Raw genomic sequence first — 85,499 nt, 5'->3', positions numbered from 1 at the left:
CCCCAAAACCCGCAGCGGCAAAATCATGCGCCGACTCCTGCGCGACGTCGCCGAAGGACGCGAACTCGGCGACACCTCCACCCTCGTCGACCCGAGCGTCTTCGAGGCGATCCGGGCGGGCAAGGGCTGATCACACAGCGCTGAGCGCGGCCGGTGCCGGGACCCGGTACCGGCCGCACCCGTTAAGATTGCGTCAGGTGTGCCGGGAAGTCTGGTCGGCGAGTGGTCGCGCACCCGTTCAGCCGACGCCGGTGGGTGCCGCGTCCGCGCCGCCCGACCACCGGCCGAAAGGTTTCCCGTGATCACGCGAGTGCGCTCGGAACTGTCCCGCTACCTCCGCACGGAAACCTTCGGCGGCGCACTCCTCCTGATCGCGGCGGCCGGAGCGTTGCTGTGGGTGAACTCGCCGTGGGGAGCCAGTTATCTGACGATCACCGAGACGGTCGTCGCGATACCGCCGCTGCATCTGGAACTGACCCTGGCCGAGTGGACCGAGGACGGTCTGCTCGCGGTGTTCTTCTTCGTCGCAGGCCTGGAGCTCAAACGCGAACTGGTCGTCGGCGAACTCGCCGACCGCAGACGCGCCACTCTGCCGGTCATCGCGGCGATCGGCGGTGTGGTGACGCCCGCGCTGATCGCGGCGGTGGTCGGGTTCGGGATCCCCGGCATGGACCGTGGCTGGGCCATCCCCGTCGCCACCGACATCGCGTTCGCGCTCGCCGTCCTGGCGCTGACCGGTTCACGCATCCCTACGGGCGCGCGGGTCTTCCTCCTCAGCCTGGCCGTGGTCGACGACCTGATGGCCATCGTCCTGATCGCGGTGCTGTTCACCACGACGGTGTCGCTGCTGTGGCTGCTCGTCGCCGCCGGATGCTTCGCCGGGTGGGCATCGGGGCAACGCGCGCGAATCCGCACTCCGTTGCTCTACGTGCCGCTGGCGTTGGTGTCCTGGTACGCGCTGCACGAGGCGGGCATCCATCCCACCCTGGCGGGCGTCACCCTCGGCCTGCTCACCCGGGTGCGTGCGGATCCCGGTGAATCCGAAGCGCCTGCCACCCGGCTCGAGCACATCTTCCAGCCGGTCTCCGCCGGGTTGTGCGTTCCGCTGTTCGCCCTGTTCGCCTCCGGAGTCCCGTTGAATCCCACGGTCTTCGGTGAGTTGTTCACCGACCGGCTCGCGCTGGCCGTGATTCTCGGCCTGCTGGTGGGCAAACCGCTCGGGATTTTCGGGATGAGCTGGGTGGCAATCCGGTTGGGCGTCGCGACGCGGCCCAGCGGACTCGGCTGGCGGGACATGTTCGCCCTCTCGGTGCTCGGCGCGATCGGCTTCACGGTTAGCCTTCTCGTGGCGGAACTCGCGCTCGCCGATGTCGCGGACGGGTCGGCCGTCGAGTTGGCGAAGGCCGCTGTGTTGGTGACATCAATGGCGGCGTCGCTCGCCGGTTCGGCGCTACTGTTGCGGCGTGGGCGTGTCCACCAGGCTCGGCGGGACGCCCGTGCGCTACAACGTGAACAATACGGCGGCGCGAGCGATCCGCCCGGAGGCGGTAGCCTGCGTGACCACGGAGGGCACCGGGAGCACCGCCGATCGAACGGGAGTTGAAGCAGTGCCGGGACAGGGAGAAGGGTCGACCAAGTGAGTTTCAACCACGGCGGTAACGGGAGCGACGCGGAGCGCGGTCGTACGGTCACCTCCATTCCCCTCACGGATGCCGATCCGCTCGGCAACGCCAGTTTCGGGACGCTGGTGCGCGACGCCGCCGAGCAGATGTCGACCCTGGTCCGCGCCGAGGTCGAACTGGCCAAGGCCGAGGTCACCGGCGAGATCAAGAAGGGCCTGCAGGGCAGCGTCTACTTCATCCTCGCGCTCACCGTGCTGCTGTTCAGCACGTTCTTCTTTTTCTTCTTCCTCGGCGAACTGCTCGACGTGTGGCTGGCGCGCTGGGCGGCCTTCCTGATCGTCTTCCTGCTCATGGTCGTCGCCACCGCGGTACTGGCGTTCCTCGGCTACCGGCGGGTGAAGAAACTGCGCGCGCCGGAGAAGACGATCGATTCGCTCAAGCAGGCGCGCACGGTGCTGCCGCACGGCTTGGGCGCGTCTGCGCACGAGGACCGGCTCGCCCTGGAGAAGCAGACTTCCTAGGCGCGCGCGCGAGCCGGTACGGCGGCTACTAGGCTCGATCGGCGTGTCGGCGAACTTGCTCCCGGATCCGTCCAGCGTCCGTTACGACGGACCGTGGACGCATAGGGACGTGCACGCCAACGGCATCCGCTTCCACGTCGTGGACGCGGCGCCCGAACGGTCCGACGCACCGCTGGTCGTGTTGCTGCACGGCTTCGGCGACTTCTGGTGGTCCTGGCGGCACCAACTGACCGGCCTGGCCGAGCTCGGCTACCGCACCGTGGCCGTCGACCTGCGCGGCTACGGCGACAGCGACAAGCCGCCGCGCGGTTACGACGGCTGGACGCTCGCCGGTGACGTCGCCGGGCTGATCCGGGCACTGGGCTACACCGAGGCGACGCTCGCCGGGCACGCCGAGGGTGGTCTGGTCTGCTGGACCACGGCGGTGCTGCATCCGCGCTTGGTTCGCTCGATCGCGCTGGTGGGCTCGCCGCATCCGTCGGCGTTGAAAAGCTCCGTGCTGCGCAACCGCCGCCAGCGCGCGGCCTGGCTGCCGAACTTCCTTCGCTACCAGCTCCCCCGGTACGGCGAGCACTTGTTGACCACCGCCGACGGCTTCGAAGTGGAACGGCTGCTGCGCCAACGGGTCAGCGCGGGTTGGGCGAACACCGCCGAATTCGTCGACACCGCACAGCGGATGCGGTCGGCGATCCGGATCCCCGGCGCCGCGCATTGCGCACTGGAGTACCAGCGCTGGGCCTTCCGCAGCCAGTGGCGGCCGGACGGCCGCCGGTTCATGGCGACCATGCGCCAACCCATCCGCATCCCCGTCCTGGCCATGCGCGGCGAGCTGGACCCGTACGTACTGCCGGGAACCTTCCGCCGCGACCTCCATCTCTCGCCGGAACGGCGGCTGGCCGGTATCCCGGCGGCCGGGCACTTCGCCCACCAGGAGAACCCGGACGCCGTGACGAAGGAACTGGTCAAACTCCTCGGCTGAACGCTTCGCGTTCCGGCCCGGCCACGGGTTCGCGGCCGGGTCTCGGTTCGATGAAAGCGCGTACCCACACCGATCCCGCGCTTCCGCCTTCCCAAGTCGCGACCAAGCCCTGCAGCGGAACGAGTTCCGCGACATCGGAATACCACGGCTCCGTTCCGGTGGTACGGCCGACCCGCGTCGCGGATCAGCTCAGCACACAGGCCCCCGTGGCCACCGGCCCATCGGAACGCTGCGAAGCTTCGAGTTCGGAGCGGACTTCGTTGAGCGTCAGCACATAACCGGTGTCGTTGTCGGTCACCGCGGCGCCGAAGACGACCCCGAGCACCTGCCCTTCGGTATCCACCAGCGGCCCACCGGAATTGCCCGCCTGGACGAGCCCGCGGACGGTGTACACCTCACGCTTCACCGTTCCGTCGCGGTAGATGTTCGGGCCGGTCAGATCCAGAGTCTCGCGGATCCGGGCCGCGCTCGCGGTGTACCGGCCACCGCCCGGGTAGCCGAGCACGATGGCGCTGTCGCCGGTACGCGCGGGCGACGGCGCCTGCGGCACGACCGGAGCGGTGAGTCCGGGTACCGAGAGCACCGCGACGTCGGTGAACGGGTCGAACAGCACCACCGAAGCGGGCAGCGAGCCGTAGGCGGTGTCCACGTCGACGCTCGTCGTGCCCGCGACGACGTGAGCGTTGGTCATCACGCGCTCCGGGGCGATCACGAAGCCCGAGCCCTCCAGCGCCCGCTGGCAACTCGGCGCGACACCGCGGATCCGCAGCACGCTCTGCTGCAGCGAGGCGGCGACCGGGCTGGCCAGCACGCTCGGATCCGGTGGTTCCACCGCGGCGATCGGCGCCCGCCCGAACGGCCCGATCACGTCCGGCAGACCGGAGGTGTTGAGCAGCTTGGAGAATTCGTTGGGCAGCTTGCGCAGCCAGTTCGGCGCGACGTCGTTGACGTCGGCCAGCACCCGCGAGCCGTTGATCGCGGTCGCGATGGCCGGCTGTGACGAGGTGGCCAGCGGCAGTGCCAGCAACCACGCGGTGACCAGCACGGCGACCGCCTGCAGCCCCGCGCCGACCACGCTGTCCACGCTGCGCGTGAAGGGATGACGCATGCCGCTGCGCGCCGCGCGTCCGAGCACCATGCCCGCGACTTCACCGACGATCACCAGCACCACGATGAGCAGCACGCCGGTGAGCACCCTGGTGCGGCCCTCGTCGACGTGCACCAGGATGTGCGGCGCGATCAGGATGCCCGCGACCGCGCCGAGCACCACGCCGAGGAAGGCGAGCGCGGAGGCCACCGCGCCCTGCCGCCAGCCCGAAGAAGCGGCGAGCAGGGCCAGTAGCACGACGGCGATGTCGAGCCAGGCCGACGAACTCATAACGTCATCCCCACGGCGGCGAGTGCGGTCTGCAGATCACGGACGTCCGCGTGGTCCCACTCGCGATCCCAGCCCGCGGCCTTGCTGATCCCGGCGAGGATGCCGCCGGTGAGGCCCCAGACCAGCATCCCGTCCACCTGGAACGCCGGGCTCTGATAACCGAGGGGGCTGCGAACCAGGAAGCGGTTGGCCGGATCCAGCAGCTGCGCGAGCGGCACGCGCACGACCCGCTCGGTCTCGCTCCGGTCGACCACCTGCACCGCACCCGGCGTACGCCAGTACGCGAGCACCGGCGTCACGTCGAAACGAGAGACCGGCACGAACAGCTTGGGTTGTACCGCGAACGGTTCCACGCCGGAACGGTCGAGGCCGGTTTCCTCGCACGCCTCCCGCAGCGCGGTATCGATCGGCCCGGCATCGCCCGGGTCCGCGGCGCCACCAGGGAAGGCCACCTGGCCGCGATGCTGACGCAGGGTGGAGGCGCGCTGGGTGAGCAGCACCTCCGCGTCGGCGGGCAGTCCGCCGGGGGCATCCGGGTCGGGCTCCGGCGAGCCGCCGAACAGCACGAGCACCGCCGCTTGACGCGGCTTCGAGGTCACGGTCATGGCGCGGCGCAGCGCACGCGCCCTGGTCGCGGTGTCGGCGCTGTCGAGGGCCGGTTCGGCCGAGCGGGTCAGCCAGTTCGGGATGCCGGGGGGCATTTCGATGGTCATCGCGCACCTCCCCCGCGCATTCGCCCACCGACCCGCGTGCACGCCCGCACCGTCACCTCCACCATTGATTCGTTCACCCGCATCGTCATGCGGCCACTCCGAGCTTGCCCGCGACGGTATCCGCGATGTCATCCACCCCGTCGAAAGCGCGCACCTCGACGTCGGCTATCGAGCCATCGGCACGCACAAGCACCGAGATCGGCAGCACAGAGGGGGCGCCGACGACCGTGCGCACTCGCGCGTCGGCGTCGAGCACGCCGGGCAATCTCACGTCCAGTCCGCGCAAACGGGACAGTGCCTTGGCCTCATCAGGGTCGCTGTGCACGGTCAGCACCGTAATCGCGTTTCCGGCGCGTTGGGCGTATTGCTGCAAATACGGCAACTCTCTGGCGCACGGTGCGCACCAGTAGGCCCAGAGATTCAGCAGGGCGGGCTTGCCCGCCAGCGCGGCGGCCAGGTCGACCGGTTCGCCGTCCGCCAGACATCCCAGCGTTATCCCGGCCAGCGGACCGTTGCCGGGGGCCGCGCCGCTCGGGCAATCGGGCAGATGGGCGGCGGCGCGCAGGTCATCGGAGACGCCGGAGGCAACGGGAGCCTGGTGTTGCTCCTCGCTCCGGTCGTCGCCGCGCGGCCACACCGCGACCGCCAGCGCGACCACGACGATCAGACCGGCAAGTGCCCAGCGCCACGCATGTCCCGCACTCCTTCGGCCCGAGGGCTCAGAACTCACCGGCCCACCAGCTCGAGCAGATGCTCCCGCTCCGGCCCCTTCACCAACTTGGCCGCGGCCTCCGGATCGGTCGGCCCGATCCCGAACGACGGACAGTCTTTGACCAGGACGCACGCACCGCACGCCGGCTTGCGGGAATGGCAGACGCGCCGTCCGTGGAAGATCACCCGGTGCGACAGCATCGTCCATTCCTTGCGCTCGATCAGCGCGCCGACGATGTGCTCGACTTTGACCGGGTCCTCCTCGTCGGTCCATCCCCACCGGCGCACCAGGCGACCGAAATGGGTGTCGACCGTGATGCCGGGGACCCCGAACGCGTTACCGAGGATGACGTTGGCGGTCTTGCGCCCGATGCCGGGGAGCTGGACCAGTTCGGTCAGGGTGTGAGGCAATTCACCGTCGTGACGTTCCAGCAGCGCTTGGCCGAGTCCGATCAGGGAGGAGGTCTTGTTCCGGTAGAACCCGGTCGGCCGGATGTATTCCTCCAGCTCCGCGCGATTTGCCTCGGCGTAGGCCCGCGCGTCCGGGTAACGGGCGAACACCGCGGGCGTGGTGAGATTCACGCGCTCGTCGGTGCATTGTGCCGAAAGTATTGTCGCCACCGCCAATTCCAGCGGTGTGGTGAAATCCAGCTCGCAGTGCGCGTCGGGGAAGGCAGTCGCCAGTTCACGGTTCATCCGGCGCGCGCGGCGGACCAGCCCGAGCCGGGTTTCCGCCTGTCGTGCCCTGGTTTTCCGATTCGGAGCCGCGGCGGCGACCGGCGGCGTTCCGGAGGGCTCGGAGCCGGGCGGAAGCCCGTTCCCGGAGGCGGTGGAGGGGGAGACGCGCACGCGTCCACCATACGGAATCGGCAGACAACGTTGTCCTTCCAGTTCAGTTGCCGTGTTCCATCTGAGACCTCGACCGTGTTTACTGCTCGTCATGCAAGGACTCGCTGTGGTGCTCTTCCCAGTGGTGCTGATGCTGTTCGCACTGGGTATGGAGCGGGTCGAGAACCGGCTCCGCAAGCTTCTCGAACCCGACGAAGAGGTTCAGCAGTACCTGGACAAGGCAAGCAACGCCGAGGTGAAGGAGCTGACCAAACTCGGTCTGCCCGCCGCCGTCGCCCGGATGCGCAAGCGCCGCTCCCGCGGCGATGAGATGGACGTGGCCCGCGCCAGCTGACGCGGCGCAAGTGTCGCGCAATCCACTCGTTACGTGGTGTCCGTCACTACGCTGTAGTGAGGCCGCGTAGACTGCGCTGTTGGCCGAGTCGCTTCGGTCCGGTACAGAGCCATTTCCCTAAGGAGCACATTCGTGGACGAGGCCCTCGCCAGAGCAGGCATCTTCCAGGGCGTCGAGCCCACTGCGGTGGCCGCCCTCGCCAAGCAACTTCAGCCGGTTGATTTCCCGCGCGGTCATGTCATCTTCAACGAGGGTGAGCCGGGTGACCGGCTGTACATCATCACGTCCGGCAAGGTGAAGATCGGACGCCGTTCGCCCGATGGGCGCGAGAATCTGCTGACCATCATGGGCCCGTCCGACATGTTCGGCGAGCTGTCCATCTTCGACCCAGGTCCGCGCACTTCCACCGCCACCACGGTGACCGAGGTGCGCGCGGTGACGATGGACCGCGACGCCCTCAAGACCTGGATCGACCAGCGGCCCGAGATCGCCGAGCAACTGCTCCGCGTCCTCGCCCGCCGCCTGCGCCGGACCAACAACAACCTGGCCGACCTGATCTTCACCGACGTGCCCGGCCGCGTCGCCAAGGCGCTGTTGCAGCTCGCACAGCGCTTCGGCACGCAGGAAGCCGGCGCGCTGCGGGTCACCCACGACCTGACCCAGGAGGAGATCGCCCAGCTGGTCGGCGCCTCCCGCGAGACCGTGAACAAGGCGCTCGCCGACTTCGCGCATCGCGGCTGGCTGCGGCTGGAGGGCAAGAGCGTGCTCATCTCCGACTCCGAGCGCCTGGCCCGCCGCGCTCGGTAACACGCCCCGAACGACGAACGCCGGGTTCAGCGCTCCACTGAACCCGGCGTTCCGTTGTTCCTGTCAGCCGTGCACGCGCAGGTAGTCCAGCTGCGCCTGCACCGAACTGCGCGCCGCGGGCCACAGCCGCTCGTCCACATCGGCGTACACGCGCCGTACGACCGCCATCGCGTCCGCATCCGAACCGAGCACCCGCAACGCTTCCCGCACCTGGCCGAGGCGCTCGTGCCGATGGGCGATGTAGTAGCGGGCAACCGGTTCGAGATCAGGATGATCCGGGCCGTGCGCGGGCAGCAACGCCTTGCCCTTGCCCGCTTCCAGCAGCCGGTCCAGCGAGGACAGATAGTCGGCCAGCGCACCACTGCCTGACCCGAGCACGGTGGTGCCAGCGCCGAGGATGGTGTCGCCCGTCAGCACCGCGTCATCGAGGACGAAACTGACCGAGTCGTCGGTGTGGCCCGGCGTTTCCAGCACGGTGATCCGCAGGCCCGCGGCCTCGATCACCTCGCCGTCGGCGAAGGCGGCAGCCGAGCCGCGCAGAAAGCCGGAATCCTTGGCGCGCACGGATGTCCCGGTCAGTTCGACCAGATGATCGATCCCGCCGGTGTGGTCGTGGTGGTGGTGGGTGATCAAGGTGAGAGCGACCCGGCCACCGGTGGCCTCGGCGATCGCGGCGCTGTGCGACTCGTCCTTCGGACCCGGGTCCACCACCACACAGTCCGACCGGCCCGCCGCCCGCAGGATCCAGGTGTTGGTTCCCTCCAGGGTCATCTGTCCCGGATTGTCGGCGAGCAGCACCGCCGCCGTCTCGGTGACCTGTCGGAGCTGCCCGTAGGCGGGGTGTGTCAACGTCATCGCAAAACCTCGGATAGAAACGGAGCCGACAGTTCCGGTCTAGCGCACCTCGGCGATCAGTTCGACTTCGACCGGAGTATTCCGGGGAAGTTCGGAGACGCCGACGGCCGAGCGCGCGTGCTTGCCCGCGTCACCGAAGACCTGACCGAGGAACTCCGACGCACCGTTGATCACCACCGGCTGATCGCCGAATCCGGGTGCCGAAGCCACGAATCCGACCACCTTGACGATCCGCACCACCGCGTCCAGCCCGACCAGGTCGTGCACCGCGGCCAGCGCGTTGAGCGCGCACAGCCGAGCCGCTTCCTTGGCCGCCTCCACCGAAACCTCCGCGCCGACCTTGCCGACCGCCGACAGCTCGCCGTTCACGAACGGCAGCTGACCGGAGGTATAGACGAGCGACCCGGTGCGGATCGCGGGAATATAGGCCGCGACCGGTGCCACGACCGGGGGCAGGGTGATTCCGAGCTCGGCGAGGTTCTTCTCCCACTGGGTCACTGCGTCACCCTCCTTCGCTACTTGGGCCGCTTGAGATAGGCGACGTGCTGCTCACCGGTAGGGCCGGGCAGCACGGTGACCAGCTCCCAGCCGTCGGCGCCCCACTGATCGAGAATCTGCTTCGTCGCATGCGTCAGCAGCGGCACGGTCGCGTACTCCCACAAGGTCGTATCACTCATGTGCGAGAGCGTAGCTCTGTCTGGTTGCCGCGACTTCGTCGCGGCGTGTTCGCGGCCCCCTTGTGGCTCGCGTTTGCGCGACCGCCGCTGGCGACTTCGTCGCGGACGCGGCGGCCGCGCAAACGCGAGCCGGGCCGCGAACGGAACAGGCTCGGTCTCGCTTCGCTCGAAAGACGTGGTTGCGGTGCGCTGGGCGCGTGGGGAGTGGAGCCGCACTACCTCGGTTCGCGGTTGCGATCACCCCGGATTCGGGGTTGCGGTCTCCCGGGGTTTCGCAGTGGTTTTATGGACTGGCGGGGGCATTACTCGACCTCGCCATGGGCGCGGCGGCCGGGCGGTCCGAGGCGCACGCGAATGAGTGGTCTGTCTCACCCGGCTCGGATGGGGTCGGCACGGTCGCCCGCAACCGGCGCCTGTGTCGGTTACGGGAGATCTGCCGGTTCGGCTACTGATTTCGTGTGGTTATCGGCGGCTCGCGGAGTGAGCCCGCAACTGGTTGCGGTGGCGGGGGCAGGGCTGGGAACCGCTTTTGGGTCAGCCCGTCTGGTACGGCCCGTGCCCCGCGGCGGCGAACCAGTTATAGGCTCGCGATCGTGGGAGTACCAACAGCAGTGCCGCTTTCGCAGGAGCCGGAAGTGGGCGCAAGGTGGCCGAAGCGCGCTGAACAGGCCCGCTTGCACTACGTCTCCGGCAAGGGAGGCACGGGCAAGTCGACGGTTGCCGGGGCGCTGGCCTTGGCGCTCGCCGCGGGCGGGCGCCGGGTGCTGTTGGTGGAGGTGGAGAGCAGACAATCGATCGCGCAGCTGTTCGATCTGCCGCCGCTGCCGCCGACCGAGACACGCATCGCCACCGCGGACGGCGGCGGCGAGGTGGTCGCGCTGGCGCTGGACATCGAGCACGCCTTCCTCGAATACCTGGACATGTTCTACAACCTCGGCTTCGCGGGCCGCGCGATGCGCAGGATGGGCGCCATCGAGTTCGTCACCACGATCGCGCCCGGTCTGCGGGACGTCATCCTGACCGGCAAGATCAAGGAGTGCGCGGTTCGCGTGGACAAGTCCGGCAAGCGGGTCTACGACGAGATCGTGGTCGACGCACCGCCCACCGGCCGGATCGCAGGCTTCCTCGACGTCACCAAGGCGATGGCCGAGGTGGCCAAGGGCGGGCCGATCGCCTCGCAGGCCGAGGGCGTCTCGCAGTTGCTGCATTCCGACCAGACCATGATCCATCTGGTCACGCTGCTGGAGGCGCTGCCGGTACAGGAAACCGCCGACGCCGTCGCCGAGCTCACCGCCGCGGACCTGCGCATCGGCACCGTCATCGTGAACCGGGCGACCGAGGGCCAGCTCCCGCCCGAGCTGCGCGCCCGCGCCGCGCAGGGCCACCTGGACGCCGACGCCGTCCGCGCGGGCCTCGACTCCGCGGGGATAAACCTCCCCGACAGCGACTTCCAGGGGCTGCTCACCGAAACGATCGAGCACTCCGCGACTCTGCAAGCACAGGACGACAGCGCCGAAGAACTGGCGAAGGTCGACATCTCCCGGCTCTACCTGCCCGCCCTGCCCGACGGAATGGACCTGGGCGGCCTGTACGAACTAGCCGAACACCTCACCGCACAGGGAGTCCGATGAGCATGCCGACCCATCCCCCGGCTGCCCCGCTGAATATTTCGCGGATCATCGCCGACCCGTCCGCGCGCGTGGTGGTCTGCTGCGGTTCCGGCGGCGTCGGCAAGACGACCACCGCCGCCGCTATCGCCCTGCGCGCCGCCGAAGAGGGGCGCAAGGTCGTGGTGCTCACCATCGACCCCGCGCGCAGGCTTGCGCAGTCACTGGGCGTCGCCGACCTCGGCAACAACCCGCAGCGGGTGGCCCTGGGGCCGGAGGCCAAGGGCGAGCTGCACGCGATGATGCTCAACATGCGTCGCACGTTCGACGACATGGTGCTCGAGCACACCAGCGGAGAGAAAGCGGAGCAGATCTTCGCCAACCCCTTCTATCAGACGGTCGCCTCCTCCTTCGGCGGCACACAGGAATACATGGCGATGGAGAAGCTGGGTCAACTGGCCCATCGCGGCGAGTGGGACCTGATCGTGGTCGACACCCCACCGTCGCGCAACGCCCTCGACTTCCTGGACGCCCCCAAGCGACTGGGCAACTTCCTCAACGGCCGGATGATCCGGGTGATCATGGCTCCCGGCCGTGGCGTGACCCGGCTCGTGACCGGCGCGATGAGCCTGGCGGTGCGCGGCGTGTCGACCGTCGTCGGAGGACAGATGCTCAAGGACGCGTCGAACTTCCTGCAATCCTTGGAGTCGTTGTTCGGCGGCTTCCAGGAGCGGGCCGAGCGCACCTTCGCGATGCTGTCGAAGCCGGGCACGCATTTCCTCGTGGTGGCGGCGCCGGAACCGGACGCGCTGCGAGAGGCCTCGTTCTTCGTCGACCGCCTCTCCACCGAGCGCATGCCGCTGGCGGGTCTGGTGCTCAACCGCACCCATCCCGTGCTGAGCTCGCTGTCGGCCGATCACGCGCTCACCGCCGCCGACCAGGTGGCGGACTCCGATCCGCTCACCGCGGCGGTGTTGCGGGTGCACGCCCGCCGGGTCGCCACCGACAAACGGGAACAGCATTTGCTGCACCGCTTCACCGGCGCGCATCCGCGGGTGCCGATCGTGTCGGTCACCGCGCTTCCGTTCGAGGTGTCCGATCTCGACGCGCTGCGCGTCGTCGGCGATCAGCTCACCGGCACGGCCCGCGCGACCGCCTGATACTTAGGCGTATCCGCTATTGCTCCGAACGGAAATAACAGTCCTGAAACGAAACTGAGCCCGCTTCCGCGGGCTCTGTTTCGATTTCGCCGGGGCTACATCGCCACTTGATGCTGGCGCTGGGCCTGGAAGAAATCGGCCCACGAGGTCACTTCCGGATGCTGCTTCAACAGGGCGCGACGCTGCCGTTCCGTCATGCCGCCCCACACACCGAACTCGACGCGATTGTCCAGCGCGTCGGCACCACACTGCATGAGCACTGGACAGTGCCTGCAGATCGTCGCCGCTTTGCGCTGCGCCGCGCCGCGGACGAACAACTGATCGGGGTCCACTTCCTTGCATCGGGCCTGGGCTACCCAGGCGATCCTTGCTTCGGCCTGCTCCACGTCCAATCGAGCGATGGGGGTTGTCATGTGCATTTGGTGTGCCCCTTTGCAGTCCGAACACCGGGTCAACGGCGCTCCAGAATCGCGTTGTCACCGCGCAGCACCCAAACCCCGCTGCGAAGTGCACCACATTCCACTTTGAGTGTTAGCTCTATCACACTGGGTTCTCAATCTAGGTAAAGGTATGGCGCTTGCGCAAGACCACCTCGAGATTTTTTGGTACGTCCGTCCCTGCAAAGCCCTGCGCGCACTGGACGGGCAGGCAGATTGCGTTCGCGCCCTCCCGCGACACGCCGCGCACGATCACGCGACACGCCCATTCCGGTTCGTGAACAACCAGTTCCGCGCTCCGGACAAATGCCGCCAAGAACGCCGGAATGGCAACCCGTAGTCTTGATTCGTGCCGATCACACATACGCTCGCGCGGCTGGCCGGTAGCTGCGTGCTGGCCTCCGTGCTCGTCGCCGGGTTGTTGTTCCCGCTCGCCGGCGGCTTCGGGTTCGTCTCCAACCGTGCCGCCGACGCTGTCGACAACGTCTCCTCGGAGCTGGTCGAGGGAACGGTGCCCGCGGTCTCGACCATGGTCGACGCGGCGGGCAATCCGATCGCCTGGCTGTATGAGCAGCGCCGCTTCGAGGTGCCCAGCGACCGGATCTCCAACGACATGAAACTGGCGATCGTGTCCATCGAGGACCGCCGCTTCGCCGAGCACGAGGGCGTCGACTGGCAGGGCACGCTACGCGCGTTCCTCACCAACTCCGCCAGTGGCGAGGTCCAGCAGGGCGCCTCGACGCTGGACCAGCAGTATGTGAAGAACTTCCAGCTGCTGGTGGTCGCCAAGACCGACGCCGAGCGCCGCGCCGCCATCGAGACCACTCCGGCCCGCAAGATCCGGGAGATCCGGATGGCGCTGACGCTGGACCGTCAGCTGACCAAGGACGAGATCCTCACCAGGTACCTCAACCTCGTCCCGTTCGGGAACTCGTCCTACGGCATCCAGGACGCGGCGAAGACCTACTTCGGCGTGGACGCGGCCGAACTGAACGTCTCCCAGGCCGCGATGCTCGCCGGCATGGTGCAGAGTTCGTCCAAACTGAACCCCTACACCAACCCGGACGGCGTGCTGGCCAGGCGCAACACGGTGCTGGACACCATGATCCAGAACATTCCCAGCCGCGCCGAGGAGTTCCGCGAGGCGAAGACCAAGCCGCTGGGCGTGCTGCCCGAACCCAAGGGCCTGCCGCGCGGCTGCATCGCGGCCAACGACCGCGGCTTCTTCTGCGACTACGCGCTGGAGTACCTGGCCAACGCCGGGATCAGCCGCGAACAGATCGAGAAGGGCGGCTACCTGATCAAGACCACCCTCGATCCGGCCGTGCAGGACTCGGTGAAACGAGCGGTGACCGACGCGGCGAACCCGAACCTGGACAACATCGCGGAAGTCATGTCGGTGGTCGGCCCCGGGCACGACACGCACCCCGTGATCGCGATGGCCAGCAGCCGCACCTACGGCCTGAACCGGGACGCGAACGAGACCGTGCAGCCGCAGCCGTACTCGATGGTCGGCGACGGCGCGGGCTCGATCTTCAAGATCTTCACCACCGCCGCGGCCATGGAGAAGGGTCTCGGCATCGACGCCCAGCTCGACGTGCCAGGGCGGTTCGAGGCCAAGGGGATGGGTAACGGCGGCGCGCGCGGGTGCCCGGCCGCCACCTACTGCGTCGAGAACGCGGGCAAGTACAAGTCGCCCATGTCGGTGACCGAAGCGCTGGCGACGTCGCCGAACACCGCGTTCGTCAAGCTGATCCAGGCCGTGGGCGTCACCCCGACCGTCGACATGGCGGTCCGGCTCGGCATGCGCTCGTTCACCGAAGCGGGCACCTCCGGCCACGGCAACCAGAGCCTGGCCGACATGATCAAGGAACAGAACCTCGGCTCGTTCACCCTGGGACCGGTCGCGATCAATCCGCTGGAGCTGTCCAACGTCGCCGCGACGCTGGGGTCCGGCGGCCGCTGGTGCCCGCCGAACCCGATCAAGGAGGTCGTCGACCGTCAGGGCAAGCAGGTACCGCTGACCCAGCAGGCCTGTGAGCAGGTCGTCGAGCCGGGCCTGGCCAACACCTTGGCCAACGCCATGAGCAAGGACGACATCTCCGGCACGGCGGCGGGCGCGGCCCAGTCGGTGGGCTGGAACTTCCCGATGTCGGGCAAGACCGGTACCACCGAAAGCCACCGTTCCTCGGCCTTCCTCGGCTTCACGAACGCTCTGGCCGCCGCGGTCTACGCCTACGGTGACAGCCCGACCCCGGGTGAGATCTGCTCGTTCCCGCTGCGCAACTGCGGCGACGGCAACCTGTTCGGCGGTAACGAACCCGCGCGCACCTGGTTCAACGCCATCAAGCCGGTGATACCGCTGTTCCCGCCGCCCGGGTTGCCCCCGTTGGACAACAAGTACGTGCGTGGCGCGAACAACGCGCAGGTACCCGATGTCGTCGGCATGACCCAGGGCGAGGCCACCTCGGCGCTGGTCGCCGCGGGCTTCCAGGTGTCGCCGGTGACCGGGGCGGGCGATCGGCCCAAGGGCACCGTCATGGGCACCGCGCCCAACGGGTCGGCGATCCCCGGCTCGGTGATCACGCTGTACATCAGCGACGGCACCGTCCGGGCGGCGCCGCCGCCGGGGCCGCCCGCACCGCCGCCGGGCATCCCCGGGCTGCCCGTGCCGCGGCTGCCACCGATCCCCATCCCGATCCCGATCCCGCGCTGAGCAAGCGAAAGGGGCCGCGAACCTCACGGTTCGCGGCCCCTTTCGCGTCGCCGTCCTACAGCCGCGCTTTCACCGCGGCCGAGATGCGCGAGCCGTCGGCCTTGCCCGCGGCGAGCCCGGTGGCGATCTTCATGACCTGCCCCATCTGCCGCATGCCGGGACGCTCCCCGATCTCCTCGGCGACCTGCGCGATCGCGGTGTCGGCGAGATCGGCGACCTCGGCCTCGGTCAACTGGGTCGGCAGGTACTCCTCGATGATCTGCGCCTCGGCGCGCTCGTTCGCCGCCAGTTCGCCGCGCCCGGCCTGCGTGTAGACCTCGGCGGATTCGTTGCGCTTCTTCGACTCCTTCTGCAGCACGGAGACGACCTCGGCGTCGGTGAGTTCACGGGCCGCCGAGCCGGCGACCTCGGCGTTCTGAATCGCCGACAGCAGCATCCGCAACGTGGAAAGGCGCAGCGTGTCCTTGGCTTTCATCGCGGCGGTGAGATCCGTCCGCAGCTGCGATTTGAGTTCCGACATGCCGCTCACGGTAGCCGCTGGGACGCGGCGGTCCCACTACATTTGCCGCGCGGCCCGATTTCCCGCCGGAAAAACGGGCGCCTGTGCGGAAACACACTCGGCGCTCCTGAGCGAGGTCACCTATGCTGGGCAAATGCCCGTGATCTCGACCTCTGCTGTACGCACGACCGCGCTGGGAGCCGCCGGGGCCGCGGTGGCCGGAATCGGCTACGCCTCGCTGGTCGAACGCAACGCCTTCGTCCTACGGGAGGCGACCATGCCCGTGCTGGCGCCGGGGTCGTCGTCGCTGCGGGTGCTCCACCTCAGTGACCTGCACATGATGCCGGGACAGAAGCTCAAGCAGCAGTGGCTACGGGAGCTGGATCGGCTGGAGCCCGACCTGGTGATCAACACCGGCGACAACCTCTCGCATCAGAAGTCGGTGCCCGCGGTAGTTCAGGCCCTCGGCGGATTGCTTTCCCGCCCGGGCCTTTTCGTTTTCGGCAGCAACGACTACTTCGCGCCGGTGGCGAAGAACCCGCTGAAGTACTTCAAGAAGGACCACCGCCGCACCTACGGCGCTCCGTTGCCGTGGAAAGACCTGCGTGCGGCTTTCACCGAGCGCGGTTGGCTCGATCTGACGCACGTGCGCCGCGATCTCGAAGTGGCAGGCATCCGCATCGCCACCGCCGGTGTGGACGACCCGCACTTGCAGCGCGACCGGTACGACACTGTCGCGGGGGCCCCGAATCCCTTGGCCGACCTGCGGCTCGGCCTCACCCACTCCCCTGAGCCCCGAGTGCTGGACCGTTTCGCCGAGGACGGGTACGACCTGGTGCTCGCCGGGCACACCCATGGCGGCCAGTTGTGCCTGCCCGGCTACGGCGCCCTGGTCACCAACTGCGGGATCGACCGGTCCCGGGTGAAGGGTCCGTCGAAGTGGGGGGAGCACACCCAGTTGCACGTCTCCGCGGGTGTCGGCACCTCACCGTGGGCGCCGTACCGGTTCTGCTGCCGCCCGGAGGCGACCCTGTTGACGCTGGTGGCCGCGCCGCCGAAGCGGCCGGGCGCCGACACGGGCCAGGGAGTGTCGGCATCGGAGGCCGTCGCCCGCTAATGTCCCCTGCCGAGACGTGTGGCAGGTAGGGGACAACTGTGAGTGGATTCGACGACCGGCGCGACCCGACGACTCCGGGACGGCCCGCCGGGCCGCCGACTCCTCGGCAACAGCCCTACCCCCCATTACGTTCCGTTCCCGCCTCGGCGGACGGTAGCGACGCTCGACCGCCGCACAGCGGAGCACATCCCGGCGGAACCGACGACTCTGGACGCCCCGCCGGCACGCCTTGGCAGCGCGGCGCTCGGTCGTCCGGCCTGATCCCGGGGCAGCCGCATTCGGGCCCAGCCGAGAACGGCGCGACGCCTCAGTGGTGGCAGCCCGACCCGGCCGCGCAGTGGCAGCCGTACCAAGAGCCCGCACCCACACTCCAGTGGCAGCCGGGCGGGCAGAGCGATCCCGCACCGGCTCGGCCGCAGGGCACGCAGGACGACCCGACCTTGCTCGCTCCGTCGTCGGGTGGTCCCGCGCAACCCGGACCGTCGGGCCACAACGATCCCACCATGCAGGCCCCGTCCCTCGGGCAGACGCCCTCCGGGCAGTGGCCGCCACAGGGCGGTCCCGGCCCCGGTACAGGCGGGCGCAACGATCCGACCATGCTCGGCCAACCGCTCGGCGCGCTCGACCCCTTCGGCCGCGGGGGGCCGGGTCCCGCGCCGGGCTCCGGCGATTCGGCACCGACCTTGCTCGGCTATCCGAGCGCCGATCGATTCGGCCAACCGGCACCGGCCCCACAGTGGCAACCGGGCGGCGGGCCCGGGCAATACGGCACGGCACCGGATGGCCGATATCACCCGGGCTATGGTCCACAGGCCGGAGGGCCGCCACCGAACCGTCCGAGCGGGAGCGGCCGAGGGAAGGTCCTTCTGTCGGTTGGCCTGGCGGTGCTGCTGGTAGCCGGTCTCGTTGCCGGGGCAGTGGCCCTCACCCGCATGAAGACGAACGATCCCGCCGAGGGCACCGCGCCATCGATGGTGAACGCGCTCAACACCACCACAGCGAGCGCGCCCGCCAGGACCACGACCAGATCGGCCCCGACGACGACCGCGCGAGGTTCCGGCGACAAGACTCCGCTCGTCCCCGGCTATCAGGTGGTCCGAGCACCCGACAGCGGCGCCGCCTACGACGTGCCCGCCGACTGGACGGTGGCGCCGCAGGGCACCATCGGCGGCTTCGGCGAGCCACCGAACGCCGTCGCGGGGAAGGGCTTGGCCAGCGAGGGCAAGGGCTACTGCCCGGGCTCGACCCGGACCGTAGCTTTCCTGACCGGCTCGAACACCTCAGACCCCGGGAAGGCGGCCACCGAACTCGGCACCAGGACCGCCACGCTCGCCTACACCGGGACCCAGGGCGGCACACCCGGCCTGCCCATGCCGCTGGCGTCGCTGGACGGATCACAGCACGGCATGTTCGTGGAGACCAAGGGCACCGTCTCCGACGCCAAGCCCGGCTGCGCGAAGGCGTACTCCGTCTACACCGCCGCGTTCCCCAACGATCAGGGCAACTTCGTCATGGTGATCGCCGCCGACACGGGCGTCCCGCACGCGCTCGACGCCGAGACCGCCAAGAAGATCTTCACCAGCATCCGCCCCCTCGCAGGGTGACTGACCTGCCGGTTTAACGTCTCGGGCACCCCTGTTGTAAGCTACTCCAGGTTCGCTTCACGGGGTGTGGCGCAGCTTGGTAGCGCGCTTCGTTCGGGACGAAGAGGTCGCAGGTTCAAATCCTGTCACCCCGACTCGTGGTTGAGACGACGGGAAGGCCCCTGACCGGTTCACGGTCGGGGGCCTTCTCCGTTGTGCGGCCCTTTGTAGGTTGGTCCGCTCGCATGCGGGAATATCATCGCTGAAACCGAATTCCCGCAATCGACGAAAGGTCGGCAGATGAGCAAGCCCGTCGACAGCGTGCCCGCGGACAGACCGCTGTCCGGGAAGACCGCCCTGGTCACGGCGGCCTACACCGGAATCGGCAGGTCGATCGCGAAAACTCTTGCCGCGCAAGGCGCTCAGGTCGTGGTGCAGCATCCGCACTTCCCCGAGCCCGCCGCGGACGTCGTCAAGGAGATCACCGAGGCGGGCGGCGCGGCGCTGGCACTCGCGGCGGATATCGCCGATCGCGACGAATACGAGGAACTGGTGCAGGCGCTGCTCGAGGATTGCGGCGGGTGGCACGTGCTGGTCAACACCGCGGCGGTGCCGGAGTCCGAGCCGTTCCCGAAGCTCAGCTCGGAGGTGTTCGACAGCAATTTCGCGGCCACGGTGAAGGGCGTCTTCCACGGCCTGCAACTGGCGTTGCAGCACTTGGCCGACGAAGGCCGGGTCATCACCGTCTGCGATCCCGCCGACCCGGGCGGCGCGGTGCACGAAGCGGTGCGCGGCGCGGTCGAGCAGCTCGGCCAGGCGGTGGCCCCGGACTTCGGGTCCCGGCGGATCACCGTCAATACGGTCAGCTACGGCGCCGGGACGACCGACAACGCGGAACTCGAGACCGCCCTCGCCGCGATGCGGCCGACCGAGCCGGGCGCGGTGGTCGCCTATCTGGCCGGTAACGCGGCGAGCACGGTGAACGCACAGATCATCCGGCTCGACGGCACGGGCGGCCGGTAGCAGGCGCGGTTGCGGCCGACGCGCCTGCGGTCAGCGAGCGCGCCGGCCGGACGCTCAGGCGGTGACCGTACCGCCGTAGGAACTGAATCCCCGGCCCAGTGCCTGGCAGGTGAAGCTGCCGTGGAAGCCGACCTGGCACGACGCTCCGGCGTGCTCGATGATCGGACCCCACTGGCCCGAGCCGGTTTTCACGTCGTTGATGCTGGGGTTGCCACCCGGCAGCGTGTACGGCGTGGCCGGGTCGAAGGTGGGATGCGCGGGCAGCCAGGCCTGGTCGATCACGATCTCGTTCACCGTCACCGGTACCGGGATGTAGGTGCCGCCGACGTAGTAGCTCATGTGCTGGGGATAGCCGAAATCACATCCGACGGAGCCGTCCGCGAAGATCGCGCAGTTCGTGCTGCCCGCCGAGAAGTAGACCGTGCCCGGATCGGCTTGGGCGTTGCCGGCCGCCACAAGGGTCGCCATCGCCGCGGCGGCGAGGGCTCCGGCGATCCTCGTGCTGCGCTTCATACCTTCTCCTTGATGCTTCGCTGTTGGACAACCGACTCGATGAGACTGTCGGGGCTGCCCGGGATTTCGTTTCGCTCCGAGTACCCTGGACGGCGGCCGAACATTGCTCCGACCGGCGCGGTGAGCAGACGCTAACGCGGCGATAACTTACGGTCACTCCATCGAAACGCGAGGTCAATAGCGTATACAGCCATGTCGACACGGATAGCGACACTGGCCGACGCGGCGGGCAAACCCCTGCGCGACGTGGTGTACGAGAAGCTACGCAGCGAACTCATGAACGGGGACATCAAGTTCGGCGAACGTCTCACCGAGCCGAAACTCTCCACCCGCTTCGGCATCTCGCGCACGCCGATCCGCGAAGCGCTGACCGTCCTGTGCTCGGACGGACTACTCCAACGCGAAGAATACGGATTCAGTCCGGTCCGGCCGAGCATCCCGCTGATCCGCGACCTGTACGAGCTGCGAATCACGCTGGAGCTGGGCGGTCTCCAGCGCGCGATGACCAATCCCGCGGTCACGCACGATCGGGCGCTGCTGGAGGCCGAGCGCGCCGCCTGGCTGGAACTGCGCGCCGACCCTCCGGCCCAGGAGCCCGGCTTCGTGGTGCGTGACGAGGAATTCCACGTCACGCTGCTGACCGCCGCGGGCAACACCGAGATGGTGCGCGCGCTCAAAGCGGTGAATTCCCGCATCCGGCACGTACGCATGTACGACTTCATGGTCAACAACCGGATCGAGACCACCATCGCCGAGCACCTCGGAATCCTGGCCGCCGTTCTGGCGGAGGACCTTTCGCTCGCGTATCGGCTGCTGCACACGCACATCGGTGAATCGCTGGACGTCGTGCTCGAGCGGGTCACCCGCGCGATCGCGGCGATGTCGCTGGCTACGGAATAGCAGGGAGCGGTAGTGAGTCTGGAATTCGATACGGTACTCGTCGCCAATCGCGGCGAGATCGCATGCCGCATCATGCGCACAGCCCGGGAACTCGGGCTGAAGACGGTGGCCGTGTACTCCGATGCCGATGTCGGCGCCGCGCACGTCGAAATGGCCGATGTCGCCGTGCACCTGGGTCCGGGACCGGCCGCGCAGTCCTACCTGCGTGCCGATTCGGTGGTCGAGGCGGCACTGGCGACCGGAGCGGGGGCCATTCATCCCGGCTACGGATTTCTCTCGGAAAATGCCGATTTCGCCGCCGAGGTGGAGAAAGCGGGCATCGCGTTCGTCGGACCGACCCCACAGCAACTGCGCGTCTTCGGTGACAAGCACACCGCACGCACCGCCGCACGCGCGGTGGGCGTGCCGCTCATCCCGGGCAGCGACCTGCTCGAATCGGCCGAACACGCGGTGGCGGAAGCGGAGCGGATCGGTTTCCCCGTGATGCTGAAGGCGGTCGGCGGCGGTGGCGGCATCGGTATGCAGGCTTGCTTCGGCCCGGACAAGGTGCGCGCGGCCTACGAGCGGGTGCAGCGCATCGCCGCGGCGAACTTCGGTTCGGCGGGCGTCTTCCTGGAGCGTTTCGTCGCGCGCGCCAGGCACGTCGAGGTGCAGCTGTTCGGCGACGGCAGCGGCCGCGTTGTCAGCCTCGGCACCAGGGACTGCTCGCTACAACGCCGCAACCAGAAGGTGATCGAGGAGGCGCCCGCGCCGGGACTCACCGCGGAATTGTCCGAGCACCTGCTCGCCGCGTCGCGGGAACTGGCCCGCTCGGTCGGGTACCGCTCGGCCGGGACGGTGGAGTTCGTCTACGACACCGACAGCGGCGCCGCGTCGTTCCTGGAGATGAACACTCGCCTTCAGGTCGAACACCCGGTCACCGAGGCGGTCACCGGCGTCGACTTGGTCGAGTGGATGCTGCGCCTGGCCGGCGGCGACACCGCGATGGTGGACGAGCAGCCCGAGAGCGGACCGGCGATCACCGGCCATGCGGTGGAGGCGCGGGTCTACGCGGAAGATCCCGGCCACGATTACCGTCCGAGCGCGGGCCTGGTCACGGCCGCGCACTTCCCGGACGACGTCCGGGTCGACACGTGGGTCGGCACCGGTTCGGAGGTCAGTTCGTATTACGACCCGCTGCTGGCCAAGGTGATCAGCGCGGGCGAGAGCCGAGCCGACGCCTTCGCCGCGCTGCGCACCGCGCTCGGCGCGACCCGCGTCTACGGTGTGCAGACGAATCTGCCGCAACTGCGCCAGGCCGCGGCCGACGGCCGGGTCCTGCGCACCGAGCACACCACGACCACGCTGGCCGAGATCCGCCCGGTCGGCCGCCGCATCGACGTGCTGCGCGGCGGAACGATGACCACGGTGCAGGACCATCCGGGCCGGATCGGCTTGTGGGAGGTCGGCATTCCGCCGTCCGGTCCGATGGACGACCTCTCCTTCACCCTCGCCAACACAGCGGTCGGCAACCCGGTCGGCGTCCCCGCGCTCGAATGCACCTTGCAGGGACCGCAATTGCGCTTCTCCGACACCACGGTCGTGTGCGTGACCGGTGCGCAGGCTCCGGTGACGGTGGACGGCCGCCCGGTGGCCATGTGGGAGCCGGTCACCGTGGCCGCGGGCGCGGTGCTGGACATCGGCGCACCGGCCGACACCGGCCTGCGCACCTATCTGGCGGTACGCGGCGGCATCGACGCGCCGCTCTATCACGGCAGCGCGTCCACCTTCACCCTCGGCGGATTCGGAGGTGTGACCGGTAAGGCGGTGGCCACCGGCGACGTGCTCGGAATCGCCCCGGCGCCCGCCGACACGCTCGGCGCGCCGGCCGCGGTACCGCCGGGTGACCGGCCCGAGTTCACCCACGAGTGGCAACTCGCGGTCGGTGTCGGTCCGCAGACATCGCCCGCGTACTTCACCGACGCCGACATGACCCAGTTCTGCACGCACCCATGGCGGGTCGGCAGCCACGCCAACCGCACCGGCATCCGGCTGGAGGGCCCGAAACCGGCCTGGTCGCGCACCGACGGCGGTGAGGCCGGGCTGCACCCGTCCAATCTGCACGACAACCCCTACAGCGTGGGCGCGTTGAACGTCTCCGGCGACACGCCCATCCTGCTCGGTCCCGACGGCCCGAGCCTCGGCGGCTTCGCCTGTCCGCTCACCGTGGTGTCCGCGCATCGCTGGCGGATGGGCCAGTTGCGTCCCGGCGACTCGGTGCGGTTCGTGCCGGTCGACGACGACAAGGCGGCCGCGTTGCGCGCGTCCAACGGCAGCCGCGTGCCGGATCTGGTCACCGATACCCGCGCCGCCCTGCGTGATCGCGGCGTACTCGGCAGTGTCGAGGCGTCGCAGGACCGCCCGCGCGTGCGCTATCTGCGCGGCGGGGACGACAACGTGTTGGTCGAATACGGGGAGATGGTCCTCGATCTGGGGCTGCGCATGCGGGTGCACGCACTGGCCGAAGCTCTCGCGGCCGTGCGGCTGCCCGGCATTCTCGACGTGACTCCGGGCGTCCGGTCGCTGCACGTCCACTTCGACCCGGAGGTGCTGCCGCAGCATCGGTTGCTCGGGACGTTGGCCGAACTCGAACTCGACCTGCCCGCCACGACCGACCTGGTGGTGCCGAGCCGCACCATCCGGCTGCCGCTGTCGTTCGACGATCCCTCCATCGCCGAAGCGATCGACCGCTACCGCAGCGGCGTGCGCGACGCCGCGCCCTGGCTGCCGTCGAACATCGAGTTCATCCGCCGCATCAACGGGCTCGACAGCGTGGACGATGTGCGCGCCACCGTCTTCGACGCCGAGTATCTGGTGCTCGGCCTCGGAGACGTGTATCTCGGTGCGCCGCTGGCGGTTCCGCTCGATCCGCGGCACCGCCTGGTCACCACCAAGTACAACCCGGCGCGCACCTGGACTCCCTCCGACGCGGTCGGCATCGGCGGCAAGTACCTGTGCGTCTACGGCATGGCATCACCGGGCGGTTACCAGCTGATCGGCCGCACCGTGCCGATCTGGTCCAGCTACCGGCAGTCCGCGCCGTTCGAACCGGGCACGCCCTGGCTGTTCCGGTTCTTCGATCGCATCGTCTGGGAACCCGTCGGCGCGGAGCAGTTGCTCGAACACCGTGCCGCGGCCGAGGGGGGCAGATTCGACGCCGAGGTCAGTGAGGGCAGTTTCGCGCTCGCCGACCATCTGCGGCTGCTGCGCACGGAGGCCGATTCGATCGCCGAGTTCGAGACCAGGCAGGCCGCCGCGTTCGAGGCGGAGAAGGAAGCCTGGCGGGCGGCGGGTGAGTTCGAACGCGGCACCGTCGCGCCCGTCGCCGCGCCGATCGAAGACCCGTTGGCCGGGCTGCCCGCCGACGCGACGGTGGTGTCCGCGCCGATGATCGGCAATGTGTGGCGCGTGGAAGTCCAGCCGGGGCAGCGCGTCACGGCCGATGCGCCGGTTGCCGTCCTGGAGGCGATGAAGCTCGAACTACCTGTGCACAGCCCGAGCGCGGGCACCGTGCTGAAGGTATTGACCGCGCCCGGCGCCAAGGTGGAGCCGGGCACGCCCCTAGTAGTGATCGGAGTCGACTGAATGCCCGTTCCAGGCAACACGGCAGCCGACCCCGTCGAACGCGTCGCGGCCGCCTATCGGCGGATCGTCGAGGTCGATCGGCCGGAGGTGTGGATCACCCTGCGACCGGAGCGCGAGGTCGCCGCCGAAGCGGCCGCCCTCGCGCGACGGCTCGCCGCCGGAGAGATCTTGCCGCTGGCGGGAGTCCTGGTGGCGGTGAAGGACAACATCGATGTGGCGGGGCTGCCGACCACCGCGGCCTGCCCCGAGTTCGCCTACCAGCCGGAGGTGACCGCGGCGGCGATCGAGCGGTTGCTCGCGGCCGGGGCGCTGGTGCTGGGCAAGACGAATCTGGACCAGTTCGCCACCGGGCTGGTCGGGACGCGCAGCCCGTACGGCGCGGTGCGCAACGCTTTCGATCCGGAGTTGGTGTCGGGCGGGTCGAGTTCCGGTTCCGCGGTGGCGGTCGCGCTCGGCATCGCGGATATCGGAATCGGCACCGACACCGCCGGATCCGGCCGCGTGCCCGCCGCACTGCACGGGATCGTCGGCATCAAAGCCACGCTGGGCGTGATCCCGGCGCACGGGACCGTGCCTGCCTGCGCGGACTACGACGCCGTGACGGTCTTCGCCGCCGATCTCGCCTCGGCGGTGGCCGCGGCGGCGGTGATGGCGGGCCCGGAGCCGCGTGACTCGCGCAGCCGAAGCTGGCCCGCCGACGTCCGGTTGGCCGCCCCGCTCGCGCCGCGCATCGCCGTGCCGCGCCCCGAGGACCTGGCCGCGCTCAGCGAGCCATATCGGGAAGCGTTCGCGCGCACCGTCGCCGCTGTCGGCGAAACCGGTGCGAAGACCGAGGAGATCGACATCTCCGCCCTGCTCGACGCCGCGCTGTTGCTCTACGACGGCGCGCTCGTCGCCGAACGCTATGCCGCGGTGGGCGCGTTCCTGGACACCGCCCCCGCGGGCGCCGATCCCACGGTCGCCGCCATCATCGGCGCGGCGCGGCACAAGACCGGTTCCGCGTTCGCCGCCGACCTCGACACCCTCGCCCGCGCCAAGGCGGCGGCCGCCGAACTCCTGCACGGCTTCGACGCACTGCTGTTGCCGACGACCACCGAGCACCCGAGCATCGCGGCGGTGCGGGCCGATCCGATCGGCATCAATCGGCGAATGGGCACGTACACCAACTTCTGCAACCTGCTGGACATGGCCGCCGTCGCCGTCCCCGGCGCCCCTACCGCCGAGGGCGCGCCGTTCGGCGTCATGCTGGTCACTCCCGCCTTCGCCGATCAGGTGGCCGTCGATCTCGCCGCCCGTCTGGTCGGTCTCGACAGCGCGCCACTGTTCGTCGATCGCGGTGTCGACCTGGCCGTCTTCGGCGCGCACCTGCGCGGGCAGCCGCTGCACTGGCAGCTCGAGCAACTGGGCGCCCGCTTCCTCGGCGACATCCGGACCACCGACGCCTACCGCCTGACCGCACTGGACACCACGCCGCCCAAGCCGGGCTTGGTGCGACACGGAACGGGCCGCGGCGCTCCGATCGAAGGGGAATTGTTCCGCGTCTCCCCGGCGGGGCTGGGTGGCTTCCTCGCCGATTTGCCGGCTCCCATGGCGCTGACCAGCATCGAACTCGCCGATGGCCGCGACGTCGTCGGGTTCGCCTGTACCTACGACGCCGCGAGCGCCGCAACCGACATCACCCACCACGCGAGCTGGCGCGAATACCTCCGACACCGCGCCTAGCTCCTGCGATCCACCAGTGGCCCATGGCCGCGAGAACTCCTCGCCGCCATGGGCCTTTCTCATTCGGGGCCGTTTAGACATTTGTACTAGACATTCGTGCAAGTGCTGTGTTAGACATATGTCTAAGACATTTGGACAAACCCCATGGGAGTCGAGGAAAGTCATGAGCGCCAAGTCCGTAAGCAGCCAGCTCCGCGTGCTCGTCGCCGGCGGCGGCATCGGCGGCAATGCCGTCGCGCTGCAACTGCTCCGGTCCGGCATCCGGGCCACCGTGGTGGAGCGCGCCGCGGCGCCGCGACCGGGCGGGCAGGCCGTCGACCTGCGCGGACCCAGCCGCGAGGTGGCCGAGCGGATGGGCATGATGCCCGGCATCCGCGATTATCAGCTCGACGAGCGCGGCATGAAGTACGTCGACGACGCGGGCCGCGAAATCCTCCGCATGCCCGCCGAACTCTTCGACGGCAAGGGCGCCGTCGCCGAAATCGAGATCACCCGCGGGGACCTCAACCAGGTGCTGCTCGACCTGCTCGACGCCGAAGGCGGCGTCGACTACCGCTACGGCGAGTGGATCACCGACATCCGGCAGGACGACGCGGGCGTCGACGTGACCTTCGCTTCCGGCGCGGCCGGGCGATTCGACATCGTGATCGGCGCGGATGGGCTGCACTCCGCTACCCGCGGAATGGTGTTCGGCCCCGAGGAGCAGTTCGCGACGTACCTGGGCGGATACATGTCGTTCTTCACGCTGCCGCGACCGGAAGACCTGGAACCGCACTGGTTCACGATGCATTCGATGGTCGGAGCCACCGGCTTGGGCATGCGCCCCGACGCCGACCCGGCCACCTGCAAAGCGCTCGTCGTGATCCGCGCGGCGGCGGATCCCGCGCTGCGCCGGGACGTCCCGGCACAGCAGCAGTTCATCCGCGAGCGCCTGGCCGGCGGCGGCTGGGAGTCCGCTCGCATCGCGGCGGCGATGACCGATGCGCCGGACTTCTACTTCGACGAGCTGGCCCGCATCGACATGCCGAGCTGGGTTCAGGGCCGGGTGGTCCTGCTCGGCGACGCCGGGTACTGCGGTTCCCCGCTCACCGGGCAGGGCACCGCGATGGCACTGGTGGGCGCGTACGTGCTCGCCGGTGAACTCGCCGCGCACGCCGACAACCCCGGACAGGGCCTGGCCCGCTACGAGGAGGTCCTGCGCCCCTTCGTGAAGACGGCCCAGCAGTTGCAGCCGGGCGGCTTGAACGCGATGACGCCCAAGTCGCGCTTCGGTATCCGCGCGGGCCACACCCTCAGCAAACTGATGCTGTCGAAGGCGATGCGACCGGTCATGATGCGGATGCTGAGCAAGACCGAGACCTACGACCTGCCCGACTACTCGGCAGCGACCGTCTGAACCCGTGTCCCGCGCTTCGACCGGAGTCCCGTAGGGCTCCGGTCGACGACCGGCGTCAGTCGATCACGGTCCGGTCGTCGAGCAGGAACGGCAGCACGAAGGTGCGCAACATCGCCCGTTCCTCGTCTTCTCCCGCGCCGGGCAGCGTCAGCAACGACACCATCGCGCGCACCACCCACCGGCCGACGCGCTCGGCCGCGAGCGGGGGCAACCCAGGACGGAATCCGGCGACGAAATCCGTGGCGAGCGCGTCGACCACACCCGGCGAATTGGCCAGCTGGGCCACGATTCCCGCGTTGGACGGTTCGAACCAGACCGCCAGATGCGGCGTCTTGCGCACCTCGGCCAACAGTGCGGTCAACGTGTCGAGCAGTTGCTCCCCCGGCTCCGCGCTCGCCGACTCCGCCCGGTCCCGCCAGACCCGCTCGACCAGCTGCCGCGCCTCCCGGCCCGCGAACGCCACGTAGAGCGCCTGCCGATTCTCGAAATAGCGATACAGCGTCGCCCGGGAACAGCCCGCGGCGTCGGCGACTTCGGCCATGCCGACCCCGCTGACGCCCTTGTCGATGAACAGCGCGCGCACCGCGTCGAGAATGCGCTCACCGGCCAGTTCGGCGCGACCGTCGGCCAGCCAATCGCCACTCATGCCGTGTCCCTTCCGGCGCGAACGAGGTCTTCCGTGGTCACCCCCCGCACCGGAACGGCACAGTAGTCGGCCTGCGGACGTACGGACCGCTCGCGTACTCGACCGCGTCGACGTCGACGGCGTACTCCGGGAAGCGATCGAGCAACTCTTCGAGCGCGACACGGGCTTGCATCCGCGCGGCCGCCGCGCCGAGACAGTGATGCGGCCCGTGCCCGAAGGTGAGGATGCGCTGCGGATTCCGGTCGATATCCAGCTCGGCGGCGTCGGCGCCGAACGCCCGCTCGTCCCGGTTGGCCGACCCGAACACCAGTAACACCTTCCGCCCCGCGGGCACCGTCTTCCCGGCCAGTTCCACATCGCGCGTCGCGGTCCGCGCCAACCCTTGCACCGGTGCGGTGAGCCGGGCGAACTCCTCCACCGCGACGCGAATGCGATCGGGTTCCGCGGCGAGCGCCGCGCGCTGGTTCGGGTGCTGTTGCAGTAGTTGCACGGCGCCGCCGAGCAGGCCCGTGGTGGTGTCGTTGCCGCCCGCGACCATGGTCCAGGTGTAGGCGAGGATCTGGATCAACCCGCGCACGTCCGTGTCGTCGGCCGCCATTCCCGCCTGGACCAGCAGGGACACGGTGTCGTCGCCGGGGTCGGTGCGCCTGCGTTCGATCAGCTCGGCGAAGTAGCCCATCATCTCCGCCGACGCCGCCTGCGCCTTGGTGTTCGTCCGGTCGATGCTGCCCGCGACGACGGCATCGGTCCAGCCGTCGAACCTCGCCCGGTCCTGTTCCGGCACCCCGAGGTAATACGCCACCACCATGCTCGGCAGCGGCTTGAACAATTGCTCGACGATGTCCCCGCCGCCCTGGGCCGCGATGGCGTCGAGCCGGTCGCGCACGAAGCGGCGGACCACCGGCTCCACCTCCTCGACCTGGCGTGGGGTGAATCCGCGAGCGACCAGTTTGCGGAAGTCGGTGTGCTGCGGCGGGTCCTGCATCACCAGCGGAGGGTTGTCGGTCAGGCCGAGTTCGTCGAGTTCGCCGTATTCCACCGTCAGCCCGTCGCGGGAGGAGAACGTGTCGCTGTCCCGCGCCGCCGCGTAGACGTGCTCGTGCCGGGTGAGCACCCAGTAGTCGTTCTCCGGTCGCGCGGCCGGTACGACGTGCTGCACCGGATCGTGCTCACGCAGTGCCGCGTACATCTCCCACGGCGAGGCCCAAGTAGGACCGGAACGAAGTTCGAAAACCGGAGCCGTCCGATACGCAACATCCGCCATGTATCGACCGTAAGACAAATTAGGCAACCTGTCTAGAACTGGTTTCAAGTCGACCGGCCGGTCACCATTCACTACCAGCCCAGCCGCGCCTGCCTCGCGTCGGGCCCGGCGCCGCACACTCGTGGGTTACCTTCGGCAGCGGCAACACCGTCTCGTTGCCGGTCAGCTCCAGGAAGAGCCAGCGCGAGCGACCGCTCCGCGTCCCGCGTCCGCCGGGCCGGCCACCCCTCGTAGACCGGCCCGGCGGACACCACCCCCGAGTCCCGACCTGTCACCCCTCGAGACAGGTCGTTCCTCGGTTCGCACCTGCGGTGCTGGGTATGTCCCTCCCGCGAGACAAAGAATGCAGGGGCGGGCTTGGCGCGCACTTAAGAACACCTTGCAAGATCGAAATCGCAGATGAGCGGGTTGACCGAGCGGTGACCCCGCTAGCGCCTATCGCCCGGCCCCGGATCGCGGGATGATGGTCATAAGTGCGCCAAGAAGATTGGGAGCGACGATGGAAACCGTGGTGGTCTGGATTCTGGCGACCCTGCTCTACTGGTGGGGCCTGCTGTAGCTGACCGGAGCCTGGCCGCCCGATCCGGCCAGGTCTACTACAAGTCGTCGTAATCTTCGTCCTCCGGACGCCACCGAGTTCGTCCTCGACGAGCCGAGGTGCCGCCACGGTCCCCGTCCCCGGCCTTGCTATCGGCGTCCGCTTCGGCCGACACACCCGGCGAGTGTCACCGGAGCCGGTCTACGGCCACCTTCGTCACTTCCGCCAGCAGGTCGTTGTTCACCTCGGCGTCCTCGGCCGGTTTGCGGCTCATGATCGCGATCACGATCGGCGCCCGCCCGCCTTCGGGCCAGACGATCGCGACGTCGTTGGCGGAACCGTAGGAGCCGGTGCCCGTCTTGTCGCCGGTGACCCACTCGGCGGGCAACCCCGCCCGGATGCGCTTGCCACCCGTCGTGTTCGCCTTCAGCCGGACGGCCAACTGGTCGCGTTCCCGGGCGCCGAGCGCGTCGCCCAACGCCAAGACGCGGTAGTCCGCGGCCAGTGCGGCCGGAGTGGTGGTGTCGCGCTCGTCACCGGGGATCGCGGTGTTGAGTTCGGTCTCCCAGCGGTCGAGCCTGCTGGTCGGATCACCGAGCGTGCGAAGAAACGCCGTGAGCCCCGCCGGGCCGCCGATCTCACGCAGCAACAGGTTGCCCGCGGTGTTGTCGCTGCGGGTGATCGCGGCCTCGGCCACGCGCGCCAGCGTCATCCCGTCGGCCAGTTCGGCGCTGGTCACCGGCGAGTTGTCGACCAGATCAGCCTCGTGGAAGCGGATCACTTGATCGAAGTATCCCGTGTCGAGCGGATGCGCTCGCAGCACCGCGGCCGCCGCGAGCGTCTTGAAGGTGGACAGGAACGGGAAACGCTCGTCGGCGCGGTGGGTCACCGTCCTGCCGGTGCCGGTGTCTACCGCGAACAGCCCGATCTGCGCCCCGTACCGAGCCTCCAGATCCGCCACGCGCGCGTTCGCGGCGGGACCGGCCTCGACGCTCGTCGTGATCGGCTGCGTCGCATCGGTTTCGGCACCGCAACCGGCCAGCAGCGCCAATGCGGCGGCCAGCGCCACCCGGTAGTCGCGTGTCAGCCGAGACATGTCTTCACTCTGACATCCGAGCACCCACCGGGCAAACAGGATCGGCCGGACACGCCGAAGGCAGGTGCGCGACGCCACACACCTGCCTTCGATGCGGATTTCTCAGCTCTGCGAGCCGTCGAGCCCCGCGCGCACGCCCTCTTCGACACGCTTGCCGAGATCGGCGTCCACGTTCTTCCAGTACTGGAAGACCCGGCTCAGCACCGGCTCCCGGACACCGCCGAGTACGTGGCCGACGATGTTGTCCACCAACCGCTTCCGCTGCGCGTCATCGAGTACCTCGCGCACGAGAATGCCCGCCTGGGTGAAATCGCCGTCCTCGGCATGCTGGAGGTAACCGGCTCGCACGATGGCCGGATCGAAGTCCCAGATGCCGTCGTCCTGAGGCCTTTCCGGGTCGGCGTGCGGTCCACCGAACGAATTCGGTGCGTACACCGGCACATTCGGTTCGTTGTAGTAGTACCGCATGGCGCCCTCCTTGGAATAGGAGTTCACCTCCGCCGCCCTTGCCTGGTTCGGCGGCAGCTGCGCGTAGTTCGTGCCGATGCGGTAGCGGTGCGCGTCCGCGTAGGCGAAGACGCGGCCGAGCAGCATCTTGTCCGGCGAGAAGCCGATGCCGGGAACGACATTCGAGGGCTCGAACGCGGCCTGCTCGATGTCGACGAAGTAGTTGCGCGGGTTGCGGTTCAGCGTCCACTTGCCGACCTCGATCAGGGGGTAGTCCTTGTGCGACCACACCTTGGTCAGGTCGAACGGGTTGAACCGGTAGCCCGCGGCCTCCGCGACCGGCATGACCTGCACGTAGACCGTCCAGCTCGGGTAGTCGCCGCGCTCGATCGCCTCCCACAGGTCCTTGCGGTGGTAATCGGCGTCCTCCCCCGCGATCCGGTCGGCGTCGGCCTGGGTCAGGAACTCGATGCCTTGGTCGGTCTTGAAGTGGTATTTGACCCAGAAACGCTCGCCCGCGGCGTTGATCCACTGGTAGGTGTGCGAACCGTAGCCGTTCATGTGCCGATAGCTCTTCGGGATGCCGCGATCGCCCATCAACCAGGTCACCTGGTGCGCGGTCTCCGGACGCAGGGTCCAGAAATCCCACTGCATATTGTGGTCGCGAAGCCCGTTACCGGGCAGGCGCTTCTGCGAGCGGATGAAGTCGGGGAACTTGATCGGGTCCTTGATGAAGAAGATCGGCGTGTTATTGCCGACGAGGTCGTAGTTGCCGTCCTCGGTGTAGAACTTCACCGCGAATCCGCGCGGATCACGCCAGGTGTCCGGGCTGCCCTGCTCACCGGCCACAGTGGAGAACCGCGCGAGCGACTCGGTGCGCGCACCGGGCTGGAACAGCTTCGCCTTGGTGTATCGGCTGACGTCGTTGGTCACGACCAGCTCACCGTATGCGCCCGAGCCCTTCGCGTGCACGATGCGTTCCGGCACCCGTTCGCGGTTGAACTGGGCCAGCTTCTCGATGAGGTAGTGGTCGTGCAGCAGGATCGGGCCCTGCGCGCCCGCGGTGAGCGATTCGTCGTCGCTTTGGACCGGGATGCCGGTGTTCGTGGTTGTCGGTTCGGTCACAGGAGACTCCTCGGCTGGTGAACATCGTTTCCCGGGATGGGACCGACCCGGGTGTATGGACCGCTACTCGGAACGGCAGGACGGGCACCGTCCCCAGAAGACGACCTCGGCTTCATCGACCACGAATCCGTGCGCGTCCGAAGGGGCCAGGCATGGGGCTCGGCCCACGGCGCAGTCGACATCCACGACCGCACCGCAGCTGCGGCACACCAGATGGTGGTGGTTGTCGCCGATGCGGGTCTCGTACAGCGCGGACGAACCCGCGGGCTCGATCCGCCGCAGGATTCCGGCGCGCACGCAAGCGTGCAACACGTCGTAGACAGCCTGAGTGGATACCGAGCCGAGCTTTTGCCGGACGGTGGCGGCTACCGCCTCGGCATCCGAATGCGGGCGTGCCGCGACCGCGTCCAGTACCGCGAGCCGCGGGGCGGTGACCCGCAAACCCGCTGCTCGCAACCACTCGCGGGGAGCAGTGCCGTCGGTGTGCATACTTCGATTCTGGCCGCTTTCTGGAATCAGTCAAGAAAAGCGATTGGAATCACTCCAGGAAATTCCTCCACAACGGGTCGCACCGCGCGGCACACCACATCGACGCATCGAGTGGCGAGCGTCACAAAATTCTCCCGGAATAGCTTCCGCGAGTGCGTGGTTGAACCCCCTGTCGGCGTCCGGACAGCCCCGGGCCGCACCCTTTGTCGCTTCGAGCGACCACCCGCCGAGAGGCGCTTGTGGGGCGTCGACACCCACCGTCGGCGTCCGGACAGCCCCGGGCCGCACCCTTTGTCGCTACGAGCGACCACCCGCCGAGAGGCGCTTGTGGGGCGTCGACGGTTACAGACACCAGCACGGTGTCCCAGCCCACAGCGCCGCCAGGTCATTCCGACCTGGCGGCGCCGTCGCTTCCAGCGGTCTCCACCCCACGAGTGGGACCTGGTTGTGCGGGCTTCTCGCGTTCTGCCGCGACCATGTGCCACTCGCGGAGTCGCGCTGCGAGGGCGGGGGTGGTGAGGGAGGATGCGGTGATGGCGTCGCGAGATGGGGTTTTGCGTCGACGGCTCGGGCTCGCCGATTCGGTGGTCATCGGGTTGGGGGCGATGGTGGGTGCGGGGATATTCGCGGCGCTCGCGCCTGCGGCCGCGTCGGCTGGGAGTTGGTTGCTGGTGGCGCTCGCGGTGGCGGCGGTGCTGGCGTATTGCAACGCGACGTCGTCCGCGCGGCTGGCGGCGCGATACCCCGTTTCCGGCGGCACCTATGTGTATGGGCGGGAGCGGCTCGGACCGTTCTGGGGATATCTCGCGGGGTGGGGGTTCGTCGTAGGGAAGACGGCCTCTTGTGCGGCGATGGCGCTGACGGTCGGTAGCTATGCCTGGCCCGAGCGGGCGCACGCCGTGGCGGTGGGCGCGGTGGTGGCGATCACCGCGATCAATTACACGGGCGTGCAGAAGTCGGCGTTCGCGACTCGGGTGCTCGTCGCGGTAGTGCTCGCAGTGCTCGCCGTGGTGGTCGTGATCGGGCTGTTCGGAACGCATTCGGCGGCAACTGCCTTGCCCGGCCGGGTCGGTCCGCGCGACGTGCTCACGGCGGCGGGACTGCTGTTCTTCGCGTTCGCTGGGTACGCACGCATCGCCACGCTCGGTGAGGAGGTGCGCGAACCGCAACGCACCATCCCCCGCGCCATCATGATCGCGCTCGCACTCGCGCTCGCGGTCTACACGCTGGTCGCGGTCGCGACGCTGAGCGTGCTCGGCTCCGCCGGACTAGCCGAGGCGGCCGACCCGCTGGCGCGAATGGTCAGCGCGGCGGGCGTTCCCGCTGCCGCGCCGGTGGTGCGAATCGGCGCGGTGCTCGCGGCGGCCGGATCGCTGCTCGCCCTGATCCTCGGCGTATCCCGCACGATGCTGGCCATGGCGCGGGACCGCTATCTGCCGGGGGCGCTCGCCGCCGTGCATCCGCGGTTCGGGGTGCCGCACCGCGCCGAACTGGTGGTCGGCGCGATCGTCGCCGTGGTCGCCGCGCTCTTCGATGTACGCGCGGCCATCGGGTTCTCCTCGTTCACGGTGCTCTTCTACTACTTGATCGCCAACCTCTCCGCCGCCACACTGACCGTCGAGGAGAATCGGCCGCCCCGGTGGATTCCCGTGGTCGGCGCGGTGGGGTGCGTCGTCGTCGGATTCGCGCTGCCCCTCGGCTCCGTTCTCTCCGGGCTCGGCGCGCTCCTCGTCGGCGCGGCGCTGTATGTGTCGGGCAAGCGCTACCGCTGAAGATCGGGCCGTCCACCGAGCCGCTCGACTGGCCCACCGACCTCCCTGGCCTTGCGCTGTAGACATCGGGTGAGCACCACCGCCGAAACGGCCGCACAGCGGGCCGTCGTCGCCCAACCATGGCGAATGGCGCGATATGCCAGTCCCCTACCGATAGCTTGCCGACCGGAGAGACGCGACGCAGTCGACCGAGCCATCCGACCGACAACGGCTCCTCGCGCCCGGCTCGGCAGGCTCCGCTTGTGCCGCGCCCCATCTGTCCGGCACCGACCCGGCAGACGCCCCTGTCCCGTCAGCGTCTCGTTGCGAAGATCAGATGTCCAGTTCCCCGCCTGTTTACCGCGTGAACAGGCCAAAGGGCGCTAGCCTTTTGCACATGGGGCGTTTCGGTGGATTCCTGGCGGGAATCGCGGCGGTTTCGCTGGTGGCGGGCAACGTCTTCGCCGGAGGCGCGGCCGCCGCGACCGGCGACGAGGTGCGGTGCGCGGTCACCTCGGGGCGCGATCTGGAGCGGGCGGCACCCGAACAAGTCGGTTTGGATTCCGCGAAACTGCGGGATGCGCTGACCTTCGCGAACGGCCGAAACCGCTTCAATGTGCAGGTGTTCCGGCACAACTGCCTCATCGGCGAGGGACCGACGAACGACCAGACCGGCAACGTGGCGTGGAATATCTGGAGTGCGACGAAGAGCGTCGTCTCGCTGCTCGCCGGAATCGGGTGGGACCAAGGAAAACTCGATCTCCACGCGCCCATCGACCGCTATCTGCCCGCCGGGCTCGGTGATGCGGAGCACCGGTCGATCACCGTCGAGAATCTGCTCACCGAGACCTCGGGCATGCGGGTCGGCGTGCTGACCGAGGGCGTCACCGGCGTGATCCCGGTCGACCCGGACAGCGCGGTGCAGGCGCTGGGCGTGCCGCTGGACAACCCGCCGGGCACCGTCTTCACCTACAGCCAGCGCAATGTCGATCTCTTGGCCTACGTGCTGGAGCTGGCCGTCGGCGAACCCCTGCAAGATTTCGCGCAGCGCGAACTGTTCGATCCGCTCGGAATTCCTCGCGGGGACTATTACTGGGCTCAGGACCGATCCGGGCACACCTACGGCTACGCGCACTTGATGATCCCGCCGAACGATTTCGCGAAGCTCGGACTCCTGGTGAGCAACGACGGGCACTGGGGAGCGCAGCAGATCGTCTCCCGCGACTACCTGCGCAAGGCGCGCACGCCCTCACCCACGAACGCGTGCTACGGCTACCTGTTCTGGCTCGGTGGCGGTTGCGCCGAAATCGCCGACTTCCTGCCCCACGACGTGTACGCGATGGCCGGCCTCGGCATGCAGAACGTCTTCGTCATACCCAGCCTCGACCTCACCGTGGTGTGGACCGGCGTCTTCGGGAACGTCAGCAGCCAGGGCGTGTCCGGAGTCGTGCAGAACACCCAGGAATTGCCCTACGAGTTCTTCCGCAAAGTGTTCGACGCGTTCTACGACCGGCCGGTACCCGACCCGGGACCGTACGTCGAGCCGCCGCTGCGGCTGGACCCACGCCGTTTCGTCGACACGGACATCCTGATCGCGGTATTCGGCCTCGGTCCCGCCGCCTATCCGGGCTGCAACGTCTTCGCTTGCCTGAGCCACCCGCTGGATCCGCCGTTCGCGGACGTCCCGCCGGGCTGCGCCATCCTGGTCTGCCTGGGACCCGACCCGCGCACCCCGGCCATCCGCTGAACGAGCCGCTACCTGGTCGCGGACAGATCCGTGACCCAGCCGTGCACGTCGTCGGTGCGCAATGCCGCATGGTGGCGTTTGCGCAGCGCCTGGGAGATCGGGCCGGGGACGCCCTCGGCGACCAGGCGGCCGTCCACCTCGACGACCGGCGCGGCACCGGATGATGTGCCGGTGACGAACACTTCGTCGGCGATGTACAACTCGGTGAGATCCACGGTGCGTTCCACCACCGGGATGCCGTCCTCCGCCGCCAAGGTGAGAACGGTCCTGCGGTTGATGCCGTCGAGGATGTCGCAGGAGACGTCGGGCGTGATCAACGTGCCGTTGCGGACCAGGAAGATGTTCGCCGCGCTGAGTTCGCAGACGTGCCCGTTGCCGTCGAGGAAGACACAGTCGTCGTAGCCGCTGTCGATCGCGTCCTGCTTGGCCAGCACCGAGTTCACGTACGCGCCGTTGACTTTCGCGCGGGAGGGAATCGCGTTGTCCGGAATGCGCCGCCACGGACTGGATTTCAGGCGCATACCGTCCTGCGGCACGATGGGCACCGCGTCGTAGACGAAGATGCTGACCCGAATGGCGCAGCCCCGCACCCGCGTGCCCGGAATGGACTCGACCACGTGCACCGTCGCACGCACGAAAACGTCCTCACGCGGAGCATTCGCGGCGATCAACTCCACGACGGCCGCACGGAAACGCGCGTAATCCCACTCCTGCGCGAATCGATCGATCCCGATGATCTTGCAGGACTCCTCGAGCCGACGGAAATGGTCGTCCAAACGAAACGCCGTACGCGCTGCCCCATCGACGTGCACCGGGAACACGGTGTAGACGCTGAGTCCGTACAACACCGCCGACGATGCGACGCCCACCGTGGCCGCTTCGGCCGCGACGATCCGGTCGCCGAGATACACGTGAGGATGTGGATTCGCCATCGGCGCAGGCTAACAGCCCCGCCCCGCGCCGGGCGAGGCCATTTTCAGTCCGCGGCCAGGCGGGCGAAGCGGGCGGTGTCCATGTAGTCGCGGAAGAGCACCACTTGGCCGTCGCGGACCCGGACGACGTTGACGGAGGTGCGCCTTCGGGCGCGGCCGGATCCAGGGATGGTCATGTCGACCTCGTTCTCCACGAGCAGCACTTCGGGATCGGTGGTCTCGTAGACCTGCGGGTGGATCGCGTGCACTTCGATTCCGGACAGGCCCGACCATCGTTGCGCCAGGTGCTCGCGGATCGCTTCGCGGCCCTCCAAGTGGGTCGGGTGGCCGGGGATCGCGAACGGGATTTCGAACACCGCGTCGGGCGCGAGCAGCGCGACGAACGCATCGGGGTCACGGGCCGGTAGCTCACCGAACAACCGCTCGACCAATTCGCGCGGGCTTCGCACGGGCGAATCAGCAGCCATCACAAACCTCCAGATAAGCGGAACGCAGGACCCGCTTATTTTTCGGAACGAGCGCCCCGTTTGTCAACAGTAGACTCGGTCCTCGTGACCGAACCCGAGCGCCGACCGCTGCGCGCCGACGCTCGCCGTAACCGCGAGCGGGTCCTGGCAGCCGCGCAGGAAGCGTTCGCGGCGGAAGGACTCTCGGTGCCGCTGGACGAGATCGCGCGGCGGGCCGGCGTAGGCGCGGGCACCGTCTACCGACACTTCCCCACCAAGGAAGCGCTGTTCGAGGCGGCGATCGTGGATCGGGTCGACCGGATCATCGCGCTGGCAAGGGAATCGGCCGACGCCGCGGAACCGGTGACCGCGTTCTTCGACTTCTTGGCCCAGCTCGTGGCGGAGGGCAGCGTCAAGCGTGATCTCGCCGATGCCGTAGGCGGGCAGGACGCCCCGGAATATCTCCGGCCGGTGCACGAACTGAATTCGGCCATCGGCACGCTGCTCACCCGCGCGCAGGAGGCGGGCGGCGTGCGCACCGACATCGAGGTCGAGGACCTGATGCGCCTCATCAAGGGCGCCTTCCTCGCCACCCACGGCACCGCCGCTACTCCAGCGCAGCGCGAACGCACCTTCGCCGTCGTCTTCGACGGACTGCGGGCCCGCTGATCCATCGCCGAAGCGCCTCCCGGCGGCAGGTCGCCCGATCGGCGACCAGGACAGCGCGGATACCAGCGACATGAAGCCGCCAACAGCACCGGCGGCATCATCCACGCTGGGCGCGCTCGCGCGAATGCGGGAAACGACGAACGGGCCGCGGAAAGTCCACGGCCCGTTCGATCGAGAAACGTCTCAGCGGTCGCTGAGGAGTACCTCGGCAATCTGAATGGTGTTGAGCGCAGCGCCCTTTCGCAGGTTGTCGCCGGAGATGAACAGCGCGAGCCCGCGACCGTCCGGCACGCCCGGGTCCTGGCGGATGCGGCCGACGAGCGAATCGTCGACGCCCGCCGCGGCGAGCGGGGTAGGCACGTCGACCAGCTTCACGCCGGGAGCCTTGGCAAGGATCTCCTTGGCGTGCTCGACCGAGAGCGGCTCGGCGAATTCGGCGTTCACCGAGAGCGAGTGGCCGGTGAAGACCGGCACGCGCACGCAGGTGCCGCTCACCGCGAGATCCGGGATGCCGAGGATCTTGCGGCTCTCGTTGCGCAGCTTCTGGTCCTCGTCGGTCTCGCCAGAGCCGTCGTCGACCAGCGAACCGGCCAGCGGAAGCACGTTGAACGCGATCGGCGCGACGTACTTGTTCGGCGCGGGAAAGTCGACGGCGCGGCCGTCGTGGGTCAGCTTCTCGGCGTCATCGATCACCGCGCGGGCCTGGCTCGCCAACTCTTCGACACCGGCCAGCCCGCTGCCGGAGACCGCCTGGTAGCTGGAGACGATCAAGCGGCGCAGACCGGCGATGTCGTGCAGCGGCTTGAGCACCGGCATGGCGGCCATCGTGGTGCAGTTCGGGTTGGCGATGATGCCCTTGACCAGGTTGCGCGCCTGCTCCGGGTTGACCTCGCTGACCACCAGCGGGACCTCGGGATCCTTGCGCCACGCCGAGGAGTTGTCGATCACCGTGACTCCCGCGGCGGCGAAGCGCGGCGCCTGCACGCGGGACATGGTGGCGCCCGCGGAGAACAAGGCGATGTCCAAGCCGGACGGATCGGCGGTCTCGGTGTCCTCGACGACGATCTCGCGGCCGCGCCAGGGCAGCGTCTTGCCCGCCGAACGAGCCGAGGCGAAGAACCGCACCTCGTCGGCCGGGAAGTTGCGCTCCTCCAGCAGTTTCCGCATCACGGCGCCGACCTGCCCGGTCGCGCCGACGACTCCTACGCGAATACCCATGACCTATCGCCCCGTTCCCGCGTGGACCACCGCGACCTCGTCGCCGCCCAGGTCGAACGCCCTGTGCAGCACCTTGACCGCCTCGTCCAGCTCGGTGTCCTTGACCAGCACGGAGATCCGGATCTCGGAGGTGGAGATGAGATCGATGTTGACGCCCGCCTTGGCCAGCGCCTCACAGAACGTGGCGGTGACGCCGGGATGGCTCTTCATGCCCGCGCCGACCAGCGAGACCTTGCCGATGTGGTCGTCGTAGAGCACCTGGGAGAAACCGATCTCGGACTGGCGCTTGGTCAGCATCTCGACCGCGCGGGCGCCCTCGGTCTTCGGCAGCGTGAAAGTGATGTCGGTCTTGCCCGTCTCGACCTTCGAGATGTTCTGCAGGACCATGTCGATGTTGATCTCCGCGTCGGCCACGGCGCGGAACACCTTGGCGGCGTAGCCCGGTTCGTCCGGCAGGCCGACCACGGTCACCTTGGCCTCGCTGCGGTCGTGCGCGACGCCAGTGAGGATTGCTTGCTCCAAGGGGATGTCCTCCATCGATCCGTAAACGTAGGTGCCCTGCTTGTCGGTGTAGGACGAGCGCACATGCACGGGCACGTTGTAGCGGCGGGCGTATTCGACGCAGCGCAGCATCAGCACCTTGGCCCCGCAGGCCGCCAGTTCCAGCATCTCCTCGTAGGAGACCTGCTCGAGCCGCTGCGCGTCGGGCACGATCCGCGGGTCGGCGGTGAAGACGCCGTCCACGTCGGTGTAGATCTCGCAGACGTCCGCGTCCAGCGCGGCGGCCAGCGCGACCGCTGTGGTGTCGGAGCCACCGCGGCCCAGCGTGGTGACGTCCCTGCTGTCCTGGCTCACGCCCTGGAAGCCTGCGACCAGCACCACGAGGCCCTCGTCCAGTGCGTCGCGGACGCGGCCGGGGGTCACGTCGATGATCTTCGCGTTGCCGTGCGCGCCCGTTGTGATCACGCCCGCCTGCGAGCCGGTGAACGAGCGGGCCTCCGCGCCGAGGGAGTGGATGGCCATGGCCACCAGCGCGTTGGAGATGCGCTCACCCGAGGTGAGCAGCATGTCCATCTCGCGGGCAGGCGGCGACGGCGCCACCTGCTGAGCGAGATCGAGCAGCTCGTCGGTGGTGTCACCCATGGCGGAGCAGACCACCACCACGTCGTGGCCTTGCTTCTTGGTCTCCACGATCCGTTCAGCGACGCGCCGGATCCGCTCGGCGGTCGCTACCGAGGATCCTCCGTACTTCTGAACCACGAGAGCCACGACAGGGTCCTCCAAGATCGACAACAAACTGGTAACAGTCATCCAGGGTACCGGCCGGGGCCAGCGGTTTTGCCGCTACCTACCCGGCTTGTGGAAAAGCACACAGCCGCATCCGATCCCGATCGCGCCGCGCGGGCCGCCGCGGATGGGGGACGATGGGCGCATGAAGAGCACGCTGCTCGAGGTGAGAACGGGCCACAGTGAAGTGGTACAGGACATCACGCCGCAGTGCGCGACATTCGCGCGAGAAGCGGGCGGTGACGGGCTGCTGCACGTCTTCGTGCCGCATGCCACGGCCGGAATCGCGATCATGGAACTCGGCGCGCGCAGCGACGACGATCTGCTGGCCGCGCTGCGTGATCTCCTGCCCGCCGACGACCGGTGGCGGCACGCGCACGGCTCGCGCGGACACGGGCGTTCGCACGTGATGCCCGCCCTCATCCCGCCCTACGCGACCGTTCCGGTACTCGGCGGAAAGCTCGCCCTGGGTACTTGGCAGTCGATCGCGCTGGTCGATCTCAATGTCGACAACCCGGACCGGCAGGTGCGGCTGTCGTTCCTCACCGACGCGAGCTGACCGGGCCCCTCCGGCCGAGGCGACGAATGTCCGGGGCAGACCGCGGCCCGGACAAGCCCAACACCGGCGTGATGACCCGGCCCGACTCCGCCGGGCCGACGTGTGGCCGCGCGGGCGTGGGCAGCGTCCCGGGGGACTCGGATGGAAATTCGGGCCCGCGTGAGCCGGGCGACCTGCGCGCCGTTGCCGAACTCTTCGCGCCGCACCGGGAAAAAAACAAGCGCGGTGCTCCCGCCGCAGCGCTTGACACGTAGTACTACAAGCGGAGTTCTTTCAACTGCCGAGCGGTCCGCCGTGGTCACCACGGAGCGGAGCCGGGCACTGATCGAAGCCGCGGTCGACCGTGTGATGAGCGCGGATGACCGTGATCGGATCCCGTGCGCCTTCGCTGAGTGGTTGTGACGCGCAGCACTCCGTTCGATAATGGGGCGATGATCGCACATGTAGGAGATCGACTCTGCGTGCACGGACACGTGGTGGGAGAAGTGGATCACCTGGCCGAGATCATCGAGGTCCGCGGGCCGGACGGGACGCCGCCCTACGTGGTGCGCTTCTCCGACGGTCACGAGTCACTGGTGTATCCAGGGCCCGACGCGATCGTCGAGCCCGCCACGTCGGAATGACCGCCGCGCCGGACCGAGCGCTGGGCGGCCTCGCCCGCGCCCGGCCCGGCGCTCACCGACGGGGAACTGCGCCCGTCTCGCTCAGGCGCTTCGTTTGGCGCGCCGGGCCAGCGCGAAAGCCAGGATGGCCGCGATCAGCACCTTGCCCGCCGTCTCGATGATCGCGTTGACGTCGACGGCCGGATGCCAGGTCAGCCGTCCATCGCGCAGCACGTAAGCGCCGACCGGCTTGGCGCCTACACCGAACGCCACGCCTTCGCCGGAGCCGTCCCCGTCGGCGCTGTTCCCGGTACCGCCGCCGCCACCACCGCCACCCCCGACCGAGGCGGCGGGAATGACTATCGCGCCGCCGGATTCGTAGGGGTCGCCGTAAACCCGGCGCACCGTGATCGCGTCGCGCGCCTGCGCCAGCAGTTCGGCGTATTTCATGACATCCTCCCGCCCGTACCGAAGGCGCCGGATACCGGCGCCCATTCGGATCCGATCGTAGGCGCGCGAACCTCGGCCGAGCCCGTCCTTCCGGACGGAAGTTGTTCCGGCGGTTGCCCGATCGCCGATCTCGAGCAGATAACGGCACGTTATCCCGGTAACCGAGATGTGGTCTGGCACAGTCAGGTTGACGAACCGGACAAATCACGGAGACAATCGGCCGGACTTGTCCATCCGGGTGTCGGAGGTATGCCATGCGCACCAAAACGGATATCCGATTCTTCGTCGACACCGATCCCGGACAGGTCATGGACGCCCTGACCGACGTCGAAGCGCTTCCGGAATGGTCGTCGTCCTACAGCGACGTCCGGGTCGCGACCCGCGACGCCCGACGCAGACCCCGGCGGGTCTTCCTCAAGGCGGAGCTGCTCGGCAGCTCGGATTTGCAAGTGCTGGAATATGATTGGACCGACGACCGGTCCTCCTGGATCGTCGCCGACAGCACCAGGGGCGTGCGGGGCGGCGGTTTTTTCGAGGTGACCGACAGCGTCGACGGCACGCACGTCTGGTACCACGTCGAGCTCTATCTGCCCCTCCCGGTTCCCGGATTTCTGCTCAAACGCACTTTCCGCAAGGCCAACGAGGTGGTCGTGGAGTGCTTCATAGATTTCGCCGAGCGGTTCCCCGAAACGGAGACCTATCAACCCGTATAGCGCGGACGGCTGCGCTCTGCGCGAAATCGGCCGCCGGGCGAAGCAGCGGACCGGCGCGGAATCGGCCGGGGTGCGACGATGAGCGCATGATCGGTTCCAAACGGGTGCGGTTCCAGCCGATGGCCGAAGGCGCGTCGGTGACCCAGCTCGAGTTGTTCTTCGACCTGGTGCTCGTCTTCGCGTTCACCATGGTCACCGGCTTGGTCGCGGAGGAGACCAGCGCGAAGAACATGCTGCGCGGGCTGCTGGTGCTCGCGGTGATGTGGTGGCTGTGGATCGCCTATTCCTGGCTCGGCAACGTCGTCCGCGCCGACGAGGGCATCGCGCGGGTCGCGATGTTCGCCGCGATGGGCGGCGCCTTCCTCGCCGCGCTCACCATCCCGGAGGCGTTCCGAGATCTGGCCGGAGGATGGTTCGGTCCGCTGGTCTTCGCCGTCGCGTACCTGATCGTGCGGTTGGTGCATTTCGGGATGTTCTGGCTGGCCAGTTCCGAGGATGCGCAATTGCGCGGCCAGCTGCTGCGCTGGGCGCTCGGGTCGATCACCCTCGGCACCACATTGCTCGTCGTCGCCGCCATGACCACCGGTCGCGTGCAGATCGCGCTGTGGATAGCCGCGATCGCGGGCGACTACCTCTGGACACTGTTCGCGGGCACCGATTGGCGGTTGAATTCGGCCACCCATTTCGTCGAGCGATACGGGCTGATCATCATCGTCGCGCTCGGTGAATCGATCGTCTCGATCGGTATCGGGGTGGCCGGCCTGCCGATCTCCTGGCCGATCGCGCTCGGCTCGCTGCTCGGCCTCGCCATTTCCGGTCTGCTGTGGTGGGCGTATTTCGACGTCGCGGCCCTGGCGGTGGAGCACGAACTGGTCCACGCCGAGGGCAAGCGGCAGATCAAGATCGCGCAGGCGTCCTACACCTTCTGGCATTTCCCGATGATCGTCGGGATCATCGCGCTGTCGCTGGGGCTGAAGAAGGTCCTGTACTACGTCGGGGATTCCGCACACCACACTTTGAAGGACGCGCTGTACGGAATTCCGCTCTACGCCCTCTACGGCGGCGTCGTGCTGTATCTGATCGCGCTGGTGGGTTTCAAGCACTACGCCACGCGCACCGTCACGGCGCCGCGCGTGGTCGCCATCGTGGTGCTGCTGGCGCTCATCCCGTTGGCCTGCGCCTTGCCCGCGCTGGCTTCGCTGGCCCTGCTGTGCGGCGTCATGGTCGCGCTGATCGCTTGGGAGACTGTGCGTTTGGCACAGCCGCGGGACGCGATCAGGCACGCGGTACCTGATTGAGCCGATGCCGCACGCAGTCCTCGTCGGGCGTGGGCCCGTACGCGGACGGCGGCACCCGCACACCGTCGCGAACCGCGTCGCGGATCTGATCGATGTTCTCCCGCAGCACGTCCGCGACGAGTTCGTCGGTGCGCGGATCCTCCAGCACCTGGAACACGATGCGGAACGTGGTGTCGGCGATCAGCCGGATGATCTCGTCGTGGAACGGGATGTAGCGCACCCGTCCCGCCTGCGGGTCCTTCTTGATCAACTCCACGATCATCTCGTCCAGCTCGGCGCGGTTCTCCTCCAGGGCGGCCGCGATGTTGCGGGTGTAGTGGCCGGTGCGCAGCACCTCGGCCACCTCGTCCATCACCGCGATCGTCATCGGACGGCGGATGGTGTCGACGATGGTCGCCACGAACCGGTTCACCACCGCGGCGGTCACTCGGTCGCCGAACACCCGGTCGGCCACCCGGGCCAGCCGGACGCCGATCACCACGACCCGCAACAATCGGAAGCCGCGGAAGAACGGGCTGGTCACCGGGATCATGCCGACGACCTCGTACCAATAGATGAACGGGAAGGTCCACGGCCAGCCCGCGCGGCGCCAGCGCCACAGGAACTCGATCGCGAACACCCCGCACAACGTCCAGTCGACGACCACGACCACGTGGTAGGTGTGCCCGGAGACCGGGAAGAAGGTGATCCAGGCGACCAGCGCCACGGACACGATGGCCAGCGCCAGCATCAGGAAATCGGTCCAGAGCATGGGCGGCTTGCGCGGATAGTCCTGCGGCTCCGGCGCGTCCCGCAGACCGTATCGCTCGACGGAGGAGCTCTCGATACCCGAGCTGGGAGCGGACACTGCGGTTCCCTTCGACGCCGAACGGTGCCGCCGACATTAGTACGCGGAAAGCACGCTCGGCACGGTTGGCGATACCCCCGGGAAAGACGCCGGGCGAACGCTTCGCCCGGCGCAGGCGGATTTCAGCGACCGGTGCGAACGATCGCCTCGATATTGCGTTCGGCCAGCGCGGCGATGGTCAGCGACGGGTTGACCGTTCCGGTGCTGCCGGGTATCGCGGCGCCGTCCATCACGTAGAGGCCGGGGTGACCGTGCACCCGGCCGTAGCCGTCGGTGGCGCGCCCGAGCACCGCCCCACCGAGTGGATGCGCGGTGAACAGCGCGTTCGCGTCGTAGCCGAGGGCGCTGTACTCGACGAGGGCGTCCGCGCGTTCGGCGATCCGGTGGTCGACCGCGCGGGCCAGCGCGACCGTCTCGTCCCGGTTCTTGACCGACCAGCTCAGCCCGACTCGGTTCGTGGCCCGGTCGTAGCCGAACCGGGTGCGGGTCGAGTCGAGCACCATGCCGAGCGAGGCGAGCGCGCCGGTCTCGAACGGGATGCCGGGGATGTACCAGCTCTCCAGGGTCAGCGGCACGGCGGACTCGTCGAAGATCCGGCTCGCGCTCGGCACGCCTTGACCCTGACCGGCCAGCGCGCTGGCCCCGCGAGCCAGGACCACGTCACCGTTGGTGCCCCACCCGTCGCCGACGTGTTCGTTCAGGTTCGGTAGCGCGCCGGTGGCCTGCGCACGGACCAGCAGTTCGGAGGTACCGATCGACCCGGCGCCGAGGAAGAGCCGATCACAGGTGAGGGTGCGGGTGGACAACACGTCACCGGTCGGCGACAGCTTCGCCACGGTGACCGCGTAGCGGCCGCCGGATTCCTGCGCGATGGCGTCGACTCGGTGGCCGGGGAAGACTCCGCACCGGCCGGTGCCCTGTGCGTATGCCAGGTAGTTCTGATTCAGGTCGAACTTGGCGCCGTTGGAGTTGCCCAGATTGCTCCTGGCCGCCGTCGCGGAAGCCCTTGACGCTCCGGCCAATTCGGCGCGCAGGATGTCCCAGTTGAAAATCGAGTCGTTGGCCTGGGGTTGATAGCCTGCCTTGCGCACCTGGTCGTCCCAGGCGCGGGAGTGCGCGAACGGCGAGGAGTTGTAGATGTCCGCGGGCATCGGGCTCAGCCGCAACATCTGGCGCACGCGCGGGTAGTAGACGCGCTCCATCTCGCCGTAGTCGACGCCGCCACCGAAGACGTGGTCGAAGAAGCGGCGCTCCGGGGCGATCATGGCGCCGCTGAAGATCACCGAACCGCCGCCGACGGCAGCCGCGCGCCAGACGTCGATGCCCGGATACTCGGTGCAGTCCAGCACGCCGCCGAAACTGGCGAAATGCATCGGCACCTTGGTGACGCCGGTGAAGTTGGTGCGGTGCCAGAAGCCGCGACCGTCGGGGAGGTCGTCGCCGGTGAAGATCTCCCGCCACGGGTCGTTCGGCCAGCGCGAACCGCGCTCCAGCACGGTGGTGGCCACCCCGGCCTCGGCCAGGCGCAACGCGGACACCGCGGCGCCGAAGCCCGAGCCGACGACGATCGCGGGCGAGTGCTCCGGCGGGTCGGGAATCGGGGCGAAGATCTCCGGAACCCAAGCGTGGAACAGGGCCTCCCACATCGGATCCGCGGACGCCGCACCGGTCCCCGTCATCGATCCCACAGCACCGAGCAGGGCGGCCGTGCCAGCCGCCTTGAACAAGGCACGTCTACGCACCGGTCACCTTCCATCATCAGGCTTAGCGTGCGCAGATTACCGGTATTCCCGATTTGTGAACAGATATCCGTTTTCGCTATCGCTCGAACGGCAGCTCGTCCGCGCGACAGGTCGCTCCCGGGGCGGGCAGTTGCAAGTCGACGAGATAGCGCTCGCGCAGTTTGCGTGTGCATTCGCCGAGCACAGCGTGCCCGTAGCCGCCTTCGACGACGACCAACCGTGCGTTCACCAGTTCCCGCTGCGCGCGCCGCGCGGCGCTGAGCGGGGTGACCGGGTCGAATCGGTTGTTCACCAGCACGGCTGGGGTGTCCGATCGCAGGATCCACGGCCCGGCGTATCGCTGGGCATACCCCTCGGGCGGCGACGGCCAAGAGGCGCAGGCCTGGTGCAGCCACAGCCAGAGCGGGCCGTAAGTAGAGCTGACACGCGCCAGATCCTTTGCAAGCGAAGGCCATTGGGCCGAGTCACGGGGAAAGTTGTTGTCCGCACAGGAGATCGCCGTAAACGAGTCGAGGAAGTCATACGGTTGCGTTGTGGCCGAGAGGATCCGGCCGACCGTGTCGGGATCGCCCGAGGGGCCGCGCTCCAGTTCGGCGAGCAGTTGAGCCAGGGCGGGCCAACCGTCGTCCGGGTCGTACAGCAACAGCGCATGCGACGACAGGGCCTCGGCGTAGGTGACCGTGCGCGCTCGCTCCCCGGCCCCCACCACCAGCGGCGCGTCGCGAAGACGTTGCAGCACAGCGTCATTGCGAGCGCGAAGGTCAGTGGAGCGGCCGGAATCACCCGCGCCGCCGTCCGGCGCCGCGAAGGCACAGCGCTCCCGGCCCGCGTCCGCGCACAACCGCAGGAATTCATCGAGCACTTCCTCGGTCCCGGCCGCGGTGGTCTCGATGGCGCTGCGCGTGTCGTTGGTGTAGGCGTCCGGGTCGATCATCGACGCCAGGTGCAGGGCGCGCACCCGATCGCCGAACAGCGCGCCGTACATCTGGCCCAGGTAGCTCGCGTAGGAACCGCCTTCATAGGTCAGCTGGGGGTCGCCGACGGCCCGGCGCAGCAGGTCCAGGTCGCGCGCCGCGTCGACGGTGGTCAGGTGCCCGAGCAACGCGCCGCCGTGCGCCGCGCAACCGGCGGCCAGTTCGCGGCTCGCCGCGTCGGCCGCGCGCTCCTGCTCCGGACGCACGGGCGGCAGCGGGGCGCCGGACCAGAACCGCCGCTGCTGCTCGGCGTCCGCGAAACACCGCACCTGCCCGCTGCGGCCGACGCCGCGCTGGTCGAAGGTGACCACGTCGAAGCGGCGCGCGAGTTCGCCGCCTAACAGTTCTCCCTTCGCCGCCCAGCGCAGCCCCGAGCCTCCGGGACCGCCGACGGCGGAGAACAGCGTGCCGATCCGCCGCTGCGGGTCGGCGGCCTGCTGACGCACCACCGCCAGCCCGAGGGTCGGGCCGTCGGGGTGCGCGTAGTCCACCGGAACTTGCGCGGTCGCGCACTGCAATCGGCTCAGCTCCGGCTCCGCGCACCCCGCCCACTCCAGCCGGGGCGTCGGCGCGGCGTCGGCCTGGGCGACCAGGTCCGCGACCGCCGACTCGTGTCGGCTCGGCGGGCCGCCGCAGCCGCTCACCACGGGCAGCAGCGCGGCGAGCGCGGCGACGATGACGATTCTCCAGCTAGGCACGGCATTCATCCTGGGCTCCGTGCCCGGCGGCCGTCGTCACCCTGAGGATTGACATCCGGCTCTAGGACGTCACCAAACGGATCACCGCGATCAGTCCGACCACGACGATGACCGCCCGCAGCAAGGTCGGCGGCATCCGCCTGCCCAACCGCGCGCCGAGTTGCCCGCCGATGATCGAGCCGAGCGCGATCAGCACCACCGCGCGCCAGTCCACGTCCGCAACGACGATGAAGATCAGCGCGGAGACCGCGTTGACGATCAGGGCGAGCACGTTCTTCGCCCCGTTGAGGCGCTGGATGTCGTCGTGCACGAAAACGCCGAGCAACCCGATCAGCAGCACGCCTTGCGCGGCCCCGAAGTACCCGCCGTAGACACCGGCGGCGTAAACCGCGGCGAGCAGGATGGGCCCCCCGTGCTCCGGCACCGGGGCGCCGTCGTTCTCCCGGCGGCGCTTGACCCAGCTCGCCAGCCGTGGCTGCACGACGACCAGCACCAATGCCACCATGATGAGAATGGGCACGATCGCCTTGAACGCTTGGGCGGGCAGCACCAGCAGCAGCACCGCACCGGTGATGCCGCCGAGCAGCGAGGCGGTGCCCAAGCGCAGCAGCCGCTCGCGCTGCCCCGCCAGTTCGCGGCGGTATCCGTGCACGCCACTGATCGAGCCGGGGACCAGACCGATGGTGTTGGACACATTCGCGGTCACCGGCGGCAGGCCGAACGCGAGCAGAACGGGAAAGGTGATCAGCGTGCCGGAGCCGACGATCGTATTGATGCCGCCCGCCGCGATGCCCGCACCGAAGACGGCCAGTTGCTCCAGCCAGGTCATTGCCAATCCTTCGACGTCCCGTCGGACCCTGGGCCCGTACAAGCGTGGTTCACTGCCGGACCGAACGGTAGCGGGGTCGTCGGATCACCCGACGACGGGACCACCCTTCCCGGCAGTATCTCCGCACGGTAAACTCGCGGACATCATGCAGCGGGCACTTCTTCTCGACCGCCGCGACGGGGTCTGATCGGACCGGCTCCCGTCGCGGGGTTTTGCCGCGCCGGTCGACCAGCCCCATTGGGAAAAACGACATCCTCGGGAGAACCGCCCATGTCCCCTGCTGACGCATTTGTGTCCGGCGCGCGCACCATCACCGCGCCTAGCAGACCAGCCCCCGCCGACCAGCCCGGCTGGAACAAACAGAAGAACTCCTCGATGCCGACGTTCCGTTACCGGCCCTTCGCCGAGGAGGTCGAGCCGATCACGCTGCCCGACCGCACCTGGCCGGACAAGGTCATCGACCGGGCGCCCGGCTGGTGCGCGGTCGACCTGCGCGACGGCAACCAAGCGTTGATCGACCCGATGAGCCCGGCCCGCAAGCGCCGCATGTTCGACCTGCTGGTGCGGATGGGTTACAAGGAGATCGAGGTCGGCTTCCCCTCGGCCAGTCAGACCGATTTCGACTTCGTCCGCGAGATCATCGAGGACGGCGCGATCCCCGACGACGTCACCATTCAGGTGCTCACCCAGTGCCGCCCGGAGCTGATCGAGCGCACGTTCGAAGCCTGCGCGGGCGCGCAGAACGTCATCGTGCACTTCTACAACTCCACCTCGATCCTGCAGCGCAAGGTGGTCTTCCGCGCCGACCGCGACGCGGTCAAGAAGATCGCCACCGACGCCGCCGCGTTGTGCCTGGAGATCGAGCAGCGCTACCCGGACACCAATTGGCGTTACGAGTACAGCCCGGAGTCCTACACCGGCACGGAGCTGGAGTACGCCAAGGACGTCTGCGACGCGGTCTCGGCGATCATCGCCCCGACGCCGGAGAAGCCGCTGATCATCAACCTGCCCGCCACCGTGGAGATGGCGACTCCGAACGTCTACGCCGACTCGATCGAGTGGATGAGCCGCAACTTGGCCCGCCGCGAGGCGATCGTGCTGTCGCTGCACCCGCACAACGACCGCGGCACCGCCGTGGCCGCCGCCGAGCTGGGCTACCAGGCCGGCGCCGACCGGATCGAGGGCTGCCTGTTCGGCAACGGCGAGCGCACCGGCAACGTGTGCCTGGTCACGCTGGGGATGAACCTGTTCTCCCGCGGCGTCGATCCGCAGATCAACTTCTCCGACATCGATGAGGTCCGCCGCACCGTCGAGTACTGCAACCAGTTGCCGGTGCACGAGCGGCACCCGTACGGCGGCGACCTGGTCTACACCGCGTTCTCCGGCAGCCACCAGGACGCCATCAACAAGGGTCTGGACGCGATGAAGACCGCGGCCGACGCCGCCGAGGCGGACGTCGACGACATCGTCTGGGAGGTGCCCTACCTGCCGATCGACCCGAAGGACGTGGGTCGCACCTACGAGGCGGTCATCCGGGTCAACTCGCAGTCCGGCAAGGGCGGCGTCGCCTACATCATGAAGACCGACCACGGGCTGGCGTTGCCGAGGCGGCTGCAGATCGAGTTCTCCCAGGCGATCCAGAAGATCACCGACGGCGAGGGCGGCGAGGTGACGCCCAAGGAGATGTGGGACGTCTTCCACGAGGAGTACCTGAGCCCGATCCGGCCGCTGGAGCGGATACGCCAGAAGGTCACCGCGTCGGAGACCGACGGCGGGGTCGACTCGATCGTGGCCGTGGTGAAGGTCGACGGCGTCGAGCAGGAGATCACCGGCAAGGGCAACGGACCGCTCGCGGCGTTCGTCGACGCGATCGCCGCCGTCGGTTTCGACGTCGAGGTGCTGGACTACTCCGAGCACGCCATGTCCGCGGGTGACGACGCGCAGGCCGCCGCCTACGTGGAGTGCGCGATCGGCGACAAGGTGGTGTGGGGCGTCGGCATCGCCACCTCGATCACGACCGCGTCGCTGCGCGCGGTGGTGTCGGCGGTGAACCGGGCGCACTGACAGCGCATCTCGGCAAGTACGCGGACGGGCGCCGCGCGGGTTCCACCGCGCGGCGCCCGATCTCGCTGGGACAGACCATTTGTCGCGGGCATTCGGCTCCCCAAGCCCGGCATGCCTACCGCGACACGGGGTAGCGAACCCCGTGCTAGCGTTGGATTCGCACTCCAAGCGCCGAGCTCTCTGCTCGAACTCCCGAGCAGATGGGGGAACCGTGACAGCAAACGACCACAATCCGACCTCTCCACCCTGGCTGCAGAGTCATTCCGTGGATACGGCCGAAGTCAGCGACGTGGAGTCATCGGCCAAGGACCCGTCGGCCGAGCCGGCCGGCGGCACGGAAGCGAAGGAAACCGACGTGTCGGCCGGGTCGGCCCAGCCGGACGCCCAACCCGAACAGCCCGAGCCGCACGGCTCGACGGAGCAGACCACGGCCTACCCGCAAGCCGCCCCGGTGGCGCAGGCATGGGCTCCCCCGCAGGCCGGACCGGCCGAGCCCTACGGCTCGTACGCCCCGCCGAACGCGGGCGCGTATCCCCCTCCGTCGCCCTTTCCAGGAGAGCCGTTCACTACCGGCGCCTTTCAGCCACCGTCGGGCCATAGCGGTAGCCACCCGATAGCCCCGCCTCCGGACGGACCTCATCCCGGTTACGGGGAGTACCGCCAGGAGATCGGCGGCGACGGCCTGACCCGGCATGTGCCCATGGATTCCGCGCAGCCCGAATCTCCTGCGCCGCAACTCGATCAGCCCAGCGGCCCGATCTACAGCTGGGCGCCGCCGCCTCCGCCGGTGACGCACCAGCCTCCGCCGCCCGCCTATCAACCGCCGCCTCCGCCGCCGCTCGGGCAACCGCAGGGGCCGGGCTGGCAAGGCGGGCCGGGTCCGCACCAGTCGGTACCGCCGTTCCAACCGCAGCATGTGCCGCAGCCCGGCCAGCCGGGACATTCGGTGAACGACCTGAATCTGCTCCGGCGCGCCCGCAGGGCGCCGCGCAGCGGCTGGCGTCGTGCGGTGCACAAGGTGTCCGGCGGCATGATCAATCCGGGCGAGTCGGCGGCCGACATCGTCTACCAGGACCTCGCCGACCGGGTGAACCAGCCGGTGCGCGGTGACTACCGGATCGCGATCCTTTCGCTCAAGGGCGGTGTCGGGAAGACCACCACCACGGTCGGTCTCGGCTCCACCTTCGCTTCGCAGCGTGGCGACCGGGTCATCGCGATCGACGCCAACCCCGACCTGGGCACGCTCGCGCACCGGGTGCCGCGCCAGACCCGCTCCACCGTGCGCAACCTGCTCGAGGATCAGCACATCACCAGGTACTCCGACGTGCGGGCGCACACCTCGCAGGCGCCGAGCCGCTTGGAAGTGCTCGCCAGTGAACAAGATCCGGCGGTCTCCGAGGCGTTCAGCGAAGCGGACTACCGCAAGGCGATCAGCATTCTGCAGTCGTTCTACAACATCATCCTGACCGACTGCGGCACCGGCTTGATGCACTCGGCGATGGCGGGCGTGCTGGACATGGCGAGCTCGCTGGTGCTGGTCACCTCGCCCGCCATCGACGGCGCGCGCAGCGCGTCGGCCACGCTGGACTGGCTCGACCACCACGGCTACGGCAAGCTGGTGGAACGAACCGTCGTGGTGGTGAACGCTTCCCGGCGCGGCGCGTCCACCGTCGACCTCGACCAGCTGCGCAAGCTGTTCCTCGATCGCACCCGCGCGGTGCAGGTCGTGCCGTTCGACGATCACCTCGCCGAGGGCGCGGAAATCGATCTGGAACTGGTGAGCAAGCCGACCCGGCGGGCGCTGCTGGAGCTGGCGGCGATGGTCGCCGACGACTTCGGCTACGTCAGCTCGCAGGCCCAGCATCCCTACCGGCACCAGCCACCGCACGGATTCTGATCGTCGCGCGGAATCATGCTCCTGCGGCGGAACCCTTTCCGTGCGCGGAGTCGGCCGTCGCGAGTGCGGCGGCCGACTCGAACGCCGCGAGCACGGCCGCGATCGCCGGACGGGCCTCGGCCCGGGGCCGGGTGGCCAGTTCGTATATCCGAGCGGCGCGCACGCCGGACAGCCGTAGCACCGCCAGATCAGGGTGGCCGACCGCGTAGCGAGGCATGAGCGCGACACCGTAGCCGGTGGCGACCAGCGTCTCGATGACGCGGAAATCGTTGAGGCGCTGCGCTATACGCGGCTGTACGCCGGTCACGGTGGCGATCGAGCGCAGTACGTCGTCGACGGGAAAACCGCCCCGCACGCTGAGCCAGGTCTCGTCGGCCAGTTCCTCCGGCGCGACGGCTGAACGGCCAGCGAGCCGATGCGTCGGCGCCGCGACCACATCGATCGGCTCGCGCATGAGCACCCGGGTCGCGACGCGCGGGTCGGCGATAGGTGCGGCGCGCTCGTCGCGATGGGTCAGCACCACGTCGTAATCGGCGAGCAGTCGCGCCACTTCCGAGGGCGGCACGTCTTCGTCGCGCGCGATCACCTCGACTCCGCTGTCCACCATGCCGGGCAGCACATGCGGCAGCAGCAACGCACCGCCCGAGGGAAACACCGCGACGCGGACCCGTCCGCGCGGCGAGCCGCGATAGTGCGCCATCTCGGCGACCGCGCGATCCATTGCGGCGAGCACTTCGTCGGCGCGCACCACCAGTGCACGACCCGCGTCGGTGAGCCGCACGCGTCTGCCGTCCGGTTCGAGCAGGGCCACGCCCGCCTCCCGCGCGAGCACCTTGAGCTGCTGGGAAACGGCGGAGGGCGTCATGGACAGTGCTGCCGCCACGGCGGCCACCGTGCCGCGATCGGCCAGCTCACGCAGCACACGCAACCTCTCCAGCGCCATGGGCGGGCCGGCCACGACCGGTGCGGAACCGAAATTCATTAAGTGAAGCTACATCATTGATCCATAATTATTCGATTGTTCTGATCTTTAGCAGACCGCACGATGAAGGCGTGACCAACCGCGACCGCCTGCTCGGCCTGACCGTCGTCCTGCTCTGGGGATTGAATTTCCTCGCCATCCGGGTCGGGCTCGACCACTTCCCCCCGTTCTTCTTCGCGGCGCTGCGCTTCGCCGTGCTCGCGGTGCCCGCGCTGCTTTTCATCCCGCGCCCTCCGGTGCGGATGCGGTGGATCCTTCTGTACGGCACCGGTTTCGGCATCCTGCAGTTCGCGTTCCTGTTCACCGCGATGCGGGTGGGCATGCCGACCGGCCTGGCCTCGCTGGTACTGCAATCCTCGGCGCCGTTCACCGTGCTGCTCGGCACGCTGCTGCTGGGCGAGCGGATCCGCCCGGTGCAGATCGCGGGCATCGCCGTCGCGGTGGCGGGCATGGCGGTGATCGGCTGGGACCGGCTCGCCCACGCCACCCTGCTTCCGGTTCTGCTGACCTTGGCGGGTGGGTTGGGCTGGGCGTTCGGCAATATCGGCGCACGACTGGCCGGTACCGAGACCCCCGGCGTCAACCCGCTGCACCTGATGCTGTGGACCACCGCCATCCCGCCGGTGCCGCTGTTCGCGCTGTCGGCGTTCGCCGAGGGGCCGACCACGGGAGCGCGGGCTTTGGCCGAAGCGTTCACACCGGCGGGCCTGCCCGCTCTGCTGGCGCTCGCCTATATCGCCGTCCTCGCCACTGTGGTCGGCACGGGGTTGTGGACCTATCTGCTCGGTCGCTATCCGGCCGGCCTGGTCGCGCCGTTCTCCCTGCTCGTTCCCATCGTCGGCATCGCCGCGGCGTGGACTTTCCTGGGCGAGACTCCGACCACGTTGTCGCTGATCGGCGGGGTGGTGGTGCTGGCGGGAGCGTTCGCCGCCACGTCGAGCAGGCCACGCGCGACTACGGTGAACGCCCGCATCGAGCCATCGGGAACACCCGCGATGGCAGGTACCGGTCGCCCGGCCTAGCGGGCCGTACCCACGTTCGGTGTGCATTCCGTCACGAAATTCGCATTCCGCACCGGCCGCTGTACGGGGTCGGTGCGAATCGATCGGCTTGCCGCTTTACAGTAGTGCCCGGCGTGGAAGTTGGTCCCTAGGCTAGGCAGCAGAGCGGCGCATGGCAGACAATCAGTGGACCGTATCGCGAAGAGCACTGCTTCGTAACACGGTCGCGGCGGGGGTGGCTACGGCGGGGGCACTGACGGCGGGTGCGCTGAAACCCACGCCTGCCGCAGCGAATCCCGGCGGCAAAAGGGTCGCGGTACTCGGCGGCGGTGTCGCGGGCCTGACCGCGGCACACGAGCTGGCGGAACGCGGTTTCCAGGTCACCATCTACGAGAAACGGGCGTGGGGCGGCAAAGCCCGCAGCGTCGGCGTGCCCGGCACCGGAACGGGTGGACGGCCGGATCTGCCCGGCGAACACGGCTTCCGTTTCTTCCCCGGCTTCTATCAGCACGTGCCGGACACGATGCGCCGAATCCCGTTCCCTGGCAACGCGAACGGCGTGTGGGACAACCTGGTCGCGGTGCCGGAAGCACGATTCGCCCGGCACGGCGGCGACGACTTCCGCGTCCCGCTCGGTCCGCGCGCCCGTGCCGAGTTCTCCCCGGACAGTTTCCGCGAAACGCTCGGCGCGGCGCTGTCGACCGCACTCAAGATGCCTTCCAACGAGGGCGTCTACTTCGCCGAACGCCTGCTGGTCTTCAACACCAGCTGCGACGCCCGCCGCCTCGGCCAATGGGAGCGCACCTCCTGGCACGATTTCGTCGGCGGCCACGCGCGCTCGCACGAGTTCCGCGCGCTGCTGTCGCGCACGCTGACCAGCATCATGGTCGCCGCGAAAGAGAACATCGCGAGCGTGCGCACCATCGGCACGATGGGCGAGCAGTTCCTCGGCAATCCCTTGGGGATCGGCAACGACGGCAGCCTGGACCGGGTACTGAACGGTCCGACCAACGCGGTCTGGATCGAGCCGTGGACGCGGCGGATCCGCGAACTCGGAGCGGATTTCGTGCTCGGCGCCGAGGTGCGCGAGCTGGAGGTGCGCGACCGCAGGATCGTCGCGGCCCGGGTCGTGGACGAGACCGGCGCGCAACGCACGGTCGAGGCCGACTACTTCGTCGTGGCGTTGCCCGCCGAACGCGCGCGCACGCTGTGGTCGCCGCAAGTACTCGAGGTCAGGCCCGATTTGGCCGGGATGGACAACCTGTTCACCGACTGGATGAACGGCATCCAGTTCTATCTGCGCCGACCGGCCGACATCTCGCGCGGTCACACCGCCTACATCGACGCGCCGTGGTCGCTCACCTCGATCAGCCAGAACCAGCTGTGGCGCCGCAAGCTGACCGAGTTCGGCGACGGCGGCGCGCAGGACTGCCTTTCGGTGGACATCTCCGACTGGAACACCCCAGGCATCGTGTTCGGCAAACCCGCCAAGGAGTGCACCCACGAGGAGATCGCTCGGGAGGCGTGGGCCCAGATCAAGGCCCATTTGGACGATCGCGGCGAGGTGCTGCGCGACGCCGACCTGCACTCCTGGTTCCTCGATCCCGGCATCACCTGGCAGGAGGGCGAGCGGCGCAACGCCAACGCCGACCCGCTGCTCATCAACACCGCCGGGTCGTGGGAGTACCGTCCGCAACCGCACGGCGCACTGGAAAACCTCTTCCTGGCAGGCGATTACGTGCGCACCAACGTCGACCTGGCCACCATGGAGGGCGCCAACGAGTCCGCGCGCGCCGCGGTGAACGCCCTGCTGGACGTGGCCGGTTCGAACGCGGAGCGCTGCCGGATGTACACCCTCTACCGCGCCACCGAACTGGAACCGCTGCGCCGCATCGACGCCGACCGCTACGCGGCCGGCCAGCCGAACATGTTCGACGTCCCCGCGTGAATCGCGATCGATCCGCGCGGCAGGGTGATAGGTCTGGCGTCAGGGGCGAATTCTGTTCTCCGAGTCATTGTGCTGACCGAATCGAAAGGATAGTCTCTGACCATGCATGGGGAAGAGGGAGAACTCAAAACGCGGGGAAAATTTGGCGCTGGAACAGCAAGCGCGCGACTGGGATCGTTGAGTCGCTCACCGGAGATCACATCTGGTTCGGATTGGACTCGTTACGTGGGAGGAATTTCGATGACATCTCGATAGGAGACGTTGTCGAGGTCGAGTACGAATTCGCCCAACAAGACTCCCACACCCTGCGCGCAGTAAGAATTGACTGGTTGTAGATCACGCTTTCAACTGGGGGGATAATGAAGTTTTCTTTTGCGGCGGCCCTCGCCACTGCCACGGTTCTATGCATGCCGTGCTTCGCTGCCGCTGAACCCGATCCGGCAGACCTCGAATTCACGGCGAATTCCGCATATCGAGAGTTTCAGAACAATATCGCAAAGTTCACCGGACAGGTGAACTACAGTTCGAACAATTTGCATGGTCGCTGAAGCTACTGCCCGCGACTCAAAGCGTCGTGTACGGCAGCATGAGTTGCCATACAACTATAGGTGGGATTTCCGGGTACTCCGACGATCATCAAGACATTCCGCGCGACTACCTCCTCCATTCGAGCGTGAAAATTGATCGAGGAAGATGGTACAAGCTGCGTAGTCGATGCGATTTCAAGGTGCTGACCGACACTGGAATGCAGCCGGGAAATGTGGAAACGGCTGTCGACTTCATCGCCAGGTGATCGACTCCTGACCTCGTGAGGAATCTCCGAGCCGGACCGGCGCAAGAGTGCGTGCATACGAACGCACCCACAGCTGAAGGCCACGCTGTGGAATCCGCGCGCCGGATTCGACGCCGACCGCTACGCGGCCGGCCACCGAACATGTTCGACGTCCCCGTCTGAGCGGATGTGAGCGATCTCCCTTCGCCGGAGCCGAATTCGATCGCCATCCCCCAGGCCGCGGTGCTTGAATCGAACTATGCGTGAGAGCACCGCCTCCGACGAGATCACCGACCCGGCAGACCTGCGGGCATTGCTCGGCGAGGTGGCGCCGCGCGCGGCCACCAAGGAGCGCCCTGTCCTGCACGCCAGGGACCGGGAGTGGATCGCGCTCTCCCCGTTCCTGGTGATGAGTACGAGCGACGCGGACGGCAACTGCGACGCCTCGCCGAAAGGCGATCCGGCGGGGTTCGTGCGGGTGCTCGACGACACCACCCTCGCCATCCCGGAGCGCCCCGGTAACCGCCGCGCCGACGGCTACCTCAACATCCTGGCCAACCCGCACGTCGGCCTACTGTTCGTGATCCCGGGACGCCGCGAGACGCTGCGGATCAACGGCCGCGCCCGGCTGGTGCGCGACGCGCCGTATTTCGACGACATGGTGGTGCGCGGGCACCGCCCGATCCTCGCTGTCGAGGTGGAGATCGACCAGATCTTCTTCCACTGCGCCAAGGCGTTCATGCGCAGCCATCTCTGGGAGCCGGAGCAGTGGCCGGAGGACACCCTGCCGAGTCCCGCCTGCCTGGTCAAAGAGGTGCAGACGAACGTCGCGGAGACGGTGGAGGAGCTGGAGCGCTACTACTCACCGGAGAACTACGCGGCCAAGCTCTACCGCGACTGACCCGCGTGGCCCACGCCACCCGACCGCGGCGCGCCCGGATCGCGCGTCGAACATAGACTCGCGACGTGGCAGAACTATCGGTGCGCGGACGGCTCGCGCTGGCGGCGGCGGCCGCGGCGTCCTGGGCCTCGCAGAAGGCGGGTCGTGGCAAAGGGTCGATGATCGGCGGACTGATCGCGTTGAAGATCGATCCGACCGTCATGGACCAGCTCGGGCAGCGGCGGCGCACCGTGCTGGTGACCGGCACGAACGGCAAGTCGACCACCACGCGGATGACCACCGCCGCGCTCAGCACCCTCGGCGCGGTCGCGACCCAGGCCGACGGCGCGAACATGGACGCGGGCATCGTCGCCGCGCTGAACGCGCACCGGCGCGCGCCGCTGGCCGCCATCGAGGTCGACGAACTGCACCTGCCGCACGTCACCGATTCGCTGAACCCCTCGGCGGTGGTGCTGCTGAACCTCAGCCGCGACCAGCTCGACCGGGTCGGCGAGATCAACATGATCGAGCGCAAGCTGCGCGCGGGCCTGGCGAAGCACCCGGCCACCGTGGTGGTCGCCAACTGCGACGACGTGCTGGTCACCTCCATCGCCTACGACCATCCCAACGTGGTGTGGGTCGCTGCGGGCAGCGGCTGGGCGATGGACGCGACCAGCTGCCCGCGCAGCGGCGAGCCGATCGTCTGGGAGGGCGCGCACTGGCGCAGTACCGGAGCGGATTTCCAGCGTCCCGAACCGGACTGGTGGCTCGACGGGGACGATCTGGTCGGGCGGGAGGGCAAGCGTTTCCCGCTGCGGCTCGCACTGCCGGGCCGGGCCAACCGCGGCAACGCCGCACAGGCGGTGGCCGCCGCGGTCGCGCTGGGCGCCGACCCGGAGCAGGCCGTCGCGGCCGCGGGCACGGTCCGCGAGATCGCGGGCCGCTACCGCACCGTGCAGGTCGGCGAGCACGACGCGCGTCTGCTGCTGGCCAAGAACCCGGCCGGCTGGCAGGAGGCGCTGTCGATGATCGAGCCGACCTCGGCGGGCCTGGTGATCGCGGTGAACGGCCAGGTACCCGACGGCGAGGACCTGTCCTGGCTGTGGGACGTGCGCTTCGAGCACTTCGAAGGCGTGCAGGTGGTGGCGGCGGGCGAACGCGCCACCGACCTGGCGGTGCGACTGACCTACGCGGGCGTGGAGCACACCCTGGTGCCCGATCCGGTCCGCGCCATCGCGTCGTGCCCCGCGGGCCATGTGGAAGTGCTGGCCAACTACACCGCCTTCCGTGATCTCAACCGTGACCTCGAGGAGCGGGCTTCATGACCGAGTCGACCTTCCGCATCGGCCTGGTGCTGCCGGACGTGATGGGCACCTACGGCGACGGCGGCAACGCGCTCGTGCTGCGGCAACGACTGCGCATGCGCGGCTACGACGCCGAGATCGTCGAGATCACGCTGTCGGAGCCGGTGCCCGATTCCCTGGACGTCTACACCCTGGGCGGCGCGGAGGATTCCGCCCAGCGTCTGGCCACCCGGCACCTGCAGCGCTACCCCGGCTTGCAGCGCGCCGCCGGGCGAGGCGCTCCGGTGCTGTCGATCTGCGCGGCCATCCAAGTCCTCGGCCAGTGGTACGAGACCTCGGCGGGCGAGCGAGTCGACGGCGTCGGCCTGCTCGACGTCACCACCTCGCCGCAGCACAAACGCGCCATCGGCGAGGTGACCACCACTCCACTGCTCGACGGGCTCACCGCACCACTCACCGGCTTCGAGAATCACCGGGGCGGAACGAAACTCGGCGGCGACGCGCAGGGTCTGGCCCGTGTCACCCGCGGCGTCGGCAACGGCGTCGGCGACGGGCTGGAGGGCGTCGTCCAGGGTTCGGTGATCGGCACCTACATGCACGGCCCGGCGCTGGCCCGTAACCCCGAACTCGCCGACCTGCTGCTGATGCGCGCCCTCGGCGTCACCGAACTGGCGCCCCTCGACCTGCCCGAGGTCGACCAGCTCCGCCGGGAGCGCCTGCGCGCCTGAGCCTGTTCCCGCCGGTCAGGTCGCCGGAGTAGCTGAATTCGCGGCAATCCGGATCGAAGCGATGAGTTCGGGCGTGTTCGCCGGTACATACCGGTGCACAGCCACACCATCGAAAGGAATCCGGTCATGAGCGTCATCGTCTGCGAGTTCGTCACCCTCGACGGCAGGGTGTCCGACCCCGACGGCCGCGGCGGCACCGCGACCGGCGGGTGGGCCTTCCGCTACGGTTCCGAGACCGTCGGCGGTGACAAGTTCCGCCTGGCGCATGCCCTCGATGAGGGCGTGCTGCTGCTGGGCCGACGCACCTGGGAGTTGTTCGCCACCATCTGGCCCGGACGCGACGATCCCTTCGCCACGCGCATGAACAAGGCCGCGAAACTGGTTGTCTCGCACACGCTGGCGGACACGTCGAGCTGGACGAATTCCACGCTTGTCGAAGGCGACCTCCATACGGCGGTGGAGAACGCACCCGGCGACGTCATCGTCACCGGCAGCCTGACCATCGTTCGCGCATTGCGGGAAAAGGATCTTGTCGACGAGTACCGACTGCTGATCTTCCCCACGGTCCTCGGTAGCGGTGACCGTTTGTTCGCCGATGGCGAGCCGCCCGCGGACCTCGAGTTGCTGTCGGTCGACACGGTCGGCGCAGCCGTGCTGACCCGCTACGTCCGAGCCGGGCGCTGACGACCGACGTCCGGCCGGATCGCGGACGGCGTCAACCGGACGGTCCGACCATCCGTCACCCCGCGCCACGGGCCCGAGCCGATTTGCCTGGGTTGTTCGCCTCGCCGCCGTTCCAGTCGGCGCGGTGGGCGCTCGACCTCGTCGGCGATCCGGGACCATGCCTTCACCGGCCGTATTCGCGAGCCGCGGGTAGATGGCCTGGTACACCCACCTCGGTGACGTCGACGGAGACGGTGATCGTGCTGTCCTTCGCGTCGGTGTAGATGATGCCGCGCAGCGGAGGGACGTCGGCGTAGTCGCGGCCCCAGGCGGCGGTGATGTAGCGCTCGTCGCCGAGTTGGTCGTTGGTGGGGTCGAGGTCGATCCACCGGCCCGAGCGGTCGGGTCCGTCGGCGCCGGGCACCCATACCGCCGCCCAGGCGTGCGTGGCGTCGGCGCCGACCATGCGCTCCTTCCCTGGTGGTGGATCGGTGGCCAGGTAGCCGGACACGTACCGGGCGGCGAGGCCGTGCGACCGCAAGCAGGCGACCGCGAGGCGCGCGAAGTCCTGGCAGACGCCTGCGCGGGCCGCGAACACGTCGGCCACCCGGGTGGACACCGTCGTGGCGCCGGACCGGTAGGCGAAGTCGGTGTAGATCCTGGTGTTCAACTCGGCCACCGCGTCGAGCAGCGGCCTGCCCGGCCGGAGGGATTCAGCCGCGTACGCGACGATCTCCGACGTGATCTCCTGCGGGTGCAGGTCGAGAGCGAACTCCACGGCGAACGGCCCGTTGGCCCCCGTCGGGCGCGCGCGTTCCCACGGCTCGGCGGCCGAGCCCGCGTCGTCGCGGGCGGGCGCGTCGACTTCGACCAGCGATTCGCCGACGACCGTCAGAGCACGATGCTCGGTGGTGACGTGGAAGTAGGACGTGATGTTGCCCCACACATCCGCGCCGACCGACCGGTCCGAGGGGGCGGGGTCGATCCTGATCTCGTGCGCGAGCAGACGCTGACCGGGGAGATCGCGCGGCGTCAAGTACGCGCGCCCATAGGAGTTGATGACTTCGCCGGAGTACGAGTACTTGGTGCGATGCTCGATCCGGTAGCGCCGGACCGCACGGCCGGTCATCCGACGACCTGCGCGCTGCCCCACAGCGGCTGGATGTCGACCGGGAGCGACAGCGTCGTGGTCTCGAAGGACTCGGATACCTTGCGCAGGCGCACGTGCACTCCCTCCAGCAACTCCGCCAGTTCGGTGCGCCGTTCGTTCGCGTCGGTGACCTCGAGATCGTCGGGATCGAGGCGGCGCAGCATGCGCCGCGCGTCCGCGAGCAGCCGCTGCGGACGCGACGAGCCGGACGCACCGGGCAGCGCCTGGAAATCAGCGTGCAGGCGGCCCAGCTGATAGGCCAGCGATCGCGGATTGGCGGTGTCGAACAGCAGGAGCTCGGCGACGTTCGCGATCCGCACCGAATCCTGGTGGCGCCGACGGTAACTCACCGAGGACTCGGTGGCGCGCAGCACCCATTCGGTGACCTCGCGTTCGATCTCCTCCGGATACCGTTGGGTCAGCGCGGCCGACAGCAACGCGGTCAGGGCGAGACCGCGCTCGATCCGCTTACCGATGTCCCTGACGTGCCACCCGGTGTCGCGGATCAGCGACTCGCCGTCGATCCCGGACAGCGCGAGCAGCCCGGCCAGGGTTCGCGAATGCACATCCGACAACTCCGCCTCTTGGTCGTCCACCGCGGCGGGGTAGCACGCCAGCGCGCGCTCGACCGAGCCGAGGATCATCCACGTGTCCACCGACAACTGGTCGCGCACGGCGCGCGCGGCGCTGCCGTACCGGTCGATCGCGAAGGCCAGCGACCCGGGCAGCTCGCGGTCTATCGTCAGTGCGACGAGGTAGTCGTGGCCCGCGCGGGACGCGCCCGGCACCCGGTGTACCGCCGGAGCGCTGTCCTGCGCCGCACCGGTGGCCACGCCGTCCTCCGCCCCTTCGGCGACGGCCTCCACACCATCCTTAACCTGTTGTCGCGCTCCGGCTCCGGCCATCGCTTCGTTCCGGGCCACGGCATCGTGGTGCTCAATGTGCTTCGAACCAGTTTCTCCCCCAGCGTCTTCCGGCATTCCCGATCCGGATGGCGCGGCAGCCGAGGATTTTTCGTCTGTCTCGTGGCCGGAAGATCGTGACCGGACCGGCACCGAAGTCCCCTGCGCGCACTCGCCCGCACCGGGCGATGCCGGAGCATCACCAGAATCCGGAAACGATCCGGCCGCAGCGTGCGACCGCTCGTCGCCGTACTGCGCCACACCTTCGTCGACGCCGGCACCCGACGGAGCGAGCAGGCCGCGATCGACCGAACTCTGCTGCGGCGCAAAGGCTCGCACCTCGGGACCGAACAGCCCGTCGGTCGGAGCCGCGGTGGCGGTGGTCCGTCCGAGGGCGGCCAAGAGGATCGGTAACGCGCCCGCGCCTTCCAGCCAGGGGCGATACCGGAACTCTTGGTAACGCTCGTGTGTGGCGATCAAGAGACGGGCGGTGTCCTCCGCGCGCTCGCCGTAGCGGCCGATCCAGAACAGGTCGTTGAGCACGCGGGGGGAGCTGATCCCCGCCACGACCGGAGCGGTGCGCCGCGGCTCGCGCGACGGCTCGGTGCTGATCGCGGCGGCGGCCGTCGGCGCGGCCCGCACCCAGATGTCCTTGGCGGCGACTTTCCGCGCGGCGCGATCGGTCGTGCGCTGACGTAGCTGGCCGAGACCGCCGGACATCACGGTGTAGCCGCGCCGATGGGCGAGCGAGAACAATCGCATGCCGACCGGAGCCGCGGCGAGTCCGTCGTGCTCGCGGATGGCGGGCGCGACGGAGAACTGCGCCGGTTCCTGGCCAACCCATTGCCATCCGTGCGCATCGATCCGCGCCTTCATCTCGTCGCGCTGCCGCCGACTCAGTTCAGGGCCGAACAGCGTGGCGCCGTCGACCGCCGAGCGAACGATCAGCTTGTCCAGATTCGCGATCAGATGTCCGCGCTCCCGTTCATGACCACCCCAGTACGACGGCGCGTTCTCCAGCAACAGGTCCGCACCGAGCAGTGCGCGCGACAGGGCGGGCAGGAATCCGGCCAGCGCGGGATTCTCCAGCAGCCCGCTGCCGAGCGTGTTCACCACCGTCACCGCGCCGCGGCGCAGCACCTCGACCAGTCCCACCACGCCCAGCCGCGAATCCGGCCGCAGGTCCAGCGGATCGGAGAATTCGGCGCCCACCCGGCGCAGCACCACGTCCACCCGCTTCAGCGTGCCGAGCGACCGCATCCACAGCGCGCCGTCGCGCACCACCAGATCGGCGCTCTCAACCAGCGGAAAGCCGAGTGTGGAGGCGAGATAGGCCTGATCGAACGCGGTCTCGGAATGCACGCCTGGACTGAGCACGACGACCACCGGTTCGTCGTCGTCGGTCTGCGCGGATTCGATCAGCATCAATCGCATAGCCCTGGCGAAGGGTGTCAGCGGACGCGGATTCGCGTGCTCGAATGCCTCCGGGATCGCGGTCGACACGACCCTGCGGTCGGCCAGCGCGTATCCGGCGCCGGACGGCGCCTGCGCCCAGTCGGCGAGCACCCGGAACCGGCCGTCGCCCCAGCGACTGAGATCGCAGGCGTGCAGGAAGAGTTGGTGCCGCCCCGGCACGGTGATGCCGTGCGCGGCTCGTACGTAGCCGCGATTACCGAACACGACTTCCGGTGGGAGCAGTCCCGAGGCGAGCGTCCTGCGTGGACCGTAGATGTCGGTGAGCACCTCGTCGAACACGCGGGAGCGCTGTTCCAGCCCGGCCTCCAGCCGGGTCCAATCGTCCGCGGCGACCGGCAAGGGAATCGGATCGAGGCGCCACGGCGCAGGCGTGTTCTCGGCCGACGCGCCGGCCTCGAGGTAGGTGATGCCGTCGTCGTCGATCAGCCTGCGCACCCGGCTGTCCAGCTTGCCCAAACCGTCCCCGCCGAGTTCGGCGAAGTCGGCGGACAGTTGCGACCACACCCGGCGCACCTTGCCGTCGGCGTCGACCAATTCGTCGTAGTAGCCCGCGACCGGCGCGCCGCACTCGTCGTAGGCGGCGGTGGCAGAAGCATCTTCGCGGTAGCGCGCGACCTGTTCCCGCACGGTGGTCGCGGTATCTCGCCGCTCATCGCGCAACGTCACCGCCGACCTCACTTCCGCCATCCATGCCCAACGGTCACCGAATGCTTCCGGTGCGGTCCGGAAACCTTGTGCCGGACACCCGCATTAGTGGTCTTTGCGGCCATTTTCGCATGTAGCAGGGGTCATAACGGGTAAAACGCTGTGCGGCGACAACTGTTTGCTAAATATTTGCTCAACATCGGGCGCGGCGACACACGGTCCCGGGTCCCACCGTGGCGCCCGCACCGGTGGTATCACCGAACGACGACAACGATCTCGTCAGGAGGTCATTATGCGTAGATCAGACTGTTCGTCTTGCGAATCCGCGTTCGACCACTGCCACGGAACCCTGATCGTGCACGTGAGCCGGATCGCCGAATGCACCGACGAACACTGCCTGGAGCTCAGCCACGCCAGGCACGCCTTCGTCCTCGATTGCCGAAACCTCGCGGGCGGCTGCCGGTGTGGCGACGGCGAGACGGCCCGGCGCCGCGCCTGAGCGGTTCCGTACCCTGGCCCGGTGAGCTATGACCACGTGTTGCTGCCGTCCGGTGTCGCATCGTCGATCGCGGAGGTCGACGCCTACCTGAGCACCCAGCAGGGCGTCCCCGAGTCGGGGGCGGTCGCGCAGATCGCGGCCGAACTGAACAGACGCAACGCGGAACTGCCCGAGGAGGACAACTTCCTCAGCACCGTGCCGGTCGGCGGCGCGGCCACCGGTGCGGCACTGCATGTGCCGTGCCCCTACGACGCGGTCGGCTTCGTCCGCCACTTGCTGTTCGAACTCGCCACACCGCTGAACTATGCCGTCTACGACCCGCAACTGGCCTGGCTGATCGATCCCGCCGAGCACGTCGAGGCCATCGTCACGCACGGCGGCGCGGGCGAGTTCCCGTACCTGACCGAAGCGCTGGTCCAGCAGTGGATTCCGGAGCTGGCCCCGCCCAACCCGTACCTCGTCGTCGAACGCGGCGAGCAGTTCTACATCCAGACCTACCGGGAGAACTCCGGCGCCTACACCGTGGAATACCGGGACGGCTCCCCCGACAAGCATTTCGGCACAACCATCTCCGATCCCGCCACCGTAGCCGCCCTCATCTGGGGCTGGGCCAACGACGACCGCAGCCGGTTCCCCGGCCTGCCCTGGTCGCGCGTCGACCTCTGAACCCGGTCACTGGTTCTGGGTGGCCAACCGGCCCGCCAGCGCGAGGAACGACGCGCCGAAGACCCGGCGCATCCAGGTGACCACGACGGGACGGGAAATGACCTGGTCGCGGACGGCGGCGGCACACGCGCCGTACACCGCGAACACCACCAGGGTGGCGAGCATGAAGATGCCGCTCAGTTCGAGCATGCGCGCCAGTGCGTTCGGCGCGCCGCCGGGCACGAACTGCGGCAGGAACGCGAAGAAGAAGATGGTCAGCTTGGGGTTGAGAAGGTTCAGCAGCACCGCCGAGGTGATCACCTTCCGCGCCGAGGGTGCGGTGCGCCCGGTCTGTTCCGGCACGGCGAGCGCGCCCTTGTCCCGGAACGTGGTCCAGGCCATGTACACCAGATAGCCGACGCCGAGGTACTTCAGCGTCTGGAACGCGACCGCGCTGGCGTTGAGCAGCGCGGCCAGACCCGTGATCGCCGCGATCATGTGCGGAACGATGCCGAGCGTGCAGCCGAAGGCCGCGATCACCGCGGCTCGCACACCGCGAGACAGCCCCGCCGCCAACGTGAACAGCACACCGGTGCCGGGGGTGGCGACGATGACGAGCGTCGTCAGCACGAATTCGATGCTCATCCCCGACACGGTAACGCACGCCCGGCGCGGCGCAATCCCCGTCGCGGGAGGCGTTTTCGCGAGCTATAGCGCGCGGCGGCCGGACAGCGCGCGCCCGAGGGTGAGCTCGTCGGCGAATTCGAGGTCGCCGCCCATCGGCAGGCCCGAGGCCAGCCTGGTCACGCTCAGACCCGGGAAGTCGCGCAGCATCCGGACCAGGTAGGTGGCGGTGGCCTCGCCCTCGGTGTTCGGGTCCGTCGCGATGATCACCTCGCTGACGTCGACGCCGTCCTCCTGGTTTCCGATACGCGCCAGGAGTTCCCGGATCCGCAGCTGGTCGGGGCCGACACCGCTGAGCGGATCGAGCGCGCCGCCGAGCACGTGGTAGCGACCGCGGAACTCCCTGGTGCGCTCGATCGCCTGCACGTCCTTGGGTTCCTCGACCACGCAGATCATGGTCCGGTCCCGGCGCGGGTCGGCGCAGATGCGGCACAGCTCGCCGTCGGACACCGTTCCGCATGTCACGCAGAACTGCACCCCGTCACGCACCTTCTGCAGCGCGGCCTGCAGCCGATCGATCTCCGGCGGCTCCACCTGGAGCAGATGAAAGGCGATGCGCTGCGCGCTCTTCGGACCGACGCCGGGCAGCTTGCCCAATTCGTCGATCAGATCCTGGACCGGACCCTCGTACAACTGCTGCCTCGGCTCAGAAACCGGGCAGCGAACCGCCGCCGCCGAAGCCACCGGACAGGGGTCCGAGCCGTTCGGCGGCGATGCGCTGCGCGTTGGCCATCGCGTCGTTGACCGCACCGATAACCAAATCCTGCAATGTCTCGACATCGTCGGGATCCACGGCCTTCGGGTCGATGGTCAGCGACACCACCTCACCGCTCGCCTTCAGCCTGACCTGCACCAAGCCACCGCCGGCAGCGCCGTCCACCTCGGTCGCCGCGATCTCGGCCTGGGCTTCCATCACCGCCTGCTGCATCTGCTGCGCCTGGGCGAGCAACTGTTGCATATCGAACTGGCCACCTGGCTGCACGGGAGCGTCCTCTCTGAAGAAGGTGTCACGGGCCAGCCTAGTCCTGCCGCGGCCGGTCCCCGGCGCGGCCCGACGGTCCCAGGTCCGCGGCGCAGGACGGATAACAGCGCGCATGGCGGATAACAGGTTGGGTAGTTCCGATCGGAACCGACCATGCGCGCCTTACCATCGACACCGAGTCGGAAAGCGGTGTGCAAATCTGGAGCCAATGATGATCGCAGTTCGTGCACGTTTCCTGAGCACCCTGGTGCTCACGCTCGGTGTTCCCAGCATCTTTCTCGGCGCAGCGGCGTCCGCGGATACGGAGATCACCGACACGCCCGGAGTGATCGACGCGCAAGGGGCAGACGAGCCCCAGACGACCCCGGCGGCCGCCGACTACGGGGGCGGCTGCGTCCTCTACCCGGACGACAAGGCCGCGACGCTCGATTCGCTGCGTTCCCGGTGCTCGCCGGAGCAGCAGGACGCGATCTTCCGCGCCGCACCGCTCGGCGCCGTTCCGGTCGGCGTGAAATCGGGCTGGGTCACTCGCCCGCCGGTCATGCAGGCCATCGCGCCCCCGCTGTGGATCGGCAAGACCTTCTACACCGGCCCGGACGGCGGCTTCCTGATGAACCGCCTCACCGGTGCGGGCTTCGAGGCCTGGGGCGCCGACGTCTACGTCGCGCCCGCCCTGACCGATGGGCAGCCGACCTGGGCACTGAACTACGCGCCCTCGCCGACGCCGCAGGTCTACGACGAGATCCGGGAAGTCACTCCCGGTGTGTGGTTCGGCTACTCGTGGTGGCGCGGCATGTTCCAGACCACCCTGCTGCTGACCTTCGCGCTCGCCTGAACAGCGGGTGTCGTTTGACCCTCCCGTCACTGGAGGGTGTTGGCTGGTGCCATGACGGCCACCGTCCCCATCGGGGAATTCTCCAGGCTGAGCAATCTCAGCGTGAAGACGTTGCGCTACTACCACGAGATCGGTCTGCTCGCTCCGGCCGGCATAGACGCGAGTTCGGGCTATCGGCGGTACGCGACGGCGCAGGTGACGCAGGCACAGTTGATCCGGCGGCTGCGCGAGCTGGACATGCCGGTTCCGGAGATCCGCGCCGTGCTGGCCGCGCCGGACGAGAACACCCGTGACGCCACGCTGCGGGCGCATCTGGAGCGCATGGAAGCCGAGCTGACCCGCACCCGCGCGGTCGTGGCCTCGTTGCGCGCGCTGCTGACGCCATCGGCTCCGATCGCCGTGGAGTATCGCGTGGTCGGGGCGTTCCCGGCGGCGGCGATCGGCGCGACGGTGGCGCGCGAACACATCGGCGAGTGGTGCGCTTCGACGTTCCAGGCGTTGTACGAGTCACTGGCCGCCGCGAGCATCGCGCCTGCGGGCGTCGCCGGCGCCACCTACAGCACCGACTTCTTCGAGCAGGACGAAGGCGAAGTAGTCGCGTTCGTCCCAGTCGCCGACACGGATGTGGTGCTGCCGGCAATGCTTTCACTCATCGAGCTACCCGCGCGCCGTTTCGCCGTCGCCGTGCACGAGGGCCCGTTCGACGATTTCGACCGGACCTACGGCGCACTGGGCAGTCACGTCGCCGAACACGCTGTCGCGCTGCCCGAGCCGATCCGCGAGATGTACCTGCTCGGACCGGACACGTCCGATGAACCGGCCGGCTACCGGACCGAAGTGTGCTGGCCCGTCGCCCAACCATAAAAGGAGATATCCATGACGATCTCGATCGCCCACGTCACCATCGATTGTGCGAACGCGGGCGCGCTCGCCGAATTCTGGTCACAGTTGCTGGAGACGCCCGTCGATCCCGACCCCACCCCGGAGTTCGCCACCGTCGGCCGGACCGCGGACGCCGCGACCCCGCTGATGTTCATCCGCGTGCCCGACAAGAACCCCGGCAAGAACGTCATCCACCTCGACCTGCTCGCTTCCGGCCGGGACGAGGTCGCGCGCGCGATCGAGCTCGGCGCGAAGCACGTCGCCGACTTCGACGAGTGGGGCATGAAGTGGACGACGCTGGCCGATCCCGAGGGGAACCTCTTCGACATCGCGGCCGAATAGACCGAGCAGACCGCGACGACGGCCATGGCCGTCGTCGCGGCCGTACGATCAGGCCAGTTCGCGCTGGAGGTTGCCGAGCACCTCGGCCTGGATCTTCTTCAGGCCGAGCGGCGCGAAGATGCCCTCGAAGATGCCCGCGACGCCGCCCGCGCCCTTCCACGTGGTGCGCAGCGTGACTCGCGCGCCCGCGCCCTCCGGGGTGACGGTCCAGGTGTTCACCAAGGTCGAATTCGAGTCGCGCTCGGTGACAATGGAATCGGACACCGAGACGACCGCGTGCACGTTGCGCGAGCGCTTCTCGGTGGCCTGCAACGTCCATTCCGCGACGGTGCCCGCGCCCTTGCCCCCTTCGACCACCTTGTAGTCGCGGTAGTGCGACGAGAGGATGCGCGGACGCACCGTGTCGTAGTCGGCGATGGCCTCCAGCGCGCGCTGCGGATCCGCCGCCACGTCGATCGAACTACTGGCGCTGACCTGTCCCACAATGAGCTCCTTGTCCGGATGCGGTGTCTCGACGGATCTCCATCCTGCCCTGTCGGCCCCGGATGATAACGGCGAGGGCGGAGCGTGTGGCGAACTTCTCCGGACGATTCGGTATTCCATTTCGCAACATATGCGTGACATTTCTCCACGACCGAGACCTCGCGGTGGCCCCGCCGTATGGTCCGTACTAGCGTCGAGGGGTGGCAGTGAGTCTGTTGGGGAAGGCCGGACACGCACCGGCCGCACGCGAATCAGGATTTGCCGCGCATCGAGCCGGCGTGGATCGCCTTCTGGCGAGTTACCGCGCCATACCCGAGCACGCCAACGTCCGTTTGGCCAAGAAGACCTCGAACCTTTTCCGCGCCAGGGCCAAGAACACCGCGCCCGGCCTCGATGTCTCGGGGCTGACCAGGGTGATCGCGGTCGACCCCGTGGCGAGGACCGCCGACGTCGCTGGCATGACCACCTACGAGGAGCTGGTCGCCGCCACCCTCCCGTACGGGCTCGCGCCGCTGGTCGTTCCCCAGCTCAAGACCATCACGCTGGGCGGAGCGGTCACCGGCCTCGGCATCGAGTCCACCTCCTTCCGCAGCGGTTTGCCGCACGAGTCGGTGCTGGAGATGGACGTGCTGACCGGCGCGGGCGAGATCCTCACCGCCACGCCGGACAACGAGCACGCCGATCTGTTCCGCGGCTTCCCGAATTCCTACGGGACGCTGGGTTACACGGTCCGGCTGAAGATCGAGCTGGAAGAAGTACAACCGTACGTCGCACTGCGGCACGTTCGCTTCCGGGACCTGCGCGAACTGGAGGCCACCCTCGCGACGATCGTCACGGATCGGGTCTATGCGGACGAGCCCGTGGACTACCTCGACGGCGTCGTCTTCTCCGCCGAGGAGAGCTATCTGACGCTGGGCCGCCGCACCGACGAGCCGGGCCCGGTCAGCGACTACACCGGGATGGACATCTACTACCGGTCCATCCAGCACGAGGACGAAACGCCCAAACGCGACCGCCTGACCATCCACGACTACCTGTGGCGCTGGGACACCGACTGGTTCTGGTGCTCCCGCGCCTTCGGCACGCAGAATCCGAGGATCCGCCGGTTCTGGCCGAAGCGCTATCGGCGCAGCAGCTTCTATTGGAAGCTGGTTGCGCTCGATCACAAGTACGACATCGGCGACAAGCTGGAGGCTCGCAAGGGCAACCCCCCGCGTGAGCGGGTCGTGCAGGACATCGAGGTGCCGGTGGACCGCACCGCCGACTTCGTGGAGTGGTTCCTGCGCGAGATTCCGATCGAGCCGATCTGGCTGTGCCCGCTGCGTTTGCGCGAGACCGGCCGCACGCAGCGGCCCGGCGAACGCGCTTGGCCGCTGTATCCCCTGGAGCCGGACCGGACCTACGTGAACGTCGGATTCTGGTCGGCCGTGCCCACCGCTCCCGGGCAGCAGGAGGGCGCGGCCAACCGCGCGATCGAGCACAAAGTGACCGAATTCGACGGTCATAAGTCGCTGTACTCGGATTCCTTCTACGACAAGGATGAGTTCGCGGCGCTCTACGGCGGAACCACCTACACCGAACTGAAAAAACGCTACGACCCGAACCAGCGCCTGCTGGATTTGTATTCGAAGGCGGTGCAACGCAAATGACGACATTCAAGGACCGTTCCGATGTCTTCGCCGATCTCGGAACCAAACTCAGCATTGCCGAGATCTTCGAGACCCTCGTCGAGGGCGAAGTCCCGATCCGGTTGACGGCCTACGACGGCAGCGCCACCGGACCGGAGGACTCGGAGTTCGCGCTGGACATCCGGACTCCGCGTGGCATCAACTACCTGGCCACGGCCCCCGGCGACCTGGGCATGGCGCGCGCCTACATCGCAGGCGACATGACCGCCAGCGGGGTGCACCCGGGTGATCCGTACGCGATCCTGAAGGCGATGGACAGCTTGAAGTTCCGTCGTCCGTCCGCGCTGGCCCTGGTGACCATCGCGCGCTCGCTGGGCTGGGAGCGGCTCAAGCCGGTCGCCCCGCCGCCGCAGGAGACGCTGCCGCGCTGGCGGCGGATCGCCTTCGAGGGACTGCGCCACTCCAAGACGCGCGATGCCGAAGCCATCCACCACCACTACGACGTCTCGAACGCCTTCTACGAGCATGTGCTCGGCCCGTCGATGACCTACACCTGTGCGACCTACGGCGACGAGAGCTGGACGCTCGAGCAAGCGCAGGAGAACAAGTACCGCCTGGTGTTCGAGAAGCTGCGCTTGAAGGAGGGTGACCGGCTGCTCGACATCGGCTGCGGCTGGGGCGGCATGGTGCGCTACGCCGCCAAGCGCGGCGTCAAGGTCATCGGCGCGACGCTCTCGGCCGAGCAGGCGGATTGGGCGCAGAAGAAGATCGCCGAGGAGGGCCTGGCCGAGCTGGCCGAAGTGCGGCACTCCGACTATCGCGACGTGCCGGAGGGCGAGTTCGACGCGGTGTCCTCGATCGGGCTCACCGAGCACATCGGGGTGCACAACTACCCGTACTACTTCGACTACATCAAGAACAAGCTGCGCGACGGCGGCCTGTTCCTGAACCACTGCATCACCCGCCCGGACAACACCCGCACCACAAAGGCGGGCGATTTCATCGACCGCTACGTGTTCCCGGACGGCGAGCTGATCGGCTCCGGCCGGATCATCTCCGAGATCCAGAACATCGGGCTCGAGGTGCTGCACGAGGAGAACCTGCGCGAGCACTACGCCCTGACGCTGCACGAATGGTGCAAGAACCTGGTCGCCAACTGGGACGCCTGCGTCGCGGAGGTCGGCGAGGGCACCGCGAAGGTGTGGGGCTTGTATATGGCGGGCTGCCGACTGGGCTTCCAGCGCAACGTGGTGCAGCTGCACCAGGTGCTCGGCGTCAAGTTGCCCGCCGACGGCGACTGGACCGTACCGCTGCGCCCGTGGTGGCAGCCGTAGACCGGGACGTTCAGAAGGCGTTGCTGCCCGCCTCGTTCAGGAGTTCATCCAGGAACGGGGCGGGCAGTTCGACGTCGCCGACCTGCGCGGAGGCGGGCAGGTCGGCGCGCAGCACGCGCAGGATGCCGACCACGCCGGGGCCCGCGTCCAGCAGCGGCCTGGTCCAGCCGAGGTCGGCGCAGGTCGCGACGGCGGGCAGCAGCAGGTTGGTGGCCTCACCGACCCAGCCCGCGGTGGCCAGACATTCCGCGAGGAGCAGCGCGGCGTCCAATTGAGCGCGCGGGCGGTGCTTCTGGCGGGTGTGGTCGGACAGCGCGCGGGCGCGGCGCACCGCCCGGTCGTCAGAGCCGAGCCGGCGTTCGGCGAGCAGTGCGCGGATGGCGGCGAGTTCCTCGGCTTCGGCGGTGAGCAGGGCGGCGCCGGTCAGCCGATGCGCCGCCTGGAGCGGCGTGGATTCACTGAGGTCGGTGTAGCGGCGATCCGCGGACTCCAGCGCCATGCCCAGACGCAGCCGTTCGGCCCGGATATGGGCGGCCAGCCGGGGCAGTCGGTTGTCGGCGGCGATGCGCGCGCCCTCGTCCAACCGCGTTGCCGCGGTGAACAGATCTCCCCCGACCGCCTTGACCCGGGCGCCGACGACGAAGGTGGAGATCAGGAAGTCCACCGGACCGACCCGGGTGACCAGCTCGTGACTTTCGTCGAGCAGCCGGTCGGCGGTCGCCAGATCGCCCCTGCGGTAGCTCATCTCGCCCAGCAGCGCCGCGGCGACCCGCACCGCGTGCGAGCGCGGTCCCGAGCGTTCCCGCGCGAAGTCCCAGGCCTGCTGGAAACAGCGCGTGGCGGTGTCCACGTCGAGTTGCTCGTAGGCGGCGGCGCCCTGGCCGCAGCGACCGAACACCAGGCCGAGCGAATCCTTCGAGCGTTCGTGGTACTCCTCGGCCCACTCCTGGATGTTCCTCGCGCCCTCGAAGTCGAACTCGCACAGGCGCACGAAGGATGTCAGGTTGGCCGCCGTCGAGACCGTCCACACGGGTAGATCGTCCGGCTCCCGCAGACAGTCGGCGACTCGATCCAGCACGCCATCGGTGTGGTCGCGCGCGATCTGGTCGGAGGCCGCGAGCACGGCCGCCTGGCAGCGCTGCACCCGCACATCAGCGTCGCCGGTGGACCCGCGGGCCAAGATGTTGGACAGCCTGCCCAGGGCGTTGCGCGCCGCGCCGGACTGCTGCAGGTTGACGTTCGCCCTGGCCACCGCCATCAGCAACTTCGAGCGCGACGCCACCTGCTGCATCGGCAGCTTCGACACGCTGCCCAGCAGCGTGGCGAGCCGGGAACCGTCGATCAGGTCCATCCCGCCACCCTCGAGCAGGTCCAGCGCCATCTTCAGATCGGTCGCGGCCAGCGCGTGGTCGACCGACTTGCGCAGCAGCTGGTGTTCGGCGTACCAGCGCGAAGCCTTGCGGTGCAGCGACTTCAGCTTCCCCGGGTGGACGCGGTCGAGCCGGGTCCGCAGGTGCTCTGCGAACAGCGGCTGCATCCGGAACCACTCGGGGTCGTGCTCGATGCGCCGCAGGAACAGCTCACGCTGCTCGGCCTGCTCGAGCAGCTGCTCGGCATCCGGCTCCCCGGACAACGCCGCGGCGAGCGAACCGCACACCCGCTCGGTCACCGCGATCGACATCAGGAACTCGAGCATCTTCGGTTCCAAAGTGTCCAAGACGTTTTCGGCGAGGTATTCGCGAATGCCGTGGTTGCCTTCGGAGAGGGTGGCGATCAGCTGAGCTGGGTCGGCGTTGCCGCGCAAGGACAGGCCCACCAATTGGATGGCCGCGGGCCAGCCGTCGGTGGCGGTGTGGATTTCGGTGACCTGTTCCGGCGTCAGGTCGAAGCCGTTGCGCTCCACCAGGATCTGCCTGGTCTCCGCCTCGTTGAGGCGCAGCGCGGCCGAACCGATCTCGACCAGTTCGTCGTGCACTCGCATGCGGCTGGTCGGCAGGCCGGACTGTTCCCGGCTGGTCACGACGAAACGCAGGTGGTGGCAGCAGTTGTCCAGCAGAGCTTCCATCGCGCGATGCGCGCCCGCGTCGGTGATCCGCTGCCAGTCCTCGACGATCACCACGACCGTCCTGCCCGCCGCGTGGATCTCGTCGATGAGCGTGGGAATCACGAAAGCGGCCGCGTCGGCGGGCCGTTCCTCCAGTACCTGGTCCAGACCGGCGCCGACGTCCGGATGCACCCGGCGGATGGCCTGGATCAGATGGGCGAGCAGCCAGATCTCGTTGTCGTCGTCCCGGTCGATGCCGATCCAGGCGACCGCGGTGTCGCCTTCGCTGAGCTCGGCGCGCCACTGCGCGGCCAGCGTGCTCTTGCCGAAGCCCGCGGGCGCGTGGATCACTGCCAACCTGCGCCGCCCGCCCGCGCGCAGGATGTCCAGCAGACGCGGCCGTGGAATCGGCTCGCGCGTGGGCGTGGGCGGCCAGAACTTGGTCACGGCCGTCGGCGGCGTCGCCGGCACGACCGCCGGATGCTGGGAGACGGCGGGCCGTAGCGTCAACGGCCAGCTGCGCCGCGCGGTGACCGCGGGACGGGAGGCGGTCCACACCGCGGTCGGTTCGCCCACGGCTGCCGGGGTGGTCGTTTCGGGCTCCGGCGTGGTCTCCAGCAGCGCCATCTCGTCCGGCAACTGATCGTGGCCGCGCTGCACCGCGCGCAGCATTTCGCCGAACTCGTAGGCGCTGGCCGGGCGATCCCGCGGATTCGGGGACATGGCCTGTTCGATGACGCCGGCGACATCCGGCGGAATGTCCTGTTCACGCAGATCGGGCACCGGCTGGGTGGTGATCCGCAGGAACTGCGCGACCACCCGCTCGCCCGCCTGCCGCTCGAAGGCCGCGTGCCCGGTGAGCAAGGCGAACAATGTCGAGCCGAGGCCGTAGACGTCGGAGCGGATGGTCGGCTCGTCACCTTTGAGGACCTCCGGCGCGGTGAACGCGGGCGAGCCGGTGATCATGCTGCTGGACGTGCGGAACCCGCCCGGGATGCGGGCGATGCCGAAATCCGTCAGCTGCGGCTCGCCGTAACCACTGAGCAGCACATTCGCCGGTTTCACGTCGCGGTGCAGGATTCGGGCGCGGTGCGCGCTCTCGATGGCTCCTGCCAGCTTGACGCCTGCTCGTAGCGAGTCCGCCCAGGTCAATGGGCCTTGATCGCGAATCAGCTTTTCCAGTGACCCGTGGGTGCAGTAGGGCATGACGATGAGCGGCATTCCGGTTGCCGTCACGTCCACCTGGAGTATGTCGACGATGTTCGGGTGGCCGGAGAGCCTGCCCATGGCCTGTTCCTCGCGCAGGAACCGCTCTCTGCTCTCCTGGTCGATCTCCGAGGGGAGCACCTTCACCGCGACCACCCGGTCCAGCGCGGTCTGGATGCAGCGATACACCACCCCGAATCCGCCGCGGCCGATCTCCACCGCACCGGACAGGCCCATCGCCTCCAGTTCGTCGGCGATGTCGACGGGCGGCTGCCGCTGCGTCTTCGCCTCGGCCGCAGGGGATTCGGGGCGCACCCGGCCCGAACGCGTCTGTGGATTCATGTGATCACCTCGAACACTCACATCGAATCGGCGACATCGGCGACCAACTCCGCGCCGACCGCCGGACGCCGTGTCCGATATGCCTGCGCATACTCCAACGTAGCGCGGTGCGGTATCACGCGGGTGACGTTTCCGAACAGGTCGGGTGTGTTCCGAATCCGCGTGTTTCGCGCCGCTGAGCGGTTTCGGCGCCGATGCCGCCTCGGTTGTGACCACCGCCACTTCAGGTCCACATGAGCGGATACCCCGAGGCGATTCGACCAACCACCTCGGCTACGGGAACCCGGTCGGCGCGGTGGTGACCTGCCGTGATATTTTACTTCTTCAGAGATCTTTCTTCTTTGTAGAACTATCTTTATACGAGCAGACATTAGGTGCGGAGGAATACCCGTGTCGACACCTGAACCCGACCGCGAGGCCACGGCGCCCGGACTCCGCGCCGACGCCCGCGAAATCTACCGGCGCTACCTGAGCGCGGTCATGCTGCACGGACAAGCGGGGGCGCGGGCGGTCGATCTGGGCGCCACCGATCTGTACGCGCTCAACATCCTCGAACTGGCCGGGCCGATGACGCCGGGCGAACTCGGCGCGCGCAGCGGTCTGACCACCGGCCCGACCACCCGGCTGATCGACCGCCTGGAGGACGCGGGCTACGTGCGCCGCGCGCCGGTCCCCGGCGACCGCCGGAAGGTGATCGTCGAATTGATCGGCAAGCCAGCCGATCTCGACGAGGTGCTCGCTCCCGCACGGCAGCGCATCGGCGAGATCATCGGCGGCTACGCACCCGAACAGCGCGAGGTGCTGTTCGACTACTTCACCAGGGCGGCTGCCGCGTACCAGGCCGCCGCCGAGGAGCTGCGTGGCACGGACTAGGCCACGGCGAGGGCGATGATCTGGGTGATCTGGCGGCTGTCGAAATTGTCGTCGCTGACCAGAACCAAGGTGCGCTCACCGGAGGGCAGACGCGGCCCCCAGGTCATGCCCTCCACGTTGTCGACGGCGGCGAGCCCGACGTCGTCGAGATCCACCAGCAGCCGCTTGGCCACCGGGCGGGCAGCGCCGATCGAGGCGTCGAGTATGTTGGTCGCGGCGCTCAGATCGGCCTCGTAGACGCGGATCTTGTTGGGCGTGCCCGGCGAGAAGGACCGTTCCAGCACAAGAAGTTTCGTGGGGTCCAGCGGATCGGCGGCGAGGATCGAAGCGATCCCGTTCGCGCCGCGGCCGGGCTGCGGCCGCGACTCGGCGAAGACAGGATCCAGCGGATACGCGTACTGGGCGAGCAATGGCCCGGATCGCGCCTGGACGGTGATCCGCGTAAGTGCCCCGCTCGTCGTGGTCGCCGCCGGCCCGTCCTGCAGCAGCGGCCCTTCCGTGGCGGTGGCGAACAACGTGCCGCCCGCGAGGAAGGTCGCGGCCTCCAGTGCCTGGTTCTGTTGCGGCCCGGAGTCGGGGCGCATCCGCTCGTTCTCCGGGATCGGCAGGTCACCGACATAGGAGCCGTCCGGGTGCGCGATCCGCACCGACGGATCTTGCAGCAGGGCGCCGTCCCGCTCGCCTTCTTGCGTCCAGAAGTAATCGCCGGTCCACGGGTCCACCCGGATCTCCTCCGGGTCGACCGACATCGGCGCGTAGGGCGCGCCCGCCGCGGTCAGCAGGGGGTGCGTGCCGGTGAAGGTCACCGGTCCGACTCCGCGCTCGCCGACCTCGAAGCGCGCGGTGTAGTACCGCGCGGGGTTCTTGTTCGAACGATCGTCGCTGATCAGCACGAATTCACCGGTGCGCGCGGAGTAGTCGATCCCGGACAGGCCACCCACGGTGGTGCCCGCGAAGTCCAGGCTCGACGCGACGACTTGCTCGCCCAGCAAACGCACCGATGGCGTCGTCACCGGATCGGCGGCCGCCACCGGGGCCGATGCGAGCGCGAGGGCGCAACTGGCGATCAGAACATGGCGACTACGTCTCGGCACGGCTGCCAACCTATCGCGCCGAACGGACGCGCAGGCGAACGGGCCGGAAAACGGCCGAAGCCCGCCACCGCGAAAAGCGATGGCGGGCTTCGGCGTTGCGTCGCGGCGCGCGATTACTTACGCAGCGAGGCCGGAACCTCGAAGCGCTCGCCGTAGGTCTTGGCGAGGTAGTCGGCACGCTCCACGAAGGCCTCCTGGCCACCCGGGTAACCGACGATGAACTGGTGCACACCACCGGTCCAGGCCGGGAAGCCGATGCCGAAGATCGAACCGATGTTCGCGTCGGCGGTGGAGGTGAGCACGCCCTCGTCGAAGCACTTCTGGGTCTCGATCGCCTCCGCGAACAGCATGCGGTCGATCAGATCCTGCAGCGGGACGCCGAAGCCCGCAGTGGTCTTGAAGTGCTCACGCAGGCCCGGCCACAGACCGGTGCGCTTGCCGTTCTCGTCGTACTCGTAGAAGCCCGCCTTCTCCAGGCGGCCCGGACGACCCTCGGACACCATGTAGTCGATGACGTCCTGCGCCGGGTGCCGCTTGACGCCCAGGGTGGTGTCGCCCGACTGCGCGGCTTCCAAGGTCTCCTTGGCGATCTTCTGCATGAGCTTCATGTTCAGCTCGTCCGACAGCTGCAGCGGCGCGGCCGGGTAGCCCGCCTGCAGACCGGCCTGCTCGATGGTGGCGGGCTCGATGCCTTCCTCGAGCATGGCGATCGCCTCGTTGACGAAGGTGCCGATCACGCGGGAGGTGAAGAAGCCGCGGCTGTCGTTGACGACGATCGGAGTCTTCTTGATCGCGAGGGTGTAGTCGAACACCCGGGCCAGCGCCTCGTCCGAGGTCTTCTCACCCCGGATGATCTCCACCAGCGGCATCTTGTCGACCGGCGAGAAGAAGTGGATGCCGATGAAGTCCTCCTGGCGCTTCACGCCGGTCGCCAGACCGGTGATCGGCAGGGTGGAGGTGTTCGAGCCGAGCAGCGCGTCGGGGGTGACGACGTCCTCGATCTCCTGGAACACCTTGTGCTTCAGCTCGGTGTTCTCGAAGACGGCCTCGATGACGAAGTCGACGCCGGCGAAGTCGGCCGCGTCCGCGGTCGGCTTGATCCGGTCCAGCAGCGCCTTGGACTTCTCCTCGGTGGTCTTGCCCCGGGAGAGCGCCTTGGCCTCGATCTTCTCGGAGTAGTTCTTGCCGCGCTCGGCCGCCTCGATGGAGACGTCCTTCAGCACGACCTCGTAGCCCGCCTTCGCGGAGACGTACGCGATGCCCGCGCCCATCATGCCCGCGCCGAGCACGCCGACCTTCTTGATCTCCTTCTTCGGCACGTCCTTCGGACGCGAACCGCCGTTGTTGATCGTCTGCAGGTCGAAGAAGAACGCCTGGATCATGTTCTTCGCGACCGGGCCGGTGAGCAGGTGCACGAAGTAGCGGGACTCGATCAGCGACGCGTTGTCGATGTCGACCTGCGAGCCCTCGACCGCGGCGGACATGATCGCGCGCGGCGCGGGCATGTTCGCACCCTTGATCTGCTTGCGCAGGTTCGCCGGGAACGCGGGCAGGTTGGCCGCGAAGGCCGGGGACGACGGGGTGCCGCCGGGGATCTTGAAGCCCTTCTTGTCCCAAGGCTGCACGCCGGCCTCGGGGTTGGCCTTGATCCACGCCTTGGCGGCGGGGACCAGCTCCTCGACCGAACCGACCAGCTCATCGATCAGGCCGATCTCCTTGGCCTTGGCCGGCTTGTTGCGCTGACCCTGCAGCAGCACCTGCATCAGGGCGTTCTGCAGGCCGAGCATGCGCACGGTGCGGATGACGCCGCCGCCCGCGGGCAGCAGGCCGAGGGTGGCCTCGGGCAGACCGATCTGCGAACCCGGCACGTCCGCCGCGATGCGGTGATGGGTGGCCAGCGCGATCTCCAGGCCGCCGCCGAGCGCCGCGCCGTTGATGGCGGCCACGACCGGCTTGCCCAGCTGCTCCAGGCGACGCAGGGCGCTCTTGATCTCGGTGAGCTCCTCCATCAGCGTCTGGGCGTCGTCCGGGCCGACCTTCATCATGTTCTTCAGGTCGCCGCCGGCGAAGAAGGTCTTCTTCGCGGAGGTCAGGACGACACCGGTGATGTTGTCCTTCTCCGCCTCGAGCCGGTCGACGGTGGCCGTCATCGATTTCTTGTACAGCTCGTTCATCGTGTTGGCGCCCTGGTTCGGGTCGTCCATCGTCAGTACGACGATGCCGTCCGAATCCTGCTCCCAACCGATCATGTTGGTTTCGCTCACAGCTCTGTGTCTCCTTGGTGAATTAGCAGCGTTCGCGGCCCTACGTGGATACGCAGGCTGCCGCCTCCGGGCCTGACGCTCACGCCGCCGTGAATTCTCAGCTGTCGGTTGGGGTTCAGACCCGCTCGATGATGGTGGCCACGCCCATGCCGCCGCCGATGCACAGGGTGATCAGGGCGTAGCGGCCGTTGCGGCGCTCCAGCTCGTCGACCATGGTGCCGGTGATCATCGCGCCGGTGGCGCCCAGCGGGTGGCCCATCGCGATCGCGCCGCCGTTGACGTTCAGCTTCTCGTCCGGGATGTTCAGGTCCTTCTGGAACTTCAGCACCACGGAGGCGAACGCCTCGTTGATCTCGACCAGATCGATGTCATCGAGGGTAAGACCCGCCTTGGCCAGCACCTTCTTGGCGGCCGGAGTAGGACCGGTGAGCATGATGGTGGAGTCGGCGCCACTGGTGGCGGTCGCGACGACGCGCGCGCGGGGTGTCAGGCCGGAGGCCTTGCCCGCCTCTTCCGTACCGACGAGCACGAGCGCGGCGCCGTCGACGATGCCGGAGCTGTTGCCGCCGTGGTGCACGTGGTTGATCTTCTCGACGAAGTGGAACTTCTGCAGCGCCACCGCGTCGAAGCCGCCCATCTCACCGATCACGGCGAAGGACGGCTGCAGCTTGGCCAGGTCCTCGGCGGTGGTGCCGGGACGCATGTGCTCGTCCTTGTCCAGGACGACGATGCCGTTCTGGTCCTTGACCGGCACGATCGACTTGGCGAAGTAGCCGCCGGTGGTGGCCTTGGCGGCCAGCTCCTGCGAGCGCACCGCGTAGGCGTCGACATCGTCGCGGCTGAAGCCCTCGATGGTGGCGATCAGGTCGGCGGAGACGCCCTGCGGAACGAAGTAGGTGTCGTAGTTGGTGGCCGGGTCCAGGGCCCAGGCGCCGCCGTCGGAGCCCATCGGCACGCGCGACATGGACTCGACGCCACCGGCGAGAACCAGGTCGTCGAAGCCGGAGCGAACCTTCTGGGCGGCGAGGTTGACCGCCTCGAGGCCGGAGGCGCAGAAGCGGTTGAGCTGGAAGCCGCCGACGGTGTCGGGCAGGCCTGCCACGGTGACCGCGGTACGGGCGATGTCCGCGCCCTGATCGCCGACCGGCGCGACCACGCCGAGGATCAGGTCGGAGATCCGGTCCTCGTCGAGGTTCGGGAAGCGCCCGCGCAGCTCCTGGATCAGACCGACAGTCAGGTCGATCGGCTTGACCGAGTGCAGCGAGCCGTTCTTCTTGCCACGGCCGCGCGGAGTGCGGATGGCCTCGTAAATGTAGGCCTCTGTGGTCATGGAGTGTTCCTTCCTCAATGTGCGGCGGCCGGACGTTCGTCCGTCCGAGCGCTCCTTGCGGTCGGCCGGTACGTTCGTCCGTCCGAGCGCTCCTGGGCGGTCGGCCGGACTTTCGTCCGTCCGAGCGCTGGGGTGCGGCGACACCGCGGGTGCGGCATGGCTGCGGCTGACCTCGCCGACCGGCCTTGCGACCGACCGTTCCTAACGCTGTACAAAACCAGGCAAGACAGGACGAACGTACGGCCAGGTCGCCCGTACGCCTGGGCATACCATAGAACGTCGGCGTACCGAAGCTCCCGGCTACCCGTCCATACTACCGTGGAGTGCGAACTCCGGTTAACTTAACGTTGCGAGAACGGTGGTTGTCAACCATCCAATCGTGTGGCACCCAGCTCACTCTTCAGCAATTCGAGGGCGACCTCGTCCGGGTCGCGACGGTCGCCGGGAGCCACCGGATCGGCCGCGGCTGCCATCATCTCCTGCTCCTCTTCCGGGGTCGAGGCGGGAATGACCCGGGCCCCGTCCCAGTCCAGGTCGGTCGACGCGTCGCCCGCGCTCGGCCCGGCGTCGTACCGCGGATAGTCCGCGGGGCCGGGGTCGTCGGGTAGGTCGGGGTAGTCGGGCGGCGGGATATCGTCGTCCGCGGGATACGGGCGCTTGTCGGCGCCGCCTGCGCCGGAACGCCCCGCGCCGCCGGCCTTGTCGGCGTTCGCGTTCTTCGCCTGACTCGGGCGGGAGAAGCGCGGCGCGGGCGCGGCCGAACCACGGGTCGCCGCGTTGCCGGATTCACGTCCAGGCTGGTTGCCCGCCTGCCCGCGGGGTCGGTTCGCGGCACCGCCCGATCGCGGCGCGGCGGCGGGCCGTGGCGCGGCGCCGCCCGCTTCCCAGCGGACCTCGTGGTCGCGGCCGAGCACCGCCCGTACTGCCGACCGGACCGCCTCCAGGTTGCGCGGATCGGACAGGCGCTTGGCCAGCGGCGCGTGCTGGTGCGCGAAGACGATGACCTCGCCCTCCACCCGGGCGACCGACGCACCGGCGAGCATCGCCTGCACGGCCGCACCGAACTCACGCACTTTGGCGCGAATGTCCGCCCAGGCGGCTTCCACTTCCCGCAACAGATCAGCGCTCGGTGTGGCAACAGGACCGGCGGCGAACTCCTGCGCGGACGAACCGGTCGCATGAGACGCCGGCGCGGCGGACCGAGCCTGATCGCCGTGCCCGACGGTCCGCTCGGCAGCCGAATCAGCCCCGCGCTCGCCCCCGGCAGCAGAACCCCGCCCGGCAGCCTGGCCGGCCGCTTGCTCCCGCCCGGCAGCAGATCCCTGCTCGGCAGCCGCATCAGCCCCGCGCCCCCGCCCGGCGGTAGAACCCCGTCCGGCAGCCGCATCAGCCCCTTGCTCCCGCCCCACAGCAGAACCCCGTCCGGCAGCCGCATCAGCCCCTTGCTCCCGCCCCACAGCAGAACCCCGTCCGGCAGCCGCATCAGCCCCTTGCTCCCGCCCCACAGCCG

Annotated in this window: 74 protein-coding genes, 1 tRNA gene and 1 pseudogene; 40 read left to right on the top strand and 36 right to left on the bottom strand. The window is 68.6% G+C overall.

What is annotated here, in order from left to right:
• Positions 1-298: 298 nt before the first annotated feature.
• From nhaA to ACIHAX_RS29810, 3 genes are read left to right on the top strand one after another with little or no spacing between them, the layout of a single operon-like run.
• Positions 299-1,603, top strand: a complete 1,305-nt coding sequence (gene nhaA / locus ACIHAX_RS29820; protein ID WP_364439773.1) for a Na+/H+ antiporter NhaA — start codon at positions 299-301, stop codon at positions 1,601-1,603.
• Between the two features lie 33 nt (positions 1,604-1,636).
• On the top strand, positions 1,637-2,143 hold the full coding sequence (locus tag ACIHAX_RS29815; protein ID WP_355078672.1) for a phage holin family protein: 507 nt from the start codon (positions 1,637-1,639) through the stop codon (positions 2,141-2,143).
• A 43-nt stretch (positions 2,144-2,186) separates the two neighbouring features.
• Positions 2,187-3,122, top strand: coding sequence for an alpha/beta hydrolase (locus ACIHAX_RS29810; RefSeq protein ID WP_355078673.1), 936 nt, complete (start codon positions 2,187-2,189; stop codon positions 3,120-3,122).
• A 184-nt stretch (positions 3,123-3,306) separates the two neighbouring features.
• On the opposite strand, the gene ACIHAX_RS29805 is transcribed toward ACIHAX_RS29810, so the two are convergent.
• The 4 genes from ACIHAX_RS29805 to nth form a co-directional block, all read right to left on the bottom strand.
• Positions 3,307-4,500 carry a MarP family serine protease gene (locus ACIHAX_RS29805; protein ID WP_355078674.1) on the bottom strand — a complete coding sequence of 398 codons (1,194 nt, stop codon included), beginning with the start codon at positions 4,498-4,500 and terminating at the stop codon, positions 3,307-3,309.
• The gene (locus ACIHAX_RS29800; protein ID WP_355078675.1) at positions 4,497-5,213 is read right to left on the bottom strand and encodes a CoA pyrophosphatase; all 717 of its coding nucleotides are present in this window, start codon (positions 5,211-5,213) and stop codon (positions 4,497-4,499) included. Before ACIHAX_RS29800 ends, ACIHAX_RS29805 begins: the two co-directional genes overlap by 4 nt.
• Before the next feature lie 85 nt (positions 5,214-5,298).
• A complete protein-coding gene (locus ACIHAX_RS29795; RefSeq protein ID WP_364439766.1) occupies positions 5,299-5,943 on the bottom strand; it encodes a TlpA disulfide reductase family protein in 645 nt (214 codons plus the stop codon).
• A complete protein-coding gene (gene nth, locus ACIHAX_RS29790) occupies positions 5,940-6,641 on the bottom strand; it encodes an endonuclease III (protein ID WP_355078736.1) in 702 nt (233 codons plus the stop codon). Before nth ends, ACIHAX_RS29795 begins: the two co-directional genes overlap by 4 nt.
• A gap of 223 nt (positions 6,642-6,864) precedes the next feature.
• Between nth and ACIHAX_RS29785 the strand changes: the two genes are divergently transcribed.
• On the top strand, positions 6,865-7,107 hold the full coding sequence (locus ACIHAX_RS29785) for a hypothetical protein (RefSeq protein ID WP_067799616.1): 243 nt from the start codon (positions 6,865-6,867) through the stop codon (positions 7,105-7,107).
• Between the two features lie 132 nt (positions 7,108-7,239).
• Positions 7,240-7,914, top strand: a complete 675-nt coding sequence (locus ACIHAX_RS29780; RefSeq protein WP_039794544.1) for a Crp/Fnr family transcriptional regulator — start codon at positions 7,240-7,242, stop codon at positions 7,912-7,914.
• A gap of 63 nt (positions 7,915-7,977) precedes the next feature.
• Here the strand turns inward: ACIHAX_RS29780 and ACIHAX_RS29775 are convergent, their stop codons facing one another.
• The 3 genes from ACIHAX_RS29775 to ACIHAX_RS29765 are packed head-to-tail and all read right to left on the bottom strand — an operon-like array spanning position 7,978 to position 9,446.
• Positions 7,978-8,769, bottom strand: a complete 792-nt coding sequence (locus tag ACIHAX_RS29775; protein ID WP_356963457.1) for an MBL fold metallo-hydrolase — start codon at positions 8,767-8,769, stop codon at positions 7,978-7,980.
• Between the two features lie 39 nt (positions 8,770-8,808).
• The gene (locus ACIHAX_RS29770; RefSeq protein WP_355078678.1) at positions 8,809-9,267 is read right to left on the bottom strand and encodes a RidA family protein; all 459 of its coding nucleotides are present in this window, start codon (positions 9,265-9,267) and stop codon (positions 8,809-8,811) included.
• A gap of 17 nt (positions 9,268-9,284) precedes the next feature.
• The gene (locus ACIHAX_RS29765; RefSeq protein WP_085994820.1) at positions 9,285-9,446 is read right to left on the bottom strand and encodes a DUF4177 domain-containing protein; all 162 of its coding nucleotides are present in this window, start codon (positions 9,444-9,446) and stop codon (positions 9,285-9,287) included.
• A gap of 635 nt (positions 9,447-10,081) precedes the next feature.
• Here ACIHAX_RS29765 and ACIHAX_RS29760 point away from each other — a divergent pair.
• Together ACIHAX_RS29760 and ACIHAX_RS29755 are read left to right on the top strand one after the other, a co-directional pair.
• On the top strand, positions 10,082-11,077 hold the full coding sequence (locus ACIHAX_RS29760) for an ArsA-related P-loop ATPase (protein ID WP_397280859.1): 996 nt from the start codon (positions 10,082-10,084) through the stop codon (positions 11,075-11,077).
• A complete protein-coding gene (locus ACIHAX_RS29755; protein WP_355078679.1) occupies positions 11,074-12,213 on the top strand; it encodes an ArsA family ATPase in 1,140 nt (379 codons plus the stop codon). The genes ACIHAX_RS29760 and ACIHAX_RS29755 overlap by 4 nt, the downstream gene beginning before the upstream one ends.
• 95 nt (positions 12,214-12,308) lie before the next feature.
• Here the strand turns inward: ACIHAX_RS29755 and ACIHAX_RS29750 are convergent, their stop codons facing one another.
• Positions 12,309-12,632 carry a WhiB family transcriptional regulator gene (locus ACIHAX_RS29750; protein WP_014981178.1) on the bottom strand — a complete coding sequence of 108 codons (324 nt, stop codon included), beginning with the start codon at positions 12,630-12,632 and terminating at the stop codon, positions 12,309-12,311.
• 367 nt (positions 12,633-12,999) lie between these two features.
• On the opposite strand from ACIHAX_RS29750, the gene ACIHAX_RS29745 reads away from it, so the two are divergent.
• Positions 13,000-15,366 (top strand): transglycosylase domain-containing protein, encoded by a 2,367-nt coding sequence (locus ACIHAX_RS29745; protein ID WP_355078680.1) that lies wholly within the window; start codon positions 13,000-13,002, stop codon positions 15,364-15,366.
• A 55-nt stretch (positions 15,367-15,421) separates the two neighbouring features.
• Here the strand turns inward: ACIHAX_RS29745 and ACIHAX_RS29740 are convergent, their stop codons facing one another.
• Positions 15,422-15,886, bottom strand: coding sequence for a GatB/YqeY domain-containing protein (locus ACIHAX_RS29740; protein ID WP_355078681.1), 465 nt, complete (start codon positions 15,884-15,886; stop codon positions 15,422-15,424).
• Positions 15,887-16,019: 133 nt separating this feature from the next.
• Between ACIHAX_RS29740 and ACIHAX_RS29735 the strand changes: the two genes are divergently transcribed.
• The 4 genes from ACIHAX_RS29735 to ACIHAX_RS29720 all read left to right on the top strand — a co-directional run bounded on the left by ACIHAX_RS29735 (position 16,020) and on the right by ACIHAX_RS29720 (position 19,588).
• A complete protein-coding gene (locus ACIHAX_RS29735; protein WP_355078682.1) occupies positions 16,020-16,982 on the top strand; it encodes a metallophosphoesterase in 963 nt (320 codons plus the stop codon).
• Positions 16,983-17,914: 932 nt separating this feature from the next.
• A complete protein-coding gene (locus tag ACIHAX_RS29730) occupies positions 17,915-18,586 on the top strand; it encodes a hypothetical protein (RefSeq protein WP_397280856.1) in 672 nt (223 codons plus the stop codon).
• A 60-nt stretch (positions 18,587-18,646) separates the two neighbouring features.
• Positions 18,647-18,720 (top strand) — tRNA-Pro (locus tag ACIHAX_RS29725).
• A 145-nt stretch (positions 18,721-18,865) separates the two neighbouring features.
• Positions 18,866-19,588, top strand: a complete 723-nt coding sequence (locus ACIHAX_RS29720; protein ID WP_397280854.1) for an SDR family NAD(P)-dependent oxidoreductase — start codon at positions 18,866-18,868, stop codon at positions 19,586-19,588.
• A gap of 54 nt (positions 19,589-19,642) precedes the next feature.
• Here the strand turns inward: ACIHAX_RS29720 and ACIHAX_RS29715 are convergent, their stop codons facing one another.
• Complete coding sequence (locus ACIHAX_RS29715; RefSeq protein ID WP_397280852.1) at positions 19,643-20,101, bottom strand: hypothetical protein; 459 nt, start codon at positions 20,099-20,101, stop codon at positions 19,643-19,645.
• Positions 20,102-20,293: 192 nt separating this feature from the next.
• On the opposite strand from ACIHAX_RS29715, the gene ACIHAX_RS29710 reads away from it, so the two are divergent.
• The 4 genes from ACIHAX_RS29710 to ACIHAX_RS29695 all read left to right on the top strand — a co-directional run bounded on the left by ACIHAX_RS29710 (position 20,294) and on the right by ACIHAX_RS29695 (position 27,743).
• On the top strand, positions 20,294-21,001 hold the full coding sequence (locus ACIHAX_RS29710; protein ID WP_397280850.1) for a GntR family transcriptional regulator: 708 nt from the start codon (positions 20,294-20,296) through the stop codon (positions 20,999-21,001).
• 72 nt (positions 21,002-21,073) lie between these two features.
• The gene (gene uca / locus ACIHAX_RS29705) at positions 21,074-24,625 is read left to right on the top strand and encodes an urea carboxylase (protein ID WP_397280869.1); all 3,552 of its coding nucleotides are present in this window, start codon (positions 21,074-21,076) and stop codon (positions 24,623-24,625) included.
• Positions 24,626-26,347, top strand: coding sequence for an allophanate hydrolase (atzF, locus tag ACIHAX_RS29700; RefSeq protein WP_397280848.1), 1,722 nt, complete (start codon positions 24,626-24,628; stop codon positions 26,345-26,347).
• Between the two features lie 163 nt (positions 26,348-26,510).
• Positions 26,511-27,743: an FAD-dependent monooxygenase gene (locus ACIHAX_RS29695; RefSeq protein ID WP_397280846.1), complete on the top strand. Its 1,233-nt coding sequence runs from the start codon at positions 26,511-26,513 to the stop codon at positions 27,741-27,743.
• A 55-nt stretch (positions 27,744-27,798) separates the two neighbouring features.
• Here the strand turns inward: ACIHAX_RS29695 and ACIHAX_RS29690 are convergent, their stop codons facing one another.
• From ACIHAX_RS29690 to ACIHAX_RS29670, 5 genes are all read right to left on the bottom strand, one after another.
• A complete protein-coding gene (locus tag ACIHAX_RS29690) occupies positions 27,799-28,389 on the bottom strand; it encodes a helix-turn-helix domain-containing protein (RefSeq protein ID WP_356963451.1) in 591 nt (196 codons plus the stop codon).
• Positions 28,390-28,426: 37 nt separating this feature from the next.
• Entirely contained in the window at positions 28,427-29,653 is a 1,227-nt protein-coding gene (locus ACIHAX_RS29685) for a cytochrome P450 (RefSeq protein WP_397280844.1), read from the bottom strand.
• Between the two features lie 725 nt (positions 29,654-30,378).
• Complete coding sequence (gene bla, locus ACIHAX_RS29680; protein WP_397280842.1) at positions 30,379-31,287, bottom strand: class A beta-lactamase; 909 nt, start codon at positions 31,285-31,287, stop codon at positions 30,379-30,381.
• 102 nt (positions 31,288-31,389) lie between these two features.
• Positions 31,390-32,859 carry a catalase gene (locus ACIHAX_RS29675; protein WP_397280840.1) on the bottom strand — a complete coding sequence of 490 codons (1,470 nt, stop codon included), beginning with the start codon at positions 32,857-32,859 and terminating at the stop codon, positions 31,390-31,392.
• A 63-nt stretch (positions 32,860-32,922) separates the two neighbouring features.
• Positions 32,923-33,348, bottom strand: coding sequence for a Fur family transcriptional regulator (locus ACIHAX_RS29670; protein ID WP_397280838.1), 426 nt, complete (start codon positions 33,346-33,348; stop codon positions 32,923-32,925).
• Positions 33,349-33,881: 533 nt separating this feature from the next.
• On the opposite strand from ACIHAX_RS29670, the gene ACIHAX_RS29665 reads away from it, so the two are divergent.
• Both ACIHAX_RS29665 and ACIHAX_RS29660 read left to right on the top strand, forming a co-directional pair.
• Positions 33,882-35,120 (top strand): APC family permease, encoded by a 1,239-nt coding sequence (locus ACIHAX_RS29665; RefSeq protein ID WP_364435867.1) that lies wholly within the window; start codon positions 33,882-33,884, stop codon positions 35,118-35,120.
• A 376-nt stretch (positions 35,121-35,496) separates the two neighbouring features.
• Entirely contained in the window at positions 35,497-36,846 is a 1,350-nt protein-coding gene (locus ACIHAX_RS29660) for a serine hydrolase (RefSeq protein ID WP_355078696.1), read from the top strand.
• A gap of 8 nt (positions 36,847-36,854) precedes the next feature.
• Here the strand turns inward: ACIHAX_RS29660 and ACIHAX_RS29655 are convergent, their stop codons facing one another.
• Together ACIHAX_RS29655 and ACIHAX_RS29650 are read right to left on the bottom strand one after the other, a co-directional pair.
• Entirely contained in the window at positions 36,855-37,778 is a 924-nt protein-coding gene (locus ACIHAX_RS29655; RefSeq protein ID WP_355078697.1) for an aminotransferase class IV, read from the bottom strand.
• 44 nt (positions 37,779-37,822) lie between these two features.
• The gene (locus ACIHAX_RS29650) at positions 37,823-38,245 is read right to left on the bottom strand and encodes a nuclear transport factor 2 family protein (protein WP_397280834.1); all 423 of its coding nucleotides are present in this window, start codon (positions 38,243-38,245) and stop codon (positions 37,823-37,825) included.
• Between the two features lie 84 nt (positions 38,246-38,329).
• Here ACIHAX_RS29650 and ACIHAX_RS29645 point away from each other — a divergent pair, with 84 nt between their 5' ends.
• Positions 38,330-38,893, top strand: coding sequence for a helix-turn-helix domain-containing protein (locus ACIHAX_RS29645; protein WP_364435876.1), 564 nt, complete (start codon positions 38,330-38,332; stop codon positions 38,891-38,893).
• 183 nt (positions 38,894-39,076) lie between these two features.
• On the opposite strand, the gene ACIHAX_RS29640 is transcribed toward ACIHAX_RS29645, so the two are convergent.
• Positions 39,077-40,111, bottom strand: coding sequence for an aspartate-semialdehyde dehydrogenase (locus ACIHAX_RS29640; protein ID WP_355078701.1), 1,035 nt, complete (start codon positions 40,109-40,111; stop codon positions 39,077-39,079).
• A gap of 3 nt (positions 40,112-40,114) precedes the next feature.
• Positions 40,115-41,380: an aspartate kinase gene (locus tag ACIHAX_RS29635; protein ID WP_356963440.1), complete on the bottom strand. Its 1,266-nt coding sequence runs from the start codon at positions 41,378-41,380 to the stop codon at positions 40,115-40,117.
• A gap of 163 nt (positions 41,381-41,543) precedes the next feature.
• Here ACIHAX_RS29635 and ACIHAX_RS29630 point away from each other — a divergent pair, with 163 nt between their 5' ends.
• Entirely contained in the window at positions 41,544-41,957 is a 414-nt protein-coding gene (locus ACIHAX_RS29630; protein ID WP_355078703.1) for a secondary thiamine-phosphate synthase enzyme YjbQ, read from the top strand.
• A gap of 431 nt (positions 41,958-42,388) precedes the next feature.
• A complete protein-coding gene (locus ACIHAX_RS29625) occupies positions 42,389-42,580 on the top strand; it encodes a DUF1918 domain-containing protein (RefSeq protein ID WP_039794508.1) in 192 nt (63 codons plus the stop codon).
• Positions 42,581-42,661: 81 nt separating this feature from the next.
• On the opposite strand, the gene ACIHAX_RS29620 is transcribed toward ACIHAX_RS29625, so the two are convergent.
• Positions 42,662-43,009 (bottom strand): sporulation protein, encoded by a 348-nt coding sequence (locus ACIHAX_RS29620; protein WP_355078704.1) that lies wholly within the window; start codon positions 43,007-43,009, stop codon positions 42,662-42,664.
• Positions 43,010-43,263: 254 nt separating this feature from the next.
• Here ACIHAX_RS29620 and ACIHAX_RS29615 point away from each other — a divergent pair, with 254 nt between their 5' ends.
• Both ACIHAX_RS29615 and ACIHAX_RS29610 read left to right on the top strand, forming a co-directional pair.
• A complete protein-coding gene (locus tag ACIHAX_RS29615; RefSeq protein WP_355078705.1) occupies positions 43,264-43,722 on the top strand; it encodes an SRPBCC family protein in 459 nt (152 codons plus the stop codon).
• Between the two features lie 86 nt (positions 43,723-43,808).
• Positions 43,809-45,020 carry a low temperature requirement protein A gene (locus tag ACIHAX_RS29610; protein ID WP_356963438.1) on the top strand — a complete coding sequence of 404 codons (1,212 nt, stop codon included), beginning with the start codon at positions 43,809-43,811 and terminating at the stop codon, positions 45,018-45,020.
• Here the strand turns inward: ACIHAX_RS29610 and ACIHAX_RS29605 are convergent.
• From ACIHAX_RS29605 to ACIHAX_RS29590, 4 genes are all read right to left on the bottom strand, one after another.
• Positions 44,998-45,867, bottom strand: coding sequence for an ion transporter (locus ACIHAX_RS29605; RefSeq protein WP_355078707.1), 870 nt, complete (start codon positions 45,865-45,867; stop codon positions 44,998-45,000). The genes ACIHAX_RS29610 and ACIHAX_RS29605 overlap by 23 nt on opposite strands.
• Positions 45,868-45,989: 122 nt before the next feature.
• Positions 45,990-47,609 (bottom strand): GMC oxidoreductase, encoded by a 1,620-nt coding sequence (locus ACIHAX_RS29600; protein WP_355078708.1) that lies wholly within the window; start codon positions 47,607-47,609, stop codon positions 45,990-45,992.
• A 76-nt stretch (positions 47,610-47,685) separates the two neighbouring features.
• Positions 47,686-49,290 carry an alpha/beta hydrolase gene (locus tag ACIHAX_RS29595; RefSeq protein ID WP_397280829.1) on the bottom strand — a complete coding sequence of 535 codons (1,605 nt, stop codon included), beginning with the start codon at positions 49,288-49,290 and terminating at the stop codon, positions 47,686-47,688.
• Between the two features lie 52 nt (positions 49,291-49,342).
• Positions 49,343-50,110 carry a sulfite exporter TauE/SafE family protein gene (locus ACIHAX_RS29590; RefSeq protein WP_364435893.1) on the bottom strand — a complete coding sequence of 256 codons (768 nt, stop codon included), beginning with the start codon at positions 50,108-50,110 and terminating at the stop codon, positions 49,343-49,345.
• A 270-nt stretch (positions 50,111-50,380) separates the two neighbouring features.
• On the opposite strand from ACIHAX_RS29590, the gene leuA reads away from it, so the two are divergent.
• On the top strand, positions 50,381-52,174 hold the full coding sequence (leuA, locus tag ACIHAX_RS29585) for a 2-isopropylmalate synthase (RefSeq protein WP_397280827.1): 1,794 nt from the start codon (positions 50,381-50,383) through the stop codon (positions 52,172-52,174).
• A gap of 265 nt (positions 52,175-52,439) precedes the next feature.
• Positions 52,440-54,071 (top strand): AAA family ATPase, encoded by a 1,632-nt coding sequence (locus ACIHAX_RS29580; protein ID WP_397280825.1) that lies wholly within the window; start codon positions 52,440-52,442, stop codon positions 54,069-54,071.
• Between the two features lie 13 nt (positions 54,072-54,084).
• Here ACIHAX_RS29580 and ACIHAX_RS29575 read toward each other — a convergent pair whose 3' ends face one another.
• Positions 54,085-55,014: a LysR family transcriptional regulator gene (locus ACIHAX_RS29575; RefSeq protein ID WP_355078738.1), complete on the bottom strand. Its 930-nt coding sequence runs from the start codon at positions 55,012-55,014 to the stop codon at positions 54,085-54,087.
• Positions 55,015-55,124: 110 nt separating this feature from the next.
• On the opposite strand from ACIHAX_RS29575, the gene ACIHAX_RS29570 reads away from it, so the two are divergent.
• The 6 genes from ACIHAX_RS29570 (at position 55,125) to ACIHAX_RS29545 (ending at position 62,370) form a co-directional block, all read left to right on the top strand.
• Positions 55,125-56,075 carry an EamA family transporter gene (locus ACIHAX_RS29570; protein WP_355078713.1) on the top strand — a complete coding sequence of 317 codons (951 nt, stop codon included), beginning with the start codon at positions 55,125-55,127 and terminating at the stop codon, positions 56,073-56,075.
• 151 nt (positions 56,076-56,226) lie between these two features.
• Positions 56,227-58,002 (top strand): FAD-dependent oxidoreductase, encoded by a 1,776-nt coding sequence (locus ACIHAX_RS29565; protein ID WP_364435898.1) that lies wholly within the window; start codon positions 56,227-56,229, stop codon positions 58,000-58,002.
• A 1,031-nt stretch (positions 58,003-59,033) separates the two neighbouring features.
• Positions 59,034-59,675, top strand: coding sequence for a pyridoxamine 5'-phosphate oxidase family protein (locus ACIHAX_RS29560; RefSeq protein WP_355078716.1), 642 nt, complete (start codon positions 59,034-59,036; stop codon positions 59,673-59,675).
• A 65-nt stretch (positions 59,676-59,740) separates the two neighbouring features.
• Entirely contained in the window at positions 59,741-60,979 is a 1,239-nt protein-coding gene (locus ACIHAX_RS29555) for a Mur ligase family protein (protein ID WP_355078717.1), read from the top strand.
• Positions 60,976-61,686 carry a glutamine amidotransferase gene (locus ACIHAX_RS29550; protein WP_356963429.1) on the top strand — a complete coding sequence of 237 codons (711 nt, stop codon included), beginning with the start codon at positions 60,976-60,978 and terminating at the stop codon, positions 61,684-61,686. The genes ACIHAX_RS29555 and ACIHAX_RS29550 overlap by 4 nt, the downstream gene beginning before the upstream one ends.
• A gap of 126 nt (positions 61,687-61,812) precedes the next feature.
• On the top strand, positions 61,813-62,370 hold the full coding sequence (locus ACIHAX_RS29545; RefSeq protein WP_397280822.1) for a dihydrofolate reductase family protein: 558 nt from the start codon (positions 61,813-61,815) through the stop codon (positions 62,368-62,370).
• 163 nt (positions 62,371-62,533) lie between these two features.
• Here the strand turns inward: ACIHAX_RS29545 and ACIHAX_RS29540 are convergent, their stop codons facing one another.
• Together ACIHAX_RS29540 and ACIHAX_RS29535 are read right to left on the bottom strand one after the other, a co-directional pair.
• Positions 62,534-63,478, bottom strand: a complete 945-nt coding sequence (locus ACIHAX_RS29540) for a transglutaminase N-terminal domain-containing protein (RefSeq protein ID WP_397280820.1) — start codon at positions 63,476-63,478, stop codon at positions 62,534-62,536.
• Positions 63,475-66,564: a circularly permuted type 2 ATP-grasp protein gene (locus ACIHAX_RS29535; protein ID WP_397280818.1), complete on the bottom strand. Its 3,090-nt coding sequence runs from the start codon at positions 66,562-66,564 to the stop codon at positions 63,475-63,477. Before ACIHAX_RS29535 ends, ACIHAX_RS29540 begins: the two co-directional genes overlap by 4 nt.
• Positions 66,565-66,814: 250 nt before the next feature.
• Between ACIHAX_RS29535 and ACIHAX_RS29530 the strand changes: the two genes are divergently transcribed.
• The gene (locus tag ACIHAX_RS29530; RefSeq protein ID WP_364435912.1) at positions 66,815-67,021 is read left to right on the top strand and encodes a hypothetical protein; all 207 of its coding nucleotides are present in this window, start codon (positions 66,815-66,817) and stop codon (positions 67,019-67,021) included.
• Positions 67,022-67,042: 21 nt separating this feature from the next.
• Positions 67,043-67,687, top strand: coding sequence for a hypothetical protein (locus ACIHAX_RS29525; protein WP_355078722.1), 645 nt, complete (start codon positions 67,043-67,045; stop codon positions 67,685-67,687).
• 6 nt (positions 67,688-67,693) lie between these two features.
• Here the strand turns inward: ACIHAX_RS29525 and ACIHAX_RS29520 are convergent, their stop codons facing one another.
• The 3 genes from ACIHAX_RS29520 to ACIHAX_RS29510 form a co-directional block, all read right to left on the bottom strand.
• Positions 67,694-68,311 (bottom strand): LysE family translocator, encoded by a 618-nt coding sequence (locus ACIHAX_RS29520; RefSeq protein ID WP_356963424.1) that lies wholly within the window; start codon positions 68,309-68,311, stop codon positions 67,694-67,696.
• 63 nt (positions 68,312-68,374) lie between these two features.
• Positions 68,375-68,983, bottom strand: coding sequence for a recombination mediator RecR (recR, locus tag ACIHAX_RS29515; RefSeq protein WP_063018922.1), 609 nt, complete (start codon positions 68,981-68,983; stop codon positions 68,375-68,377).
• A gap of 13 nt (positions 68,984-68,996) precedes the next feature.
• Positions 68,997-69,332: a YbaB/EbfC family nucleoid-associated protein gene (locus ACIHAX_RS29510; protein WP_355078724.1), complete on the bottom strand. Its 336-nt coding sequence runs from the start codon at positions 69,330-69,332 to the stop codon at positions 68,997-68,999.
• Positions 69,333-69,543: 211 nt separating this feature from the next.
• Between ACIHAX_RS29510 and ACIHAX_RS29505 the strand changes: the two genes are divergently transcribed.
• From ACIHAX_RS29505 to ACIHAX_RS29495, 3 genes are read left to right on the top strand one after another with little or no spacing between them, the layout of a single operon-like run.
• The gene (locus ACIHAX_RS29505) at positions 69,544-70,167 is read left to right on the top strand and encodes a hypothetical protein (protein ID WP_356963423.1); all 624 of its coding nucleotides are present in this window, start codon (positions 69,544-69,546) and stop codon (positions 70,165-70,167) included.
• A 51-nt stretch (positions 70,168-70,218) separates the two neighbouring features.
• Positions 70,219-71,031, top strand: a complete 813-nt coding sequence (locus tag ACIHAX_RS29500; protein WP_364435920.1) for a MerR family transcriptional regulator — start codon at positions 70,219-70,221, stop codon at positions 71,029-71,031.
• A gap of 12 nt (positions 71,032-71,043) precedes the next feature.
• The gene (locus tag ACIHAX_RS29495) at positions 71,044-71,391 is read left to right on the top strand and encodes a VOC family protein (RefSeq protein ID WP_397280814.1); all 348 of its coding nucleotides are present in this window, start codon (positions 71,044-71,046) and stop codon (positions 71,389-71,391) included.
• 48 nt (positions 71,392-71,439) lie between these two features.
• On the opposite strand, the gene ACIHAX_RS29490 is transcribed toward ACIHAX_RS29495, so the two are convergent.
• On the bottom strand, positions 71,440-71,874 hold the full coding sequence (locus ACIHAX_RS29490; RefSeq protein ID WP_355078728.1) for an SRPBCC family protein: 435 nt from the start codon (positions 71,872-71,874) through the stop codon (positions 71,440-71,442).
• Positions 71,875-72,080: 206 nt separating this feature from the next.
• Between ACIHAX_RS29490 and ACIHAX_RS29485 the strand changes: the two genes are divergently transcribed.
• Together ACIHAX_RS29485 and ACIHAX_RS29480 are read left to right on the top strand one after the other, a co-directional pair.
• The gene (locus tag ACIHAX_RS29485) at positions 72,081-73,523 is read left to right on the top strand and encodes an FAD-binding oxidoreductase (RefSeq protein WP_397280867.1); all 1,443 of its coding nucleotides are present in this window, start codon (positions 72,081-72,083) and stop codon (positions 73,521-73,523) included.
• Complete coding sequence (locus ACIHAX_RS29480) at positions 73,520-74,836, top strand: class I SAM-dependent methyltransferase (protein WP_355078729.1); 1,317 nt, start codon at positions 73,520-73,522, stop codon at positions 74,834-74,836. Before ACIHAX_RS29485 ends, ACIHAX_RS29480 begins: the two co-directional genes overlap by 4 nt.
• A gap of 10 nt (positions 74,837-74,846) precedes the next feature.
• Here ACIHAX_RS29480 and ACIHAX_RS29475 read toward each other — a convergent pair whose 3' ends face one another.
• Entirely contained in the window at positions 74,847-78,428 is a 3,582-nt protein-coding gene (locus ACIHAX_RS29475; protein ID WP_355078730.1) for a protein kinase, read from the bottom strand.
• A gap of 390 nt (positions 78,429-78,818) precedes the next feature.
• Between ACIHAX_RS29475 and ACIHAX_RS29470 the strand changes: the two genes are divergently transcribed.
• Positions 78,819-79,301, top strand: a complete 483-nt coding sequence (locus tag ACIHAX_RS29470) for a MarR family transcriptional regulator (protein WP_356963420.1) — start codon at positions 78,819-78,821, stop codon at positions 79,299-79,301.
• Here ACIHAX_RS29470 and ACIHAX_RS29465 read toward each other — a convergent pair.
• The 4 genes from ACIHAX_RS29465 to ACIHAX_RS29450 form a co-directional block, all read right to left on the bottom strand.
• Positions 79,298-80,395, bottom strand: coding sequence for an esterase-like activity of phytase family protein (locus ACIHAX_RS29465; RefSeq protein WP_397280811.1), 1,098 nt, complete (start codon positions 80,393-80,395; stop codon positions 79,298-79,300). The genes ACIHAX_RS29470 and ACIHAX_RS29465 overlap by 4 nt on opposite strands.
• Before the next feature lie 113 nt (positions 80,396-80,508).
• Positions 80,509-82,659: a 3-hydroxyacyl-CoA dehydrogenase NAD-binding domain-containing protein gene (locus ACIHAX_RS29460; RefSeq protein ID WP_364435931.1), complete on the bottom strand. Its 2,151-nt coding sequence runs from the start codon at positions 82,657-82,659 to the stop codon at positions 80,509-80,511.
• Between the two features lie 115 nt (positions 82,660-82,774).
• Positions 82,775-83,989 (bottom strand): acetyl-CoA C-acetyltransferase, encoded by a 1,215-nt coding sequence (locus ACIHAX_RS29455; protein WP_355078734.1) that lies wholly within the window; start codon positions 83,987-83,989, stop codon positions 82,775-82,777.
• A 365-nt stretch (positions 83,990-84,354) separates the two neighbouring features.
• Positions 84,355-85,095 (bottom strand): DNA polymerase III subunit gamma/tau, encoded by a 741-nt coding sequence (locus tag ACIHAX_RS29450; protein WP_355078735.1) that lies wholly within the window; start codon positions 85,093-85,095, stop codon positions 84,355-84,357.
• A 72-nt stretch (positions 85,096-85,167) separates the two neighbouring features.
• On the opposite strand from ACIHAX_RS29450, the pseudogene ACIHAX_RS29445 reads away from it, so the two are divergent.
• Positions 85,168-85,499, top strand: a pseudogene (locus ACIHAX_RS29445) (hypothetical protein); the annotation flags it as partial.

The sequence above is a fragment of the Nocardia sp. NPDC051929 genome (genome assembly GCF_044548645.1).
Lineage (GTDB): Bacteria > Actinomycetota > Actinomycetes > Mycobacteriales > Mycobacteriaceae > Nocardia > Nocardia sichangensis.
The sequence above is the reverse complement of the archived record's forward strand: the minus strand, read 5'-3'. Positions and strand labels throughout refer to the sequence as shown.

Bases quoted from the DNA above. Each gene is read 5' to 3' on its own strand.
- ACIHAX_RS29805 (WP_355078674.1), bottom strand. From the start codon at position 4,500: ATGAGTTCGTCGGCCTGGCTCGACATCGCCGTCGTGCTACTGGCCCTG.
- ACIHAX_RS29800 (WP_355078675.1), bottom strand. From the start codon at position 5,213: ATGACCATCGAAATGCCCCCCGGCATCCCGAACTGGCTGACCCGCTCG.
- ACIHAX_RS29785 (WP_067799616.1), top strand. From the start codon at position 6,865: ATGCAAGGACTCGCTGTGGTGCTCTTCCCAGTGGTGCTGATGCTGTTC.
- ACIHAX_RS29775 (WP_356963457.1), bottom strand. From the start codon at position 8,769: ATGACGTTGACACACCCCGCCTACGGGCAGCTCCGACAGGTCACCGAG.
- ACIHAX_RS29765 (WP_085994820.1), bottom strand. From the start codon at position 9,446: ATGAGTGATACGACCTTGTGGGAGTACGCGACCGTGCCGCTGCTGACG.
- ACIHAX_RS29755 (WP_355078679.1), top strand. From the start codon at position 11,074: ATGAGCATGCCGACCCATCCCCCGGCTGCCCCGCTGAATATTTCGCGG.
- ACIHAX_RS29750 (WP_014981178.1), bottom strand. From the start codon at position 12,632: ATGCACATGACAACCCCCATCGCTCGATTGGACGTGGAGCAGGCCGAA.
- ACIHAX_RS29740 (WP_355078681.1), bottom strand. From the start codon at position 15,886: ATGTCGGAACTCAAATCGCAGCTGCGGACGGATCTCACCGCCGCGATG.
- ACIHAX_RS29735 (WP_355078682.1), top strand. From the start codon at position 16,020: ATGCCCGTGATCTCGACCTCTGCTGTACGCACGACCGCGCTGGGAGCC.
- ACIHAX_RS29730 (WP_397280856.1), top strand. From the start codon at position 17,915: ATGAAGACGAACGATCCCGCCGAGGGCACCGCGCCATCGATGGTGAAC.
- ACIHAX_RS29720 (WP_397280854.1), top strand. From the start codon at position 18,866: ATGAGCAAGCCCGTCGACAGCGTGCCCGCGGACAGACCGCTGTCCGGG.
- ACIHAX_RS29715 (WP_397280852.1), bottom strand. From the start codon at position 20,101: ATGAAGCGCAGCACGAGGATCGCCGGAGCCCTCGCCGCCGCGGCGATG.
- ACIHAX_RS29710 (WP_397280850.1), top strand. From the start codon at position 20,294: ATGTCGACACGGATAGCGACACTGGCCGACGCGGCGGGCAAACCCCTG.
- uca (WP_397280869.1), top strand. From the start codon at position 21,074: ATGCGCACAGCCCGGGAACTCGGGCTGAAGACGGTGGCCGTGTACTCC.
- atzF (WP_397280848.1), top strand. From the start codon at position 24,626: ATGCCCGTTCCAGGCAACACGGCAGCCGACCCCGTCGAACGCGTCGCG.
- ACIHAX_RS29695 (WP_397280846.1), top strand. From the start codon at position 26,511: ATGAGCGCCAAGTCCGTAAGCAGCCAGCTCCGCGTGCTCGTCGCCGGC.
- ACIHAX_RS29690 (WP_356963451.1), bottom strand. From the start codon at position 28,389: ATGAGTGGCGATTGGCTGGCCGACGGTCGCGCCGAACTGGCCGGTGAG.
- ACIHAX_RS29685 (WP_397280844.1), bottom strand. From the start codon at position 29,653: ATGGCGGATGTTGCGTATCGGACGGCTCCGGTTTTCGAACTTCGTTCC.
- bla (WP_397280842.1), bottom strand. From the start codon at position 31,287: ATGTCTCGGCTGACACGCGACTACCGGGTGGCGCTGGCCGCCGCATTG.
- ACIHAX_RS29670 (WP_397280838.1), bottom strand. From the start codon at position 33,348: ATGCACACCGACGGCACTGCTCCCCGCGAGTGGTTGCGAGCAGCGGGT.
- ACIHAX_RS29665 (WP_364435867.1), top strand. From the start codon at position 33,882: ATGGCGTCGCGAGATGGGGTTTTGCGTCGACGGCTCGGGCTCGCCGAT.
- ACIHAX_RS29660 (WP_355078696.1), top strand. From the start codon at position 35,497: ATGGGGCGTTTCGGTGGATTCCTGGCGGGAATCGCGGCGGTTTCGCTG.
- ACIHAX_RS29655 (WP_355078697.1), bottom strand. From the start codon at position 37,778: ATGGCGAATCCACATCCTCACGTGTATCTCGGCGACCGGATCGTCGCG.
- ACIHAX_RS29650 (WP_397280834.1), bottom strand. From the start codon at position 38,245: ATGGCTGCTGATTCGCCCGTGCGAAGCCCGCGCGAATTGGTCGAGCGG.
- ACIHAX_RS29640 (WP_355078701.1), bottom strand. From the start codon at position 40,111: ATGGGTATTCGCGTAGGAGTCGTCGGCGCGACCGGGCAGGTCGGCGCC.
- ACIHAX_RS29630 (WP_355078703.1), top strand. From the start codon at position 41,544: ATGAAGAGCACGCTGCTCGAGGTGAGAACGGGCCACAGTGAAGTGGTA.
- ACIHAX_RS29625 (WP_039794508.1), top strand. From the start codon at position 42,389: ATGATCGCACATGTAGGAGATCGACTCTGCGTGCACGGACACGTGGTG.
- ACIHAX_RS29620 (WP_355078704.1), bottom strand. From the start codon at position 43,009: ATGAAATACGCCGAACTGCTGGCGCAGGCGCGCGACGCGATCACGGTG.
- ACIHAX_RS29615 (WP_355078705.1), top strand. From the start codon at position 43,264: ATGCGCACCAAAACGGATATCCGATTCTTCGTCGACACCGATCCCGGA.
- ACIHAX_RS29610 (WP_356963438.1), top strand. From the start codon at position 43,809: ATGATCGGTTCCAAACGGGTGCGGTTCCAGCCGATGGCCGAAGGCGCG.
- ACIHAX_RS29595 (WP_397280829.1), bottom strand. From the start codon at position 49,290: ATGAATGCCGTGCCTAGCTGGAGAATCGTCATCGTCGCCGCGCTCGCC.
- ACIHAX_RS29590 (WP_364435893.1), bottom strand. From the start codon at position 50,110: ATGACCTGGCTGGAGCAACTGGCCGTCTTCGGTGCGGGCATCGCGGCG.
- leuA (WP_397280827.1), top strand. From the start codon at position 50,381: ATGTCCCCTGCTGACGCATTTGTGTCCGGCGCGCGCACCATCACCGCG.
- ACIHAX_RS29575 (WP_355078738.1), bottom strand. From the start codon at position 55,014: ATGGCGCTGGAGAGGTTGCGTGTGCTGCGTGAGCTGGCCGATCGCGGC.
- ACIHAX_RS29565 (WP_364435898.1), top strand. From the start codon at position 56,227: ATGGCAGACAATCAGTGGACCGTATCGCGAAGAGCACTGCTTCGTAAC.
- ACIHAX_RS29560 (WP_355078716.1), top strand. From the start codon at position 59,034: ATGCGTGAGAGCACCGCCTCCGACGAGATCACCGACCCGGCAGACCTG.
- ACIHAX_RS29550 (WP_356963429.1), top strand. From the start codon at position 60,976: ATGACCGAGTCGACCTTCCGCATCGGCCTGGTGCTGCCGGACGTGATG.
- ACIHAX_RS29545 (WP_397280822.1), top strand. From the start codon at position 61,813: ATGAGCGTCATCGTCTGCGAGTTCGTCACCCTCGACGGCAGGGTGTCC.
- ACIHAX_RS29540 (WP_397280820.1), bottom strand. From the start codon at position 63,478: ATGACCGGCCGTGCGGTCCGGCGCTACCGGATCGAGCATCGCACCAAG.
- ACIHAX_RS29535 (WP_397280818.1), bottom strand. From the start codon at position 66,564: ATGGCGGAAGTGAGGTCGGCGGTGACGTTGCGCGATGAGCGGCGAGAT.
- ACIHAX_RS29530 (WP_364435912.1), top strand. From the start codon at position 66,815: ATGCGTAGATCAGACTGTTCGTCTTGCGAATCCGCGTTCGACCACTGC.
- ACIHAX_RS29520 (WP_356963424.1), bottom strand. From the start codon at position 68,311: ATGAGCATCGAATTCGTGCTGACGACGCTCGTCATCGTCGCCACCCCC.
- ACIHAX_RS29505 (WP_356963423.1), top strand. From the start codon at position 69,544: ATGATCGCAGTTCGTGCACGTTTCCTGAGCACCCTGGTGCTCACGCTC.
- ACIHAX_RS29500 (WP_364435920.1), top strand. From the start codon at position 70,219: ATGACGGCCACCGTCCCCATCGGGGAATTCTCCAGGCTGAGCAATCTC.
- ACIHAX_RS29495 (WP_397280814.1), top strand. From the start codon at position 71,044: ATGACGATCTCGATCGCCCACGTCACCATCGATTGTGCGAACGCGGGC.
- ACIHAX_RS29480 (WP_355078729.1), top strand. From the start codon at position 73,520: ATGACGACATTCAAGGACCGTTCCGATGTCTTCGCCGATCTCGGAACC.
- ACIHAX_RS29475 (WP_355078730.1), bottom strand. From the start codon at position 78,428: ATGAATCCACAGACGCGTTCGGGCCGGGTGCGCCCCGAATCCCCTGCG.
- ACIHAX_RS29455 (WP_355078734.1), bottom strand. From the start codon at position 83,989: ATGACCACAGAGGCCTACATTTACGAGGCCATCCGCACTCCGCGCGGC.